This window comes from Paenibacillus sp. 19GGS1-52 (assembly GCF_022369515.1).
Classification (GTDB): domain Bacteria; phylum Bacillota; class Bacilli; order Paenibacillales; family Paenibacillaceae; genus Paenibacillus_AQ.
Map to the genome: position 1 here is coordinate 4,613,370 of NZ_CP059724.1, position 115,343 is coordinate 4,728,712.

The 115,343-nt window shown below is 45.7% G+C and carries 115 protein-coding genes, 1 tRNA gene, 1 other RNA gene, 2 pseudogenes and 1 riboswitch (2 of these 120 cut by a window edge); of the genes and pseudogenes, 33 read left to right on the forward strand and 86 right to left on the reverse strand.

The annotated features are described in order from the left end of the window. Both H1230_RS21565 and H1230_RS21570 read right to left on the reverse strand, forming a co-directional pair. A protein-coding gene (locus tag H1230_RS21565) for a hypothetical protein (protein ID WP_239711939.1) crosses the window boundary here: on the reverse strand, positions 1–674 show its 5' portion. 226 nt of this gene lie to the left of the window's left edge; the window shows 674 of its 900 coding nt (coding positions 1–674); the start codon lies at positions 672–674; its stop codon lies beyond the left edge, outside the window. A gap of 42 nt (positions 675–716) precedes the next feature. Continuing rightward, positions 717–3,917 (reverse strand): CheR family methyltransferase, encoded by a 3,201-nt coding sequence (locus H1230_RS21570; RefSeq protein ID WP_239711940.1) that lies wholly within the window; start codon positions 3,915–3,917, stop codon positions 717–719. 235 nt (positions 3,918–4,152) lie between these two features. Here H1230_RS21570 and H1230_RS21575 point away from each other — a divergent pair, with 235 nt between their 5' ends. Further along, positions 4,153–4,515, forward strand: coding sequence for an AraC family transcriptional regulator (locus H1230_RS21575; RefSeq protein ID WP_239711941.1), 363 nt, complete (start codon positions 4,153–4,155; stop codon positions 4,513–4,515). Here the strand turns inward: H1230_RS21575 and H1230_RS21580 are convergent. Further along, positions 4,512–4,796 carry a hypothetical protein gene (locus H1230_RS21580; RefSeq protein WP_239711942.1) on the reverse strand — a complete coding sequence of 95 codons (285 nt, stop codon included), beginning with the start codon at positions 4,794–4,796 and terminating at the stop codon, positions 4,512–4,514. The genes H1230_RS21575 and H1230_RS21580 overlap by 4 nt on opposite strands. 347 nt (positions 4,797–5,143) lie before the next feature. On the opposite strand from H1230_RS21580, the gene H1230_RS21585 reads away from it, so the two are divergent. Continuing rightward, entirely contained in the window at positions 5,144–6,385 is a 1,242-nt protein-coding gene (locus tag H1230_RS21585; RefSeq protein ID WP_239711943.1) for a cation:proton antiporter, read from the forward strand. Between the two features lie 96 nt (positions 6,386–6,481). Here the strand turns inward: H1230_RS21585 and H1230_RS21590 are convergent, their stop codons facing one another. The 5 genes from H1230_RS21590 to H1230_RS21610 form a co-directional block, all read right to left on the reverse strand. Continuing rightward, complete coding sequence (locus H1230_RS21590; RefSeq protein ID WP_239711944.1) at positions 6,482–7,840, reverse strand: TrkH family potassium uptake protein; 1,359 nt, start codon at positions 7,838–7,840, stop codon at positions 6,482–6,484. Positions 7,841–7,945: 105 nt separating this feature from the next. Continuing rightward, positions 7,946–8,521, reverse strand: a complete 576-nt coding sequence (locus H1230_RS21595) for a DUF421 domain-containing protein (RefSeq protein WP_239711945.1) — start codon at positions 8,519–8,521, stop codon at positions 7,946–7,948. 114 nt (positions 8,522–8,635) lie between these two features. Beyond that, positions 8,636–9,883: a hypothetical protein gene (locus H1230_RS21600; protein ID WP_239711946.1), complete on the reverse strand. Its 1,248-nt coding sequence runs from the start codon at positions 9,881–9,883 to the stop codon at positions 8,636–8,638. A 14-nt stretch (positions 9,884–9,897) separates the two neighbouring features. After that, positions 9,898–10,194, reverse strand: coding sequence for a hypothetical protein (locus H1230_RS21605; protein ID WP_239711947.1), 297 nt, complete (start codon positions 10,192–10,194; stop codon positions 9,898–9,900). 18 nt (positions 10,195–10,212) lie between these two features. After that, on the reverse strand, positions 10,213–11,295 hold the full coding sequence (locus H1230_RS21610) for a mechanosensitive ion channel family protein (RefSeq protein WP_239711948.1): 1,083 nt from the start codon (positions 11,293–11,295) through the stop codon (positions 10,213–10,215). 114 nt (positions 11,296–11,409) lie between these two features. Between H1230_RS21610 and H1230_RS21615 the strand changes: the two genes are divergently transcribed. Beyond that, positions 11,410–12,981 carry a ClC family H(+)/Cl(-) exchange transporter gene (locus tag H1230_RS21615; protein WP_239711949.1) on the forward strand — a complete coding sequence of 524 codons (1,572 nt, stop codon included), beginning with the start codon at positions 11,410–11,412 and terminating at the stop codon, positions 12,979–12,981. Here H1230_RS21615 and H1230_RS21620 read toward each other — a convergent pair. The 4 genes from H1230_RS21620 to H1230_RS21635 form a co-directional block, all read right to left on the reverse strand. Continuing rightward, positions 12,973–14,142: a KamA family radical SAM protein gene (locus H1230_RS21620; protein WP_481857086.1), complete on the reverse strand. Its 1,170-nt coding sequence runs from the start codon at positions 14,140–14,142 to the stop codon at positions 12,973–12,975. The two genes, H1230_RS21615 and H1230_RS21620, sit on opposite strands and share 9 nt — an antisense overlap. 128 nt (positions 14,143–14,270) lie before the next feature. Then, a riboswitch (cyclic di-AMP (ydaO/yuaA leader) is annotated at positions 14,271–14,415 on the reverse strand. Between the two features lie 160 nt (positions 14,416–14,575). After that, complete coding sequence (locus tag H1230_RS21625) at positions 14,576–15,451, reverse strand: glycine betaine ABC transporter substrate-binding protein (protein WP_239717466.1); 876 nt, start codon at positions 15,449–15,451, stop codon at positions 14,576–14,578. Between the two features lie 22 nt (positions 15,452–15,473). Continuing rightward, positions 15,474–16,307 (reverse strand): ABC transporter permease, encoded by an 834-nt coding sequence (locus H1230_RS21630; protein ID WP_239711951.1) that lies wholly within the window; start codon positions 16,305–16,307, stop codon positions 15,474–15,476. Further along, positions 16,304–17,503, reverse strand: coding sequence for a quaternary amine ABC transporter ATP-binding protein (locus H1230_RS21635; RefSeq protein WP_239711952.1), 1,200 nt, complete (start codon positions 17,501–17,503; stop codon positions 16,304–16,306). Before H1230_RS21635 ends, H1230_RS21630 begins: the two co-directional genes overlap by 4 nt. Positions 17,504–17,760: 257 nt before the next feature. On the opposite strand from H1230_RS21635, the gene H1230_RS21640 reads away from it, so the two are divergent. Continuing rightward, complete coding sequence (locus tag H1230_RS21640; RefSeq protein WP_239711953.1) at positions 17,761–18,318, forward strand: GbsR/MarR family transcriptional regulator; 558 nt, start codon at positions 17,761–17,763, stop codon at positions 18,316–18,318. A 765-nt stretch (positions 18,319–19,083) separates the two neighbouring features. Here H1230_RS21640 and H1230_RS21645 read toward each other — a convergent pair. The 21 genes and pseudogenes from H1230_RS21645 to H1230_RS21740 all read right to left on the reverse strand — a co-directional run bounded on the left by H1230_RS21645 (position 19,084) and on the right by H1230_RS21740 (position 34,207). Continuing rightward, entirely contained in the window at positions 19,084–20,541 is a 1,458-nt protein-coding gene (locus H1230_RS21645) for an MFS transporter (RefSeq protein ID WP_239711954.1), read from the reverse strand. Positions 20,542–20,647: 106 nt separating this feature from the next. Continuing rightward, a pseudogene (gene lgt, locus H1230_RS21650) lies at positions 20,648–21,183 on the reverse strand (prolipoprotein diacylglyceryl transferase); the annotation flags it as partial. 423 nt (positions 21,184–21,606) lie between these two features. Beyond that, positions 21,607–22,182 carry a peroxiredoxin family protein gene (locus tag H1230_RS21655; RefSeq protein WP_239711955.1) on the reverse strand — a complete coding sequence of 192 codons (576 nt, stop codon included), beginning with the start codon at positions 22,180–22,182 and terminating at the stop codon, positions 21,607–21,609. A gap of 17 nt (positions 22,183–22,199) precedes the next feature. Next, positions 22,200–22,922, reverse strand: a complete 723-nt coding sequence (locus H1230_RS21660; RefSeq protein ID WP_239711956.1) for a cytochrome c biogenesis CcdA family protein — start codon at positions 22,920–22,922, stop codon at positions 22,200–22,202. Beyond that, on the reverse strand, positions 22,915–23,595 hold the full coding sequence (locus H1230_RS21665; RefSeq protein WP_239711957.1) for a hypothetical protein: 681 nt from the start codon (positions 23,593–23,595) through the stop codon (positions 22,915–22,917). The genes H1230_RS21660 and H1230_RS21665 overlap by 8 nt, the downstream gene beginning before the upstream one ends. Positions 23,596–23,732: 137 nt before the next feature. Continuing rightward, the gene (locus H1230_RS21670; protein ID WP_239711958.1) at positions 23,733–24,116 is read right to left on the reverse strand and encodes a DUF302 domain-containing protein; all 384 of its coding nucleotides are present in this window, start codon (positions 24,114–24,116) and stop codon (positions 23,733–23,735) included. Between the two features lie 147 nt (positions 24,117–24,263). Next, positions 24,264–24,392 carry a hypothetical protein gene (locus H1230_RS31435; protein WP_275590926.1) on the reverse strand — a complete coding sequence of 43 codons (129 nt, stop codon included), beginning with the start codon at positions 24,390–24,392 and terminating at the stop codon, positions 24,264–24,266. Positions 24,393–24,424: 32 nt separating this feature from the next. Beyond that, on the reverse strand, positions 24,425–24,814 hold the full coding sequence (locus tag H1230_RS21675) for a rhodanese-like domain-containing protein (RefSeq protein WP_239711959.1): 390 nt from the start codon (positions 24,812–24,814) through the stop codon (positions 24,425–24,427). Further along, positions 24,792–25,319, reverse strand: a complete 528-nt coding sequence (locus H1230_RS21680; protein ID WP_239711960.1) for a rhodanese-like domain-containing protein — start codon at positions 25,317–25,319, stop codon at positions 24,792–24,794. The genes H1230_RS21675 and H1230_RS21680 overlap by 23 nt, the downstream gene beginning before the upstream one ends. After that, positions 25,288–25,605, reverse strand: coding sequence for a rhodanese-like domain-containing protein (locus tag H1230_RS21685; protein ID WP_239711961.1), 318 nt, complete (start codon positions 25,603–25,605; stop codon positions 25,288–25,290). Before H1230_RS21685 ends, H1230_RS21680 begins: the two co-directional genes overlap by 32 nt. 40 nt (positions 25,606–25,645) lie before the next feature. After that, the gene (locus H1230_RS21690) at positions 25,646–25,915 is read right to left on the reverse strand and encodes a metal-sensitive transcriptional regulator (RefSeq protein WP_239717468.1); all 270 of its coding nucleotides are present in this window, start codon (positions 25,913–25,915) and stop codon (positions 25,646–25,648) included. Between the two features lie 167 nt (positions 25,916–26,082). After that, complete coding sequence (locus H1230_RS21695; protein WP_239711962.1) at positions 26,083–26,868, reverse strand: sulfite exporter TauE/SafE family protein; 786 nt, start codon at positions 26,866–26,868, stop codon at positions 26,083–26,085. A 315-nt stretch (positions 26,869–27,183) separates the two neighbouring features. After that, positions 27,184–27,411, reverse strand: coding sequence for a sulfurtransferase TusA family protein (locus tag H1230_RS21700; RefSeq protein ID WP_239711963.1), 228 nt, complete (start codon positions 27,409–27,411; stop codon positions 27,184–27,186). Positions 27,412–27,431: 20 nt separating this feature from the next. Then, positions 27,432–28,577 carry an MBL fold metallo-hydrolase gene (locus H1230_RS21705; protein ID WP_239711964.1) on the reverse strand — a complete coding sequence of 382 codons (1,146 nt, stop codon included), beginning with the start codon at positions 28,575–28,577 and terminating at the stop codon, positions 27,432–27,434. Between the two features lie 19 nt (positions 28,578–28,596). Next, positions 28,597–28,992 carry a DsrE/DsrF/DrsH-like family protein gene (locus H1230_RS21710; protein WP_239711965.1) on the reverse strand — a complete coding sequence of 132 codons (396 nt, stop codon included), beginning with the start codon at positions 28,990–28,992 and terminating at the stop codon, positions 28,597–28,599. A 36-nt stretch (positions 28,993–29,028) separates the two neighbouring features. Beyond that, the gene (locus H1230_RS21715) at positions 29,029–29,595 is read right to left on the reverse strand and encodes a sulfurtransferase TusA family protein (protein ID WP_239711966.1); all 567 of its coding nucleotides are present in this window, start codon (positions 29,593–29,595) and stop codon (positions 29,029–29,031) included. 255 nt (positions 29,596–29,850) lie between these two features. Beyond that, positions 29,851–30,060: pseudogene (locus tag H1230_RS21720) on the reverse strand (transposase); the annotation flags it as partial. A gap of 126 nt (positions 30,061–30,186) precedes the next feature. Further along, positions 30,187–30,558, reverse strand: coding sequence for a DUF7674 family protein (locus tag H1230_RS21725; RefSeq protein WP_239711967.1), 372 nt, complete (start codon positions 30,556–30,558; stop codon positions 30,187–30,189). A gap of 14 nt (positions 30,559–30,572) precedes the next feature. Next, positions 30,573–30,857, reverse strand: a complete 285-nt coding sequence (locus H1230_RS21730) for a hypothetical protein (protein ID WP_239711968.1) — start codon at positions 30,855–30,857, stop codon at positions 30,573–30,575. Between the two features lie 11 nt (positions 30,858–30,868). After that, the gene (locus tag H1230_RS21735; RefSeq protein WP_239711969.1) at positions 30,869–31,126 is read right to left on the reverse strand and encodes a hypothetical protein; all 258 of its coding nucleotides are present in this window, start codon (positions 31,124–31,126) and stop codon (positions 30,869–30,871) included. A 393-nt stretch (positions 31,127–31,519) separates the two neighbouring features. Further along, a complete protein-coding gene (locus H1230_RS21740) occupies positions 31,520–34,207 on the reverse strand; it encodes an adenosylcobalamin-dependent ribonucleoside-diphosphate reductase (protein ID WP_239711970.1) in 2,688 nt (895 codons plus the stop codon). Between the two features lie 417 nt (positions 34,208–34,624). Here H1230_RS21740 and H1230_RS21745 point away from each other — a divergent pair, with 417 nt between their 5' ends. The 3 genes from H1230_RS21745 (at position 34,625) to H1230_RS21755 (ending at position 38,515) form a co-directional block, all read left to right on the forward strand. Continuing rightward, the gene (locus H1230_RS21745) at positions 34,625–36,370 is read left to right on the forward strand and encodes a DEAD/DEAH box helicase (protein ID WP_239711971.1); all 1,746 of its coding nucleotides are present in this window, start codon (positions 34,625–34,627) and stop codon (positions 36,368–36,370) included. Then, on the forward strand, positions 36,367–37,329 hold the full coding sequence (locus H1230_RS21750) for a YqhG family protein (protein WP_239711972.1): 963 nt from the start codon (positions 36,367–36,369) through the stop codon (positions 37,327–37,329). The genes H1230_RS21745 and H1230_RS21750 overlap by 4 nt, the downstream gene beginning before the upstream one ends. Positions 37,330–37,483: 154 nt before the next feature. Further along, positions 37,484–38,515, forward strand: coding sequence for a hypothetical protein (locus H1230_RS21755; RefSeq protein WP_239711973.1), 1,032 nt, complete (start codon positions 37,484–37,486; stop codon positions 38,513–38,515). A 70-nt stretch (positions 38,516–38,585) separates the two neighbouring features. Here the strand turns inward: H1230_RS21755 and H1230_RS21760 are convergent, their stop codons facing one another. Next, positions 38,586–38,774, reverse strand: a complete 189-nt coding sequence (locus H1230_RS21760) for a YqzE family protein (protein ID WP_239711974.1) — start codon at positions 38,772–38,774, stop codon at positions 38,586–38,588. Positions 38,775–38,947: 173 nt separating this feature from the next. Here H1230_RS21760 and H1230_RS21765 point away from each other — a divergent pair, with 173 nt between their 5' ends. After that, positions 38,948–39,691, forward strand: coding sequence for an N-acetylmuramoyl-L-alanine amidase family protein (locus H1230_RS21765; RefSeq protein ID WP_239711975.1), 744 nt, complete (start codon positions 38,948–38,950; stop codon positions 39,689–39,691). Here H1230_RS21765 and H1230_RS21770 read toward each other — a convergent pair. The 3 genes from H1230_RS21770 to H1230_RS21780 all read right to left on the reverse strand — a co-directional run bounded on the left by H1230_RS21770 (position 39,678) and on the right by H1230_RS21780 (position 42,951). Further along, complete coding sequence (locus tag H1230_RS21770; RefSeq protein ID WP_239711976.1) at positions 39,678–40,601, reverse strand: divergent polysaccharide deacetylase family protein; 924 nt, start codon at positions 40,599–40,601, stop codon at positions 39,678–39,680. The genes H1230_RS21765 and H1230_RS21770 overlap by 14 nt on opposite strands. A 103-nt stretch (positions 40,602–40,704) precedes the next feature. Beyond that, complete coding sequence (locus H1230_RS21775; protein ID WP_239711977.1) at positions 40,705–41,784, reverse strand: glycerol dehydrogenase; 1,080 nt, start codon at positions 41,782–41,784, stop codon at positions 40,705–40,707. A 129-nt stretch (positions 41,785–41,913) separates the two neighbouring features. Further along, a complete protein-coding gene (locus tag H1230_RS21780) occupies positions 41,914–42,951 on the reverse strand; it encodes an aldo/keto reductase (protein ID WP_239711978.1) in 1,038 nt (345 codons plus the stop codon). A gap of 231 nt (positions 42,952–43,182) precedes the next feature. On the opposite strand from H1230_RS21780, the gene H1230_RS21785 reads away from it, so the two are divergent. Both H1230_RS21785 and H1230_RS21790 read left to right on the forward strand, forming a co-directional pair. After that, positions 43,183–43,860, forward strand: a complete 678-nt coding sequence (locus tag H1230_RS21785) for a DUF7002 family protein (protein WP_239711979.1) — start codon at positions 43,183–43,185, stop codon at positions 43,858–43,860. Between the two features lie 463 nt (positions 43,861–44,323). After that, positions 44,324–44,971 (forward strand): transcriptional regulator, encoded by a 648-nt coding sequence (locus H1230_RS21790; RefSeq protein WP_239711980.1) that lies wholly within the window; start codon positions 44,324–44,326, stop codon positions 44,969–44,971. A 495-nt stretch (positions 44,972–45,466) separates the two neighbouring features. Here the strand turns inward: H1230_RS21790 and ltrA are convergent, their stop codons facing one another. The 3 genes from ltrA to H1230_RS21805 all read right to left on the reverse strand — a co-directional run bounded on the left by ltrA (position 45,467) and on the right by H1230_RS21805 (position 47,418). After that, entirely contained in the window at positions 45,467–46,729 is a 1,263-nt protein-coding gene (gene ltrA, locus H1230_RS21795; RefSeq protein ID WP_239711981.1) for a group II intron reverse transcriptase/maturase, read from the reverse strand. A 162-nt stretch (positions 46,730–46,891) separates the two neighbouring features. Then, positions 46,892–47,065: a hypothetical protein gene (locus H1230_RS21800; RefSeq protein ID WP_239711982.1), complete on the reverse strand. Its 174-nt coding sequence runs from the start codon at positions 47,063–47,065 to the stop codon at positions 46,892–46,894. 269 nt (positions 47,066–47,334) lie between these two features. Beyond that, a tRNA-Leu gene (locus H1230_RS21805) sits at positions 47,335–47,418 on the reverse strand. 179 nt (positions 47,419–47,597) lie between these two features. Between H1230_RS21805 and H1230_RS21810 the strand changes: the two genes are divergently transcribed. Then, entirely contained in the window at positions 47,598–48,065 is a 468-nt protein-coding gene (locus H1230_RS21810) for a YhjD family protein (RefSeq protein ID WP_239711983.1), read from the forward strand. A gap of 109 nt (positions 48,066–48,174) precedes the next feature. Here H1230_RS21810 and H1230_RS21815 read toward each other — a convergent pair whose 3' ends face one another. The 3 genes from H1230_RS21815 to H1230_RS21825 all read right to left on the reverse strand — a co-directional run bounded on the left by H1230_RS21815 (position 48,175) and on the right by H1230_RS21825 (position 49,506). Next, positions 48,175–48,393 (reverse strand): hypothetical protein, encoded by a 219-nt coding sequence (locus H1230_RS21815; protein ID WP_239711984.1) that lies wholly within the window; start codon positions 48,391–48,393, stop codon positions 48,175–48,177. Positions 48,394–48,512: 119 nt separating this feature from the next. Further along, complete coding sequence (locus H1230_RS21820; RefSeq protein ID WP_154117748.1) at positions 48,513–48,830, reverse strand: hypothetical protein; 318 nt, start codon at positions 48,828–48,830, stop codon at positions 48,513–48,515. A gap of 103 nt (positions 48,831–48,933) precedes the next feature. Continuing rightward, entirely contained in the window at positions 48,934–49,506 is a 573-nt protein-coding gene (locus H1230_RS21825) for a xanthine phosphoribosyltransferase (RefSeq protein ID WP_239711985.1), read from the reverse strand. Positions 49,507–49,719: 213 nt separating this feature from the next. Between H1230_RS21825 and H1230_RS21830 the strand changes: the two genes are divergently transcribed. Beyond that, positions 49,720–50,850, forward strand: a complete 1,131-nt coding sequence (locus H1230_RS21830) for a YkvI family membrane protein (protein ID WP_239711986.1) — start codon at positions 49,720–49,722, stop codon at positions 50,848–50,850. Here the strand turns inward: H1230_RS21830 and H1230_RS21835 are convergent. From H1230_RS21835 to H1230_RS21845, 3 genes are read right to left on the reverse strand one after another with little or no spacing between them, the layout of a single operon-like run. Beyond that, positions 50,837–54,088 carry an AAA family ATPase gene (locus H1230_RS21835; RefSeq protein ID WP_239711987.1) on the reverse strand — a complete coding sequence of 1,084 codons (3,252 nt, stop codon included), beginning with the start codon at positions 54,086–54,088 and terminating at the stop codon, positions 50,837–50,839. The genes H1230_RS21830 and H1230_RS21835 overlap by 14 nt on opposite strands. Then, entirely contained in the window at positions 54,078–55,430 is a 1,353-nt protein-coding gene (locus tag H1230_RS21840) for a metallophosphoesterase family protein (RefSeq protein WP_239711988.1), read from the reverse strand. Before H1230_RS21840 ends, H1230_RS21835 begins: the two co-directional genes overlap by 11 nt. A gap of 6 nt (positions 55,431–55,436) precedes the next feature. Continuing rightward, on the reverse strand, positions 55,437–56,573 hold the full coding sequence (locus H1230_RS21845; protein WP_239711989.1) for a glycosyltransferase family 4 protein: 1,137 nt from the start codon (positions 56,571–56,573) through the stop codon (positions 55,437–55,439). Positions 56,574–56,727: 154 nt separating this feature from the next. Here H1230_RS21845 and H1230_RS21850 point away from each other — a divergent pair, with 154 nt between their 5' ends. Next, on the forward strand, positions 56,728–58,128 hold the full coding sequence (locus tag H1230_RS21850; RefSeq protein ID WP_239711990.1) for an RsmB/NOP family class I SAM-dependent RNA methyltransferase: 1,401 nt from the start codon (positions 56,728–56,730) through the stop codon (positions 58,126–58,128). 112 nt (positions 58,129–58,240) lie between these two features. Beyond that, positions 58,241–58,333, forward strand: coding sequence for a YjcZ family sporulation protein (locus tag H1230_RS21855; protein ID WP_239711991.1), 93 nt, complete (start codon positions 58,241–58,243; stop codon positions 58,331–58,333). Between the two features lie 176 nt (positions 58,334–58,509). Here H1230_RS21855 and H1230_RS21860 read toward each other — a convergent pair whose 3' ends face one another. From H1230_RS21860 to H1230_RS21885, 6 genes are all read right to left on the reverse strand, one after another. Then, positions 58,510–59,313 (reverse strand): Cof-type HAD-IIB family hydrolase, encoded by an 804-nt coding sequence (locus H1230_RS21860; protein WP_239711992.1) that lies wholly within the window; start codon positions 59,311–59,313, stop codon positions 58,510–58,512. Between the two features lie 78 nt (positions 59,314–59,391). Next, entirely contained in the window at positions 59,392–60,156 is a 765-nt protein-coding gene (locus H1230_RS21865) for a pseudouridine synthase (RefSeq protein ID WP_239711993.1), read from the reverse strand. Between the two features lie 2 nt (positions 60,157–60,158). After that, positions 60,159–61,679: an RsmB/NOP family class I SAM-dependent RNA methyltransferase gene (locus H1230_RS21870; RefSeq protein ID WP_239711994.1), complete on the reverse strand. Its 1,521-nt coding sequence runs from the start codon at positions 61,677–61,679 to the stop codon at positions 60,159–60,161. Positions 61,680–61,871: 192 nt separating this feature from the next. Next, a complete protein-coding gene (locus H1230_RS21875) occupies positions 61,872–62,324 on the reverse strand; it encodes a DUF309 domain-containing protein (protein ID WP_239711995.1) in 453 nt (150 codons plus the stop codon). Continuing rightward, positions 62,314–63,126, reverse strand: a complete 813-nt coding sequence (gene yjbM, locus H1230_RS21880; protein WP_239711996.1) for a GTP diphosphokinase — start codon at positions 63,124–63,126, stop codon at positions 62,314–62,316. The genes H1230_RS21875 and yjbM overlap by 11 nt, the downstream gene beginning before the upstream one ends. 30 nt (positions 63,127–63,156) lie before the next feature. Beyond that, positions 63,157–64,251 carry a quinone-dependent dihydroorotate dehydrogenase gene (locus tag H1230_RS21885; RefSeq protein ID WP_239717470.1) on the reverse strand — a complete coding sequence of 365 codons (1,095 nt, stop codon included), beginning with the start codon at positions 64,249–64,251 and terminating at the stop codon, positions 63,157–63,159. Between the two features lie 211 nt (positions 64,252–64,462). On the opposite strand from H1230_RS21885, the gene H1230_RS21890 reads away from it, so the two are divergent. Continuing rightward, positions 64,463–64,600, forward strand: a complete 138-nt coding sequence (locus H1230_RS21890) for a hypothetical protein (protein ID WP_239711997.1) — start codon at positions 64,463–64,465, stop codon at positions 64,598–64,600. Here H1230_RS21890 and H1230_RS21895 read toward each other — a convergent pair. From H1230_RS21895 to H1230_RS21910, 4 genes are all read right to left on the reverse strand, one after another. Further along, complete coding sequence (locus tag H1230_RS21895) at positions 64,597–66,042, reverse strand: L,D-transpeptidase (protein WP_239711998.1); 1,446 nt, start codon at positions 66,040–66,042, stop codon at positions 64,597–64,599. The genes H1230_RS21890 and H1230_RS21895 overlap by 4 nt on opposite strands. Continuing rightward, positions 65,990–66,256, reverse strand: coding sequence for a hypothetical protein (locus tag H1230_RS21900; RefSeq protein ID WP_239711999.1), 267 nt, complete (start codon positions 66,254–66,256; stop codon positions 65,990–65,992). The genes H1230_RS21895 and H1230_RS21900 overlap by 53 nt, the downstream gene beginning before the upstream one ends. A 22-nt stretch (positions 66,257–66,278) precedes the next feature. Beyond that, positions 66,279–66,521, reverse strand: coding sequence for a ferredoxin (locus tag H1230_RS21905; RefSeq protein WP_239712000.1), 243 nt, complete (start codon positions 66,519–66,521; stop codon positions 66,279–66,281). Positions 66,522–66,682: 161 nt separating this feature from the next. Further along, the gene (locus tag H1230_RS21910; protein WP_481857087.1) at positions 66,683–68,116 is read right to left on the reverse strand and encodes a DNA polymerase IV; all 1,434 of its coding nucleotides are present in this window, start codon (positions 68,114–68,116) and stop codon (positions 66,683–66,685) included. An 86-nt stretch (positions 68,117–68,202) separates the two neighbouring features. Here H1230_RS21910 and cimA point away from each other — a divergent pair, with 86 nt between their 5' ends. Further along, complete coding sequence (gene cimA / locus H1230_RS21915; RefSeq protein WP_239712001.1) at positions 68,203–69,822, forward strand: citramalate synthase; 1,620 nt, start codon at positions 68,203–68,205, stop codon at positions 69,820–69,822. Between the two features lie 89 nt (positions 69,823–69,911). On the opposite strand, the gene H1230_RS21920 is transcribed toward cimA, so the two are convergent. Continuing rightward, positions 69,912–70,475 carry a TlpA family protein disulfide reductase gene (locus tag H1230_RS21920; RefSeq protein WP_239712002.1) on the reverse strand — a complete coding sequence of 188 codons (564 nt, stop codon included), beginning with the start codon at positions 70,473–70,475 and terminating at the stop codon, positions 69,912–69,914. A 137-nt stretch (positions 70,476–70,612) separates the two neighbouring features. On the opposite strand from H1230_RS21920, the gene H1230_RS21925 reads away from it, so the two are divergent. After that, on the forward strand, positions 70,613–71,089 hold the full coding sequence (locus H1230_RS21925; RefSeq protein WP_239712003.1) for a M67 family metallopeptidase: 477 nt from the start codon (positions 70,613–70,615) through the stop codon (positions 71,087–71,089). Here the strand turns inward: H1230_RS21925 and H1230_RS21930 are convergent. The 3 genes from H1230_RS21930 to H1230_RS21940 are packed head-to-tail and all read right to left on the reverse strand — an operon-like array spanning position 71,071 to position 74,325. Next, positions 71,071–71,820, reverse strand: coding sequence for an exonuclease domain-containing protein (locus H1230_RS21930; protein ID WP_239712004.1), 750 nt, complete (start codon positions 71,818–71,820; stop codon positions 71,071–71,073). The two genes, H1230_RS21925 and H1230_RS21930, sit on opposite strands and share 19 nt — an antisense overlap. 3 nt (positions 71,821–71,823) lie before the next feature. Further along, positions 71,824–72,891: a DUF294 nucleotidyltransferase-like domain-containing protein gene (locus H1230_RS21935; protein ID WP_239717474.1), complete on the reverse strand. Its 1,068-nt coding sequence runs from the start codon at positions 72,889–72,891 to the stop codon at positions 71,824–71,826. Between the two features lie 42 nt (positions 72,892–72,933). After that, positions 72,934–74,325 carry an ammonium transporter gene (locus H1230_RS21940; protein WP_239712005.1) on the reverse strand — a complete coding sequence of 464 codons (1,392 nt, stop codon included), beginning with the start codon at positions 74,323–74,325 and terminating at the stop codon, positions 72,934–72,936. A gap of 642 nt (positions 74,326–74,967) precedes the next feature. Between H1230_RS21940 and H1230_RS21945 the strand changes: the two genes are divergently transcribed. Next, positions 74,968–75,399, forward strand: coding sequence for a MerR family transcriptional regulator (locus tag H1230_RS21945; RefSeq protein ID WP_239712006.1), 432 nt, complete (start codon positions 74,968–74,970; stop codon positions 75,397–75,399). A 35-nt stretch (positions 75,400–75,434) separates the two neighbouring features. Next, a complete protein-coding gene (locus H1230_RS21950; RefSeq protein WP_239712007.1) occupies positions 75,435–76,103 on the forward strand; it encodes a zinc metallopeptidase in 669 nt (222 codons plus the stop codon). 49 nt (positions 76,104–76,152) lie between these two features. Here the strand turns inward: H1230_RS21950 and gltC are convergent, their stop codons facing one another. Then, the gene (gene gltC / locus H1230_RS21955; protein WP_239712008.1) at positions 76,153–77,067 is read right to left on the reverse strand and encodes a glutamate biosynthesis transcriptional regulator GltC; all 915 of its coding nucleotides are present in this window, start codon (positions 77,065–77,067) and stop codon (positions 76,153–76,155) included. Between the two features lie 13 nt (positions 77,068–77,080). Next, a complete protein-coding gene (locus H1230_RS21960; protein WP_239712009.1) occupies positions 77,081–77,707 on the reverse strand; it encodes a rhomboid family intramembrane serine protease in 627 nt (208 codons plus the stop codon). A 110-nt stretch (positions 77,708–77,817) separates the two neighbouring features. Between H1230_RS21960 and tpx the strand changes: the two genes are divergently transcribed. After that, a complete protein-coding gene (gene tpx / locus H1230_RS21965; protein WP_239712010.1) occupies positions 77,818–78,336 on the forward strand; it encodes a thiol peroxidase in 519 nt (172 codons plus the stop codon). 155 nt (positions 78,337–78,491) lie between these two features. Here the strand turns inward: tpx and H1230_RS21970 are convergent, their stop codons facing one another. The 4 genes from H1230_RS21970 to cshA all read right to left on the reverse strand — a co-directional run bounded on the left by H1230_RS21970 (position 78,492) and on the right by cshA (position 82,101). After that, positions 78,492–78,881 carry a DUF1499 domain-containing protein gene (locus tag H1230_RS21970; protein ID WP_239712011.1) on the reverse strand — a complete coding sequence of 130 codons (390 nt, stop codon included), beginning with the start codon at positions 78,879–78,881 and terminating at the stop codon, positions 78,492–78,494. A 160-nt stretch (positions 78,882–79,041) separates the two neighbouring features. Further along, a non-coding RNA gene (ssrS, locus tag H1230_RS21975) (6S RNA) lies at positions 79,042–79,233 on the reverse strand. A gap of 103 nt (positions 79,234–79,336) precedes the next feature. After that, the gene (locus tag H1230_RS21980; protein ID WP_239712012.1) at positions 79,337–80,131 is read right to left on the reverse strand and encodes a YesL family protein; all 795 of its coding nucleotides are present in this window, start codon (positions 80,129–80,131) and stop codon (positions 79,337–79,339) included. A 287-nt stretch (positions 80,132–80,418) separates the two neighbouring features. Next, positions 80,419–82,101: a degradosome RNA helicase CshA gene (cshA, locus tag H1230_RS21985; protein WP_239712013.1), complete on the reverse strand. Its 1,683-nt coding sequence runs from the start codon at positions 82,099–82,101 to the stop codon at positions 80,419–80,421. A gap of 318 nt (positions 82,102–82,419) precedes the next feature. Between cshA and H1230_RS21990 the strand changes: the two genes are divergently transcribed. The 4 genes from H1230_RS21990 to H1230_RS22005 all read left to right on the forward strand — a co-directional run bounded on the left by H1230_RS21990 (position 82,420) and on the right by H1230_RS22005 (position 86,569). Continuing rightward, a complete protein-coding gene (locus H1230_RS21990) occupies positions 82,420–83,241 on the forward strand; it encodes a YitT family protein (RefSeq protein WP_239712014.1) in 822 nt (273 codons plus the stop codon). A gap of 174 nt (positions 83,242–83,415) precedes the next feature. Continuing rightward, positions 83,416–83,604, forward strand: coding sequence for a hypothetical protein (locus tag H1230_RS21995; protein ID WP_036658735.1), 189 nt, complete (start codon positions 83,416–83,418; stop codon positions 83,602–83,604). Positions 83,605–83,836: 232 nt separating this feature from the next. Next, positions 83,837–85,057 (forward strand): putative glycoside hydrolase, encoded by a 1,221-nt coding sequence (locus H1230_RS22000; RefSeq protein ID WP_239712015.1) that lies wholly within the window; start codon positions 83,837–83,839, stop codon positions 85,055–85,057. 138 nt (positions 85,058–85,195) lie between these two features. Beyond that, positions 85,196–86,569: an MATE family efflux transporter gene (locus tag H1230_RS22005; protein ID WP_239712016.1), complete on the forward strand. Its 1,374-nt coding sequence runs from the start codon at positions 85,196–85,198 to the stop codon at positions 86,567–86,569. A 247-nt stretch (positions 86,570–86,816) separates the two neighbouring features. On the opposite strand, the gene pfkA is transcribed toward H1230_RS22005, so the two are convergent. Both pfkA and H1230_RS22015 read right to left on the reverse strand, forming a co-directional pair. Then, the gene (pfkA, locus tag H1230_RS22010; RefSeq protein ID WP_239712017.1) at positions 86,817–87,788 is read right to left on the reverse strand and encodes a 6-phosphofructokinase; all 972 of its coding nucleotides are present in this window, start codon (positions 87,786–87,788) and stop codon (positions 86,817–86,819) included. Positions 87,789–87,853: 65 nt separating this feature from the next. Further along, complete coding sequence (locus H1230_RS22015) at positions 87,854–88,936, reverse strand: tetraprenyl-beta-curcumene synthase family protein (protein WP_239712018.1); 1,083 nt, start codon at positions 88,934–88,936, stop codon at positions 87,854–87,856. A gap of 191 nt (positions 88,937–89,127) precedes the next feature. Between H1230_RS22015 and H1230_RS22020 the strand changes: the two genes are divergently transcribed. Next, positions 89,128–90,381 carry an MFS transporter gene (locus H1230_RS22020; protein ID WP_239712019.1) on the forward strand — a complete coding sequence of 418 codons (1,254 nt, stop codon included), beginning with the start codon at positions 89,128–89,130 and terminating at the stop codon, positions 90,379–90,381. A gap of 96 nt (positions 90,382–90,477) precedes the next feature. Here H1230_RS22020 and H1230_RS22025 read toward each other — a convergent pair whose 3' ends face one another. Both H1230_RS22025 and H1230_RS22030 read right to left on the reverse strand, forming a co-directional pair. Next, positions 90,478–91,221, reverse strand: a complete 744-nt coding sequence (locus tag H1230_RS22025; RefSeq protein ID WP_239712020.1) for a YebC/PmpR family DNA-binding transcriptional regulator — start codon at positions 91,219–91,221, stop codon at positions 90,478–90,480. Positions 91,222–91,427: 206 nt separating this feature from the next. After that, positions 91,428–91,625: a cold shock domain-containing protein gene (locus H1230_RS22030; RefSeq protein WP_154117807.1), complete on the reverse strand. Its 198-nt coding sequence runs from the start codon at positions 91,623–91,625 to the stop codon at positions 91,428–91,430. A gap of 173 nt (positions 91,626–91,798) precedes the next feature. Between H1230_RS22030 and H1230_RS22035 the strand changes: the two genes are divergently transcribed. From H1230_RS22035 to H1230_RS22060, 6 genes are all read left to right on the forward strand, one after another. Then, positions 91,799–92,032, forward strand: coding sequence for a hypothetical protein (locus H1230_RS22035; protein ID WP_239712021.1), 234 nt, complete (start codon positions 91,799–91,801; stop codon positions 92,030–92,032). A 6-nt stretch (positions 92,033–92,038) separates the two neighbouring features. Further along, positions 92,039–92,209, forward strand: coding sequence for a hypothetical protein (locus H1230_RS22040; RefSeq protein ID WP_239712022.1), 171 nt, complete (start codon positions 92,039–92,041; stop codon positions 92,207–92,209). Positions 92,210–92,418: 209 nt separating this feature from the next. Beyond that, a complete protein-coding gene (pepF, locus tag H1230_RS22045; protein WP_239717476.1) occupies positions 92,419–94,209 on the forward strand; it encodes an oligoendopeptidase F in 1,791 nt (596 codons plus the stop codon). An 88-nt stretch (positions 94,210–94,297) separates the two neighbouring features. Further along, positions 94,298–94,618 carry a LapA family protein gene (locus H1230_RS22050; RefSeq protein ID WP_239712023.1) on the forward strand — a complete coding sequence of 107 codons (321 nt, stop codon included), beginning with the start codon at positions 94,298–94,300 and terminating at the stop codon, positions 94,616–94,618. Positions 94,619–94,749: 131 nt separating this feature from the next. Further along, a complete protein-coding gene (locus H1230_RS22055) occupies positions 94,750–95,793 on the forward strand; it encodes a M42 family metallopeptidase (protein ID WP_239712024.1) in 1,044 nt (347 codons plus the stop codon). Further along, positions 95,777–96,610 carry a phosphodiester glycosidase family protein gene (locus H1230_RS22060; RefSeq protein WP_239712025.1) on the forward strand — a complete coding sequence of 278 codons (834 nt, stop codon included), beginning with the start codon at positions 95,777–95,779 and terminating at the stop codon, positions 96,608–96,610. Before H1230_RS22055 ends, H1230_RS22060 begins: the two co-directional genes overlap by 17 nt. A 72-nt stretch (positions 96,611–96,682) precedes the next feature. On the opposite strand, the gene H1230_RS22065 is transcribed toward H1230_RS22060, so the two are convergent. The 9 genes from H1230_RS22065 to hemE form a co-directional block, all read right to left on the reverse strand. Next, complete coding sequence (locus H1230_RS22065; RefSeq protein WP_239712026.1) at positions 96,683–98,620, reverse strand: ABC-F family ATP-binding cassette domain-containing protein; 1,938 nt, start codon at positions 98,618–98,620, stop codon at positions 96,683–96,685. Next, positions 98,617–99,240, reverse strand: coding sequence for a TetR/AcrR family transcriptional regulator (locus H1230_RS22070; RefSeq protein ID WP_239712027.1), 624 nt, complete (start codon positions 99,238–99,240; stop codon positions 98,617–98,619). Before H1230_RS22070 ends, H1230_RS22065 begins: the two co-directional genes overlap by 4 nt. A gap of 4 nt (positions 99,241–99,244) precedes the next feature. Then, positions 99,245–100,051: a DUF92 domain-containing protein gene (locus H1230_RS22075; RefSeq protein WP_239712028.1), complete on the reverse strand. Its 807-nt coding sequence runs from the start codon at positions 100,049–100,051 to the stop codon at positions 99,245–99,247. A gap of 32 nt (positions 100,052–100,083) precedes the next feature. Further along, a complete protein-coding gene (locus H1230_RS22080; RefSeq protein ID WP_239712029.1) occupies positions 100,084–100,707 on the reverse strand; it encodes a fumarylacetoacetate hydrolase family protein in 624 nt (207 codons plus the stop codon). A 38-nt stretch (positions 100,708–100,745) separates the two neighbouring features. Next, positions 100,746–101,477, reverse strand: a complete 732-nt coding sequence (locus H1230_RS22085; protein WP_239717478.1) for a glycerophosphodiester phosphodiesterase — start codon at positions 101,475–101,477, stop codon at positions 100,746–100,748. A 135-nt stretch (positions 101,478–101,612) separates the two neighbouring features. Further along, positions 101,613–102,989, reverse strand: a complete 1,377-nt coding sequence (locus tag H1230_RS22090) for a CapA family protein (RefSeq protein WP_239712030.1) — start codon at positions 102,987–102,989, stop codon at positions 101,613–101,615. Positions 102,990–103,137: 148 nt separating this feature from the next. Continuing rightward, positions 103,138–104,610: a protoporphyrinogen oxidase gene (gene hemG, locus H1230_RS22095; RefSeq protein WP_239712031.1), complete on the reverse strand. Its 1,473-nt coding sequence runs from the start codon at positions 104,608–104,610 to the stop codon at positions 103,138–103,140. After that, entirely contained in the window at positions 104,607–105,560 is a 954-nt protein-coding gene (hemH, locus tag H1230_RS22100; RefSeq protein ID WP_239712032.1) for a ferrochelatase, read from the reverse strand. The genes hemG and hemH overlap by 4 nt, the downstream gene beginning before the upstream one ends. A 21-nt stretch (positions 105,561–105,581) precedes the next feature. Then, positions 105,582–106,655 carry a uroporphyrinogen decarboxylase gene (gene hemE, locus H1230_RS22105; RefSeq protein WP_239712033.1) on the reverse strand — a complete coding sequence of 358 codons (1,074 nt, stop codon included), beginning with the start codon at positions 106,653–106,655 and terminating at the stop codon, positions 105,582–105,584. A 225-nt stretch (positions 106,656–106,880) separates the two neighbouring features. Between hemE and H1230_RS22110 the strand changes: the two genes are divergently transcribed. After that, entirely contained in the window at positions 106,881–108,101 is a 1,221-nt protein-coding gene (locus tag H1230_RS22110; RefSeq protein WP_239712034.1) for an MFS transporter, read from the forward strand. Between the two features lie 14 nt (positions 108,102–108,115). On the opposite strand, the gene H1230_RS22115 is transcribed toward H1230_RS22110, so the two are convergent. Then, positions 108,116–108,745: an O-methyltransferase gene (locus H1230_RS22115; RefSeq protein ID WP_239712035.1), complete on the reverse strand. Its 630-nt coding sequence runs from the start codon at positions 108,743–108,745 to the stop codon at positions 108,116–108,118. A 114-nt stretch (positions 108,746–108,859) separates the two neighbouring features. On the opposite strand from H1230_RS22115, the gene H1230_RS22120 reads away from it, so the two are divergent. Then, positions 108,860–109,999: a THUMP domain-containing class I SAM-dependent RNA methyltransferase gene (locus H1230_RS22120; protein ID WP_154117828.1), complete on the forward strand. Its 1,140-nt coding sequence runs from the start codon at positions 108,860–108,862 to the stop codon at positions 109,997–109,999. 89 nt (positions 110,000–110,088) lie between these two features. Here H1230_RS22120 and H1230_RS22125 read toward each other — a convergent pair whose 3' ends face one another. The 6 genes from H1230_RS22125 to H1230_RS22150 all read right to left on the reverse strand — a co-directional run. After that, positions 110,089–110,913 (reverse strand): aldo/keto reductase, encoded by an 825-nt coding sequence (locus H1230_RS22125; protein WP_239712036.1) that lies wholly within the window; start codon positions 110,911–110,913, stop codon positions 110,089–110,091. A gap of 169 nt (positions 110,914–111,082) precedes the next feature. Further along, positions 111,083–111,322: a YuzB family protein gene (locus H1230_RS22130; protein ID WP_154118172.1), complete on the reverse strand. Its 240-nt coding sequence runs from the start codon at positions 111,320–111,322 to the stop codon at positions 111,083–111,085. A gap of 1 nt (position 111,323) precedes the next feature. Continuing rightward, positions 111,324–111,626, reverse strand: coding sequence for a HesB/IscA family protein (locus H1230_RS22135; protein ID WP_239712037.1), 303 nt, complete (start codon positions 111,624–111,626; stop codon positions 111,324–111,326). 149 nt (positions 111,627–111,775) lie between these two features. Further along, positions 111,776–113,878: a 3-keto-alpha-glucoside-1,2-lyase-like domain-containing protein gene (locus H1230_RS22140; RefSeq protein ID WP_239712038.1), complete on the reverse strand. Its 2,103-nt coding sequence runs from the start codon at positions 113,876–113,878 to the stop codon at positions 111,776–111,778. A gap of 18 nt (positions 113,879–113,896) precedes the next feature. Further along, positions 113,897–115,252, reverse strand: coding sequence for an FAD-dependent oxidoreductase (locus H1230_RS22145; protein ID WP_239712039.1), 1,356 nt, complete (start codon positions 115,250–115,252; stop codon positions 113,897–113,899). A 35-nt stretch (positions 115,253–115,287) separates the two neighbouring features. Beyond that, positions 115,288–115,343: the 3' end of a response regulator gene (locus tag H1230_RS22150; protein ID WP_239712040.1), read on the reverse strand. The gene runs 1,546 nt beyond the window's last position; only the last 56 of its 1,602 coding nucleotides appear in the window; its start codon lies off the right edge, out of view — the gene reads right to left on this strand; its stop codon occupies positions 115,288–115,290.

The following is a 115,343-nucleotide window of genomic DNA, read 5'->3' on the forward strand; positions in this document are numbered from 1 at the left end:
GCAACAACAGCATCCAGATTACGCAGGCCTGCCTGCTGTCCAATCCATTGGAATGCAGCTTCATCCATAATCAGAATATCCGGCGGATCAGCGGCTAACTGAACAATAGCTTTTTGTTGATAGTTCATATCTATTGAACCATTTTCCGTAACGGGTAAATAGACTATCTGCGTTTCCACCCGCTTCCACTTTGGATATAGCGCAATAAACGCCTCTTCCAATGCCGTGTTTTCGGCTTCAGAATCATGTAACATATAATTGCCTACGAACATAACCTTCGCATCTATAGGTGGTAAAGAAGCTAAATATTTCTGATTCTGCACATGCGAATAAATACCTCTTCCAGCAACGATGAGGACGATCACTACAATGAAGGCTAGTATCGTATGCATTTTGTACAATCGGAAAAAGTGTTCTACTTTGCGTGCGATGCCGGTAAATCGGCCCCATTTATTCAACCTGAGGTTCTCCGCCGCCTGGATTTCCTGTTGATCCAAGGAAGCGAGAATGAATTTATAGGCTTGAAATTCTTCTTCATAGGATTGCTTATCTCCTTCAGCGGAAACAGAGCGCATCCGTTTCAGAAGCAGATCGAACCGCTTGTCCAATTCCTCACGCGTGATGTTCTCAGACAAATTCAAGCGTTCATAGGTTTGCTTCAGTTGCTCATTCATGTATGAGATTCTCCTTTCATTTATCAGCAGCAGGAGTGACTTTTATTGATTCAAGATAATCTTAACGATTGTCCCCTTACCCTGCGTACTTGTAACGGATATCGTACCTTGGTGACTCGCAATTATTTTGTAGCTGACCATTAAACCTAACCCCATGCTATCTTCTTTTGTCGAATATATGGTAGCCCCCAGGTTGACTAGCTTGTCCTCAGGAATACCGATCCCATTATCGCTAAAAATAATGTTTACTGATTCATCATCGTTGACCTTCACTTTAATTAACAAATCTCCTCCAGTTGGCATGGCCTCAATACCATTCCTGATAATGTTGCTAAATACAATTTTGAGTTGATTGGGAACACAGTTGACGAAAGGCACAAGATCGGCAAATTTCGTTATCATCTCTACATTAAAGACCGTTGCCTGTGGTTCATACATGGAGATGACTTCCTGCAATATGTGCACTACATCATTTTGTTCAAAATGCTGCTTCTGCGGACTAGCCAGGATTAGTAATTCATCCGTTATCGCTTCTATTTTCCCTAGCTTCGAAGTTATGATGTCCGTATCATGAATCTCCTGTTCAATGCCCGCTGCCAAGAGGCCTATAACTGAGAGCATCTCCGAGGAATGTAATAATTCCAGCTTATTCTTTTGTTCCGTGAAATCTTCAGACATTCTTGCATTCTTAAATTCAGTAATGTCGATTAACGTAACAACAATTCCTTGATTGAGAGAATCGTATGCTAAATAAGGTAGTAGAATGATGCTGAACCACTTATCATTTGAATTCCGAATTTCTTTTTTGACAGCTTCACCCGAAAAGAGTACTTTCATTGCATCTGACATCAATTGGTCATACTGTAAATTATGTTGGATCTCGCCAATGGAACGCCCTATGTCCATGTCTGCCAAATTGATTTCTTTCCTAACTGCAGGTGTAAATTTACGTATATTCATCTTGGCATCCAGAAATATAGTCGCAATATTGGTATTGTTAAAAAAATTGGAGATATCATTATTTGAATCGGTCAATTCCTGAATCTTCGTCTGATATTCTTGATTGACGACCATTAATTCTTCGTTTCCTGACTGCAACTCTTCATTTGTACTTTGCAGTTCCTCATTAGAAACAATCAATTCTTCATTGACCATTCCTAACTCTTCGTTAGAGGTCTCTAATTCTTCGTTGTACACCTCTAACTTCGCATTAGCCGTCTGTAGTAATTCTCTTGCATGAACCAATTCTTGATCCAGCTCCTGAATGTGGTCATTCATATGTTTCTCCGAAAATTGATGACTCTGTATCAAGACTTCATCTATTTTATCCTTGCCAGGAGCTTCTTTCTGTTTAGTTGCATCTTCAAAGAATATAATCATCAATTTGTCATCTACCGAGTCGATAGAGAATGACTTTGCTCTCAAATGAATAGAATGTCCCTGATGACTATCCTTTATGGCCACATCCCTATAAACAATTTCCTTAAGTTCTTTTCTCGCTTTATGAAGCAAACTCCCAATAACAACGCCCAAATATTCTGGAACCAGCTTAAACAAATTAAGGGTTGGTTTACCTTTAGGGAAGACTAAATATTGGTTAGCATTCCCATTGATATGGATGATATCGTTATTATTATCAATAATGATGCATGCAGTCACATATTCTTCGATCAGCTTGGTATAGACGGTTTCCAATTTAAGAATTCGTTCCGCTTCCTTTAATCTTACAATCACATTATTTCTGTGACTCATTTTTTTCTCATTCACATGATCCGTAATACCAAAGGAACCCGCTGCCGATGAAGAACCGATTACCTTGTGGTGATATATATTCCAGCGATTATCCAAAGGTGAGAATAGATTGGTTAGTTTCCCTAACGTTTCGCTTGGACCTAGAAAGAGATAAGCATCTGATTTTAATGAAAAGTGAAACAGTGAGATTACCTTTTTCTGAATAGTTTGTTGTAAATAAATTAATAAATTACGACATAAGATTAAATCGAGCTGGGTAAACGGAGGATCACTCACTAAATTGTGCTGAGCGAAAATGACCATCTGTCTAATTTCCTTATTTACTTTATACTCATTTCCTTGACGGGTGAAGTAAGTTTCCAAATGCTCCTCCGGCACGTTCTTGGCAATGATGTCAGAATATACCCCTTTGCTAGCAAATTGAATAGACTCCTTATCCAAATCGGTGGCAAAGATGGTCACGTCAAAGGTTTCTTCAATTTCCTCCATATATTTTCTAATTATAATGGCCAAGGTGTAGACTTCTTCTCCAGTAGAACAGCCAGCGACCCAGACCCTGATTTGCTTCTCTACCCCTCGTTGCTCAAAGATGATAGGTAGAACCTTGTCTGCAAGAATCGCGAATGCGACCGGATCACGAAAAAATTGCGTCACTCCAATTAATAAATCCTTTTGCAAAGCAGTGACCTCATTGGAATGATTATATAAATATTGATTGTATTCCTTGAGATATTGAAATTGTTGAATCCCCATCCGTCTTTGAATACGACGCATAATACTAGCCTGCTTATAAACAGAGAAATCCACACCCGCAGACTGCTTCAGGATCGAAAATAATGTACTTAATTGTTCGTCAATCGATTGTTTAGTCTGATTCATATAGAAATCAATGTATTCAACAATATGTCCTGGCATTTCCTCCGGAGCAAGCAAATAATCGGTCTGATCAATTTCGATATCTGTTCCGGTTAAGCGAACAGGATTGGTCGTATCCGTTTCCTCAACAATGATTAGACCATTTGCCTTTGAAATCCTTTCAATACCAAGTGTACCGTCTCTGCCCTCACCAGTAAAAAGGATAGCGATAGAATTGCTGCCAAAACTGTCAGTAAGTGAATACATAAACCGATCAGCAGATAAATCGTTACCTTTGTTAGTAGAATAATCCGTTAAACTTATTGTTCTAGATTGAAAGCTAATATCATGATGGGGTGGCAACAAATAAATACAATCCGTATGAATTTCCATCTGATCTACTGCATGAAAAATCATCATATGGGTATGCTTTGAGAGCCGTTCTAGTGGAAATAAATCCGATTGGATAGAATCATGGTGGGCAATGAAATAGGTAAGTCCATGGACGATATCCAGATGATCCAGAAATTGCTCCAGTCCTTCCAACTTTTCTGGTGAAGCTACAATGCCCACCACGCTAAATTCTTTGATCCTATCATATTCAGGATTATTCTGATAATTTATTATTTTTTCCATTAGACATGATCATTATCCTTTCCTGTATATCTAAAATATAAGTCGAAATTCATAATTAAAGCTTATCACCCGTTGTTATAATAATAACATAAATTGATAATTCAAATGAAAATAAGGATGATAGGCTTCTTTCGGTGCGTTCATTAAATCTAGAGTTACGCTCCTTCTTCCCTCCAGATTATGCTAATATGGGTCTAACCACACATTCGAGTATACAGGAGCTGCTGTAATAACGATGAAGGTACTAGATACTCATGCAATAGGTGAAGTTAAATCGTCGTTTGAACAGGAGACCCACCGCATCGCAAGCTTAATCGACGCCAATACTTCACAGGACGGGACTCATGAAGCACGCATTCCGGGGCTGTACTTGAATCGCTATTCACGGACAGAGGATGCGGATTATATTAATACGATGTACTGGCCCATTATTGGCGTTGCGGCTCAAGGTAAAAAAGTGATTACCGTAGGCCAGAAGGTTCATGAGTACGGCTCTTACTTATCGGGCATTGTTCTTGAAGTGGGCATGTTCTTGCCCATTCTCGGCAATGGGACCAAGTTCTTGTCCAAAGAAAAGGACAAGAACTTGGTCCCTTAAAACAGAAAACCCGCGCGGGGCGTGGGCGTGTCATCCAATCCTGCTACTGCTGCTTGTCTCTGATGATTCTGTAAATATCTTAGAGCATCTGCTTGTCCATACATGTGATATATTCTGAGGACTTGAAGAATTGGGACAGCTTTTCGATCTGAGTTGTTCGGAATCCCTACCCTACAATATACCGATCCTTGTTCTCTTGAGGAAATATTATCGATAGTAACTCTACGACAGAATGTAGCCTTGTTTATATCAATCACCTCCATAGCTTCTGTTGCTGTCATTTCACCTACTATCCCCCCTTTATAAACATAAATAAACTAATCATCAATATCTTGTTTGGCCTGTCGAAAATATCACCCTGTCTCAAAAGAACTCTGTGTATTTATTAAGCGATTCGGAGATAATGCATCCACTACTGACCAGCTTAACTGACGGACTCGGGCGAGAAGTTACCCTACTACTAAAATATTTCATGGTTCGCCTCAATTGACTCCCTCCCCCGCTCTCCAATCTACCAAACTAAAGTTGATAGAAAATTCTTGATACTCTCCTTGGTGTTACATAAGATTTAAGGTACAATGTAAAAAAATCCTAAATACAGTCCAAATCCTATTCTATGAGGTGTCTCATGCATCATTTCAACGAAGTCTTTATTCAAATTTTGATTTTGCTTGCTATTTCGATGGGAGTTATTGCGGTTACCAAAAAAATAAATCAGCCCTATTCCATCGCGCTGGTTCTGGTAGGACTTCTACTTGGAGTCATTCATGTACCTATTTTAGAGGATGCTGAAGTATTTATTACGCAATCTCATATCTTTCAAGCGATTATTATTTCCTTATTTCTACCCATACTATTAGGGGATGCCGCACTGAAACTCCCGTACTCTCACCTTCGCGAGCAAAGAAAACCAGTGCTGGCATTAGCCTTTGGTGGAACCTTGCTTTCCTTTCTCATCATCGCCCTTGCTGGTTATTGGATTCTGGGGTTGCCCTTAGTTGTTGCCTTCACCTTTGCAGCTCTTATGAGCGCCACGGACCCCATCAGTGTAATTTCTATCTTCAAATCTTTGGGTGTTCCGAAGAATATTGTCACGATTATCGAAGGTGAATCGCTCTTTAATGACGGGATTGCTGTCGTGCTGTTTCAAATTTCATCGGTATACTTACTGTCTTATATGGAGATGGGCTGGTCAGGGATTGGCAGTGGTCTTCTGCTATTTTTACAGTTTGGACTCGGAGGGATTATTATTGGAGCCATCATGGGCTATCTTTTTTCCCAGCTCATACGATTCTACGATGACTATCCGCTGGAAATCGGCTTTTCCATGCTACTTTTCTTTGGTAGTTATTTTATTGCCGAGCATTTTCAAGTATCCGGGGTTATAGCCGTTGTGGTAGGTGGTTTAATATTTGGTAACTACGGCGCGAGGATAGGGATGTCAGAAACAACAAAGATGAATATTAATTCGTTCTGGGATGTAATAACGCTATTAGCGAACTCTTTGATTTTTTTAATGATTGGACTTGAAATTAAAAACATAAATTTCTCGGATAAATGGGGACTAATTGTGTGTTCGATCTTAATTGTACTCCTTGGCAGAACAATTGCTCTTTATGCAAGTCTTCAATTTCTGAAGAACTTCCCAGCTTCATGGAAGGCTGTATTAAATTGGGGGGGGCTAAAGGGTAGTCTTTCCATTGCACTTGCACTTAGTTTGCCCATATCCTTCGAAGGAAGGGAAAATATCTTGGTGCTAACCTTCAGTGTAGTTCTGTTCTCCCTACTAGTCCAAGGGTTGTCGATTAAACCTTTAGTGACACGATTGGGATTAACGCGGGGGAAGAAGCCTGATGAAATTACAAAATGAACTTCCACATATTTTTCATGTAGCCGATTAATCTAATACTAAAACACAAAACCCTGACGACCATATAATGACGGTTGTCAGGGTTTCCCGCTTAACCTAGCCAATCAGCAATTTTTCTTCCGGATAACGATACTTTTGTTTGATGGTTCTTTGCGCCAGTGCAAAAGCCAAGGTTAACGGCCCAAGTCTGCCAATAAACATTGTAATAACAATGATTAATTTCCCAGCAGGTGAAAGCTCTGAGGTTAACCCCAAAGACAGACCTACTGTGCCAAACGCAGATGTTGCTTCAAACAGCAGTGATAAAAAATCACTATTATTATGGTATTCAGTAATCGTTAAGAGAAATGTAGCTGCAATTACTACTCCCATAGAAATAGCCATTACTGCTAGTGCTCTAAAAATCACTTGCTGAGAGATACGTTTTTTCAAAAGCTGAACATCTTCCGAGCCTTTGACTGATGCCAAAATACTTAATGCTAGTACAGCAAAGGTACTAGTCTTGATGCCTCCACCAGTCGAACCTGAGGATGCCCCTATAAACATTAGAAAAATCATAAAAAACTGGGAAGTTGGCAACATATTAGAAATGTTAATGGTATTGAAACCTGCCGTTCGTGTAACTACACTTTGAAAGTATCCAGCCCATATCCTGTCGCTCCAAGAAAGTGTGCCAAACGTTTTGGTATTAAAAAGTTCAATCAGGAATATTACTAGAAAGCCAACCAAACTAAGTAGTCCGGAAGTAATTAAAACTACTTTTGTATGAAAGGATAGGTCTCTCCAGTGTCTCTTTCGGTATAGATCCAGAATCACAGTAAATCCAATGCCTCCAATAATAAATAGAAAAGAGATAACTATATTTATTAGAGGGTCTCCAACATGACGATTCAAACTATCCGACCAAAGCGCAAATCCAGCATTATTAAATGCTGAAATAGAATGAAAAAAACCGTAGTAGAGCGCCCTTATAACGCCCATTTCATTTGACCAACGAATAGTTAATAATAAGGCGCCAAAACTCTCAACAATGAATGCAATATAGAAGATGTTAAGCGATAACCGTACAACCCCTTCTGTACTTACTGAATTCGTGGATTGTTGGATAAGCAGTCTGTCTTTTAATCCAATCTTCTTTCCCATCACCACTGCTATTAGTACACCAAAGGTCATAAACCCCAATCCACCTATTTGAATCAGGACTAGGATTACGATCTGACCAAAGTGGGAGAAGTCCGTGCCCGTATTAAGAACAACTAATCCAGTTACGCAAATTGCTGAAGTTGAAGTAAAAAAGGCATTCAGCCATCCTACACTGATTCCTGTAGATGATGAAATCGGCATTGCAAGTATTATTGCTCCTATAAAAATTAAAATAGCAAACCCCAAGAGAATTATCCTTGAAGGAGTCAAGTTTAGTTTCTTCATCACCTTTGGAGAATATTTTGAAAACATTTTTTCTGCTCCTGTTGGTTAGTTTTATGTGTGTATGGTATAAAGTCTTTCAGCCGCTTGATATGAAATGTTAATGAATCGCCTATTGGGTCCTTGATTGTGAGATTATTGTAATGTAGGGTCTATTGAGCTTACATGATCATTATTGATTACTTCTTGAAAAAGATCGCCACTGTCCATATTTCCTTTTGATTCCAAACCTAATATACGTTCTAATTCACCAATGGTTATTGGTTTGGCATGCCTCATTAATTCGTATCCAATTTGACCGTTAGGCTCTAGTGTAGCAGTCTTGACATCTTTAATGTTAGAAACCCCCTGCTGTCTAAGCATCATTTCAACCTGATCAACTGACATTCGGACGGAGCGAAGAGTATTTATATTTAATTGACCATTTTCTATGATCACTTTTGACCTTCCACTTAAGGCCCTTTCAATCCAATCATATTTCAATTGTAAATATTCAATTATTATTAGAGATACAATGAAAACTGCAGCTGAGCCGATTGCTTTCCACAAATGATCATTAGCAATAGGTTGCACAATAGTCGTTCCGATTGAGATCATAATTACTGTCGTGGCGACACTCATTTGTGAGATTGATTTTCTCCCTGAAATTCGCAAAAGTACCATTCCTGCAATAACTAAGAGAGCAGACTTCCAGATCCAATCCATATCCATTAAATTCCCCTCCTTTTAAAATACAATAGTTATTATGCCTAATATTTTAAATAATTATGAGGTTTAATCATATTTGGACAGTCTTTTCCTATCAGTCTCTTCAATTGTCGAAACTCACTGGGGATGCTTAAAATGCTCCATGATTTTCGCCCAAATACGTTGTGTTTCAAGGAAGTCACGATGATGTATTTCAACATCTTTATTGTATTTCTCCAATTCAGATAACACATTCATAAAATCCATTTCCCCGAAATAAGCACAGATTTTAGGCAATGTCTCTTTGAGCTGCTCACGCATCTCTGCAATCTTATCCTCATAATGATCTCGATCCGTAATGTAGAGTAGTAATGGCTTATAACGGATCCAACCTATACAAGCCTTATAAAATCGAGTAGTGATCTGTTCGTTATCTGCTGTAATAAACTTTAATTTCACAGGCAGAACACCTGCTAAAAGGTGGTTATACGTAGAGAATCCATCATGGAATGTGTAACATGGAATTCTCACAACTTTCCGATCGCTGAGGCAGGTACTTAGAAAGGTATCTTCACCTCTAGCTCCAGGAGGATTGTAGAATGGAAAAACACGGCTCGAATCAGTAAGGTTAATACACAAATTAGCACCCGATATAAATTTAGCATGATTCGTTTCCTGTACCTCCACGGCCTCATCACTGGTCAAAACAGCTGTGTCAGCATAGGTTACCCCACCGTTTTCCATAACCCTTTTCAAAGTATCCCAGTTAATAATATCATTGGATATAGCCTCAATATATGAACGGAAATCTGCTTCAGTCATACTATCATTAAATTCCACATAAGGAATAGGCGATATATAGCCGCAGTGATGTCCATGAGTGATATCTGCTTGAGCGATATGACTGAGATGAGTTGAGAGTACATGCTGCCCACCCCAAATTGCTGTCTGACGTGATTTAGTGACCGCCATCGGGTATTCATCGTCGTCTAGAAAAATCAGATAATCCATCTTGTTTTTTATTGCTTTATAGAGCACTGCATTACGTTTGGCAGCATATCCTTTTCCAAAGATCATGTTAGCTTCTTTCCTATTGATAACATTTTCTGTTAACAGATAATCAATTTCTTCTTCTATATCTTCATTCCCAATAAATTTACTACTATTAATATGTTCTGCTAACTCCGGGTGTATATTAGTGTAATCCGTTATTTTAGTTTTATGATAACTAAGATCATACGCTACAAAAAGATTCAAACTCACTTTTTGATTCTCTACTAAATTGGATTCCTTCCAGTTGTGTATGTAGGTTCTCAACACTTTTTGAAAACTCTTTCTCCCCGTTGCGAAACCAATTCCAACCTTAATTTCTTTCCCCTTATACACTTTATCAATTCCTTTCAGTGCGAAATTTTATGGAGCAGTTCTTTAAATGCCTGTATAAAATTCGTTGGGACAGTCTTTACTGTAAAAGGATATACCCCTTGTTTAGTATGCAAATAGAGAATCCCATGATCCTCTCCTATATTTCTAAAAGACATATCATATACCTCAAGAATAGGAAACTCACGATAAGAGGAAACAATTTTTGTTTCATACAAATACATCACACGTTGATGAACGAGCGTTTCCTGTGCAAAAGAAGTCATCGCTCTTTCTACTTTGTAATACGGTAGTTCAGCAATTACCTTATACATCCGAATCCCTCCATATGATCAAACACTGCTTGAATATAGAGAATCTCCAAGAAATATCCGTTGTGATGGATAGGCAAGTCTAATCCCTTCTTCCTCTAATACTCTCATTACGGAAAAATTGAATTTCTGCCTTGTTGTCAGATATTCGGACCAAACCGTTGATTTTGTGAAGAAGTAGAAAAAGATACCAAGACTACTTTCATTGAAATCAGTAAACCTTACTATTATGGTGTTCTGATCGATTTCTTCTTCCAGGATCAGGATTGATTCGATCTTCTCAATCACTGCCAACAAACGTTCCCGGTCAGAATCCAAAGCTACATTTAGTGTGAAACTAACTCTACGCTTCCCCATTCTACTCCAATTTGTTATTGGTTGGTCCGCGATAGAAGCATTTGGCACCGTAACAATAGCATCAGCAAAAGTACGAATTCTGGTGCTTCTAAATGAAATATCCTCTACTACCCCTTCAGCCTGAGGTGTTAGGATCCAATCTCCTTTAGTAAAGGGTTTCTCAACAATGATCACAATACCCCCAAATATGTTCCCTAATGACTCCTTGGCAGCCAATGCTATGGCAAGACTTCCTAACCCCATTCCAGCTACCAATCCGTTAACACTGAACCCCCATTCCGCCCCCACCAATGTAATGCTAAGCACTACAACAACAACTCGCAGGACTTTTGATATGAAGGGTATCAACTCACTGGAATCATCCTTACCAATTTTTCTATCTATTCCATTCATAAATACTGATGTTTGTGCAAAAAACGAATACAAACCTGATCCGATCAATATAATTAATGCACTACGAAAAAACGAATCAAGACGAAAACTATTTTCCCATTGCTGTGGCATTACATATTCCAGTCCAATATAAATCCCCAGCAACACCAACAATGAACGCAACGGCTTTTCGAATACCTGAATCCACATGATTGTCTTTTCAGAACCGCTAAACTTTCGAATTAAAAAAGAAAATACGTATCTCGCAAGCAATTTATTGAAAAGTAAAAACACTGCCATAATGCCGATGGAAATTAAGAGATCCGTCCACCCTATTTGAGTATGAAACTCTGTCACCCACTCCCAAATTCTCATGGTTAAACCTCCTGAATTTCAATATTCTTGTGTGATATAATGGGTTGAAATATTAACCATGGAAATTGTATTATATAAAGCATGTCAAAAAATGAAATGAAGAAGGTCCTGGAATTGAATGAAAATCATACTCGCAAATTGCTCGACAACTGGTTTAATTTCAAGTTCCGGCTGTTAGCTGGTGGAATTGCTGTTGGGGTGTTATCTGGATTCGTTGTTGTATTGTTCCGCTTTGTCTTAGAAGAGCTTCTGGATAATGTTCTTATTTTCTATCATTATCAGCTGCAACATATATGGATAATACCTCTCTGGATGATCTTGTTAGTGATAGCCGGATGGGTAACTGGGGTGCTCGTCAAGAAGCAACCGGCCATTTCCGGCAGTGGTATTCCTCAAGTTAAAGCTGTATTACAGAACAAATTGCAGATGAATTGGTGGAAAGCTGTTAGTGCCAAATTCCTTGGAGGCACAATCAGTATCGGTGCCGGACTGTCGCTCGGCAGAGAAGGACCTTCCATCCAGATTGGAGCGCTAATTGCTCAAGGTTTCAGCCGTTTATTACGAAAATCGAAGACAGAGGAACACATATTGATCACTTGCGGAGCAAGCGCCGGGTTGGCAGCAGCATTCAATGCGCCGATTGCAGGTGTTATTTTTGCTTTAGAAGAAGTTCATATGAATTTCTCACCTTTGGTCATGATTGCAGCACTCTCCTCATCGCTTGTGGCTGATTTTATATCCAAAGAATTTTTTGGCATGAATCCAATTTTTCACTTTGCCAATATTGGGGCCATTCCGCTTAATCAGTACTATCATTTAATCATTCTAGGCATTATTGTAGGCGTAATGGGGATTGTTTTTAATAAAGGGATTTACGCCTTTCAGGATTTATACCTGAAAATGACCTGGCTACCAGCCCATTGCAGACCTATTCTCCCTTTTTTGCTGGCTGGGATACTTGGGCTATCTATGCCAGTGGTACTCGGAGGCGGTAACAACCTTGTAAACGATCTGGTGACAGGTCATTTTCAATTAAAACTATTAATTATTATTCTGATTGTTAAATTCTTGTTCACAATGTTGAGTTACGGTTCTTCTGCACCCGGAGGAATATTCCTGCCCATGCTGGTCATTGGCGGTTTGATTGGTGTTATTTACTGCAAGCTCATGAACGGACTTATTGGCGAACCTGTACTTAGTGAGAGCAACTTTCTTATATTGGCTATGGCCGGATATCTCACAGCAAGCCTGAAGGCACCCATCACTGGAATTATCCTAATCACCGAAATGACTGGTTCATTCTCCAATCTTCTCTCTACTGGCGTCGTTTGCCTCACTGCTTATATGACCGCTGAATTGTTTCGTTCTTATCCAATATACGAAGTACTGTTAGAACGTTTCCTGCATCAAGGAAAGGGATTCTCTGCAACGAAAACATCAAGCAAAGTCATTCTGGAAATTCCAATTCATCATGGTTCACAGTTGGATGGCATTTTAATCAAAGAGTTTAAGTGGCCCCCACAATGCCTGATTGTTTCGGTGAAGCGCGGATCACAGGAAAAAATACCACATGGTGATTTTATTTTGCTTGCGGGAGATTATTTGACCATACTTACTGGTGATGAAAATGCTCCCTATATCAATGAATCCTTAAGTCAAGCCGCCAACATAGGCACTCTAGCTTAGGGTATAGGTTTCCCGTGGCAAATCATTGACAGAAATAATAGCCTTGTTCTTTTTCACCGGTTTGTTCCAATGTTCTTCATTACCCGGAAGATCATCGAACCATTCCGCATCATTGGGACAATCCAGTATCATGAATTTACCGTGCTCATTGTCTCTGGACTGATGATACTTAAGGTAAGCTTTTCCTTGACTAATTGCTAAAATCTCTATTTTTCCAGATGTATGACTCATAGATAAACGAACTCTTTTGCCTAGTCCGGATGTTCTTGATTTGGCTTCCTCCACAATTTGATAAACTTGTTCAAGTGGTAAAACAAAGTCTCGGTTGCCGGCAATTGGCCGGTTTACAAAGAAATAATAGGGTGTAACCCCAGCCCAGGAAAGACGGTCCAGCAGTTCTCCCAATACCGCCGGGTCATCATTTATACCTTTGAGGACAGGCGTCTGATTTACGACAATGGCACCAGCATCGTGAAGAGCTTTGAATCCTTTTTTGGCTTCAGGGGTTATTTCACGGGGATGATTAATATGCGCCATCACATATATTCTTTTTTCTTCAGTAGAATGAGTGCGAATCAGATCGAGCAGTTCTCCATCCTCATAAATGCGCATCGGATTAAATACCGGAATCTTGGATCCTAATCTAATAATCTTGACGTGTTCAATTCTTCGCAGACTTTCAATAATGAATTTGAGTTTGGGAGTCGAGAGAATTAAACTATCTCCACCCGTAAGAAGCACATTGTTAATTTCTGGATTTCCTGCGATGTATTCTAATCCTGGTGTGACATCAGACATCGCCTCTTTCACATCATTGCGAAATAAACGTTTACGAAAGCAATATCTGCAGTAGGCTCCACATACTTCAGATACAATAAGGAGCGCAGTCGTTCTATACTTATGCTGACAACCTGGCACAACATAGTTCGTATCCTCATCGGAGGCATCCCAGCGACCATATTCCTTTAGTTCACCCTCGTTAGGGATAACAAGCTTTCGAATGGGATCCTCCGGATCCTCCCAGTTGATCAATGAAAGGTAGTAATCATTCGCACGGAAAACAAATTTGTCCGTGATTTCTCTCAGGCTTACCTTTTCTAGTTCAGATAACATAGCAACTCTATTAATATCTGTTATATACTTCACCTTTTGCACGTACATCTCTCCTTTGTCTCATTGTATGAGAAAAGAGGGAGCCTTGAAGTCAAATGTCAAACACGCCAGCAGGGTCAAAAAAAGCACAAAAAGAGACCCTTAGCAAGGGTCTCTGGTTATTTAAATAACTACAAAGCAGACCCATCCACTACTGACGAGGTTAGCTGACGGACTCGGGTAAGATGGTACCCTACATTTCAAATGCTCAATGATTCGCCCCAATTGACTGGTTCCCCCGCTTCCCAGCTAAATAAACTGGAAATTAAGCGTGATTAAAGTATAACTCATAAAGTTTTAAAAAGTCAAAAATAAAGGTAAGGCTAGCATGACTGTTAAACATGTATGCCTCTTTACACACAGATTTGGCTATACGCAATCTTAATTCAAATAAGCATTACATTTATAATAGGCTATGAAATGATTGTCACTAAATCCCACGCTATTTCTCAATGCCTGCAATCCATGTACTAACCTTATCCTCATTACCGTCTACCCATGTCTTTGCTGCCTCTTCAGGAGACATTCCACCTTGAATATCTACCATAACCTGTGCCATATCCTCAGCGGTCCACTCAAATTGATCCAAGAAGGTATATACATCCGGCATGTCTTCCTTCAAACCTTTACGAGCCATAGTATGAATTTGCTCATCACCACCGTACACACCTTTGGGATCTTCCAAATATTTCAGATCCATACTGGCGAACATCCAATGCGGTGTCCAACCCGTAACTACGATCGGTTCATTGTTATCATAAGATTTCTGCAGCTCCTGTGCCATCGCTGCCGATGAACTTTCAAGCAATGTATAATCGTTCAGTGCATATTCGTCTAGAGCCTTCTCCGTTGCCATCATGATACCAGCACCCGGCTCAATTCCGATGATCTGATTTTTCAGTGAAGCCGCCATCTCAGGATTGTTTAAATCCTCAATGGACGTAATATCCATATAGGCAGGAACAGCAAGACCGACCTTTGTCCCATCCAAATTCACGCCTAAATCGTCAATGTCATTCCCGTATTTCTCAATATAAGAAGCATGTGTACTCGGCAACCAGGCAGCTACCATCGCATCTGCACTACCATCTGCGACTCCAGCCCACATCGGTCCGGCATCAACTTGTAGCATCTCTACAGTAAACCCAAGCTTCGACTCCAGTACTTCCTTCACTACATTCGTGCTAGCAATTTCTGAATCCCAAGCTACGTATGCGAGCTTAACCTTTTCATTCTTCCCAGATGACGTAGAACATCCCGTCATAGCAGTAACCAACAACACGAGTAACAACAATCCCAAGTTTTTCTTAATCATCATTTTCTTCAAGCAACAACACTCCTTATTCTTTTTTAGATTTCAGTACGTTCTGTGTCAAACGATCCAGCAAAATCGCGATAATTACTATGGCGATACCCGCTTCAAAACCAGCACCTGTCTTGGCCTGTGATACCGCACGGTATACTAATGCACCTACACCTTGTGCGCCAATCATAGAGGAGATGACTACCATGGAGAGCGATAGCATAATCGTCTGATTCACACCAGCCATAATCGTCGGCAAAGCAATTGGAAGCTGCAATTTAATCAACTTTTGGGTTGGGGTTGAGCCAAAAGCATCAGCGGCTTCTACAAGCTCCACAGAAACCTGACGAATACCTAGATTGGTTAAGCGAATGGTAGGTGGAATTGCGAATATAATGGAAGCAATTACTCCTGGCACCACACCTAGTGAGAAAAAGGAAACCGCAGGCAGTAAATATACAAAAGCGGGCATTGTCTGCATGAAATCTAAGATTGGCGTTAATATGCTTCTTATGGTATTACTTTGTGCCGACAAGATGCCCAGCGGTACACCGATTAGTACGGCCAGGATAGATGCAGTCAGTACTAGAGCAAGTGACTGCATCGTTGGGTCCCAGAGACCCATATTATCAATCAGCAATAGACCTATCAAAGCAAACAGCGCTAAACGCCACTTCCCAACCCAATAAGTCAAGGCTACAAGGAGGACGATCAGTATAAGTGACGGAAGGAAGATAAGTGCAGCTTCAATGCCATTCACCATTCCACCAATAACAAGTAAAATCAGGTCGAAGAAGGGACTGAAATAAGTTGTCAACCAGTTCTCCACCCACTCAATTCCTTGACCTAAAGGTAATTTAGGGATATTCATTTCAAAGCCCCTCCTTCCGTTACCGCATTTCCAGCAAGGGCGGAAAGAACAGCTCCTTTAATGACGATCCCTTTCAGTTTATCCGACTCATCCACAACAGCGACGGGTAGATGCGTCTCTGACATCAGCTCGAACAAATCGTTCAGCAGTGTTTCGGGCCGTACGCGTGGAATTTCCCGCCGCATCACATCAAGGATCGATTTATTCTCCTTGAGTGCCTGTGCTGCATCCTCGGCGGTTATAACACCCTGCAGCTTCATTTCATTGTCCGCAACATATAGACTGGATACACCACTATCGCGCATCAACTGAAGCGCTACACGGGGACCCCGTTCAGGTCTGACCATTTCAGGCTGGCGCATGACATGCGCAGCCGTCAATACCTTGGACAAGTCCACATCTTCCACAAACCGTTCCACATATTTATTGGCTGGTTGAATAAGGATTTCTTCCGGCGTGCCGATCTGCACAATGACACCATCCTTCATCAGTGCAATCCGGTCTCCAATCCGCAGTGCTTCATCCAGATCATGTGTGATGAACACAATGGTTTTCTTCAATCGGGATTGCAGCTCCAGCAGCTCCTGCTGCATATCCTTGCGAATCAACGGATCTAGCGCGCTAAACGCCTCGTCCATGAGCAGGATATCTGGGTCGTTGGCTAGCCCACGTGCCAATCCCACACGCTGCTGCATGCCACCACTTAATTGGTCAGGGCGGTGATTCTCCCATCCACCTAAACCTACGAGCTGCAGAGCATCCATAGCGAGCCGAGTTCTTTTCTTTTTCTCTACACCCTGAATCTCAAGCCCATACTCCGCGTTCCCTAGCACCGTCCGGTGCGGGAACAACCCGAAATTCTGAAACACCATGCCGATATTCTTGCGCCGAAATTGCCGTAACTGCTCGGCATTCATCTTAACTACATCGTTCCCTTTAAAAAGAACCTGTCCCGCGGTTGGCTCAATCAAGCGGTTCAGCAGACGAACCAGCGTTGACTTGCCACTACCCGATAGACCCATTATGACAAATACTTCCCCTTCTTCAATACTAAATTCGGCATAATTGACACCAACGGTCAACTTCACTTCCTGAGCGATCTTCTCTTTAGACCACCCTTGCTCTAATAATGGAAGCGCCCGTCCCGTGTCATGGCCAAATACCTTGGTTAGCTGTTTCACCTCTATAATCGGCATGCCGACCTCCTTCTTCCCGCATCTTTAGCGAGCGTGTTCACTCCTTTTAGTCTAACCGACTTGTAAAAAGCAACGCAAAGTCCATAATCGTTTAAAATTATGCATACAGTTTTAACTTTACGAACTTTATGTACAGTTTACTCTGTTTAACGGAGAATTTCTTTGCAAGTGAATTCTTTACTTATTGTAGAGGATTTGATTACAATACAAGATAGAAGAGGTCCGCAATATTAGGCCATTCCTCAGGGAGGGACACCATGAATGATTTAGAAGGGCTTATGCCCGAACAAATACAGCGAATTAGCAAGACCCGGGAAAGAGTCATCGATTCCATTGGCAAAAATTTAGATCTGTACGGTATAACATTGTCTATTGGACATTTATATGGTTATATGTACTTTAATCAAGGACCTATAACCTTAGATGAGCTTAGCCAAACGATGGGGATGAGTAAAACCTCCATGAGTACAGGCGTACGTACCCTGCTAGATCTGAAGATGATCGATAAAGTATGGGGTAAAGGTAACCGTAAGGATCTGTTCGAGGTAACGCCGGACTGGCATCAGAACTTTAGTGATTATTTCTCTATTAAATGGAGAAAAGCCGTTGAAGGAAATATGAACGCGCTAGCGAAATCACTTATAGAAATCAAAGACATGAAGACCGAGTATAACGAGGACATACAATTTAATGAGTTGCTTAGCACGGATGAAAATAAGATTGAAGAAGCCATTAAATACTACCGCTGGTTGCTAAAACTGATTGAAGCACTGGAGAACGGCACAATCTTCGATTTGATCCCTAAAGAAGGGTAATGGGTACATTTGTTAATAACAGAAAATAACAGGCAGCTAATTTTTATAAACAGGAACATTTTCCTCGACCTTTTGAGGAAAGTGTTCCTGTTTTTCCGTATAGTGCTTCCAGTCCTTCTAGGTGGTATCCCAGATGAATTTTAAGCTATAAACTCTCAACCTCCTTCCATTTAAGCCATTTACGAAATAGTAATGCCTCAAGATGATCTGTTCACTGAATTTTACATTCGTATCAATATATACAGCAAATTTATCCACGATTTTCACTTGCAGAATTCATATTCTTAATTTGGAAGTGGTTATCATTTTCACTGTATTTGATCACCACTTTATCAATGGGTCCAACAGCTGAGTCATACCATATATGTGAGTTGGAGAAATCAATAACAATATTGGACTGTTAAACGGATAAATCGAATGATTCCAGAAACTCCTTCACTGAAGCAAAGTTAACCTTCTACTTTATATAGGGTTTGATTGCTCACTTCACGCTTTCAAACCTCAATTTTTGAAACTTGTCCACGAAGAAGATTGTGCTCAATATTACCAGCAAGAAAGAGATCGTGGGTGCGACAACAATGAGAACGGTGACCAGAATCACGACTGCATCACTTTTCGGCGCTTTCCATAAAATACTGATGGAGAACAAGTCAAACGTACCGATCGAAACTATCGGTGGGATACTTTTTATTGATTTTGTTAAATACATGGTTAATAAATTCAGATTCTGCAACTACAACTTTTCAGAACACTAGCTTTTCATTGCTAAATATAATATTCAATGAACTCTTCACTATACTTATGTTCTGATCTCTTCTGAAAAAGCGCTATAAATAGTGCAGCAGCGCTCAACAACCCAATAAGCACAAAGGAAATTCTATAAGCCGTAATATTTGATTGTTTACTTGTAGCTGGCAGTAACCGAAGCGATATTTGGTATAACATACCACTAAGTGTAACACCCATCCCCATGCCAATTGTCCGACTCATATTTAGTGTTGCACCAGCCACCCCTAGTCGCTCTTTAGGAACACTTCCCATGATATGACTGTTATTAGGAGGTGTAAAAATCCCCATCCCAATTCCAACTAACAATAGACCAGAAAGAAGAAGTGGAGTATCTTGTTCGTTCTGGATAAAAGCCAGTAAAATGCATCCTCCAAAGACTGCACTCATCCCCATAATTGCTGGGAAGCGAATACCAAACCGATCTGATATGAAACCGGAAACAGGTGTAAAAACAGTCATGCCGATCGGAACAAATGACAAATAAAATCCGGTCATAGCAATGGTTGTGTGAAATTCGCTTTCGATTAAAAACGGACTGAGAAGCAACACACCATACATCGCCGTAAAAGAAAGAAAGCTCGAAACATTACCAGTCAAAAAGATATTATTCTTAAATAAATTCAAATCAAGCAATGGAGAATTCGAACGGCGCTCTTCTCTGATAAACGAAGTTAGTGCGAGCAGACCTGTGAACAAGCATAATATAATAATTGGTGAGGTCCATCCTTTGATCTCGCCCTTATTCAATACATATACAATCATGACTAGAGCAGGGATGAGAAATGAGACCCCCCAATAGTCGAAAGGTTCTCGTTTCCTGCCTCGTATGTCTTTCGGAAGCAAAAGTACAGCAAGGATCGTTCCTATGATACCTATTGGAATATTGACAAAGAACAACCAACGCCAATCACCTATCGAAAGAAAAGCTCCACCAATTACTGGACCCAGGCTAAGTCCAATTCCTTGTGCACTCGCCTGAATGCCAATGGCTTTTCCTCGATGCTTCAGTGGGGTAGAGGCAGTAATAATGGAGACACTATTGGCTTGTAACATAGCTGCTCCAATTGCTTGCAACACCCTAGAAAGTAACAGCATTGTTAAACTAGACGATAATCCACACAATAAGGAACTGAACAGAAATACACTAAAGCCAGCAGCATACATCCAGCGGCGACCAAACATATCCGCCAGTCTTCCAAATGGAATAACAAGCGACGCAAGCGTTAGCAAGTAAACCAGACTAATCCATTCCGCATCAGACATGCTTATACCAAATTGCCGAACCAGTGTTGGTAGTGCAAGATTGATTATGCTTGCATCTAGAGCTGCCATAAAGGCACCGATACACACCGTAAAAACAACCAGCCAATGGTAACCTTTCCGGTTGATAAGACTTTCAGAAGGACTATATGCAAAGATTTTTTTTGAATACATGGGTGATTATTTCCCCTTTGAGTGTTAATCAAACGCGAGAATATAACTAAGATTGGTCATACTAAGTTACACATGTTCATTGTCAGCTTTCAATACTTTACAGTGAGAGTTCAGTGGGATGGAAATAAACACTCCCAATATGCATCTGGTTTACAATCCAATCAGGAAGATGTAGCTTGTCCTGCAGAAATTCCTTTGATACGGTCCTGCCATGCGCCTCCTGATTTATACAGTTCCCCCATCGGCCGATCATTTGACCAACAATCAAACCTGGAGCACAAATATCAACAATGCGCAAAAAACCGTATCCCTTACGGCGGGTGTAGAACCAAGTTGCAATTAAGGCGGCAATCAATGCCCCATATATTACAATACCCCCATGCCATTTTGATGATCTCAGGGAGGAGTGTTTTTGTAACTGTCCCATTGAAAAGCAACGAAATAGATACGGGCACCCACCAATGCAGAGGGAAGTCCTATCAATACCAAATCCTTAAAAAAATCCATATGTACTCCAAAACGTTTGCCTTCACGGATGGCAAGTATGAGCCCGAGCAATGCTCCTATCCCGATAATGATCCCATACCACCGAACTGTCCAGGCTCCCAGCGAAAATACGATGGGACTAATTAAGATATACATTTGATTCTCCCTATCCAATACAAGTACTCATTATTTTTATTATAACACTCAACACTTCACGACCATCACTCCGTAATGAAAAATCTCCGAGATTCTCAACTATTCTTAAGTATATATCTTTGAACCTAACGTTGATGGCCACATCTCCTATTCAATAGCAAGACCGCTATGTTTGTCTCTACAACCGCCACCATAATGACTGTACCACGTAGTATCCAGAAGTCCAACTACCCTCCAATAAAATCCAGCCCCCCTACAACTCTACCAGTCTGCTATATTATTTTTTACATATTGCAAAATAAGAGGGAAGTGTGTATTCATAAGTAAGAACCATCGATTACTGACTTCATTGATCGTTCAAGCGAACAAGTGGATATTATATAAAGAATCAATTTGTTAACCTTACATCTCACCTTTCTAAATTCATTTAATATTAGAAACTGATTCTTTCATCAACTCATAATTAATCGCGCCCTGAAATTTCCCCCGAATGACGCCAGTTGAATCCAACAGATACGTTGTAGGATAAGCTGCAATCTGATACTTTTGCATTACGTCCCCTTCAGGATCAAGTACAATCGGAAACGTCAATTTATGTTCACCCACGAAAGACTGAATCGATTCGGTGCTCTCTTCAGTTGGAGTTAGGTTTACACCTACAATAGCCACACTCTCCGATTTGTAATCTTCATAAAACTTTTGCATTTGGGGCATTTCCGCCCGGCAAGGTGGACACCAAGTTGCCCAAAAATTAATTAATACTTTCTTCCCTTTAAGTTCAGAAAGTTTAACAGGGTTACCATTCAAATCGTATAAAGTAAAATCTGGAGCAATCTGGCCTTTTTGAATGCCTGTCTCCAGAATGGATACACTTTTATCTTCTACGTGTTCTGAAACTGAAGCGTTCTCCGCATCTGAAACGGATTTATTATAATAATCGTAGCCCCCGTAAACGACTAGCCCCAATAATAAGAAAATGACAATCATATTTTTTTTCATACGGCTTACTCCTTTTATTAAATATTAAAATCCCAAAACGTATATCTCGCAAGCCATGCACTGATTTTTTGCATTTGTCCGGTGAATAACAGAAACCCCATGCCAATAAGAAGCCACCCGTTTATTTTTGACAAGAGCGGTATCCATCTGTTCATTTTTTTCATGATGTTCATCGAATATGTCAGTAGCCATGAAATCAACAAAAAAGGAACTCCCAGCCCCAGGGAGTATACAGCCAGCATCCCAATTCCTTGCCACAATGAATCTGAAGACCCAGCCATAAGTAGAATAGAGGATAACGCTAAACCAACACACGGACTCCATCCTGCACCAAATGCCACACCCGTAAGTAAAGAATGGACCGTGCCGCGGCTTGAATTCCGATTCGACTCCCATGTTCTACCGGACATAAAAATGCGGAGCTTTAATAATCCAGCCATCTGCAGGCCGAATACAATAATCAGTAGACCGCTTATAAGTTGTACCAGTTCACGTTTCTGGGCAAATATACGTCCAATAGTACTCGCTGATGCCCCCATAGCAATGAAAACCAAACTAAACCCGACAATGAAGCTTAGTGATTGATACAATAAGCTCACCCGGTTGACAACTATTTTCCCCTCTTGAAAAGAAGAGCCTGTTAAATGAGAGACATAGGCAGGAATGAGCGGGAAAACACAGGGCGATAAAAATGATAACATCCCCGCAGCAAAGGCAATGAAAATCGTTACATCATTCATGGAAGACTCCTTTCTGCTTCTTTTCGTCTAACCAGGTCCATCCAGTCAAGAAACCAGCGATCACAAGTAAAACGATTTGCTGTTTACTGAATGATAGTAACCACAACGGGCGTTCAGTGACTAAAAATAAAAGCGTAATATTTCCAATTAAAAACCAGATCGCAAATTGAATTCCCTTTAAATTTTTCGTTCTTATTTGTGAAATGAACATGGTAATCAGAAGAATAACTGTCAATCCGGCGGTTGCACTATGGAACCAAGCAGGGTGATCACTCATAATAACTAACAACACATGGTAAACAGTCCAACCTGCGAAAGTAAACCATACTCCGATATCAACCATCACCCTAAAAGACAAGTTCAGTTTAGAGAACCTATACCAGATATAAGCCAAAACAGCTAAGGTAGCTAACCATCTCCCCTTTACTCCACCATCGAAATATAACAATGAAAGCGGATATTGAATGAATTCCACAAAGTGAAAAACAAGATAACTCCCTTTCCATACGATCACCCAAAGCCCAATTGCATCTAGTGTGTAAGACAATACCGAATTCTTCTCCGGTAAATTACGTAGCCGATGTCGTAATATCAACCATCCTGCTGCTCCACAACTGAGGTACAGAATTAGTTGTCCGTTCAAAACGAAAGATCCTAACTGTAGATTATTCAAATCCATCTCCTCCTTCTTGACGAACGTTCTACCGATCTTCCATATAAAACAAGCCCAGTACCGACTGGTACTAGGCAGTACTTAACATGAAATCCACTCAATTAAATCAGTGCATTTCAACTTAAGTAGATATAATATTACTGACTTTTATCCACACATGTGATAAGGCGCTTTTCTATATCGGACGCGATGGACATTAACTTGTCATTTTCTATGAGGCCAATGAGACTCGTTGGCTTCGGCAACCCGATTTTGGTAGTACCGTTTTCTTCATAAACCACTAGCTTGCAAGGAAGGAAATAACCAACAAGGGCATTTTCGGACAATACGTGCTTTGCTTCAACAGGATTACAAACCTCCAGGATATGATAGGTCATCTCAAGTTCGACGCCTTTTTCCTGAAGTTTCTCCTTCATATCCATCTGCCAAAGAACGCCAAACTTCTCTGCTTTCAGGTTTTCCGTAAGAGCTAATATCGCTTCTTCAGGTGTTTTGGTTGTTTCAACAGTATAATGGAACATTACGCTTCATCCTCTCGTTATCATTTTTGTACGATCAGAACATAATGAGCGTTAGTTGGGTGATGAACTGGTAATCCGTGAACTGGTGCATTATTTTCCCATTCCAGGTAAACACAACGTCCGCCTTTACGCAATACTCTATGACTCTCAGTCAGAGACTGAATTAGTCAATTTGCGTTCTTCAGCCTCTTGCTTATGACTGTAAGCATCACGGGTCAATATCCAAGGGATAGACGGAACCATTCGTTCGTTCAGCAGCAGTAAAATTATCATCACCCTAAATTGTCTATCCTAAACGGATGAGTCTCTTATCCGCGTTTCAGCTTACCGCTCCAGCCGCTTAAGCCACCTTGTAGGTGAACAAGCCCTGTAAAACCATTTTTGATCAGAACTCTTGCCGCATTCTTGCTTCGCATACCACTTCGGCAATATAAAAAAATAGTATTATCCTTAGGTATTTCCCCTAAGCGACCAGACAGTTGGGATAATGGAATGTTCTTCGCACCGTTGATATACCCAGTCTTATACTCTCCCGGCTCTCGTACATCGATAAGTATCCGTTTATCAGTGCGCTCCATCATATTTCGGAAATCCTCAGACCTTAGCGGCTTTAATCCTTTAGCAGGTCTTACACGGGAATAGACAAACCAGAGCAACAATACAATCACTGCTATGTTAATGATTGAACCTGTGTTCACAATTCCTTCCTCCTTTTACGGGAATTTCATGAAAATTTGTTTGGTCAGGCAAAAAATCACCTTGTATTGCAAATAGACTACGAAATCCATGCTTACGGAGGATTCTTGCTGCTTTATTGCTTTGGTATAAATTGTTGGACAAAATTAATACATCATTATCAGGAAATAGATCGTGTTGCCAAACATAAGGTAGACGCCCTAAAGATATATTAATCGAGCCGGAAATATGTTCTTCCAAATAATCCGAAGCATCCCTGACATCGAGCATTTTCAAGTTTAAGCTATCCTTTGTTTGAATCCAGTCCTGAGCATTAACATAGGAAAGTGAACGAACGGGCCAAAACTGGCGCCAGAACCATAAAACCACCGTTCCAATTAAAAAACACAATAGTATTATCATATTCCCCTGTCCTTTCAATAGCGCTGCAGCAACTGGTAATTGCCCAGTTACTGCAGAACCGTCATGTAAGGCGTTAGTCACGCACCAGTTCATCCGTCCAGGCATTAAGTCCACCCGTCATGTTCACAACATTAAATCCCTTTTCACTCAGTAGTTCGCAAGCCATACCGCTCCGGTTCCCGCTTCGACAGATGACAATGGTTTCTCGTGCAGGATCCAGCTCATGTTGCCGTTCCAAAAGCAGTCCCAGCGGAATATGCTTGGCACCTTCGATATGTCCTTCTGCCCATTCATCAAGTTCGCGAACATCCAGCATAATAAGGGTCTCCCCTTTCTTGAGCTGCGCTGCTATCTTCTGGGGTGTGATTTCTTTTGCAATCTTGAAAGCCATGTTAATCTCTCCGTTTCTTTATTCGGTATTAAGCTCTCCGTTAGTGACTTTTCACAAGAAGCTCGACGGCTTCCTTGACTATTTTCTGGGTATCTTGATTACCCCCAGCTTGTTCAGCTAAGATACATTGATGCAGGTTCTCCGCGACAATTTGGGCAATAGCTTTGTCGGATGCATTGCGTACGGCAGACATTTGAGCCACAACTTCTTTGCAAGACTTTCCTTCTTCCATCATTCGCAACACCCCCCGAACCTGACCCTCGATTTTGCGTAAACGTGTCTTCATTTCATCCGGATAATTGTAATCCATCATTAATCCTCACCTTTCAAGTTATACCAGTATGGGTATAGTATAATGCAATAAACGCTGCAAAAGAATTTTCAATTTCACGTCTCTCATATACTAGTACCCCTATAGGTATTAGTATAACATGAAAAATTGTTAACACAACTCCTTTTAGGTATGTTTTTGCATGATTATAGAATGGAAGACCATACCTTTACAGCCGTGAGGGCAATTAAGACGACTAATCCATACCGCAGAACATTAACATTAATTTTGGAACTTATCCTTGATCCAAGAGGTGCACCCAGTAGACTCCCGATTACAGTATAAATTGTAGGTTCCAGAGGAATACCCCCAGCCGAGATTTTACCGATCAACCCACCGATTGCTGAAATAAAGACGATAGCGAGTGAGGAGGCAATAGTCGTACGTGTTGGTATTTTGAGAACGGTAAGCATTATGGGAATGAGAATAAACGCACCGCCAGCACCTACGATTCCTGAGACAATACCTACCAAAAGAGCTGTGCCTATTGCTATGATTTTATTGAATGTTAGATTATCTGATTGTTCCTCACTTCCTTTTCTAGGGATAAGCATTAGAATAACTGCAACGACCGCTAGAATTCCGTATATCAAGTTGATAACTTCCCCGTCAAGCAGACCTGAGATATAACCTCCAACCAGGCTGCCAACGAGAATGCTGCTCCCCATGTACACTACTAAACCTTTATGAACAACAGCCCCATTATTTTTTTTTCGCCGAAAAGCAATCACTCCTGCAAGCGAAGCAAAAAAAACTTGGAACATACTGATCGAAGATACTTCGTGAGCCGAGAAATTAGCCACCCCAAATAATGGAGGTACATATAAGAGAAGGGGATAATTAATAATGGCTCCGCCAATCCCAAGCAATCCGGAAAAGAAAGAACCGACCAGACCTAGCAATACCATTACGATAAAAAGCAATATATCCATCGGTTTTCACCTTCCTTTACATGGTTTGAAGAAAATAAAAGACAGTATACGAATCAGAAATAAGTGGGTATAATAAAACCAAGTAAAATAATGTGAAATGAGTGATTAAGCATGTTTAACGTGTTGAAGACTCTTTTTGAAGATAAATGCCCTATATGCAGCGATAAATTGCATGCCGATAGCAATGCTGTCTGCTGTACCAAGATATGCCCAAAAGGCCATTATAAAGAAGAGAGCTATTGCTCGCTTGGCGTCCGAATTGTCTATGACGGCTTGAAATAAGCGAATACGCTCGAGGCGTATTCGCTTATTTTTTTATATCTTCTTTACAAAGAATTTATAGATGCCATTTTCTTCTTCGTATTTAATAAGCTCGTTTTGGGTTTGTTTGACCCATGCCTGAAAATCATTGATGGAACCTTTGTCCGTTGATTGAACTTCCATAATTTGACTAGATGTAAGACCATCCAGGGCTTTCTTTGCTTTTACAATTGGCATTGGACATGCCAATCCTTTCGTGTCGACCACAAGATCTACTTGCATTTTATTAAATCCTCCTCTTATTAATCGTGAACTGCACAGCGGTTTGGACCTATTTCCATCTCTTGCTGTTCTTCTTCACTTGGTGTCATTTTCCCCATATTCGTTTGACGGATTTCCTGGTATGCATTCGGCTGAGGTGGCAGATTTTCAGTTACAGTGCGCCGGAATGCTGCTTCCTCTTGAATATTCAGACCTGGATTTTTACCATAGAGTTCCGACAATTTTGCCATAACTTTTCCGCCCACTCCAAGTTCGGATGCTTTTCCGAAATGAGCTGGAAGAACGATTAAACTCTGCGACAGTTCTTTGTAACGGTTATAGAGTGTTTCACGAAGGTCTCCGACCCAATCCTCTGCCTTGCCAGCTAAGTCAGGACGTCCGATAGATTCGATGAAAAGGATATCGCCGGTCAACAAGAATTGTTCGTCAACGATAAGCGAGGTGCTGCCGATCGTATGCCCCGGTGAATATAGCGGCTCAATACGAATCATTGTATTTCCAACAGTGATATTCTGTCCTTCTTCCAATTTCTCATAAGGAAAAGTTACTTCGTCAGCATCCTTGGGTGGCAACCAATAAGTTCCTCCATTCTCTTCAGCCAACTTCCGACCGCCTGAGATATGGTCAGCATGAAGGTGAGTATCTAGGGTATGCTTAATCGTCGCACCTTGGCTTTTCGCAAATTCTTCGAAAACTTCCGTCATCCGGAGTGTATCCACTACGGCTGCCTCACCGTCTGAAACAATCATATAAGACAAGCATCCTTTACCGATCCGAACGAACTGGTAGAGCGATCCCCCACCCTTCAATTCACTGATCTTGACAGGTTCTAGATGCTCACTCCAAGATTTCATTCCGCCTTCTAGATAATGTACATTATTTCTTCCCGCTTCAACAATCTGCTCTGCCACAAATTTGGAGGAACCTTCCTTTGAACATACGACAACGATTTTTTTGTCATTCGGAATTTTATCAAGTGCAGGGTCCGCACCGTCCAATAGCTCAAAATAAGGGATATTAATCACATCAATCATTTCGCCCTCAATTTTCCAGTCATTAAAATCGCTCTCATTGCGAACGTCTAGAATAAACAATTCTTCTTTGGCCAGAACTATTCGTGTAAGTTCCTTGGCTGTCATTATACTCAATCCTTTTGTAGCTTCCATGTATCAGTTCCTCCTTTGGTTAGAATGTTAAAGAGACATTCGCATCCTTAGCGAAATCTAAGAATGTTACTGCGCCTCCGACTTCGATTCCATCGATAAATTCTTCCTTCTGCAAATTCATTACATCCATAGTCATCTGGCAAGCAATAATTTTGACACCCAGCTCCTGTGCCATTTCAACCAGTTCGGGAATGGATGGAACGTTGGCATTTTTGAAGCCTTCAGCAAAATGTTCCCGTCCCTCCGGCAATGGCAGCTGGTGATGAGCCTTTTTATGAATCAAATTCAGTCCTTCAAAGGTGAAGAAGATTGCAACTTCTGCATCGGTTGCCGCAGAAGCTGTTGCAATATTAAACACTTTATATGCATCAAACAAACCACCGTTACTTGCGATAATAGCTACTCTTGTACTCATTATGTTAAAACCTCCATTTTATGTTTAGGTATTCTACTAGTTTCTTTCCGTTGGTCCTGTCCATCCGGACATTCCAGGTTCAACATTCTGCACAGCAGAGAAGTCTTTCTCAGCTAGCAGTTGGCAAGCTAGATCACTACGTGTTCCCGTCCTACAAATAACATGGATATTATCTTCTCTTCTGAGTTCATTCAAACGATTTTCCAATTCACCGAGAGGAATAGAAATCGCACCTGGAATTCGATGAAATGCATATTCAGCAGGTTCACGGACATCGAGAATCATTACCTTCTCACCACTCGCCATTTTTTTCTCAAGCTCTTCATTCGAAACGACATGCTTATATTTTTTTTGCTCCTTAATCTCATCGGGGCTGGCTTTGCGAAGATAATGTTTGAGTACGTTATCTTCTTCAATGGTTCCTAAATACTGATGTCCAGTATTCTTTGCCCATCCTTGAATATCGGCTAGAGAGCCTTTATCGGTGGCTTGAACTTCAATAATCTGACCAGCTTCAAGCTGGTCCATCGCTTTCTTTGTTTTAACGATAGGCATCGGGCATGCCAGTCCTTTGCAATCCAGTAATTGATCTGCTTTAATCATTGGAAATTTTTAACCTCCTTGAAATTTTTTAATCTACTGCTAAGGTTTTATACCCATACCCGTATGAGTAAATATATATGTATTGATCTCCTTTGTCAATAGTATTTGTAAGTAACTAAGCGGCCTCAAGTTCATTTATTCCGCTGAAGATGAAAAAATAAAACATCTCGTACAAATATTAAGGGAGGAATAAACATGGGTCATAGATGTTTGAGCGAGACCCATTATTGCATTAAAGAAGAAACCATAGCATTATTTGCCTTCTGCTATCTTCCGTTGGTAAAACTCGTAGAACAAGGGATTACGCTGTTTCTTGTTGATTCCTTTGGCTACTTGGATTTGCTGAACGGCAAGGTTATGGAAGATGCTGTTTAATACCCGATTGCCTTGTCCGCTTGCTTGGTTTTTGCCCTTGCCGCCCGAACTAAAGAGTATCGGTGCAATTCCTGCGAATCGTGCTCTTATACTGGTATTACATGGGTTACGCATGATTGGACTCAGCCGCCTGATTCATTCGGCACTGGATGGGGTATAAAAAAGACCTTGAGGATTACCGCCCCCAAGGTCAATGCATATCTTAGTCTGTGCTGACTAGATTCTCCTACCTAAATCTCTATCAGCTTCTATCTGAAGTTCTATCGTTTTAGATCCCATGTATTTCTGTGCAGTTCCTAGAATCGATCTGTCATTCCCGAGTATTTCCAAAACTGTAACCGAAAAAACGTTCATCAAGTGAGCATCTTCGTCATTAGATACTTCTTCAAAATATTTAAAAATACTTTCTAACAGATTGATGTTTCTTTCCTCGCTCAATAGTTTAATTACTTCGGGCATGAAGACGCTCTCAATTATTACAGTTTCTAGCACCTCACCGCTATCTGCGATTGATTTTCTATACGCATCATCAGTTGACGGTAAAAAATCTAACATTATTCTCAAGAATTCTTCCGATTTTTTATTCATAACCAACAACTCCTCTATTTAAACAGACGTATTGCCTTCTCTAAATCATCTCTTAAAGCATCAACTATATCTAAGTCATTTAAACCAAGTTTCCCGGATTTCGCTAGATTATTTAACTCAGATAAGCGGTTCTGTGCTTTTTGTAAATGCTTTGAAGAGCCCTCATAAAACTCCGTTGTTAGTATGGAAGAAATTCCAAATGAACTTTCGGCTACTTCAACAGAATATCCTACTCCGACTTCAGCTTCAAACATTGAAAATACAGAGGTGATATATGCTAAGCTTGCTGCTTCATTCATAATTTGCCATCTTAGTTCTGCAGTATAAGCATCAATTTTTTTTGTTCTTGAGCTTTATTTTTGGCCTCAACTTTAGAAGCCGCCGCATTCACCTCCATCTGAGCTTTTATCGGTGCCACTATCTCCATTTTTGCTATCGAAACTAGTGAGTTGATCTGATCCGTAGTAGCTTGTTGACCCTTCGAATTCTCATGAGAAGTCTCTTGGATTACCTTTACTGCCGTAGCCACCGGATTATAATTTGCCACAGTTTTAGTAGTTGTCGTCAAAATTTTCTGTTCAGAGGAATATGAAGAGATTGGAACACTAAAAGTCAACCCACTATATTTTACTAAATCAGGTTTATCAGAGAAATGAAATTTGGCCGTATACTCACCAATTTGTTTTTCACTTTTTGCAATTAGTCCTACTGTGCTAAGTTTTCTTTGTAAAGCTTCTCGGTTAGCAGCTTTAATTTTGTAGATATTATACTTGGGTATTTTATATCTCCTTCATGGTTTTCCATGTTAAATAAAATCATTGCATCAAATAGGCACAAACAAAAAAGAACACGGCAACATAATGAAGCATGCTGCCGTGTTCTAGATGTAGTTACGATGTATTTCTATTCACTTAAGTGTATGAATTTATATTATCATTCACTAAATATTCATTCAAAATCCTCAACCACACCGACTATACCCACAAGTACTGCAAGTCTTACAGCCCTCAATATTAATTAATGACGCGCTGCCGCAGGATGGGCAGAGGTCACGCGAGGCTGTGGAATGGTTGTGACTACTATGACCGCCGTGTCCATCATCTGTGGCGGTTGCGGCGGGAACGCTGGACTTCAGTTCGGCGTTTAATGCCTCTGTGAAATCTCCAAGCTCCAGTGTCGCTGCAATGGGTGCAGGGATATGATCGTCTTGGGCATTGTTCTGCACATGCGTTTCCAGTGCTTTGGCGACAGCGTCAGCAATGGATTCTACACGGTTTGCACCAAAGCCGATGGCGCCGGAGCCGCCGATGCCTTTAAGATGTTTGATCAGCAGTTCTACCTTCTCGCCATGATCTCCATAACGAAGGAATAGCGAGCAGACCCGACCCAGTGCTTCAGCCATAGCGAATACATCTGATCCTGCCTTCCCTACATTCAGGAAGATTTCTGCTGGAGTGCCGTCCAGATCATTAATGGTAATGTACGCCATTCCAAATGGTGTATTGATCTTATAAGTAGCGCCGCGCAATACCTGCGGACGTTTCTTGTATTGTTTATCCACTACTTCGGCATTAGCTTTCGGAGTAGGGCTTACAGCCACGGCTGCAGTTGAACTTGCACTCACACTTGAACTTGCACTAGCCGTTACATCAGTTGTCGCCGCAGCTTCAGAAGTTGCAGCTGATACTGCTTCTTCTACATCCTTTTTGTCTTCTTTTTTCGTTGTCTCCAGAATTTGTACATCACGGCTGCCGTCACGGTAGATCGTTACGCCTTTGCAGCCTAAGTCGAAGGCCATTTCGTACAGCTCAGCAGTCTCTTCTACGGTAAAGTCAGCCGGACAGTTAGCGGTCTTGGAGATCGAGCTGTCTACCCAGCGCTGAATTGCCGCTTGCGCACGAATGTGATCCTTGGCCGATAAGTCCATCGACGTTACGAAGTAATCCGGCAGATCTTCACCAGGGTGAGCTTCCAGCCAATCCTGAGCAATCGGTACGAATTGTTCATCATAGCCAAGACGACTTTGACGGTAATATTTGAAGGCAAAATAAGGTTCAATACCCGTTGATGTGCCCACCATTGTACCCGTGCTGCCTGTAGGAGCTTGGGTGATAACAGTAACGTTACGCATTCCGTGCTTACGGATGGACGCGCCAACCTCAGGGTACGTTTCGGTAATATTCTTCATAAAGCCGCTCTGTAAGTATTTCTCGGTATCAAACGCTTGGAAAGAACCCTTCTCGCCGGCAATTTCTGCCGAAGCAAGATACGCTTCACGAGCCATAAAGCCATACAGCTTGTCCAGAAACTCAAGTGATTCCGGGCTGCCGTAACGGATGTTCAATTTAATCATCAGCTCAGCCAGACCCATCGTGCCCAAACCAACACGGCGTTCCTTCTTCTGATTCGCTTCATTTTCCGGGAAATGATATGGAGTCTTATCAATAACATTATCCAGGAAACGAACGGAATAACGAGTGGTGGTCGCCAGATCTGCCCAGTCTACATCATGATTCTTCTCATCATAGAACTTGGAGAGATTGACAGCTGACAGATTGCAGACGCCCCAGCCAGGCAAGCCCTGTTCACCGCAAGGATTCGTACAAATGATCGGGTTAAAATACCAGCTGTTGGACATTTGGTTGTAGTATTCCATGAATACTACACCAGGTTCAGCCGACTTCCAAGCCGATTCAATAATCGTTTTCCAGATATCACGTGCTTTAACTGTGCGGTAATGAATGACGCTGCGGCCATCGGCCTTCCACTTGTCAAGATCGCCATCCCACAGGGTGTCATAGTCAGGTTCAGTTGTATCCGGGAATACCAGCTCCCAATCCAGATCCTCCTTAACAGCCTTCATGAAGCTGTTGCTTACGCATACGGACAGGTTGGCATTGGTCACTTGACCCATCGTTTGCTTCACCGTAATGAAGTCCAAGACATCCGGATGCCAGTCGTTGATCATCAGCATCAGCGCACCACGACGGCTGCCGCCTTGCTCGATTAATCCGGTTGTATAGCTGAACAGACCGCCCCAGGATACAGAACCGCTCGAAGAGCCATTAACACCTCTGACGATAGCCCGGCGTGGACGCAGTGAAGATAGATTGATTCCTACGCCGCCACCGCGAGCCATAATCTCCGTCATTTCCGACAACGTCTGCATGATACCGCCACGGCTATCCTTAGGAGAAGGTATTACATAACAATTAAAAAGTGTCAGTTCTTCACTAGCTCCCGCACCTGCTGCAATGCGCCCTCCTGGTACGAGCTTCCAGTCATCCAGAATCGAACGGAATTTGCCTGTCCACTCCTTTTGAAGCTCAGGCGTCTTCTCGACGGAAGCCATCGCTCCAGCCAGCCGGTCCCACATTTCTTCAGGCGTCTTCTCTATATTAAGGGTAAGCTTCTCTACATCCGATTGCACATGTTCACCGCTGCGTGTCTTTACCGTTACAATGCGGCCGCTGCGTTCTACAATTTCGCCAACTTCCTTCGTGGGAAACTTCGGGTCATCCTTTGTCAGCACAAGCACAACATCGCCTACCTTGGCATTGTTGCTGTCTGCATCCTTCCAGGCATAACGATCCAAAAATATTTTCTCACTCAGCCCTTCCAAGTGTTGTTTGCGTTCGACTGTACTCAATAAAAAAACCTCCCGCTTATGTGATTGTGTTACTTCCGATTCATCGTGTGGGTGTTCTTTTTGATACCCACAACATAAACTTCCTGCACTAAGCATTAGCCTCTAAGAAGGTACTCAGGAAGTTCATCTTGTCAATATCAAATAACCACTAATCGCTCAATTTAAGCATAATTTCAAGCATTTGTCACAATATATTGTGTGCGTCAGCTTTTAAACTATACCACATATTGTATCATAGGTCGTTTTCGAAAAAAGAGCCGTTCGGCCGATATTTCAGCAAAAGATCACCCTTATCCTCCCTTTTACTCACTTTTTTCTAGGCATTCTAGAAAAATATCAGGTTATGAAATCTCTTTTTTTCGCGCATACTACTCCTACGCATTATTATATGATTCAGCGCCGAAGGAGGCTGCTTATATGTCGCAATTTTCCCGAAATTCTCTGCTGCTACAGAGCAGTAAGCCCGCACCATTGGTGCCTGTTCCGCTTTCCTTTGACCGAAACTGGCTGCAGGATTTGGAAAGTAGACTCGACAAAGGTGGTCCATGGGGAGACTGGAGATTGTCACGGCTTGCCGTACAAGGAGAGGAAACAGGGCTGATCACCAGCTTCGACGAGCTGCAGTGTATGAAGCATTTATCCGGACTGTCTCCGCTCCCTCACCAGCTCGATACCGCTCATAAAGTACTCTTTCAAATGTCAGGCCGGGCGATTCTCGCCGATGAGGTTGGACTAGGCAAAACCATCGAAGCAGGACTTGTGCTCAAAGAATATCTGGTGCGCGGACTGGTCTCCAAGGTATTGATTCTGGTTCCAGCCTCGTTAGTATTGCAATGGGTGCGGGAGTTGAACGCTAAATTTGGTATTTCAGCTGTCGCCCAAAAGAAATCCTATTCCTGGGGTAGCGACATCGTCGTCGCCTCTATGGATACCGCCAAACGTGATCCGCATAAAGAAGTCCTGCTGGAGAATGAATATGACATGCTGATCATCGATGAGGCTCACAAGCTGAAGAATAAGAAATCTACCAATTATCTGTTCGTACAGCAATTGCGCAAAAAATACTGCCTGCTGCTTACTGCTACACCCGTCCAAAATAACTTAAGCGAACTGTTTAACTTAATCACACTGCTGAAGCCTGGACAGCTTGGAAATCAGGGGGATTTCGCCACTAATTTCGTTGTCGATAAACGCCAGCCCAAGAACGAGATCCAACTTCGGGGTGAGCTTTCCAAGGTCATGATCCGCAATCGGCGCGGCGAAGGTCCGGTCAATTTCACCAAGCGTAAGGTCCGCAATATCCCACTGACACTCTCCACTGAGGAGAAGGTATTATATGACGGAGTTACTGCTTTTGTCAAAGACCAATATCAGGAATCTGGGGGCAATCTTAGCAGTATGCTCTCCTTAGTCACACTTCAGCGCGAGGTATGCAGCAGTCGTGATGCCGTATTCATAACCTTGGTGAATCTGATCAAGAAATTGCCTGAGGACTCGCCGAAACGGGACCGGATGATGGGTCTGCTACAGACCATTCGTACCGTTAAGACAAATACCAAAGCGGAGAAAACATTAGAGCTAATCCTGGAAATGAAGGAAAAGGTCATTGTATTTACAGAGTATCGGGCAACTCAGGAATATTTGCTGCAATTTTTCCGCGACCATGGGCTGATGTGTGTCTCTTATTCCGGAGGGATGAACCGTGGTAAAAAAGACTGGATGATGGACCTCTTCCGCGGCCGGGCCCAAGTAATGATTGCCACCGAAGCAGGCGGCGAAGGCATTAACCTGCAATTTTGTCATCACATGATCAATTTCGATCTGCCCTGGAATCCAATGCGAGTCGAACAGCGGATTGGGAGAGTACATCGGTTAGGTCAGGAGAATGACGTCATCATCTATAATCTGTCCACTCAGGGTACGATTGAAGAACACATCCTTCATTTGCTGCATGAGAAAATCAATATGTTCGAGATGGTTATTGGCGGGCTGGATGTTATTCTGGAACGTTTCGAGAAGAAGGAATCCTTGGAGAAAAGTCTATATAAAATAGTGCTTGAGGCCCGCACCGATGAAGAACTGCGCAGCGGGCTGGACCATATTGGCGAATCCCTCAGTGAATTGACTGAAGACATTCAAAAGGAAAGTGAGGCCGCGACATGACCCTCTCCCCGCAGCAGGTTCGTACACAGGTTATGAATTATCTGGAGGTGACAGAATGCGCCATCATTGAAGCTTCACCACTTCATGTTACGGTGAAGCTGTCCCCACGCGCCGACCGGATGCTCACGGACCGTCCCTATTATTGGGGCTTCGTGGAAAGAACCGGAGTGGAGCCGGAGACGTTATCGTTCACCTTTGTGTTTGATCCGGAGAAATATGACAGCCTGACAAGTGCAGCTTCGAATCCGCCACCAAATAGAGGTACTAAACCAGGTACTCCCTCAACCGATCCGCAGGACAGTATATTAGCCCGCTACTTTGGGGTTGTTCCAACACAGCCCTGGATCGGCCCCGGTATGATCAGGCGTGAAGATGTGATCTATGGCAGCAAGCGGCTGCTGCAAATTTGGTCAGCGGCCCGCGATGAAGGCAAATGCCTTTATCTGTTTGAGAACCCGGGAAGCAGGCAGCGAACTACCCTGTTCTCAGCCGCCTACGAACCGTGGCTTGGCGTTTGTTACAAGGTGGAAATGACCTGCGATCTGAAGCGGGAGGAACTGCATTTTGTAGGAATCTCCTTGGTCACTGGAGCCATCATTGATGACTTTGGGACAAAGCTGAATCAAATTGAACTGATTCCCCGCCTGCCGGAGAATGTGCATATTCAACCTCTTGAACTAACAGTCTCCGCAGGTACCGATCGACTGGAAGCTCATCTCACAGAGCAGCTTGCCGAACTTGACTATGCATGGGCGGAGGAAGCCCGCGCTCGGCTGCGGCTGGAGCTGTCTATTATTGATGTTTATTATGAGGAGCTACTGAAGGAGCCTGACGAAGAGAAACGGTTGGGGATTGATGAGCAATACAATCGCCGCAGAACAGAAACCACCTGGCAATACGAGCCACAGGTTGCAGTTTCTGCGGTGACTTACGGGCTGTTTCATCTGCGGAGCACATAGAATGTGACCCCACTCGCTAAAAGCAGGCAAAAAAACAGTGAAATTCCTTAAGCCTAGCACGACAGTAAGCAACACCCTTTTTAAGGCTTGTCCTCTACAATAATTAGTAAGTAGCTCTTCCCCTTTAGCCGAAAAAAGAAAGGTGAATAAAGCCATGAAAATAAGATTACGATGGAGGCCAGCTCTTAGGCGGCAGGGTCGATTCCTCCTGTTGCTCGGTCTGGGAGTGGCCATAGCTGGCGCAAGCTTCCCCACTGCGCTGGCAGCTACCGGCAGCCGAATAAGTGTTGTACAAGCCGTCTCCGCAGATCTGCCTGTGCTGGAAATGAAATCAGTCAACTCACCCGTCACGGTGCAGGAATTCAGTCAGCAGATGATTGATAAGCTAGCTGCGGAGGCACCCTTCACAGATTGGAAGGACGCTAGCCCCATTTATTATCCGCTTGGACCGGGTACTCACAGCTGGCTGGTTAACGTGATGAACGGTCAGCAACGGATAGGATATATGATCATTTCCGCCACCGATCAAGGCGGTTATATGCTTAGTGAATACGGAGCCGGAACCTCCGGACTTCCCTTTAGCCTCAGTGAACTGCGCCAGTTTCTGGTGCAGCAAGGACTTATCACTTCATCATCTGTGTCAGATATTACGCTTACAGCATTATACGCACCTCTGCTGCCCATCTGGAAAATAACCATTGAGAATAAGACATTTTTCATTAATGCATCCGTGCCGCAAATTTTACCGTGGAGCCTGAGCAAGGCTGAAGCCGTACTCAAGGGAAAGTTAACCGCTAAGAATGTAGTGACTAGCCGTGATGTTTATCTGTCTCCCGGTTCAGCCTACCGGAGCGGTGGAGTGGATGACCCGTATGCTGATTTACTGTGGCTGACAGTCCCTAAGCTGCCACTGGTGAATGCTGATAGTTTCATTTCTCTGATCCCGAAGGGAGGAAGCATCGCTTTTCAGGCCGCAGGCCGAAATGACGCTTTAGGTGCTCCTTTTATGATTACAGGATATCAACGTTGGCTGCTGCGTTCAGGCAATAGTACAAAAGAAAATAGCACTGTATATGTTGCTTCAGGCCATGCAGGAAGGCGCTATCTCCCCCTCTCTGCACTTCAGGATAATGGCACATTGCATAAGCTGAACGTAGATAAAAACAATACCTACACTGATATATGAAACAGCACAAAAAACCTTCCATGCGCCGCCATCGTGCGGTCCAAGAAGGTTTTTGTGCTGTACAGCGCACTCATTCCTTGACTTTATGACTCCAACTACTCCGCCAAAGAGACATGCCAAGCGGAAGCATACCGAACCATTTCTGCGACCATGGCTGCTTCGTTGCTTCCCGGCGAGCACGGCTGCTGCGCGGGTCCTCCATATACACTACGACTTTTTCGGTTATATACTTCACTAGTTCATCCCCATCGGAAGCCATTTATGCCACCTCCTTAATCTAATTAACAGAACCATTCGTCCATCACTATATTTAGTGTGCACCGTTAGGGCTGTATTTAAACTGTGGACAATGAATCGTATAGGTTTACCAAAGAAAGCACAATCTAACAGAGACTAATGGATGAACATTCTTGTGAAAAGGGGTTTTGCCACTTGAGACTACACTCTATTCAGAGAACAGCTGTTGCCCCGCGTAGCTTTATTATCACTCTGGCGGCTGCAGGACTGATATTCCTTCTAGCCGGAACAGTACAGGCTAATGGCATTCCTACTCAGACAGATGTTAAGGAAGAGCGCCAGCATGTACTCGGTCATGGCCATCGAATGATTCTGATTGATGCCGGACACGGCGGAATTGATGGCGGCACTTCCTATGGCAAAATTCTGGAGAAGGATATTACCCTTGAAATCTCGCGCCGTTTATTTCTGCTGCTGCGCAGCGATGGCTTTGATGCCATTCTAAACCGTAATGGCGATTATGCGCCCAGTGATGAGAACTTCTGGCTCCGCAGCTCTTCCCGCCATCTTAGAGATCTGGCCCAACGTAAAGAATTGGCCGAGATGCTGCCAGCGAATGTAGTAGTCAGCATCCATATTAACTGGGCACCTTCACCTTCCAAGCATGGACCACTGGTTTTGTATCGTCAGGAGGGACGCAGCTTCATGCTTGCCCAATCCATTCAGAGCCAGTTGAACAACCTTTATCAAGCGAAGACCGACCCAAGACAGGGCAAACCCTTTTATTTACTTAACAAAATCACTGCCACAACCGTTATCGTTGAAGCGGGCTTTATTAGCAGCCCCTCCGATCGAGCCATGTTATGCGGCAAAGTAGGTCAGCAAGAGATTGCCGAAGCAATTGCAAACGGGATTGCCGCTTACCTCATGGAAATTTAGGAGCTGGATTCCATTTCCACTCTTCTTTGACCAGATCAGATATCCCGACAAACTCAACACTGTTGCGCATTTCTGCTATGCCGCTGCGAATACCGGCGGCAGTCTCTTTGCCTTGCAGACCGACATGGCCGATCGTTATGCAATAATGCTGTTCCAGCGCACGCTCCTGAACAAGACGCATTTGCTTCAGCACATGGCTAGAGGTATGCAGATCATCCAGGAAGATATGGTTCTCCACGCGGGGCAGCCCCTTCTCCAGTGCTATTTTACCGACCACAGAGCGATAATTGGTTTTACTGTCCACAAAAAATAACCCCCGTTCCTTGCAGACGTTCAGCACGATGCCCATTACCCGCTCATCACCAGTTACCCTTGAACCCATGTGATTGTTGATCCCAATTGCATACGGGATATTATCCAGCGCCGCTTCCACACGCTGCCTAATTTCCTCATCACTCATCTTCGCCAGTACCGCTCCAGGCCCCAGCCATTCCGGCTTGCCATGACGCGGCTCCATCGGGAGGTGCAACAATACGTCAAACCCGCGCTCATGTGCACGCCGCGCATCGCTGATCGATGTGGGCAGAAAGGGCATGACCGCAACCGTAATTTTGACCGGCAGACTTAACATTTCATCTGTCCCCCGCATTCCGTTGCCAAAATCATCGACAATAATGGCTACACGACTGCGGCTAGAACCCTTGTTTTGTCGTCGTACAGCAGTGCTGTCTTCAATGGAATTAGCTACTGGTGCAGCCATTCTCTGGGAGGAAACTTCTACGGCGTTTCCGCTTACAGCAGGCGTAGCCATAACAGACAGCGGTGATCCCATTCCACTCCCGGTGAGCGCTGTTACAATCATAAACAAATATAAGAAATAACGTTTTACAGTATGACTGCCCTTATTCAATTAGATCTCCTCCTTAATCTTCAACCAATGTTCTCATTGTTTGGATTAAGGAGACTAAATATGTGCGTAGACCATACTCAATAATTAGCAATTGCCTTATTGTTTATTGTCCCAAACGGTCAGCAGCAAGAATAGCTTCCAATACCTCTTCAGCATGTACCTCAAAAGGCATGTTCTGCATCGGACTATCCTCAGCACAGCTGGCCCGTGCAACTCTCATAAGTTTTTCCAAGTCGAGGCTAGTGATGCCCAGCTCACGTAAGGTCACCGGAAGACCGATCTCCTGACAAAAACGAATGACCTTTAAGGTCTCATCTGCAGGTGCCTTTTCCAGCACAAGCTGCACAATGGTGCCGAACGCAACCTTTTCGCCATGATATATATTGCGACATTCTTCAAGGAGGGTAAGTGCATTATGTATGGCATGCGCTGCGGCAAGTCCACCGCTCTCAAACCCGATCCCACTAAGATAAATATTAGCTTCAACGATATGCTCAACAGCCGGTGAGGTACGCTTGTGCTGAACGTCATGCAACGCCTCCACTCCATCAGCGAAGAGGGTATCCAGACAAGCCTTTGCCAGAGAAATAGCAGCAATAGAAGGAGTCCCACCAGCGTGAGTTAACGCCTGTGACTTCTGACAAGCTCTGGCTTCGTAATAAGTCGACAAAGCATCTCCTATACCTGCAGCAAGCAATCTGGCAGGTGCTTTGGCAATAATGTCTACATCGGCAACCACTAAATCCGGATTTCTTCGTAAAGCAAGGTAGTGGTCAAATTCACCTTCGTCCGTATAGAGTACGGACAACGCACTGCACGGAGCATCCGTTGATGCAACAGTAGGAACAATGACGACAGGCAGCGAAGCAAAATGACTGACCGCTTTAGCCGTATCCAACGTTTTGCCGCCGCCAATGCCCAGAATGACATCGCTGGAACTGAGTTCGACTACTATGGAATCCACCTGACTCTGGCTGCATTCCCCCCTGAATTCCCGAAGTTGTAGTGGAATGGCTGCATCAGCAAAGCTGCGTACAAGTTCCTCCTTGTACAGCGAAAGAATATAAGGATCGACTATTGCATAAGCCTGCGTTGTCCCTAGCTGAGCACAATAAGACCCCAGCTTGTTAATTTCACCGCTGCCCTGAATATATTTGGATGGTGAGATGATGATCTGTGTCATTTATTAACAGCCTCCTTATGATTGGAATACTTCATCATACGTGCAACCGATCTTTTTCAGCAATAAAAAAAGCTCCAATCGGAGCTTCAGGCAAATCATTTTTTTAACTTTAAGATTCAGGTCAGCAGTTTATGCCCTCCGTCTGCTTGTAGCATTCATCCAATCGGGAGCCCAGCCCCGCTCCAATGCATCTAAGGTTAGGCCTGGAGCAACGATCGTATCAATGGCGTCCAGTATATCTGTGCTTAAGTGGATATCTGCGCCTTTTATAGTATCCTGCAACTGACCAAGTGTACGCGGACCAATAATTGTGGAAGTAATTGACGGATGCACCTGAGTGAAAGCGATCGCCAGATGGGCGAGTGTCATTCCTGATTCGTCAGCGAGCTGCTGTAGACGGCTAATCATATCGAACTTTAGAGTATTCTCTTCACGGGTGGGGTCAACGACATCGCCTAGTGTATTCCCTTTAAAACGGGTAGCCCGGGAATCGGTCGAGGCGGTCTGACCTTTTGAATATTTACCGGTGAGCAAGCCACCTGACAATGGACTCCACACCAGAATACCCATACCATATTTTCTCGTAGCTTCAAGTACGTCAAATTCAATCCCGCGATTCAAGATTGAATAGGGCGGCTGCTCACTAGCAAAACTGGCCAAATTACGTTGTTCACTCACAGCCTGAGCTTCTGCAATCTGCCAGGCTTGAAAGGTGGAGGAACCAAAGTAACGGATTTTACCTTCCTGAACCAACTCTGTTAATACACTAAGCGTCTCTTCAATATCGGTCTGTGGATCAGGACGGTGTAGCTGATAAAGATCAATATGGTCAGTTTGCAGCCGGCGCAAGCTATTCTCTACTTCCTGTTTGATCCAAAATCGAGAATTTCCACTCTGGTTTAACCCGTTTCCCATGGGCAATCCCACTTTGGTGGCAAGCACAACTTCATTACGCCGACCTTTTAAAGCTTTTCCGACAATCTCTTCTGATACACCTGCTGAATAGACATCAGCAGTGTCAATAAGGTTAATACCTTCAGCTAGAGCTTGATCCACAATTTGAAAACATTCTTCCTCATTCGAATTTCCCCACCAGCCAAATGATCCTGTACCCAAACTATAACTGCTTACTTTTAAACCCGTACGACCTAGAATGCGATAATCCATAGTGAATTTCTCCTTTAAAATTATTTTTATTTACTCTATCCATGAAACTAAAAAGCAAACAATAGTTAAAGAATGAACATTCTTTAACTATCAAAAAAAATTATCCGTTACTGTGCAGGAATCATAACATATTGGGAACGATCGGTAAAGATATAAAATTAATATACCTTAGTTAAATTACATACTTCGAGGACAAGAGTAACAACACTGGCTTAGGTTTATAATGACAGCATGAATATAAATATCATTGAGGCCATTACCAAAAGTCCGCTCAGACGCTCGCTTTATCACTTCACCAGAGTCAGAAATCTCCAAGCCATAGCACATCTGGATGGCTTATATTCGTCCGCTCTCCTCTCTCCTGAGTTCTCCGAAGGAATTCGCCGGAACGAAACAAAACATATCGCTGTTTACGGTCAGTCCATTGTTCTAAATGCTCATTTACGTATCCACCCTGAGATGATGGACCCTGACACCACGGAAGAGCACTTTCGAGCCTGTCTGGACCGCCACGTCTTCTTGTGGCCAACTGAACGGGACTGTTTGGCCATGGCCAACATGTATTCCCGTAGAGAACCAAATGAATCCTTTGCGATTCTTCAATTTGCAGCGTATGAACTGCTGGCTGATCATTATGCAGCGATTAAGCTGTCTAAGTACGATTCTGGAAGTTCGCCTCGTTATCCGCATCGGACCTCCTACCGCAAAAGTTGCAGGATGTTTCTCCCCCTAGACAGCTTCAGGCAAACCACGGATCGCTTGGTACCGATCAAACCTTCCGAGATCAAAGAGGTTCTTGTTGAGAATACGCTGGTTCCGCTCAGCAAATATTTACAGACCGTTTATTGCTCTGAAGTGTTGCAGGTACCATCTGAGTGGAGAGCTTTGGTTAAACCATTGCTTCTGTAACTTATGAATTCAACCAAGCTCTAGAGTCTTTCATACCTACTTCGACTAATTTACTTACAAGTACTGCCGAGGCAAATAAAACAGTGTGCGGACACAGAATCCTCTATTTTCTGGAAATACCTATATTTATTGGTCTCGCGGACTGAGGTTCCACTATTTGTGCTAAAACTGCTTATTTGGATGGCATTTAAGCGTTATAACGGATTCTCTGTCCGCCAACACTCCCAAACAACACAAAATAACTAGATTAGCGGAATTACAGTCCGCTGGGTTTCATTTGGTTTGTTGAATTTCTCAGTAAGCGATATAATAACTGCATAAAGGCCGTGAAGAACACGCCGCTTTCATACAATGACATCCATTTTTCAGTAAATGGGGGGAATTGTATTGAAGCGGTTTTTGTTTTTTTCTATGAGAGGTTACCGAAATGTCAGTTTAAATTGAATCTTTGGAGGGAAATGCAATGTCACAGTTCGAGCAGCTATATGAAGAATGGTTACAGATGAATTTGGATCATGAGAGCAATCCGAGAAGAAGGGAATTTCTTCAGAAAGGTCTGGGACATGGAACTATCGAATTCCTACGGTCCGTTTGGTTCCCAGCTATCGGGAATTTCAATCACTTGCTTCCTGAATGGGAGGTTCGTGACTTTAACAATGGATTCCGCTATTTAGATCTTGCTTATATGCCTGGAGGCGCAAAAGGTGGGATAGAAATTCAGGGGTATGGTCCTCATGCGAGAGATCTTGATGTCAGACGATTCAAAGATTTATGCCGACGCCATTGCTTGTTGTCATTGGATAGTTGGACATTTCTACCCATCGCCTACCCCTCAATCGTTGAAGAACCCAAACAATGTCAGCAACTGGTACTCGCATTTATCGGAAAGTTCATTGCCACAGACGTTCTTTCTACATTATCTTGGTTGGAAGCCGAAACGGTTCGATTTGCGCGGCGCTTGTTGCGGTCTATAACACCTTTAGAGTTTGCTAAACACCTGCGAGTGAGTGATCGGCAGACTCGGCGAATATTGCATAGTCTGGTTGAGCTACAAATACTGGACATCGCAAGTGGTCAAGAAAGAGCACGTACCTATAAGCTTCGATTGTAACTACAATAATTGTGAGTCTTGTGAGCAGTACCGCGCAGCGCATTCTAGCACATTACATTACCAACACATCATATATTTACTATACATTGCAAACTTCAAACAGATAGCACCGATTGTAGCAAAGAAAACTAACTACTTCAGAATAAAAAAGAGCATCTAGTGGACACAGAATCCTCTATTTGCTGAAAATGCCTATATTTATTGGTCTCGCGGACTGAGGTTCCACTATTTGTGCTAAAACTGCTTATTTGTATGGCATTTAAGCATATAACGGATTCTCTGGCCGCCAACACTCTCTAAAAACACAAAATAACTGAAATAGCGGAATTACAGTCCGCGTGCCACTGACTTCTGACTTCTGAACTCTGATTTATGGATTTATGGATTTATATGCCTATTTGATTTGGATAAATCAAATAGGCACAATCGAGTAGGAGGGGGCGGTGAGCCCCCGACCTCTCACACCACCGTACATACCGTTCGGTATACGGCGGTTCATGAAATATTCCGTAAGGAGTTGTATCTGTCCAACAAGCTCTTTAATCCATTGGATTCCCAGTATTGGTTATTCAATGCTCGTGACAAAATTGGACTTCCTGCTATTCGCCAATACCCTTTACGGGTATTCCCCCACTCATAGGCTCTATCCTTGGGCATGCCTAGAGATAAAAGCCTTTTAACTTTGGTTCGCGGGTTCTTCCATTGCTTCCATAGGCACATTCGTAGCCTTCTTCGTATCCACGCGTCCATCCTTTGAAAGATACTTGGCGTATCCGCAAGCGAGAAGTACCCACACCATCCCATTAGGTATTGGTTTAGTTCCTTCATTCGCTCTTCCATCCTCATCGGCTTCTTTCGGGAGGTGATCTCTCGAATTCTAACCTTCGCTTTCTGTAAGGACTGTTTTGCAATTCTCACTTTCGGCTCTTGGTCTATGCTAAAACTAAACCCTAGAAACTTCCGTTTCCATGGACGGTCTACCGCGCTCTTCGCTGGATTGACCTTCAGTTTTAGCCTTGTCTCGATGAATCGGGTGACGGATGCCTTGACTCGTTCGCCTGCTCTTAGCGTTTTCACGTAGATATTACAGTCGTCCGCATAGCGGACGAAGCGGTGTCCACGTTTCTCTAATTCCTTGTCCAGTTCGTCTAGTACGATATTAGATAATAACGGACTCAAAGGGCCCCCTTGCGGTGCTCCTTCTCGTGTCGGTTGAACGAACCCGTTCTCCATTACGCCCGACTGAAGGTATTTACGAATGAGTAACAGGACTTTCTTGTCCTTCACTTTCTCCGAAAGCTTCATCATTAGACGGTCATGGTTGACGCGGTCAAAGAACTTCTCCAAGTCCAGGTCGACTACGAATCGGTAGCCTTCTTTCATGAATACTCTGGCTTTCCTCACAGCGTCATGTCCTCGCCGCTTAGGGCGGAAGCCATAACTATGTTCCGAGAACTCTGGATCGAACAATGGGGTTAACACTTGGGCGATCGCTTGCTGTAGCATTCGGTCGGTCACGGTAGGAATGCCTAACTTCCTGACACCTCCGCCATTCGGTTTCGGGATTTCGACCCGACGCACGGGGCTCGGCTCATAGGTTCCCTCTTCTATCGCTTGCCGTATCTTCTGCCAGTTTTGTACAATGTGTTCGCGTAAGGATTTTACGGACATCCCATCTACGCCATGACTTCCTTTATTCGATTCGACTCGCTTTAACGCTTGTAGAAGATTTTCCCGTGACAGCAACGGCTCCAACATTTTTTTTACCTCTCTTTACGTGATTTGTGCCTTCTTCTTGTGCCAAAGATGAATTCTGCCCTGCCGAAGCTCCACACGGGATTCACCGCTTCCTTCTTCCGTCAGGTCCTTTCGGATGTTCTGCTGTCATGACTCATCTTGAACGCCTAGATGCACAAATGCCTATTTCATGTTCAGCCCTTCCGCTCGTGTTGCAACACGAAAGCGTACTATGGCGTCTGCTGACTTCTGTACGTTCAGCTTACTTTCACAAGTAAGGTTATGGAAGTTGTTCCACATTCCGTACAGATCTCCCCAGGTAAGAACGCTATCTTCCTCTCCATCTATCTGCTTCATTTACTCTCGTACGCCTTTGGCAGTATGGACTTTGGTTTGTTTAGCAACCTCATCCAACGTACGCTAGCCTTATATGAAGTTCGTGTTCCTCAGACCAGAGATTTGCCACCGGCTTCCTTCAGATTCCACCTTACGGTGGACACCCTTGCCTTAAGCTAATGACTACTACTGCCTTCGCCATTCGGGACTTCAACCCTAGAGATAGCGCCCATGCTGGGCGCACTAAAAAAACACTCTGGAATAATTCCAGAGTGTTTTAAAAACTATGATGCGGTCAAGAGGACTCGAACCTCCACGATATTGCTATCACTGGCACCTGAAGCCAGCGCGTCTGCCAATTCCGCCATGACCGCATATTATGATGTTTCGCTTTCGCGGCAACAAAGTAGATCTTACCATGCTGGCATTCATCCGTCAACTCTTTTTTAGTTTTCCATTTTTTCATAATTTTTTGTATAATTATTGCTTTTGTTTGTGTATTTCATGTATAATGAGAACAAAGGTTCGCATACTATAAATGAGGTGATTTATAATGGCGACTACTAAGATAAACACTCCAAACACACTACGGAAACCAGCAATTATTGAAGATATAACCACAGAAGAACTGTCCCTTGTCAGAAGTTATCTGCTGCTAACGTTTATTCATAAAGTATTCGAACGTGATTGCCGAGTAATCAGCAAGAGCGGCTTATTTAAGACTCCTCAGCTTTATATGGAGCTAATATCCAGCGGAGCCAAGAAAACCTCTCTAATGCTAAATGAGGTTACACGTGAGCTGACCTCCCATGATCTGCGAATTACCACCATTCGTCAGGATCAGAATGGAGTTGAAGCCAGCTATTCCTGCAGAGGCTACAAGGGTGAAATGAACATCCTGTGGCCCGGCTTCCGCAAGGAGATGCTGCTGCGCATGCGTGCCTATCTTGGACTTGCCACAGAGCTCTCCATCCTCTCCAGAGAACAAAGTTCATTAGAGCAACTAGCCCTGTCTATCTAACCCCTGTCGATACTGTAAGACTCATACATCTATAACAGAACAGCTCCCCGCTCAGATCTGAGTGGGGAGCTGTTCTGTATTGAACGTCATACCTGAAATGAAATAACAATTATATATTTTCGAGATCTTTTCTTGGCTCGGTGAACGGCTGAAACAAGTAATTACGATCCAGCTTTACGATTCGTTTATTAGGTCGGCGGACCATCACTTGGGTCTCGTCCCAGGCAAGTACAATCCCCTTCACGTCATTGCTCTCCAGGCCATCGCGTACGACACGTATTCTCTCACCGGAAATACGGTACGCATCCAATTGTTCATCGCTAATCATGGTTCACTTCCCTTCTCCTACTAGTTTACCCTAAATCTCTTCAAGAAAAAGACCCAGATGATAATTCATCGGGGTCCTGTGTAAGTAATAAACAACCGTACTTGTCTTCTAAAGCTCTCCTATATCAGCGCTTCATTCTTCTCAAACCAAAAATCAAGAACTTTAGCGGACATCACTCGTGTTTCCAGATACTCCACTTGGTTAGGTGTAAAGCTTTCTCTCCAAGAGAAAGATAATTCTTCACACAAGCCTTTGATTGTCAGAAGTTCTGACCAGGCTACATAGCGTTTGTACCAAAAAAACTGAGGATGTTCAACCATATAGGGATACAGGTCGTCAAACTCCGTGTGTTTACAATCCAGCGCACGCTCGAAATGATCCTTGGCTTCGGTCAATTTATCAATAAAAAATTGCTCTGTCACCGGTTCTTTCCCCATTGTGACGCCTCCTCTCCTATGTCTAATATTATTATAAAGGAAAACTCATAGTGTGAAAAGCAGTTGTTTCGAAAATAGGCTTTGTTCTTACTTCTGACACGGTTTAATCGTCAAAAACAATTTTCCCATCGCTAAGAGACATAATTCTGACCAGCGACTCCAACCGAATGCCCTGTTCTCTGATTGTACGAGCTCCAGCTTGGAAGCTTTTCTCCACGACAACACCCAGCCCAACCAGCTCCGCACCGGAGCGCTGAATGATTTTAATCAGCCCACGCGCTGCATCACCATTGGCGATAATGTCATCGATAAAGAGTATTTTATCCTCCGAAGAAATGAACTGACGCGATAACATGATGTCCGTAACAATACCTTTTGTAAAAGAAGGTACTCTCTCACACAAGGCATCCGGGTCAGCCAACAGCGTTTTTTTACGGCGTGCAAATACCAGTGGCACATTCATTACGTATGCGGTGGCAAATGCCACGGCAATGCCTGAGGATTCTACAGTAACTATTCGCGTAATGCCACAATCGGCAAATCTCCCAGCAAACTCCCGTCCCATTTCCATCGTCAGCTGTGGATCAACCTGATGGTTCAATAGAGCGTCCAGCTTCAGCACCTGATCTGAAACTACGACCCCTTCTTCCAAAATCCGTTGTTTCAACACTTCCATGACTCTGAACCTCCAATACCCTTTATAATTGCAGACCTTCCACTGTAACAATTACCTTGACTACAATTCAGTGGAAGTCATGTCCTTCTGTTCCTCATCATAACCTGTACTATACGGAGTGCACAAGGCAATCCTGTAATACAGAGTTTTGGAGCTTAGTATTCGCTAATCCCGAAGATACGAAATTTTCGCAAAACTTTTAGGGGGGCAGCCATGAAATCTCATGTCCGCACACTGCAGATCGCATTCACTTATATTGGCACCATTGTAGGAGCCGGATTCGCGACGGGACAGGAAATCCTTAAATTCTTCACCCAATACGGTCAGTGGGCAGTACTGACGATCTTGCTCTCCACCATACTTTTTATCTGGCTAGGCACAAAAATGATGATTATCGCCAGGCGGATTGAAGCGGAATCCTATGAGGATTTCAACCGTCACCTCTTCGGTGAAAAGGTGGGCAGCAGCATTAGCCTATTCACCATGGTTATTCTTATCGGTGTAAACAGCATTATGCTGGCCGGGGCGGGCGCTATTTTTCAAGAGCATTTAGGTCTTCATTATCAGACCGGGCTGCTGTTGACGTTGTTGGGCTCTTATTTCCTGCTGAAACGCGGTATTTCCGGTATCCTGCAGATGAATAGCATCGTGGTGCCTTTAATGCTCACTCTGTCGCTTATTATCATCTTCAATACTTTTGAGATACCGAATGCAGGCCGATTCCTGTTCCTTGACACCGATAGCAGTATCTTTGGGGCCTGGATGTCCCCACTGCTGTATACTGCCTTTAATCTGGCAATGGCGCAAGCTGTACTGGTTCCACTAGCCCGGCATACCGACAAAGAACGTGCCCTTGTACGAGGCGGCATTCTTGGCGGTATAGGCATAGGATTCATGTTGCTGGCGGCCCACTTTGCCATGAGCTCGCAGATGCCAGGGATCTTGCAGTTCGAAATCCCCATGGGCAGCATTGCCTTCCGGCTAGGAACATTGGTGCAAACTGTCTATCTATTGCTGATCTTCCTGGAAATCTTCAGTACCTTTGTCGCTGATATTTATGGCGTCGGTGAGCAGTTGAAACAGCATTTGCGGATTGCACCTTCGCTGATTACGCCGCTACTGATGTTAATCTGCTATTTGCTCAGCCAGTTTGGGTTCAGCTCTCTGCTCTCGGTATTCTACCCTATCTTCGGCGCCTTGTCCCTGATCTGGGCAGTCAAGCTGCTGCGTACTCCATGGTCATCTCCGCCGCATAAAAAGCAATCCTCTTCACCTCACGGCTCGGATGGTAAAAATATCTCCAGCATATCTCCTAAACCAGTCACTCGGTTTACACGGAAATGACCGCTGCAGAAGAAATAATTCTGGCCGCAGCTTCTGCCACATGACGATGGCAGGTCAGCATGACGATTTGGCGGGAAGCGGATAGTTCTCCCAGAAGGGAGAGTGCTGCATGAAGACGGCGCTCATCGAAATTCACAAAAAGATCATCAAATAACAGCGGCAGGTTGGCTTGCCGTGACATGGTCTCTGCCAGCGCCAACCGGATGGCTAGGTACAGCTGCTCCGCCGTCCCCCGACTGAGCAGCCCGCTGTCCAGGAGCCCAGCATCCTTATGTTCTGCCTTAAGTTCTTTATGACCTAAAGTCATCACAACCCGTAGATACTCCCCTTCGGTCAGCTTCGCAAAATAAGCGGAAGCCAGCAGCAGCACCTGCGGCTGCTTCTCCTCCTCATAAATACGGCGTGTTCTGCCCATTAATTCCGCAGTCAGCGCAGCTACAGCATATTGCCCGGCAATCTTTTTCAAGGCCGCCCGCTGTTCCTCCAACTGCTGGAGAACAGTATCCTCCATGCAGCGTTCCAACAGAAATTCCCGCTCTTGCAGGAGCTTGCCACGTTGCTGCAGCAGGGTATTGCGAGCTTCCTCCTCTTGGGCGGCAGACTCTTCTATAGCAGTCCTCTCCTGCTCCAGCGCTGAAGCATCATTCTGATCCAGCAGTTCCAGCAGCGCTCCTGTTCTCTGTGACTCCCAGCCTCCAAACATAGCCAGCTCTGATTGGCGAACCAGCTTGGTAAGCTCACTGCGCAGCTGTACACTGGATGATCTGCGTAAGAAGTCCTCTCCGTCAGCAGCTCCTCCTTCACGCAGCAGGCTTTCGCAGCGCTGGCGCAGTTGACTTAGCTCTCTGAGGCTCTCCCTTAACTCGCCCTCTACTTCAAGCAGCCGTGAGGTAAGGTTATTCCGTCGTTGCAGTGCTATCTTCAGCTCTTCCCAAGCTCTTTTTCTTGCGTCCAGCCAGCTTAGTATCGTTAACGCAGAATTCCCTGAGCTGTTGAATGTATTACTGAAACCATTCGGATTCACAGCTGTTCCAGTTATCGTGCTGCTCTCCACTGCTGCTTCATTCATAAGCTTCAGGCACTCTTCCTCGTAAGCAGCGCACTCACCTTCCAGTTCCCGCAAACGTTGGGAAAGCTTGGTCTCCTGACGCAATAATTCATTACCTTGCTCCACCAGACTAAAGATATCCGGCAGCCCTTCCGGTGACAGACCTTCTGGCAGCTTGCGCTGGCGCAGCCATTCTTCATAACGTTCTGCCGTTTCTGTAAATACATTCTCCGCCTGTCGCATCTCTTCAGCCAGCGCCTTCTCCTGCCCGGCTAAAGTAGCCAGCTCAGTCCGACAAAGCTCACGCTCGCTGCCTAGACGCTCCAGTCTTTGCTGCCAGGCTCCCCAGGCATCCATCAGCCTGCGGAGCTCCTTCATCCCCGCCTCCAGCCCACTTGCGGCTGGGCTCGGGGATTCGGGCGGCCGCCGTCCCAGCCGCCCGGTAGCCGCGCTCTCCGCCGAGGCGCCGGAGAGCAATAGCTCCCGCAGCCGCAGCATGTCGGCTGCGGCTGCACTGCCGTCCCCGCCATGCTGCGGCGGGGAGGTTTCCGGCCGGCGCGCGCTGCGCCAGCCGGCCCACAGGGCCAGATCGGCCGCGCCCAGCAGGCCGAACGCGATCCATGCGCTGAGCGGCGGTGCGCCGGTCAGCCACAGCGCTGCGGGCAGCAGCACGCTCAGGGCTGCGCTCGCCAGCAGCAGGCGCCGGTATAATGCGGCCAAGCGCTTCGCGCTGGGCCCATCACTCCTGGCGCCAGCGCCGCTCTGCAGGCCGGCGCTCTGCAGCGCCTCGCGCCAGCGCTCCGCGGCCTGCTGCAGCTCGTCCCACAGCTGCAGCACTTCACGCGCGTTGCGCGGAGCCAGCTGCGCAAAGGCTTCTGCGCCGGCCGCATGCTCGCGTGCCAGTGCCCGTTCCGCAGCCTGCAGCGCAGCCGAGGCTGCAGCCAGGCGGGAGCGCAGCGCTTGGCGCGCTGCGCCCTCCGCTTCCATGCGGCGGTCATAACCGGAGAACGCCGCCGCATAACGCCGCGCCGCTTCACGATCCACCGCCGCGCTAGAGAAGGCTGACAGCTCGGCTGTACTCCAGCCACTGTCAATACCGCGCAGAATCCGCTGCAGATGCTCGCGCAGCGCCGCCCGTTCACCCTCCAGCCGCTGCCGCTCCGACCTCCGGTCCTCATAGGTGCTGCGGCGACGGTCCAGAACCTCCACTGCAGGTCCTTGAGCTGCCAAGAGGCTATCGGGGGGATTCTGGGCAAGCTCAGCTGTCAGTTCGCTTTTCAACCGCTCCAAGCGGCTTACAGCTCCCTCCACATTTCTAATCTCTCCTTCAAGGCTCAGCCAACGAGCAGCTCCGTCTTCAGGAAAGGAAGAAATGATCGGTAAGCCTTGCAGTTCCAGCCGGGCTTCACTCCATTTGAGCCACAGACCCCGAATCTCCAGCGCTTTGCGGAACATAATCAGCTTCTCACTGGTAAATCTACGCTGCTCTTCGAGATTTAACAGCTCAACCTCAGTATTCTCCAGCGCAGCAATATTGCCATTATAGCGTGGGAGAAAGGATCTACTTTCAGCAATTTGGCGCTCCAGCTTCTCTATGGCCTGCAAGATCTTTGCTGCCTCCTGCACTTTGCCCCGCGGTTTGTACAGCTTCTCGACATCCTGCAATAAACGGCGCTCCGCCCGCATAATGTCACCACCACCACCCATACCCGCGTGGAAGAGATAGCCGCTCATTTCATCGGACTGCAAGGTGGCCAGCTCCTGCAGCTCGGTAAGCGACACTGCGAATAGCTGGCGGAACATGCTCCGCGAGATGCCACCCAGCAATTGCCGCTCCATCTCAGATTGTGCCAGCTCCTCTATAGTTCCATCTGGACGGCTCAAGCTAATATTCAGTTTTTCGCTTCGCCCTTGGCTCTCCCCACTTGTGTAGCGACGAATGGTCCAACTGCCGCCATCCCTGTCGCGTGCGGTAAGAATCCCGCCGTGTAGACCACCCTGCACGGGCTCATATCTCTCGCGAGGATTTCCGCGTCCGGGAATTCCGAACAACATGGAGCGGATAAACTGGAGCATCGTGCTTTTGCCAGCCTCATTACGGCCATAGAGTACCGTCACGCCTTCTGCCAGCTCGATCTCCCGGTTGTGAAGTCGGCCGAATCCACTAATCTTTAATTGCTCAATGTTCATCCTTTTGCCCTCCGGCTTGCCGATATGGCGGATTAGCAACCTCATCCGCAGAATCCTCACGCCCGCTGAGTAGCGTAGCTCCCAGCTCCGCTGCCTGTCTCAGCCAGTCCAACTTCTCATCTGCGCCTACCGATGACAGTAGCTTACGCAGCTCCTGATTCTCCATTAGCGGCTGCAGTGCACTGCTCATTAAATCATCCAGCTCACTCGGAGAATGCTCGCTCCGCACGGCAATCCGTAGCATTTCTCCAAGAAAGCTATCCTCCTGCAGGAGCTGTTCCCGGTCAATTGCAAGACCCGACTCCACCGCGAAGCCTTCTGTCCAGACAAGCCCGTTATATTGCTGCCGCTCAGCCAGAATAGTCTCACGCCGCTGCAATTCAGCCAGCAAATCCTCAACTGCTCCTTTTTCGACAAGCAACCTATGTATACTCCCCCGACCTGTAAGCTGAAATCGAACAACAGACATCGCTTGCGAATGCCTCTCTCTGATTTCTTCCACAGCCCGCTCCACAGCTTCAATCCATTCGGCTTCATTGCTTAAACCTTCAATCGAGATCTCCTTGACCCACCAGCGGACCGAATCCAGCTCATGGAAATGCAAAGCCACTCCCCCCTCTTCCTCAACATCGACCACATAACAACCTTTGGGTCCGGTCTCTTTGATGCTGCGCCCCTGAATATTGCCTGGGTACACAATAGCAGGCCGCTCCTGCAAAATACTCCGCGTATGGATATGCCCGAGCGCCCAATAATCATATCCACGCTCAATTAGATCCCTGCGGGTGCAGGGAGAGTAAGTCTCGTGCTGAAGATCTCCATCCACATTTCCATGCAGCAGAGCAATATGAAACAAAGAACTGCCTTGCTTTCGGTGAAAGGTCAATGCAGTATTCTCCGTCACTTTTGCCGTAGGATAAGAAATCCCGCTGACAATAGCCACTTCCTTGCCGTCACTGCGACGATAGCCTACAGCATGTACTGGTTCTTCACTGCCGAATACCGTAACATGCTTCGGCGGTTCCGAAGTCAGACGTGGTCCATCGAGCGGATCATGATTGCCATGAATCAGGAATACAGCAATACCATGACTCCCTAGCTCCTGCAAGGCTTCCTGAAAGCGCAGCTGTCCCTGCAGTGAAGCGTCGGAGATATCATAGATATCTCCGCTAATAACCACAAAATCAACCTTCTCCTGAACGGCCACGCCAACTAGCCGCCCGAGGGCGGCAAAGGTGGACTCTTTCAAATAGGAGCGTACAGAGGAAGGAATATGTGCCAGTCCGATAAATCGACTATCGAGATGCAGATCCGCAGCATGCAGGAAACGAAAAGGAATCATACCTGCTCACCCCTTCGCCCCTGGATGGTACTGCAAATAAGTTTTCTTGAGTTCATTGGCTACACGGGTGAGCGAGTACAGGCTTTTCGCCTTCTCCCAGGCCGATCGTGAGAGTTCGTAGCGGTAAGACGGATCGGCAATAACTTTTTCCAGCGCATCCGCCAGGGCAATTTCATCGTCCGGATTTACCAGCAGACCGTTGACGCCGTCTTCAATCTGCTCCGGTATCCCGCCCACATTTGTACCCACCAAAGCCAGACAGCTGAGCGCCGCTTCCGCAAAGACCGAACCGAACGATTCCGCCCGGGAAGGAAGTACGAAGATGTCAAAGAAAGGCATAAATTCTTCTGGATGCAGCGTATAGCCATAAAAAATCGTCTCATTGTATATGCCTAGTGATTGGGCGAGACTTTCCAGCTCTGTGCGGGAAGGACCATCCCCGATAATATGCAGCACATACTCATGTCCGCGCTTTTTAAGCTCCGCACAAGCTCTGAACAAGGTATCAATCCCTTTGGCCGGAACCAGACGAGTCACGGTAACCAGCTGCGGAATCGCATTCTCATGTGGAACCGGCTTAAATCTTTTCTCATCAAAACCGTTCGGAATCACGCCGATGCGCTCTGGCTCCTGAATGTATGGCGCGAGATAATCGGCAAAAGAACGCGATACCGTCATCAGACGGTCGCTGACATGCTCCAGTTCACGGTATATGGATACCAGGAACTGATGCTCCAGCCCTCCCTCGATGATAGCCCCATTAAGAATCAACTCACGCTCATAGCTGGAATGTAAGGTCTGGATCAGCGGAATATCCGGATATATTTTTTTCATGGCCAGTCCGGCAATCGGATGATGAGCATGAATAAGATCATATTGTTTACTCATGCGCAGCTTTGTCCACCATAAGTAATCACGATAAGTTTGAATATATTTTTGGACGACCGGACTTTCACCATACTGTGTCCAGTCAAAGGTTTCGAATACAATATCTTCGCGTCCCTTGTTGCGAATCCGTTTGGGCAGCCAGAACAAATCCATCTCCCAACGGCTTGAACGAAATCGTTCCTGAAGATACGGAATCATGGACGATACACCACCGGGCTGCTCCGGCGGGAAGAAGAGCGCTTGCAGCAAATTCATAAGGTACATCCCCTTTACTATTGCCCTGAATACAGTGAGACCCGGCAATTATGATATAGTTGTGTATATGTACATTTTCAGGTGCTAGTTGCCCCACCCTTTGATTTTATCGGTATAAACCTGAAACAGCAACTAACAAAAAGGAGAATGATGTATGAGTGAAGAACGGCTGCCCGCCGCTTACACCACAAACATGAGAGAGATGCTGGGACAAGAGGCGGACGCTTTTCTGGATAGCTATAAGGCCCGGCGGACGCAGGGCTTGCGCTTTAATCGCTTAAAGAGCACCTCAAGCTTTAACCACAGAGCGTCTGAACATACCCTCTCATTATTCGGACTAGAGCCTGTTCCGTGGTGCCCGGAAGGATATTATTATGAAGAGCCCGCTCGCCCGGGTCGACATCCTTACCATGCGGCTGGATTATATTATATTCAGGAACCGTCGGCAATGTCCGCAGCCGAGCTGCTATCTCCCCTTCCAGGAGAGACCGTTCTCGATCTGGCTGCTGCCCCCGGCGGAAAGACAACTCATATTGCAGCATTGATGAAAGGCCAAGGCCTGTTGATATCCAACGAAATCCACCCCGAGCGGGCCAAAATACTGGCAGAGAACGTGGAACGTCTCGGCCTCTGCAATACGATCGTCACCAGCGGGACTCCAGGCGAGCTATCGCTGCGCTTCCCGCAGACCTTTGATCGGATTATGCTGGATGCCCCCTGCTCCGGCGAAGGCATGTTCCGCAAGGACCCTGCGGCCGCTCTTGAATGGTCACCCAAGCACGTGGAGATGTGTGCAGCGAGACAATGGGATATTTTGCAGGATGCCTATATTATGCTAAAGCCAGGCGGCACCTTAGCCTACTCAACCTGCACATTTAACCGGATAGAGAACGAAGAGGTCATTGCCCGGTTTACAGACAGCTATCCTGATATGGAGCTGATCACCAGCAAACGACTCTGGCCGCACCTGCAGAAAGGTGAGGGACATTTTGTAGCCTTGCTGCGCAAAGGAGGATCGGACGAAGCTGAACAAAGCCGTTCTAAACGCAGTAGCGGTAGTGGACGGGGCAAAACTGGCCCACGAACCAACTCCGCTCTGCGTGATGCCTTCCAGCAGTTTCAAGCCTGGGCCGCTATAGAACTGCCTGGCTTCGCTTGCCAGGGCGTGCCGCTTCTCTTCGGAGAATCCTTATATTTGCTGCCTGAGTCCTTTAAGGATACCCTGCATGCCGGATTACTTGATGGACTGCGGGTTCCACGTGCCGGGTTGCATATTGCCCACTTGAAGAAGAACCGGATTGAACCTGCTCACGCACTCGCGATGGCCCTCCAGCCTGAACAGGCAGCCCGCAACTTTAATATGACAGAGGACGGACCTGAAATACATGCCTGGCTGCGCGGCGAGAGCTTGCCAGTTCCTGCAGAGCTGCATGGGTGGACACTCGTCAGTGTAGATGGTTTACCCGTTGGCTGGGGCAAGGCCAGTTCAAGCCAGCTAAAGAACCATTTGCCGAAAGGTCTGCGTATCCTAAAAGCCCATATTGACGAGCACTAGGCTGCTGACCAGCTCAAATGATCTCCTTCTGAATATGATGTCATTATCCCAACTCGCTGCGTCAGCAGACAAAGCTATGGGAACTAGACTTGAGTTAAGGGAGGAATCAGACATGGGTGCAATGCCAGTAGGCTTCACTTCGACTGGAGCAATTTTGGTGCTCTTCATCTTGCTCGTCATCATTTCTCGTTCGTTGTTCGTCTAAATACATTCAGGGCTTCATAACCCTCATACTTCAAGCGGCTGTGCCGTCCCTTTTTAGGGGCGGTGCGGTCGCTTTTTCTGCGAAATAACTTTAGAACCAAAATAAAAAGAGCATAAACAGCTGCCCGAGGGTTTCTGAGTTATGCTCTCTTCATTCTGTTCATTAGTAAACTATAACTATCCAACCAAACAATACTTAACCAGCGCATCGCGCACACCATGCTCATTGTTCGTTCCTGTAATGGCATCTGCTGCTGCTTTGACTTCAACTGGCGAATTCTCCATGGCAATACCCAGACCTGCGTAGGTAAGCATCGAAATATCGTTAAAATAATTACCAATCGACAGGACTTCCTCCTGAGGAATTCCGAGCTGCTCTGCTAAGTGCTTTAGGGCATTGCCTTTAGAAGCTTCTGGATGCATAAAGTCAACGAAGAACTCACCGCTGCGCAAAATGTTATATTGGTGAGTCCAAGTGCCCCATTCCCGTTCAGCTTCATCCAGTGTATCCGACTGTGTAAACACAGTAAATTTTACAATGGGCTCGTGGAAATCCTCCCAAGCGGGCAGCGATGCCGGCATAATCTTAAAATGCTCATACATATGATTGGCTTCTTTTGCCAGATTCTCAACATTATCCACATACATATCAAAAGCAGTATTCACATCAAAATGAATATTATGCTCACGGCAATAAGCAATATAGGGATCTAGACCACGTGCATCCAAACCGAATTGATGCAATATTTCCCGGTTCTCTACTCGTACAGTTACTGCACCATTGTGGCCCAGCACATAACCTGACAAGCCCATTTCCTCCATAAAAGGAATCGAGTTCTGAGGGCTTCTGCCTGTGCATAACACGATTTGGCCTCCCTGACGTGTAACCTCAGCGATGGCCTCCTTATTCTCAGCACTTAAGTGGTGATCATCACTTAGCAGCGTACCATCTACATCAAGCGCTATAAGCTTGTATTTCATACTCCACCATCCTAATCCATCTTATTATCTATAGAATTACTATAACTGAACTTTGTCATATAACTGTTAACTCTCTAGTTAAAGCTCCGCTGCACCTGCACTCAGCAGATTAAGCTCTTCTTTCGTCAGCTCCCGGTAAGCGCCCAAAGCCAAATCCTCATCCAGCTTCAGCTCACCCATCGATACGCGCTTCAGAAATGTGACTTTCTTGCCAACTGCCTGAAACATCCGCTTCACCTGATGGAATTTACCCTCGGTAATCATTAAGGATATAAACGAGATTGTGGTAGTGCCACGTTGCCTGCTCAAGATGGTTAGATGCGCAGGCAGCGTGACATAACCATCCTCAAGCTCTACTCCAGCGGCAAAGGCTGCTACATCATCTGCGTCGACTTCACCCTCTACAGTAGCCTCGTAGATCTTGGGTACATGCTTGCGTGGTGACAGCAGCTCATGTGCAAGCTTCCCATCGTTCGTAAGCAACAGCAGTCCTACCGTATCCTTATCCAACCTTCCCACAGGAAAGGGCTCGAACTGGGCATACTCCGACTTTAATAGATCCAGAACCGTCCGGTCCCGCTTGTCCTCTGTTGCAGACAACACATCCGGTGGTTTGTTCATCATGAGATAAATATATTCACGGTAAGTGACTACCTCACCGTTAACTTCAACCCTATCATTATACGGATCGACATGAAACCCACTGTCCTTTACAACAGCACCATTCACATGAATCAATCCTTGCTTCGCTATTTTACGGATATCACTGCGTGAACCCACACCTATATGGGACAACATTTTATCTAGCCGTTGTTTTTTAGCTGCATTGCCTGATGAGCTCATGCTTATGTCCACCTCCAGCCTGCGGGATATTCATTCTTCAGCATCCCATCCTGCCATTTGCCCCATCCCGCACTATAGCCGTCAATACAGACCAGCATATAGCCCTTCGGAGTGCTTCCTGATCTTACAGACAGACGTTCCAGCGGAATCGCCAGTGTTTCTCCTTTAAGATAAGACACCGCTTCACCATTACTGGTTGATAAGGAAAGACTGCGACAGCTCTCTGGAGGATGCAATGCTGTAGCCAATGGATGGCTGGGTATAAATCTTCCGTTACGGAGATGTCCCACAGACCAGCCTGGACGAATTGTCCTAAGCCCGTTCAGCGACTCCTGCGGAAGTGGGGAGATATACAGGTGGTCGCCAAAAAGCACAGGGTAACCTTTAGGCTCCCAGCCTAGCTGTTCATTAATAAAATCACCATAGGCGGCCAAAGCAACCTCTACACTGACGTGCTGTAGATCACGGCTCGTTCCGCTAGTAGTTTTTCCAGAGGCTCGTCCACCTTTGCCGTGACCCCTTTCAACTCGGGTTACAGCTGGTTTAGCTGCGGGTTTGCCTTTAGAATTCCTCCGCTCAGAAATAGACAACGAGATTTCCTCAGGTTCTGGTTCCTCAATCGGAGCCGGGGTTCCGTCATGGCGCAGCACGGCCATGAAGTGGCCTTCACCTTTCACCTTGTGCGGCCACAGTCGGGCCGTTCCTGGCAGTTCTCCGAAACCCATGGCAAAGGAACCCGTTCCGCCAACCGGAACAACCGAAAACTGCGGATGGACAGCGAGAAACTCAGCAATTGTCCCTTCATTCTCTTCTATTGCGAACGTGCATGTCGAGTAGACAAGCGTCCCACCCGGTGCCAATGCTGCAGCCGCCGATTGTAAAATATCCCGCTGCATAACAGCATATTTGGCTGGTGTTTCCGGTTCCCACTGCTTCACCATATCCTCATCTTTGCGGAACATGCCCTCGCCGGAGCATGGCGCATCAATCAGTATTCGGTCAAAAAAGTGCGGGAACGCCGCCGCGATATGGTCTGGACTTTCGTTCAGCACCACGGCGTTGCGCACCCCATAAAGCTCTAGATTCTTGGCTAAGGCCTTTGTCCGCTCAGGATGAAGGTCGTTGCTGACCAGTAAGCCCTGCCCTTGCAGCTTCGCAGCAATTTGCGTGGATTTACCTCCGGGAGCGGCGCATAAATCCAGCACCCTGTCACCAGGTTTAACGCCAAGAAGCTCAACTGGCGCCATCGCACTTGGCTCCTGAATATAATACAATCCCGCATGGTAATACGGATGTTTGCCGGGCCTTACGCCCTCCTCCGTATAATAGCCAGTTGGACACCAGGGGATTGGCTCCAACTGAAAAGGGGATTGTGCCAACAGGCGCTCCACCGTTATTTTTAAAGTATTGACCCGCATGCCTCCGTATGGGGTCTCCAGATACGAATCTGCAAACTGTTTATATTCTGTTCCCAGCAAATCCTTCATCCGCTGTGTGAAAGAACTGGGCAATTGTACTGCCATGATGCCGTCCTCCTGCTTGATAGACCAAAATAGTTAAGGGAACACCTTTAAGGGTGTCCCTTTTGTGCAAATATAAGAATTTATATGTTTCACCTGATAACTTATCTTTATATTTCTCGAAGAAACGGTTACCGCCTCTTTCAGAGGACGGCAAGCTGTTTCTTCTTGTTGCTTATCGTTGTTTATTGTTGTTTATTTATGATGAGATGATGCCGGACGCTGTGGGCCGCGACGTTGCGGGTTGTTCGGTATAATGGCATCAGCCATAGCCGTCACTTCTTCTGCCAGGTGCGAGTCTACGATATCAATGGTCAGATCATAATATGGAAACGAATGCTCCTTGTAATGCTCCAAGCGCAAGGCATAGTTCTTGACTTCCTTCACCAGCTTATCGAGATTAATCCCGAGCGTCACTGCTGGATAATCCTGAAGCTGGGCAGCTGCCCGGTTTAAGAGTATTATTCCACCGCGCACATTGTGATTACGGAAATGGTATAAGCCTACTGCAACCTGCAGCAGAGCCTTGTAGAGCGGGTCGCGTCCCTGAGCAAGCCATAGCTCTTCCAACACCTCGTGGCATTCAAAATAGTCTCTGTCGCGGTTGAAATAGATCAGGTATGCCAAGTACAACGACTCATAGGCCATGCGGCAGACTGCCCTTCTTAGCTTCGGACAGCAGAGCCCGCACATGATCGAGAAGGACCCTCATCGCATCCATATCCTGAGTCTGCCATATTTCATTAAAGCGTTCCTGGCTTTCAATCGCCTCATTGACCAAGTGATAGAAATACAATTGATGAATTGCCTTCAGCAGTTGTGTTGTTGTGTTCGAATTTTCCTCAAAGGTCTTTTGTGCTTCCAGAATTTCTTCGCGAATGCTGGACATTTCACTGTCTAGAATTGAGGCCGCTTCCGCTGCTGTTTTTAGTCGTAATCGCATTTCATCCGGCAGACTTTCCCGGTATTTATAATTCAGGGAATGTTCAATCGTCGCCCAGAAATTCATCGCCAATGTGCGGATTTGAATCTCGGCAAGCACTATTTTTTGTCCCAGAGCTGTTTGTACGGGATATTTAATAATCATATGGAAGCTGCGATAGCCGCTATCTTTGTAATTGGTGATGTAATCCTTCTCATAGAGAACTTCAAGATCCTTGCGGTGCCGGATAAATTCGGCCACTCTGCGGATATCCTCCACAAATTGACACATAATCCGAATACCTGCAATATCTTCTATACCCGTCTCGAGATCCTCCATCTTCACATTCAGGCGTTGTGCTTTCTCCAAAATGCTTGACAGCCGTTTAACGCGGCCGGTTACGAATTCGATCGGTGTATATTCCTCTCTCTTTTTCAACTCCGAACGCATCGTTTTGAATTTAACTTTCAGTTCCTCCACTGCCTGTTCATATGGAAGCAAAAAAGTACCCCAGTCCCTGACGTCCATCGTCTTCGTCCTCCTGTCTTTTCGTCTCCTTTAGTGATGATCGGCGCCCACCGCTTCAGAGATATTGCGGAATCCGTCCCGCCGTAGCAGCTGCCGTAGTCCCGCATGTATCTTGCGGTTAACCTCCGGTCCTTCATAAATAAGAGCTGTATAAATTTCGACCAGACTTGCGCCTGCCCGGATTTTGTCATAAGCATCCTGACTGGTGAATATACCGCCGGAGCCAATGATTGGCATCTTCCCGCTAGTCTGGCGATATATGCTGCGGATGATATCCGTTGAACGATCACGTAGTGGTTTACCGCTTAAGCCCCCGGCCTCTCCAGCCTGCATGCTCTTAAGTCCTTCGCGGTTTACCGTGGTGTTGGTAGCAATAATACCATCCATTCCAGCTTCTGTCAGCGTATGTACCATATATTCCAGTTCTATATCGCTAACATCCGGAGCGATTTTTACCAGTAAACTTTTGGAAATACCACTCTTCTTACGCTGAAGTTCCATTTCCTCCTTCACCTGAGCCAACAGGAATGATAATTCATTGCCATGCTGGAGGCTGCGCAAACCGGGCGTATTTGGTGAACTAATGTTTACCACAAAAAAATCACCGTACGGATAAAGCGTACGGATGCACTGGCGATAATCCTCGTGTGCCGCTTCATTGGCCGTAGCCTTATTCCGGCCAATATTGACAGCTACCGGAATTCTGCGCTTCTTCAGTGCCTTGAGCCGCTCTGCCATTGCCTCGGCCCCTTCATTATTGAAGCCCATCCGATTGATCAACGCTTCATCCGAAAGAAGGCGAAAGAGACGTGGGCTATCATTACCTGGCTGGCCCTTTGGTGTGACCGTGCCCACTTCCATAAATCCAAAACCGATGGATGAGAACCCAGCAACTGCCTCGGCATTCTTATCCAGTCCGGCTGCAAGTCCTACCGGAGTCGGGAAATGCTGACCAAATAGCTCCACAGCTAGATCAGCGGTCTCCGGAACACCGTACATCAAGCGCAAGGCTGCGCTGCCTCCAGGTAAGGTAGCCGACTTATCCAAACCGCCTACTACAAGATGGTGCGCTTTCTCCGGGTCCATTTTAAAGAAAAAAGGTTTGCCAAAATTACGATACAGCACCATTCTCGCTCCTTCAAGGGTTTCTTGCTTGTGCCTCAAGTCTCCCTGTTTCTGTAGGTTTCTTCTTGATTTTAGCCTTTTCCTGGTGAAAAGAAAAGTTTTTAACCTCACAGGACCCTCGAGCCCGAACCTTGAGTATAGTAATTTTCCTGTAAACGCATTACAATGTAAGGGTAATCAGCGATTAAGAGAGAAAGAGGGTATGACTGGTATGACAACTAAACGCAAACCTCCTACATTGCAACAGAAGAAAGATGAGGTTAACCGCAAAGCAATCCTGTGGATCGGCGTAAGCTTAGTAGTACTAATTCTACTTATAATCATTCTTTTTATTGTAGCAGGTAATTAATTCAGCCAGTGATATACTTTGCGGGGGTTGGTCTGATCATGGGGTGCAGAAGAGGAGAACCGTTCCTTTGGCAGCACCAGCTCTTCAGGCAGAACCCCTTTACTAATAGTTACCTTTGTCCCCTTGGGTACCAGAGCAAATAACTCCTCCACATCCGCGCGTTTCATCCGTATACAGCCTTGTGATTCATCCTCGCCGATACTATTAGGATCATTGGTTCCATGAATAGCATAATTACTCTCCGAAAGCTGCAGACCGCGGCTGCCGAACTCCCCATTCGCATGACCATTCGGGTTAACCACCTTATCCGTGATGACAAAGTTACCTTCCGGTGTCTTATTCCCACCAAGTCCGACCTCATAATTCCGTAAAATAATGCTGCCGCTGACTATTGCCAAACGGTGATTTTGTTTATCTACAATAATGGTAAGCGGCCCGGCAAAAAAAGGAGTGCTCCCCTCGCCACCTCCGCTAACAGCGGCAGCATTTGGTGTGCCACTTGCTGCCGCCGCTCCTGAAGTACCGGATGCTGCATCAGGTGCAGGGGATGCTTTAGTTGCTCCCGGTGCTGATAAAGAAGCCGCTGCCGCTCTCAGTGCCGTAAATTTCTGTTTCATAACTGGCGTAGTTCCCCCAAGCCAATTTCCTGGAAAGGGACTTGCCAACTGCTGCAGCGAATCAGGCAGACTCCCCTTGTTCTTCTGAAATGCCGATATAGCACTCCACAGCGTGGCTAGCTGTTCTTGGACGGCCTGCCACTGGGCAGCCTGTTTGGTAAGCGCCGCATGCTCTGGCGGCTTACACGCGCAAGCAACAGGGTCGTAAGACTGATATACGATAGCCCCAGCCTCGCTTGTCTCCAAAGTGGAGGTAAGAGGAAGCTTCTCTTTCCACAATAGCCATTTACCGGCGCGCTTCATTCCCAATACAGCTTTTACAGAAGGTATCTTACTCCCGATCATAGTAGCTAATGCCTTTCCAGATGAAGCCGTATCTCCAATCGCTTGAGCCGTAAAGCTTACCTTTTTGCTTCCTGTGGGAGGAATACCTTTGGAAGTTGCCGCAACAGGCACATCAGCTGCTGCTGCATGGGACACCAAGCCAGTCTCGTATTCTCCCGCGAGAGTGGAACCCGGAGCCTGGGCGGCAGGCATGATAACTAGTAGAAACATTGCAAATAGTAACAATATACGACGTGTTCTCTGATTGCGCCGTCCTCGCTGGCGTCCCTCTTGCAACAATCCTTCCTCATATTCACGCAGCATTTCAGCAGGCACCTTACTGTGCTCGAATGCTTCATAGACTTCACCTGCCTGATTAAAGCAATAGTTACCCTTTCCATGCTGGCCGTTCTTATAGTATTCCTTACCCAGCAAGTACCATGCCATCTTATTTTCCGGATGCATCTGTACATAGGCTTTGAGGTGCTGCGAGTTTTTCATCGGTACCTCCACTATTTGTAATTCCTTCATTATTAATATCGGTCAGAGGCAAAAAAATAAAAAGACATCTCCCTGCCGAATTTGCACCGGTTAGGAGATGTCTTTTATAAAAATATAAGAATTTATATGCTTCACGCAACAATTTATGCTTATATTTCTCGAAGAAACGGGTGCCATCCATATAAAGGACGGCACCCGTTTCATCTTGTCTCATATGATATTTACCAATAAAACAATTAGCCTTCTTTGTTAAAAGGCGTATCAGCGATTTTAATGGAGTCAGTCGGACAACCGTCCGCAGAATCCTGCAAATCATCAAACAAATCGTCTGGAATAACTTTCACACCGTGGTTGCCATCATTGTCATAAATGACTTCTGCCAAGCCTTCGTCATCGTAATCAAAAATATCAGGGGCCGTCGCTCCACATGCACCACATGCAATGCAAGTATCTTTCTCGACCCAAGTGTATTTAGCCATAATTTTCTCTGCCTCCCGTTAAACAATACAGCGCTACTGTAGCAGCGTGTTATTTTTCTCATATTAATATAAATAGACTTTAATTTCAATTCATTTTCATCATGTTTACATTTTCGCCGCATAATACGGCAACTAAATTGACATGACATAGAATGTTTATTTCACTCATTATCAGGGTCTACCGTGTGCAAATTATCCTTTTGCAGCGAGGTTCCTCGCTCCTTATGGTTGCGCAGCCTCGCGGAATGAGAATCTGTCAGCATTCCAGCAGTCAAAACTGCGCTCTCGCCAAATTTATTACGCAGAATATCCATAGCTTTGTTCAGTGATTCCTTCTTTGGCTGACGTTCATAATCGAACAAATCAAGCTGAATGGCCGACTCTTCTTTTGGGGTTAGGCCTTGCAAAGTCACCCCAAGAAGACGCACCGGTTTCTCTTTGTTCCAATGCCGCGAATATAGCTCACAGACCGCCTTGTAAATATCCTCAGCGGTCTCTGTGGGTACTTCAAGCTGGCGCGAACGGGTTATCGTCTTCATATCGGGTGTACGAATGGTTAGCTGCAATCCGGAGGCTACCAAGCTTTGCTTCCGCAACCGCCTTGCTACCTGATCGCTCAAGTTTAGTAGAATCGGTCTGGCTTCAGCCAGACCGATGACATCCCGGGGTAATGTAGTCGTGTGGCCGATAGATTTACTCTGCTCCCGCTCAGGATTCACTAAGCCATGGTCAATGCCGTTTCCAGCCCGCTTTAACCAGGAACCCATAACCCCAAAGTTCTCCACCAGCATTCCCTCATCTGCAGCAGCTAGTTGTCCAATACTATAGATGCCTAGCTTACGAAGCTTCTCGGCAGTCTTGCCACCAATACCGAACATTTGGTCACAAGGCTTGTCCCACAGAATTTTTGGCACATCTCGCAACCTCAGCACTGTAATACCATTTGGCTTCTTCAAATCCGAACCCATCTTAGCCAACAGCTTATTGGGGGCAATCCCGATGGAACAAGGCAGACCCAGTTCATCCATAATACGACGCTGAATGATCTCGGCGATCTCCAGCGGATTGCCGAACTGGCGCGATCCTGTAATATCCAGATAACATTCATCTATTGACACTGCTTCAAGCAGCGGAGTGTAACTATAAGCAATCTGCATGAAAGCATTGGAATACTTCCGGTATAGATGAAAGTCCGGCTTAATAACAATTAAAGCGGGACAAATACGCAGCGCCTTCTGGACCTGCATGCCCGTTGATATCCCTTGCCTACGTGCGGCATAGGAACAGGTAACGATAATTCCCTTCCTGAGCTCTACACTTCCTGCAACTGCAGTAGCCTTACCACTATATTGCTGCGGGTCTTCCGCTTCATGTACAGAACAGTAAAAAGCATTCATATCCACATGCAGGATGACCCTTCCACTCGTTGGATAATATTGATCCACATTCTGCACAATGTCTACCTTCTTATCTTTAGGGTTTCTATTGTCAGATTTAGAATACCGCTCCAGTGCCTGAAGGTCAACTTCAAACAGACAGCCTGCAAAGTTCTTTGTTACATTCCCGCGTAAAAATGATATAATGTAAAAATTCATTTCCCTTAAGCGTATGCTTCCAATGCGAGTTGTGCACGAAGCGAATTCCGGAAGCCGAAGCTCACAAAACTTTTAGGAGGACTCTCATGTCTAAGTCCATCTCCATCTTCGATACAACACTGCGCGACGGCACCCAAGGTGAAGGAATCAGTCTGTCAGCGGATGACAAGCTGAAAATCGCCAAGAAACTCGATGATCTGGGTGTGCACTATATTGAAGGTGGCATTCCGGGAAGCAACAATAAAGACATTGAATTTTTCAAAAGAGTCAAGGAACTGCATCTCAACGCCAAAATTACTGCATTCGGCAGCACTCGCCGCAAGAACTCCTTGGCAGAACACGATGATAATCTCAAACGAATGATCGACGCGGGTGTTCCTGCAGTCACACTGGTCGGGAAATCATGGGATTTCCATGTGCATACTGCACTTCAGACCACTCTGGAGGAGAATCTCGCTATGATTGGCGACTCCATATCCTATTTGAAACAACACGGTCTAGAGGTTATATTCGATTCTGAGCATTTCTTCGATGGTTATAAACACAACCCAGAGTATGCATCAGCTGTGCTGGCCAAAGCGCGGGAAGCCGGGGCCGATTGGCTAGTTATGTGCGATACGAACGGCGGAACGCTACCGCATGAAATTCAGGAGATTGTATCGGCGATGTCGCGTCACCTCCCAAGTGCCCCTTTAGGAATTCATACTCACAACGATTGCGAGTTAGCAGTAGCAAATACGCTTAGTGCTATCGGAGCAGGAGCCTCTCAGGTGCAGGGTACAATTAATGGGTATGGTGAACGTTGCGGTAATGCTAACCTTTGCTCAGTCATTCCTACGCTTCAGCTCAAAATGGGCTATCACTGTATTCCTGGAGATTCTCTGCCTCAGCTCACGAATACAGCACGCTTTATTAGTGAAGTCGCTAACGTTAATATGCCAGTGAACCAACCGTATGTCGGAACTGCCGCTTTTGCCCATAAGGGTGGGATTCATGTCTCGGCCATCATGCGCGATTCACGTACCTATGAGCATATCGCACCTGAATTGGTCGGCAATAAACAACGCGTGCTCGTCTCTGAGCTTGCTGGTCAGAGCAACGTGGTTTCCAAGGCACAAGATATGGGACTGAGTCTGGACCCAAGTAGTGAGCAGGCCCGGAAGGTAATTGACAAGATCAAGAACCTGGAGCATCAGGGCTATCTGTTCGAAGGTGCTGACGCCTCACTTGAACTGCTGTTACGCGAAGCCACCGGTGAGATGAATGAGTTGTTTACCTTTGAATCCTTCAAAATGCTAGTGGAGAAAACGGCCGGGCAGCCCGTAGTGTCAGAAGCGTTCGTGAAGCTCAATGTAGGTGGCGAGAACCTCTATACAGCCGCAGAAGGCAATGGTCCAGTCAACGCACTCGATAATGCCTTGCGCAAAGCTTTGCTGCCATATTTCCCGCAGTTAAAGGATATGCATCTCTCCGACTACAAGGTGCGTGTGCTGGATGAACAAGATCAGACAGCTGCCAAGGTACGAGTCCTGATCGAGTCCAAAGACTTTACCAATACCTGGAGTACTGTTGGGGTGTCCAGTAATGTGATTGAAGCCAGCTGGGAGGCGCTTGTCGACAGTATGCGCTACGCCCTGCTAGGACAGATCTCGCTGAAGAACGATAATGAAGCTAATAACGAGCCAAGAGGTTTGGTAAATCATTAAAGTTCTATCCCACAATAGGTGCTACTCTAATACAAAGAACCCCCTTCAGACTGAAGGGGGCCTTTTCATTAGCAGCGCTACAAGTGGACCTATGGTCGAGTAAGTTTAATGATCTTCTTCTCCAGCTCCTCACGGCTCAGAACACCCAGAATGATCTCGGAAATCACTCCGTTCTTATCAATCAACACGTTAGTAGGAAAGACCGCTCCATTATATTTGGCAAATACTTCACCTTTCAAATCAAACATAGTTGGAAAAGCGAGATTATATTTCTTGATAAAACGTTCTGCATTTGGCTTATAATCGTAACTATTCACGTTAATACCGTATATATCCAGAACATCCTTGTACTGCTCAGCTATTGCATTCAGCTCTGGTGCCTCTTGCTGGCAGGGATCACACCAAGACGCCCAGAAATTAAGCATTACCGCCTTATCTCTTGTTCCGCCAATAGAATACACACGGTCGTTGCTTCCCTTAAGGGAAAATGACGGAGCTAACAGCCCAGCTTGAGGACCGATTCTCATTGGAAGCCCTTTTTGCTGTTGAAAAACAGCGGCCGTTTCGGGTTCACGATTATGCCACACCGTCAGAATCAATAGAAAAACAACAAGGGCCATAACCGTCAAATTCCGTTTCTTAACAGCATTCATAGAGGTATGTTCCTTTGCGAATGGAATAGTGTCCTCTTATTGTACCCCCATTTGCTTTAGTTTCAAACCTTACATTTCTAGACAAAAAAAGGGATTCCGTCCATAGACGAAACCCGAGTGAAGAGAGGGGTGAACAATTGACAGCAATCCAGGGAGATATTCAGCCCATAAGACTGAAACCGTCCGTACAACAAGCGCTGGGGAAGCATCTGTTGTCCTGTTATCCACATGAAGCATGCGGAGTCCTGCTGGGTGCTGCCGCAGCGGGAGGCATGCTGATCGACACTTATGTGCCCATCAGCAACGTAGCGCCTGACCCGCTGCATGCTTTTGTGCCTCACCCTAGTGAATGGATTAAGGCCCTCTATAATGTACCGTCCCCTATCGGTTTGTTTCACTCTCATCCGCATTCAACACCCCTGCCTTCTGCCGCTGATTTAAGCGGATTAACGGCACTAGGTGCGGAATTCCAGATTTATGTGATAGGTTCTCCCGGACAAGGAGATAACAATGTCCCATACTTTGGAGGATATTACATTGATCGGCAGCTTGTGATCGACGGAAGGTCCTCCCCTAGGCTAATACAAGCCCCAATCTATGCTCTGCTTAAATAAGTGTATAAATCGCCTAAGGTCTCTAACTGAGGCTTCTGAGCGATTTCTTGAAGATAGGACACCCACAGACTCGCGGTCATTTTGGCGTCCTCCAGAGCATTATGGCGCCCGCTGATCGGAATCCCGTGCACTGCCAGCAGCTCATCCAGAGTATAATTGCTCCGCTGTGGCTCAAGACAGCGGGCCAGCATCATTGTGTCCAGTACGCGATGGGTCAGCTGGACCTTGGAGGTTTTCCATAGTGCTGCATTAAGAAAAGACTTGTCATGAGAACTTGCATGAGCCACCATCACTCGCTGACCAACAAATGACATGAAATTATGAAGACCATCCATTAGGGAAGGTGCTGAACGTGTCATTTCCTCAGATATTCCTGTTAATTGCGTAATATTCTCCGGAATAGCAGTCTGGCAGTTCACCAGTGTATAGAAACACTCATCTTCCTTAATAGTCTCACCTACGACTTTAATCGCACCAATTGACATAATTTCATCACCGTGTTGATGAGCAAAACCAGTGGTCTCCAGATCAAAAATAACAGTCTCCAGTTCCGATAATGGAGTACGTAGCACCTCAGGACGCCGCTTTTCACGCATCAGAGAACGGATAAATGCCATTTGCTGTGCTGTTTGCTGTGCTGCTTCCCCGCCTCTCATGGACGCGATGGCAGACGGCATTCCGCCCTGTCTTAAGTTGTTCCAGAACCCTCCGCCTTTGTTCGGCTCCTTCATGAACTACCTCCTTTCCGCTGACCGGAGCTGGCGTTGCAAAGCCCGATGTAAGCGCCTGACAAGCAGCAAGCTTTCTCGCAGTTCGGACATCAGCTGCTTATTCTTTAAATCACTCTCGGCAACATAGTCACTGCTAGTCAACAAGCCATTCTCTGTACTATACGGCGTATTGACACGCAACCGCAGAGCGGTTAAAAAAGCTCGCCTAATATCCTCCAAATGTTGATATTTATGCATTTCATCCAGTATTTTAATCCGCTCCAGTGTTGAGCTTTCACTTATTCCATGCAGTAAAGACAAGTGTCTAACTATATTCAGAAGTGGGATATAGACTCCATATTTAATATCGAATCCACCGGCATAATCGCCGAAGCGCTCCGTAAGTACCTGTCCGAGAAGATTAAGCGTGGCTTTATGCCGAACTGTATTGCGCAGAACTGCTGTTGACAATTTCTCATTGTCGACAAAGCAATGATGCAAGGCTTTCAGCCACTCCGCAGACAATTCAGTGCTTCCTGCAACATGACGCATGTCTGAAGAGATAATTAGATAACGGATCGGCTCCCATTCCAGCTGATTAGCCCAGCCTTCAAGCTGCCTTTTCCATTCAGGCAATGTTTTTCGCCACATCGGTTCAGAGCACATCACCTTGCCTTCGCACTTCTCATATCCTACTTCTTCCAGAATATCGGACAGCATGGCACCAAAATCTTTAAAATACTGGTTATTAGCAACGTCCGGTTCACCTTCTACAATTAATCCGTTATCCTGATCGCTCCAAAGTGTAGCTTCCATTCTCCCTGCGCTGCCGAATACAATAAAGGAATAGGCGCAGGGAGGCGGGCCAAAGCCCGCCTCTTTCATCTGCGCCTCACATATTTGTACCGCCGTCTGTGCAATGAGATCATGCATCGCATTCACACGGAGCATCCATCGTTCAATTGGGATAACATTTAATTGCTCAAGAAGCACGCTTTGACAGGCAGTACGCCTTTCTTTAAGCTCCTGTGGCGAACCGGCCGTTACGATGGACGTATAGCTCTTCTCTTCGTTCCAATCTGTTGTCTCCATCGAAGCCAATCGGTCCGCCTCCCTATTTAAGTAAAATGATTTTTATAGTTTAGGGGTTTTGGATTCGGAATCTGCAATCAATTTCATCTGTTCAGGGTAGCCGTAAGTACCATGCTCACTGATATCCAGACCCATCAATTCTTCTTCTTCTGTAACACGAAGTCCGATAGCAAGCTTCATTACGTATAGGATGATGAAGGACATTACTGCTACGAATACGAAGGTTCCAACTACACCCAGTATTTGTACCCCGAGTTGATGAAATCCGCCACCGTAGAATACGCCTGCTTTACCGATACCGACTTTTCCTACCAGAGTAGGTGTTGCGAACAAACCAGTGGAAATTGCTCCCCACATTCCTGCAATACCATGAACTGAGAAGGCGTAGATCGGATCATCAAGACCTGCACGTTCCAACCATTGGGAAGTCATGAATGTAAATGCACCAGCGATAAAACCGATAAGAATGGCAGCCCAAGGCTCTACAAATGCGCAGGCACCTGTGATTGCTACCAATGCAGCCAGAACACCGTTCAGCATTGCCGGAATATCAGACTTGCCGAAGTATAACCATGAGACAATTAGTGCAGCTAAACCGCCAGCTGCTGCTGCCAAGTTTGTTGTCAATGCTACATGGCCGAAGAAACCACCCATTGGGGACAACGCACTGCCTGGATTGAATCCAAACCAGCCAAACCAGAGAATGATAACACCGAGAACAGTGAACACCTGGTTATGACCTGGAATAATGACTGCTTTGCCTTCTTTATTAAATTTACCAAGACGAGGTTTAAGTAAGATTGTCGCGACAACAGCTGCGGTTGCACCTGTAAGATGGACAACTGTGGACCCTGCATAGTCTTGCATACCCAGTTCAGCCAACCAACCGCCGCCCCATACCCAGTGAGCTACGACAGGATAAATCACGATGGAGAACAAAATTCCAAAAATGATATATACGCTAAGCTTTGCACGTTCCGCCATACCACCAGATACGATAGCCAGTGAAACTGCCGCAAAAGCCATTTGGAATAAGAATTTAACATTTAGGGTTACATCAGAAGCGGCCAATGATCCAAATACCGATTTGGTCGCATCACCATCGTACCAAAATCCTGTGGTACCGAAAAATCCGTTACCATCACCAAATCCTAGTCCAAAGCCGAGTGCCCAGAAACACAAACTCGCAATTGCCAGTGTCAATACTGTCTTACCAGCTACGTGACCTGCGTTCTTCATTCGTACCGAACCGGCTTCGAGCATTGCAAACCCTGCTTGCATAAAGAATACCAAGATAAATGCCAGGAAAGTAAATGCCGTATCCAAGCCAATCTGTAAATCCGCATTAGTTGGGCCATCTGCAGCAAATGCACTTACCGGATAGGCCATCAATGTAATCATGGCTAGCAACATCATCAACCACTTCTTTTTCATTATTACCCCACTCCCCAATGTTATATTTTCTAACAAAGCGTGAAACTCTTAATGTCATTATAATCAGAAGTCAGGGAAATTGACAAGACTATTTTTTTGAATGTTTTTAATTTATTTATGGAAGCTCACGATTTCTTCACAGTTTATTTACGAAGTGAAGTGGTTGCAGGATTGCCTAATATAGGCCTTTCCTAAGTCCCCATTGATATGGAAACGCATACAGACGGTTCTCATTTTACAGTTCTCTTATCTGTATTTTTATTAAACAATAGTATTAAAAATGCTATAAAATTATAAGTTCACATAAATTGGCCTACTATGTTATTCCTTTTTTTAAAAACTGCCACCATTATTATAAGGAGGTTTTCAAGGTATATACATGACATATCATGTGATATTCATCCTAATTATATTCAAAATAACACATGTTTCACTACATTTGATATTGGCTTGAGAAGAGATGTATTCTAGGTAAGATGCAATACCTATGTATTTCTGCCTTTTCCATTGCATATACTTTATGTAAGCATGACGTTTGACTGTACGGTTTCTAGTTTGATATCATTATAGGTATAAATAAAAATGATGATTGCCTCTATAACAGCAATCAGATTCTACAGCGAGGTGAGATAACTTGGAGATATGACTCTATACCGGATCGGCGAACTAGCAAAGGCTGCCCAAATCAGTGAACGTACCATTGATTATTACACTAAGCTGGGACTGATCACTCCAGAATCCAGAAGCATGAAGAACTATCGGCTCTACAGCCATGAAACCATGGTTGCTTTAGAACGTATTAACCAACTAAAGCAAGACAAGTATACATTGGAAGAGATTAAAGTCTTAATGAGTAAATGGCATATGGCTACGCCTGAAACAGATGTTTCCGACAAGCTGGTCGAACTTGAGCTTCACATGCAGAGACTTGAACGTGAAGTAAAAGCACTTGAACCGATGATTAGTGGTTTGAAGCCGAGCCAGGCCAGACGCGCACTTTCGACTCTGCTTCCTCAGGGTATTGCCTGTATGGAAGCAATTCGACTCTTACTCTCTCAAGGACCGCCAATGTAAACACCTTATTTTTAATACAGTGGAGGAATGCATATATGATGTATCTATTAGTAATTATCGCTTTTTTATTCTCGTTATGGGCGCAGTTCAGGGTAAAGGGCACCTTTAAAAAATGGTCTACGGTACCTAACATGAACGGTATCACCGGTTACGCTGCAGCCAGACGCATGCTTGACTCTAATGGCCTTAACGATGTTCCCATAGAATCAATACCAGGCGCTCTCTCTGATCATTATGACCCCATTCACCGGGTTGTTCGTCTATCAGAGGCCGTATATCACGAAAGCTCCATCGCCGCCGTCTCCGTCGCCTGTCACGAGGTGGGGCATGCTATTCAGCACAAGGAACGTTATCCCATGCTCTCACTGCGCCATAGAATGTTCCCTGTCGTTAATTTCGCTTCAAGTGTAGCTCCATTCATGCTGTTGGCCGGATTCATATTCAATTACTTGAATCTCGTCGGCTTGGGCATTATCTTCTTCTCCGCTGCTGTTGCATTCCAGCTAGTAACACTGCCAGTAGAATTCAATGCCAGCAACCGGGCTCGTGGAGTCATGGTTCAGCAAGGTTTCATCCGCAACGAGGAAGAACGTGGGGTGGCCAAAGTATTGAATGCCGCAGCATTAACTTATGTTGCCGCTGCTTTAGTGTCACTGCTCGAACTGCTGCGCTTGGTATCCGTTTTTTTTGGCAACCGCAACTAACTAGTGTCAGGTTAACTTATATTTCAAGCAAAAAGAACACCCTCGAAGGCTACGAGCCAACTGGGGTGTTCTTTTGTCTATCACTGAAATAGTTTAGGAGGAAGGCACGGAATGAGCGGGCAACCAAGGGCAGCTTGCCTTCCGTACGATGAATTAGTCCGACCGTTCTTGTCACAGAAGGCTCCATGACTCTCACCTGCGCTGGTTGTAAAGGGTTCGTCTGAAAAAGTGCCATCTCTGGCAGCAGACTCACCCCCATGCCTGCTGCAACCAAACCGCGTATAGTATCAGTTTCTCCGCCTTCAAAGGCTATCTGCGGTTTAAATCCAGCCTGCAGACAGGCTTGCCAAACAATAGGACGCAGTGAATAGCCTTGGCTGAACAGAACAAACTTCTCCTCCTTCAACTGCTCCAATCGGATTACAGACTCCCCTGCCAGCGGATGGTTCTGGGGAAGGATCGCGAATAGTTCCTCCGTCATCAGGACATCTCCAGAAACTTGCTCATCATCCTCCGGAAAAGGAGAGATAAAAGCCAAGTCCACTTCTCCAGCCAATACATCCTTAATTAATGAAGGATAAGAACCTTGCTTGAATCGGAATTTAACGTGCGGATACAGCTGGCGAAATTCCGCGACAATAGATGGAATCAGATTGGTTCCTAAGCTATGCGGAAACCCGATACGAATCTCACCGCGTTCCGGATCCAGAAATTCATGTACTTCAGCCACCGAACGCTCCAGATCCTTCAGAACGATCTCCACCCTCTTACAGAAGAGCTGTCCAACCGGTGTCAGCTGCAGATTGCGTCCTTTTTGCATAAACAAGTCTACGCCAAGCTCCTGCTCCAGCTGATGAATCTGGCGGCTTACCGCGGACTGGGCCACATGCAGCTCTTCCGCCGCTCTCGTGACATGTTCTTTTTGGGCAACCTTTACAAAATATTGCAGCTGTCTTAGCTCCACGTTATCATCGCTCCTATTTTCGGCTTTTTGGGAATATGCGAATAATCAATCCATAGAGGAAAAAGCCGGCGACCAAACCGCCAATATGAGCTGCCCAGTCTACATTCGGTGTTGCAAAGGACATAATAATACCCAGCACAAGCAATCCATACAAGGTCTTACGCGAGCTTTCATCCATTATTGCCCGTTGCATCAAGGCAACATATAGAAATGCGCCATACACAGCGTAGATCGCCCCTGAAGCGCCTACAGACACGGTAGCAGTCCCAGGAGCTGGCGCACCCCCAAGATAAGTTGACAATACATTTGCCAGAATACCTCCAGCTAAATACAGCACTGCATAGCGCCACCAACCGAGTAACCGCTCCAAAGGCGGAGCAAACACCAACAGAGCAAAGCTGTTAAAGAGCAAGTGAGAAAAGCCATTATGCAAAAAGACCGCCGCCGCATATCGCCACAGCTCTTCCTTTTCCGGGCCGGCATCGACCACAGCTCCAAACTTCACAAGCGTAGCCAAATTTGTTGAGCCGCCATTAAATGTCAGGACCACAAACATAATTACATTGGCCAGCATAAGAAGACAGGTTACCGGATAATACCGGATATAGCTTTTCCAATTCTCATATCGTATGAATATCATAGCACCCATCCTTTTATGTATCGTGTCCAGTTGGACATCACCCTGTTAAAAAGATTATAATTTACTGTGGCAGCAAGAATCCAATATAACAATTCGAGGAGGAATCAAGAATGACGCAAGAAAGAACAGGCGTAGCTACTTTCAAAGGCAATCCAATCACTCTAGTAGGACCTAAGTTAACAGCAGGTGATTCCGCACCAGATTTCGTTCTTAGTAAGAATCTTTTGGAAGAGGTATCCCTTAGTGATTATGCCGGCAAAATTAAGCTAATCAGCGTTGTACCTTCTCTTGATACCGGTGTATGTGACGCACAGACTCGCCGTTTCAATAGCGAAGCCGCCGAATTGGGCGATGATGTTGTCATCCTTACTGTCAGTGTAGACCTGCCCTTTGCTCAAGCTCGCTGGTGTGGCGCAGCCGGTATTGATTCTGTCATTACACTTTCCGATCACAAGGCTGTGTCATTCGGACAAGCCTATGGAGTCCTGATTAAGGAGTTCCGATTAGATATGCGTTCTATCTTCGTAGTTGACAAGAATAATACCTTGACTTATGTAGAATATTTAGGCGAAATGGCCGAGCATCCTAACTATGAAGATGCTATTGCTGCTGTAAAGAATCTTCTATAATGTATTACTTTTAGATATTTACAATATTTTAAAAAAGCGGCAGAAGGACATCCTTCTTCCGCTTTTTCTTATTTAGAAAAACATCTGTGTATGAGATGTTGTCTAGAAAACGCATACAACCTCTAAATAAGAAAGCTAATTCGTTACTCTCCCATTCAGTCTGCTCTATATTTCCCCAGTTTTTTGTCCAATGATCCATACAATCGTTGTATAACACGATAATTGGCGCCCAAATCGCCGAGGGAACCTCTGGATGCGGAATACAAATCTACAGCACAACGCACTGGCGTTGTATTCAACACCGAGACGGTGATATCGAGGGTACGACCAAATGCGGTCTTCTTCTCCAGTGTAATTTCCCCGACTGACTGCACTTCATGCAGCACCTTAAATCCAGGAATTTTCTTTAGCGTTGCCGATACTTCATCCCACGCCTTGTCTTTAGAAAGATTGTAATAACGTGTCTTTAATGTCGGATCTTTTGCGCGGTCGCTTGTTCCATCCTGACTGCGAAATAAGCCGACCAAGGTTCTTTTCAACGACAAAATTCTTCCCCCTCTACAAATCCCAAGTTCATTATTCTAAGTGTAACACTCTTGCCTCTGGAACAAAAGAGCATTGCTCACTTTCTCCAGTTTCAGAAAAAACAAAAAAACGCCTCATTTCCGCAACAAACGGGAAACAGGGCGCCTGACAAAAGCATTAGAAAAACCCGCCTATGCCGTCCGGCTACAGTGTCTTCTGAACCTGCTTGAGCAGGTGGGTGACCGCAGAAAACGTTTTTGAATTCCCCAAGTCATATAGACGGGGCAGTTCAGCTGCGCTTCGTGTAGATCTCCCAAGACATTATCATTGGTTCAAAACAACGAGCAACCGTAACGAACATCGCAGGATTTATATTTATTATATTGCGTTTTGACGAAAATGTAAACCTGTATGCGCTTTAATTAACATTGGAATTAAATTCCTGCCTACCCTTACGAGATCATCCTAAGGTTTGTTAAATGTGCTTCAAATCTTGCTCATCCTGAAACTCAGCTTCGTTCTTTTGCGCTTTCTCTTCAGCTTCCTGCTCTTCCAGCTTCTTCTTCTCTACCTGTAGCTGCAGCTTGTTGTAAGTGGCATAGAAATTAAAAAATGCGACCATAGCGATCAGTGTAGGAATACAGATGAAGTAAAGTGCCGGGTATCTGAGACCTATATAGACAAGAACCGCTGCTCCAACCAAAGTAGAAAACACTCGAATTGGCCGAGCGATTGTCAATAGAATGGAATTAGTTACCACTTCTTTAAAGGTCATTTGATAGTGAACAATAATGGAAAAGAAATTAAACATGGAAATAAACAAAATAATCATCAATACAAGCATTAAAATACCAACGATTTTGAAATTGGCCATTTGTGTCATGTAAACCGTCACATCAACATACATAACGACAAACAGAAGGGTGTAGATAATTCCTCCAAGCATGCTTTTTACATAATTCTCTTTGTATCCCTGAAAATAAGTACGGAACGTGCTTACGTCAGTATTGCCCATTACCCATTTGCGTACAACTGTAAATAGCGCTGCTGTAGCGGGAAACACTGTGAATGGTGCTAAAATGCACAGCGCCCAATTCAAGGTAATCTGTTCGTTAGGTCCACCTGTACCCGAACCCAGCATAATAACCTTCAATACAGCAACTAATAAAAACGGAACTGAACATAGCGCCCACAAAATATTACTGAAAGCGATACGTGATATCCATTCCGTGACACGGTATAAACCGCCCATAGCTCCCTTAAACTCCAATTCCCTTCCTCCTGTCTTTCTAGCGAATAATGCATACCTTAACTATACCTTATTTGATAGGAGCTTTTCCAGAGCCCAAGTTCTGATTTCTGGATATGGTACCTGGACTTCACTAATTATGTATCAAGAAGAAACGGCTTTACCGTCCTCTGAAAGAGGCGGCATCCGTTTCTTCGAGAAATATAAGGATAAGTTATCGTGTGAAACATATAAATTCTTATGTTTCAAAAAATAAGACGAGAACCGCCTGGCGGCATCTCGTCTTATCGGTTATATAGAGAAATCTCCTACAAATCGTAAGATGAATCTTCACGTTTAGCAGGACGTGTAGTTGTGCTGCTGCTTGGACGCGCTGCAGGTTTACGATCTGCACTACGACTTGCTCCAGCATCACGGCTAGCTCCACCAGCATCGCGATTGCCTTTATAGCCACCGCCATATCCACCGCTGCCGCTACCATAGTTGCTGCCGCCGCTTCCACTGCTGTATCCGCCACGACTGCCGCCACCAGTGCTGCTATCGCGATTGCCGCGATATCCACCACCGCTACCGCCTGCACCAGAACCACCAGTTCCGCCACGGTTGCCACCATAGCTACCGCTTGGTTTACGACCGCTGCGAATGTCATTCTTGGCACCGCGACGTTTAGCGCGAATTGGATCTTCCGGTGTCAGTTCGATCTCGGAATCCTTCTTATCGCCAGTCAAAAGCTTCATTGCTGCGGACAGTAATTGTACAGAATCATATTGCTCCAGCAATTGGATTGCCATACCTTTGTATTCATTTAACTCATCGCTCTCAACCATAGCAAGTACACGCTCAGCAGTGATGCGTTGTTTGCCTTCGATAGCCTCAGCCATAGTTGGCAAAGGTTTGCGAGTAATCTTCGAACGTGTAACACGTTCGATTAAGTGCATATGATCCATTTCACGCGGAGTCACGAAAGACCATGCAGTTCCTTCTTTACCAGCGCGTCCTGTACGACCGATACGGTGAACATAGCTTTCCGGATCTTGTGGAAGGTCAAAGTTAATTACGTGTGTTACTCCTGAAACGTCCAGACCGCGTGCTGCTACATCAGTAGCTACAAGCACATCAATGCTGCCATCACGGAATTTGCGCATAACTGCGTCACGTTGATTCTGTGAAAGGTCACCATGCAGGCCATCAGCGGAATATCCGCGTTTTTGCAAGGCTTCTGCAAGCTCATCCACACGACGTTTCGTACGTCCGAATACAATCGCCAGATCAGGAGATTCCATGTCAATCAGACGGCTGAGTGCTTCAAACTTCTGACGCTCAGGCACTTCAACATAGTGTTGATCGATCAAAGGAGCACTGATCTGTTTCGGAATCACTGATACATGCTGAGGATTATTCAAGAACTGTTGAGCGAGGCGTTGAATGTTCGATGGCATTGTTGCCGAGAAAAGCATAGTTTGGCGTTCAACTGGCACAAGCTTCAGGATCGATGTAATGTCTTCCATAAAACCCATGTCCAGCATTTCGTCTGCTTCATCTAATACAACCGTTTGAACATCGTCAAGACGAATCGTTTTACGGTTGATGTGATCCAGGAGACGTCCCGGAGTACCGATAATGATTTGCGGTTTCTTCTTCAGCCCGCGAATTTGGCGGCTGATATCCTGTCCGCCATAAATAGCGAGCGAACGCAAACCTTTAAAACGTGCCAGTTTGCCAATTTCTTCAGCTACTTGAATAGCCAATTCCCGTGTTGGCGTCATAATAAGGGCCCGGATTTTTTCATCTTCCCGGTCAATTTTGGAGATTAGAGGAATACCGAATGCAGCAGTCTTACCTGTACCAGTCTGCGCTTGGCCAATTAGATCCGATCCGGCCAATGCAAGTGGTAAAGCCTGTTCCTGAATTGGTGTTGCTTCCTCAAAGCCTAACTCCAAGATTGCTTGCAGCACTTTAGGCTGTAAGCCGAATTCTGCGAATGTTTTCAAATTATTCGTGCTCCTTTTATACAGTGGACATTCCACATGCTTGTCTGTATTCTTAAGTAGCGGTAAACACATTTATAGGCTGTCCAATAATTCCGGATTCTCTGCATGGTTTAGCGCGTATTTGGGACGAAAAGCCGTCCTATCATCAGGCCACTCAAACGCACCTGAATAACTGTAGCTTCACATCCGATGCAATGCAAAATACCATTGTAACGTCCTACTCAAGAATATCCTATACATTATATCACAAACCTAAAGAAGAATACCAGTGTATTCCTTTCTTTCATTATTTACAAAATACGTTAGAGGTGAATTTGCTTGTTAAGAAAATTTTGGAATTATCTGGCCATCGTTTTTGGTTCAGCGTTGATTGCCAGCGGCTTTAACCTATTTTTGATCCCTCACCGCTTACTAAGCGGAGGCGTGTCCGGACTATCCATGTTAGTGGGTTATTTCACACCGCTAAACATAAGCTTATTATATTTGCTGTTCAACATCCCATTACTTGTGGCAGGCTGGTTCCAATTGGGACGAAGATTTATTATTCTCAGTATCTTGTCCGTTGGGGCGACGACGTGGTTAATGACGTTGGTCCCTATTCAATCCATTACCTCAGATATGCTGCTTGCCTCCGTGTTCGGTGGAGTGCTTGTTGGCATTGGCAGCGGAATATCCTTTAGAGTCGGCGGCTCCTCAGGCGGGTTTGATATTGTTGGCTCCATCATTACTCGTTACCGAGACTTCCCAGTCGGGAGTGTCCTGGTTTCCTTGAATGCGCTGGTAATTCTGGCCGCTGCCTATTTTGACAACAATTGGAATTTAGCACTTGCATCGATGGTTTCCATCTACGTCAGCGGCAAAGTTGTCGATCTCATCCATGTCAGCCACATCAAGGTTACTGTATATATAGTAACAAACCGCACGGACGAACTGCTCCAACAACTCTTTGGCCTGCAACGCGGTGTCACAAAAATTAAAACAGAAGGCGCTTATTCCCATGTGGAAAAGGACATGCTAATGACAGTAACAACCCGCTATGAGCTCGTTGAACTACAACGAATTATCAAAACAACAGATCCGCAAGCTTTTGTAAATATAGTTGAAACCGTTGGTGTTATGGGTTCTTTCCGCAAAAGATGAGCCAGAAAAATGCGCATATCTTTAAATTATGATATATTATACTAGCGCAGACCCTAATAAAATTTCATAAAGATTAAGCTTTACCCCTCTTTTTTCCAAGGCACTTCGTTTTCCAATGAACCCTGAATTTCAATTCAGCACCATTCGAAAAAGGAAAGGGTGATTTTTGTGGAAATGGAAACGGTAAAACTGTCAGCAATCGTCATGAGGTGGTATCCTGATATGATGCCGTTTCTCAAGCAGAACGAATTAAATTCTGTAATTGTTCTGCGTGACGGGCTAAGTATTCTGGAACCGGCAGATGCCATGGATATCATCCATTACAGCATTTGTGAACATCAGAATTCTGCGTATCTTCAATGAAGTAAGCTGCAAGGGCTAGTCTTTATAGTTGCCGCTTTGGGTTAGGCTTTTGCCAAATCCAAGCGGCATTTACTTTATTATCATACGTTTTAGAAATGTACATCATGTTTATATACAACAAGGACGGTTTTTTTGCTACCAAGTTGAAACAAGATTGTTACAAGTCTGTTCATTTTGGAGGCATTCGTTCCTTTATAATTTATGAGAATGTACATAAAGGGAGAGAATACAAATGAATATCACCTGGGCTCTAATGATGATGGCCTTGGGAAGCGTAGGCGTGCACAACAACCAGCATGACGCCGATGTGGCAATCGTATTGAGGTCTGCCATGAATCCCCCCATCGTCGCACAACACAGCAGCAATCCTGACGCAGTAACACCTTCACAGAACGCTACAGGAGAGAATTTATCACCATCTCCAACAGCGACCGCGGTACACAAAGATCCACAGCCTGATGCACCCAAGGTAAAAGGGATCTATGTAACCGCATATAGCGCCGGTGGATCACGCATGGAGCAGCTACTTGCTCTATTGGATAAAACCGAACTCAATTCGATGGTTATTGACATTAAGGATGACACCGGTTATATCACTTACAAGACGGATAATGTGGAGCTTCAGCAACTAGGCCATCCACAGTCATTCATTGGCGATATTCATAAACTGATGGAGCGTCTGAAGAAACATGACGTTTATCCGATTGCCCGAATCGTTGTCTTTAAGGACTCCATACTTGCCAAGAAGAAACCTGGATTGTCATTTGTGAATGCTGATGGCTCCGTATGGACCAATAAAGGCGGCGACAGCTTCGTTAACCCTTATAATGAAGAAGTTTGGAAATACAACGTGGATATTGCCAAAGAAGCAGCAAAGCTGGGCTTTAAGGAAATTCAGTTCGATTATGTTCGCTTTCCGGAAGGCTTTGAGAAACGTGCAGATTCGCTTAAGTACACCAAAAGCAATAGACCTCGTGTAGAGATCATTGCTGATTTTGTGAAATATGCCCAAGCAGAACTGGAGCCGCTCGGTGTTCGTGTATCGGTTGATATTTTTGGCTATGCTGCTTCCGTTCCTGCCGCAGAAGGCATTGGTCAGGATTTTGTGAAAATATCCAAGAATGTGGATGTCATTAGCCCGATGATTTATCCAAGCCATTATTCAACCGGATGGTTTGATGTTAAAGATCCGGACAAAAATCCTTATGCTACCATTAAAGGCTCCATGGTTGATACGCATAAAAAGCTTGACTCGTTGGGCAGCTATAAGCCGATTATACGGCCTTGGATTCAAGACTTCACGGCTAGTTGGCTAGGAAGTGGACATTATGTTAAATACGGCAAGCAACAGGTCGAAGATCAGATTCGCGCTTTGAAGGAAGAGAACGTGGAGGAATTTTTACTCTGGAATGCCAATAACCGATATACCTCTGGAGTCGACTACGAAAAATGATGTTTACAGCTCTAATCCTGATATTTAAAGCATGACATACTTACATTTGGAACCCGGCGTTCGCCGGGTTTTTCTCTGAGGATATATTCCGCGATAATAATGCAGTAAGCGAAAAAATTAGATAACGAGGCACAAACCATGATACAGACTACATCACTGAAGCAAAAAGTAATCCAATTGATGCATATTTTATTTCCGATTCTTGTCTCCCAAATCGCTTTGTCCGCCATAACCTTTTTTGATACTAATATGTCTGGCAAATTTGGCACGGCCGATCTGGCGGGAGTCGCTATAGGCACCAGCCTTTGGATTCCTATTCAGACGGGCTTAAGCGGAATTCTTATAGGTATCACACCCATTGTCTCCCATCTGATGGGCAGCAGAAAGGAAAAGGAGGTCGCATTTCAGGTTATGCAAGGCTTATGGCTGTCGCTAATCGTGTCAATACTTGTTCTCTTGATCGGCTTCATCGCCCTTTCCCCCATCCTGGATTTTATGAATTTGGAGTTTGCTGTAAGGGATATCGCCTTCCGTTTCCTGTGTGCTATCTCCTTCGGGGTTATCCCATTATTCGGCTATACCGTTCTACGCAGCTGCATCGACGCTCTAGGGCAAACGCGCGTTTCCATGTTCATTACACTCATAGCGCTGCCAGTTAATGTGGGACTAAACTACCTGCTGATTTACGGGCACTTTGGGTTTCCACGCATGGGTGGTGTAGGAGCTGGTGTCGCTTCAGCCATTACCTATTGGGTCATATTCGCAATTGCCTTGCTCTTTATTTACCGATCCGAGCCCTTTGTAGGCCTCCAGCTGTTCCGTAAGTTCTACTCTATATCGCTGCGAAGCTTCAAGGATCTGTTGAAGATCGGTGTGCCTATCGGCTTTTCGATCTTTTTTGAGACGGCGGTCTTCTCTGCTGTAACACTTCTGATGAGCCGCTTCGATACCATGACGATTGCCGCTCATCAAGCAGCGATCAATTTCGCCTCAACTTTATACATGATCCCACTGAGCATCTGCATGAGCCTTACGATTCTTGTCGGCTACGAGACAGGGTCCGGCAGACTAAAGGATGCACGCCAGTATGGAATTATGGGTATCGGTTTAGCCGCTGTATTATCACTGGCAACGGCACTGGTCCTCTTTTTCGCGGGAGATCATGTTGCCGGTCTATATTCAGATGACCCTAATGTCGTAGCGCTAATTCAGCACTTCCTGATCTATGCGATCTTTTTTCAAATCTCCGATGCGATTGCAACGCCTACTCAAGGCGTACTCCGGGGTTATAAAGATGTTGTTCCAGCCTTTGTCATTTGCTTTGCCGCCTATTGGGTCGTAGGGCTTCCTACAGGCTACCTTCTGGCCACTTACACCGATCTAGAAGCTTATGGCTATTGGATCGGATTGATCACCGGATTAGCTATTGGTGCTATTTTGCTCATGTCACGGTTAGTTAAGGTTCAACGCCGTTATGCTGTCAATTATGCAGAAGGACAATCTCAGACGTAAAAGGGGAAAGCAAGTATCTGACGCTGTGATAATATGGGGCTGTCCCAAAGAGCCATTGTTGTTTAGAGTAGTAACGACGTTAGCACTTTGTGCGAATCGCAATACCTTCGTCAAAAACAAACAGAGATACCAGCTTTCGCTTGCTTATAACCTGCTGAAGCAAGGCGCTAAAGATCGAAAACGAAAAAATAGCCAGTCTCCAAGTTATTGGAGACTGGCTATTTTTTTAACTTTTACAGCTTCGAACCTATTGAGAAAGACGGGAAGCCAATTCGTATAGCTCCAGATCGAAATCTTTTTTCGTATTCACAACTGTATCAATATCCGTAAGCGTCAATTCACCTTTAATAATGCCACAGGCTTTATCTGATTCGCCTGCGATCAGACTACGTACAGCAAAGTCGCCAAGACGGCTGGCCAAATTGCGGTCTGCTGGAGTTGGAGTGCCTCCCCGTTGAATATGTCCAAGAACGGTAACGCGTGCGTCCAGTGAAGCATGGCGGTCTTTCAGTGCCAGTGCTACATCCTCGCCTTTGCCAACGCCTTCTGCAACGATTACGATACTATGACGTTTGCCTCTAGCAAAATTATCACGCATCCGGTCAGCAACCTCATTCAGATCGTAAGGCATTTCCGGAACCAAAATAGTTTCCGCGCCGGAGGCAAGGCCTGCATGCAGGGCAATATCACCACAGTGACGTCCCATAACTTCTACAATGGAGGAGCGTTCATGTGAGGACATTGTATCACGCAACTTGTTGATGGCATCAACAACAACACCTACTGCAGTATCAAATCCAATCGTGTAATCCGTGTAGGAAATATCATTATCAATAGTGCCCGGCAAAGCCATCGTGTTAATGCCCAATTTGCTGAGTTTGTTGGCCCCTTTGTAAGAACCGTCTCCACCGATAACTACAAGTCCGTCGATACCCATTTCATTCAGAATATCTGCGCCCTTTTGTTGGCCTTCTGGCTTCAAGAACTCCAGACAGCGTGCGGATTGCAAAATAGTGCCGCCCCGTTGGATAATATCACCTACACTGCGCAGATCCATCGGGAAAATATCACGGTTCAGCAGGCCTTGATACCCGCGTTGAATTCCGTAAACCTCAACCCCAAAGAAAATTGCGCTCCGTACAACCGCACGAACGGCAGCGTTCATGCCCTGCGAGTCTCCCCCACTGGTTAATACTGCGATTTTTTTAACTTTAGTCATCCTGTTGTTCCTCCTCAAAATTGTGTGAAGCCTCATCCTTCTTCTGAATGACACTCCACAGCATGCTAGTACATGTGTTTGCGTATCCAACGGCTGTTAACGAAGAAGAATAGTCTCGTAAGCGGACTTCCTTTCATTAGACGTTTAGATACGGAGCGAACCTCCCGCTGTTCGCTAACTTTAGGATCAGATAAATACAATGCCAGCAAGCCCTCGATAACCATGCGATGCATAGAAGTCTCAGGAAGATTCCGGACATCCTTGCGGGCCCACTCCACAATGGAAGCAATCCGATTCAGCATGGTATCCGTGTTGTCATAATAATTGCAGAAATTGAGATCACCACCGGCCCGGTCTTCATCCTGATCAATTAGGTAATCCAGCATAATGTGCAGGCCACACACATTAGGGAAATATGCTGCTCGAATGGATGCCGACGCGCTCAGGCTCAACTTGGGATCGCATGAGGCCAGAAATAGCATAAATACACCCAGAGTAGATCCCGTGGCCGCCGCAAATTCATTCCAGTGCAAATGCGGTGCCCGGTAACCCTGCTCCTCCCACCATTCCTTCAAGGCAGTTTCCCTGAGTTCTGGTCGGATATGCTTATAAACTTGCAAATCCGTATAGAGCACGGCCAGTTCACGAATTTCCAATGCTGCTGCAGAATATCCTGGCAGTTTGGCAATCATCTCCTGGCATTTGCGGACTAACCTGCACAAATACCCGCCGTCGTTCTGTTCGCTGCGCAGCGCATAATAATTAACGGGCTCAGCGGCCGGATCAATAGCATCCAGCATAGATTGATGCAACAGCCTGAAATCGGCCGGATCTAGCGAAGTACTGCGATCACATAGGTTGTCCAGATAATCACTGATCGTTTGATAAGCAACAATAAGCGGAATAAGTATATGTCTCATAGACAAATTGCCGGCGGCATAAATACCGCCGCCTTCGCAATGAAACTGTTTCGTTTCAAGGCTGGCAAGCGCTTGCTTCCGGAGTTCGGGATCGGGAATCCCTTCCGCATCTTGGCGCCAGAAACGGAGACATTCTCTCACTTCTGGCAGAACGTACTTGTAGACCCTGCTCATAAGCCCAATTGGGCCACGAGGGCTAAGGTAACGGCCTTGCTCAAATTCACTCAATGACAGTGCCTCCACATTGTTGTCTCCTTATCCAAATCATCATTATTATAATATGATCATCGTATTTGTACAAACAACAAAATCACTTTCGCAAAACCATGAAAGATTCAGAAATACTGCATTTTAACAAACATGATTCCAGCGCTTTATGCTATACTAGCCGTATTTGATATCTGGAGGAGTGCAATTCCATGCTTTTAGATCGGACCAGCGGCCGTTATAGTGATCAGAATTGGCTGCGTTCCTTTATGTTTACTCTTTATGGTACTAGTGTCCTTGTGGTATCTTACTTCCCGTTATTTTACAGCCATTTAGGCTTCAGTAGTTCACAGGTAGGGTATTTGTATTCCCTCGGACCTCTTATTTCTATCCTGTCCAATCTATTCTGGAGCATGGTAAGTGACCGACTGGGCACGATTAAGAAGATTTTGGTTATTCTGCTTGCTGGACAATTAGTCACCTCTCTTTTACTAGCCAGAGCCACCGACTTCTCATCTGTCATGCTCATTCTATCTTTTTTCTATTTCTTCTACTATCCTGTATTTCCACTTGCAGATACAATGGCTATCAAAATTGCCCAGCGGCACGGACGCAACTTCATTGCAATTCGTGTGTTTGGCTCTTTGGGTTATGCTTTTTTTGCGCTGACGGTGGGATATATATTGAGAGCTTTGGGTTCCTCTTGGAGCATGGCCGTTTGCATCGTCATCATTATAACAGCACTGATCCTGACGTTTTGGTTAAAGGATGTCAAGCGAACTACTGAAGATATCCCTAACAAGGAAGAATCCCTAGATACTTCAGTTAAGGGAAATGGCCTTAAGCAAATTCTGTTGCAAAAAGAGGTGCTGTGGTTCTTCGGTTGTGTCTTTGTCCTCGCGCTCGGCCATCGAATGAACGAGGCTTTTCTCACGATTAGCTTAAAGCAATTGGGCGCAGGTGAGGAGGTCATTGGCTGGGCACTGCTCGCTTCAGCGTTAAGTGAGATTCCTATATTCTTTCTGCTCAGTAAATACGGCGATAAATTCAAAGAGCTCCCGTTGCTTGCCTTTGCCAGTCTCATGTATGCACTTCGCTTTTATCTAATGTCTGTAGCACATCATCCGGACTCTATCATCGCCATTCAAGCAATGCATAGTGTTTCCTTCGGCGTGTATTATGTAACGGCAGTCCGTTATATCACGCGGATCATCCCTGACCACCTGCGTGCCACAGGGCTTGCTATCTTCACTGTTGTATGGTCAAGTGTAGCTGGACTGCTTAGTGGTACATTTGGCGGACTTATTTTTGAAGAAGCTGGACGTTCGACTTTTTATATGGTAGCTGTGTTCTTCTCTCTTGTAGCGTTTATTGGCTTCCTGGGTAAATATTTATTCGACTCTAACATCGATCCGGTGCGCTATTTCAAAAATAAAAGAAAACCCTTTGATAAGTCTTCATTATAAAATACAAGACCGCTATCTATAGTATAAAAAAGGCCTTTGCCTCCCTATTGTAAGGGATTGCAAAGGCCTTTGCCATATGTACAGTAGCACAAGCTGTTATCCGATGCGTTCCATTTCTTCATCACTAATCTCAAAATTGTTGAATACATCCTGAACATCATCATTATCCTCGAAAGCATCCATCATCTTCAGCAGCTTCTCTGCATTCTCGCCCTCAACAGCAATCGTATTCTGTGGAATCCAGCGTACCTCTGAGCTTGCAAAATGGTATCCCTGGCCTTCCAGTTCTACTTTAACTGCCTCCAGCTCATGTGGATGGGTCAGAATCTCGAAGCTATCCTCTGATACAGTCAAATCATCCGCTCCGGCTTCCAGCACTTGCATCATTACAGTATCTTCATCCAAGCTGTCATACGCTTCGCGGTCAATGGTCAGAACGCCCTTCTCATCAAACATATAGGACACACAGCCTGATTCGCCCATGTTTCCGCCCCGCTTACTATATATGGACCGCACATCAGCGGCCGTACGATTGCGGTTATCTGTAAGGCACTTCACCATAATAGCTACGCCACCGGGACCGTAACCTTCATAGTAAATTTCTTCATAGTCCACGTCCTCGTTGCCGCCAGTGGCCTTCTTAATCGCCCGTTCGATATTATCGACCGGCATATTAATCGCACGTGCGCTCGCGATTGCTGTCTTTAGTCCGAAATTCGCATCCGGATTGATCCCGCCTTTGCGTGCCTGCACATAAATTTCGCGGGCCAACTTAACGAATTTATTATTTTTGGCTTGATCGGCCTTGCCTTTACGATCCTTAAATAATTTAAACTTCATGACGAAACGCTCCCCATCAAATATGACTTTCAAATTACATTCCTCATACAAAAAGCACTATTTATAGTTTATCATTCTATGACACCTGAGGTCAAAAAAACACAGTTCTCGAAAGAACTGTGTGTTGATTAAATCGATTTGGTTACTAAACCTTGCAACCATATAACATATATTACAGCTGACAGTTTAACTGTCGTTGCTGTTTATTATAATTTAACTACGTTCGCTGCTTGGGGTCCACGGTTACCATCAGTAATATCGAATTCTACTGTTTGGCCTTCGTCTAGAGTCTTAAATCCATCACCTTGAATTGCTGAAAAGTGCACGAATACATCCTCGCCGCCATCAACTTGCAAGAAACCATAACCCTTTTCTGCATTAAACCATTTCACTGTACCTTTCAAATGAACAACCTCCTAAAAATAGCGCCATATATGGCGTATACTTACATTATACTCCGAATTATCCCTTGGGGCAATTCAACTTTTCCTTCAATATATTGATTTAATTTGCTTTTCCCTTCTCTCGTGCGTTATCATTGAGCCAAAAGTCAAAAATCGCCAGGGTGGTAATGAAAATGATAAAAAAACATGAAATATACAAAACAGATAAGTGGAATATGATGACGGTAGAAGTTCAAGGCCGGTATATCATTCTCCGGGAAATCTCAGATCAATGGGGTGAAGAGACCCATACCTTCATGAGTCGTCCAGCTATGATGCAATGGGTCAATAACCGGTTCAACAAAGAGTCCTATAAAGATAATGAAGATGAATACAAAAACATTATTACAGCTTTTAAACAGGTGTAGCCCATTATGGACAGTGAGAACCTCACGATTTATATAATTTCCGTCCTATGTCTGGGCGCAGTGCTGATTATGGCAAGGGACCGTGTTCCGCAACAGTTGAAGCGGGGCATGGCCCTGACTGCGGTCATCATGATTCTTCTGGCTTTTGTCTTAATTATTTATAACTTTGTAGCATAACTTCCGCATAACGCAGCCCAAGGATTAATAATCATGATTTGGCAGGGCATACTAAGCTGACCTAGAACTAGGAGGCGGCCGTCTTGTCCATTACAACCAAGTCTCTTCCTCTTTTGCTTGCGCTTAGTCTACTGCCTGGTGATTGGTCATCCGCAGTGCTGCAACGGGAGAATACACCTAATTCATCTCATCATTCGAGGAGGATTTCCATGGAACAATTATTGAAGAGAAGTGAAGTGCCTGCTGAGAACCGCTGGAAGCTTGAAGATATGTTTGCTTCACAGAAAGAATGGGATGCAACATACGCTGAAGTTAAGACTATTATTAAGAAAGCCGCTGATTTCCAAGGAAAGCTCGACTCGCCCGAAGCGCTTAAAGATTGCTTCAAGCTGGATGACAAGCTGTCACAGCAAACGGAGCTCCTGTATGTTTATGCACATATGCGTCAGGATGAAGATACGGCTAACTCCGTTTATCAAGCTCTTTCCCAGAAAGCGAAGCAGCTTAGTGTGGAAGCCGGTGAAGCCCTATCTTTTGTTACACCGGAAATTCTTGCCTTGCCTGTTGAGAAGCTTGATGAATTCATTGCTGATCCTAATCTGTCCGACTATACCTTTACTTTAAAAGAAATGAAACGTGAGAAAGCTCATGTTCTTTCCAAAGCAGAGGAAGCTTTGCTCGCCCAAGTAGGCAATATCTCCCAGGCTCCGCAGAATATCTTCGGCATGCTGAACAATGCAGATCTAAGGTTCCCGAAGATTAAAGATGAGAGTGGCAAAGAAGTTGAGCTTACTCACGGAAGCTATATCAAGTTCCTGGAAAGTCCGGACCGCGAGGTTCGCAAGAACGCTTTTAAAGCAGTCTATGAGACCTACGGTAAACAAAAAAACACAATTGCAGCCACTCTTAGTGCAAATGTGAACAAAAATGTATTCTACTCGCGTGTTCGCAAGTATCCATCAGTACTGGAAATGTCTCTCTATGGCGATAATATCCCTAAAGAGGTATATAGCAATCTGATTGATACGATTCACGAGAGCCTGCCGCTGATGCACCGGTATATGAAGTTGCGCCAGAAGCTGCTCGGTGTGGATGAGCTACATATGTATGACCTGTTCGCTCCGCTTGTAGATGAATATAAACTGGATATTACCTTTGAAGAAGCCAAGAAGATTACAAAGGAAGGTCTAAAACCACTTGGTGAAGACTATCTGAACGTACTTCAGGAAGGCTACGACAATAGCTGGATCGACGTCTACGAGAATGAGAACAAACGAACCGGCGCATATAGCTGGGGAGCCTACGGCACCCACCCTTACGTCCTGCTGAACCATAATGATAATCTCAACAGTATGTTCACACTGGCGCATGAGATGGGTCATGCTCTGCATTCTTACTACTCAGATAACACACTGAAGTATCGTGATGCGCAATATACGATCTTTCTGGCAGAGGTTGCTTCTACGACAAATGAAGCGTTGCTAATGGATTATTTGCTTAATAAATCGACTGATCCGAAGGAAAAAATGTATCTGCTCACCTACTATGCCGACCAGTTCCGCACAACCGTGTTCCGGCAAACGATGTTCGCCGAGTTCGAGAAAATTATCCATAAACGTGCTGAAGACGGTGAAGCACTCACAGCCCAGGATCTCTCGAAGGCTTATTACGACCTCAACGTTAAGTATTATGGCGAAGATATGGTTGTGGATAAGGATATCGAGATGGAATGGGCTCGGATTCCACATTTCTATAATAGCTTTTATGTTTATAAATATGCGACTGGCTTCTCAGCAGCAACCAGCTTTGCCAAACAGATTCTTGAGGAAGGCAAGCCGGCAGTTGACCGTTATCTCGGCTTCCTGAAGAGTGGTGGCAGCGACTATTCCATTAATATTTTGGCAAAGGCCGGTGTGGATATGTCTTCACCAGCACCGATTCGTGAAGCGATGAGTGTGTTCGAAAGCATTATCTCGCAAATGGAACAGTTGACCAAATAAGTGGGAAAGTTTACTATTAGACTAATCCCCTGCCCATAATGGGCAGGGGATTTTATACTGTCACAATAGTCTTGAGGAGGAAAATTCGATGAAATTTCAATGGTCACTTATTGCGGGTCTAATCTTCGCACTGCTTATAGCTCTGTTTGCAGTCATCAACGTAGATCCAGTTGAGGTCAACTTCGGCTTTGATGTTGCTAGTATTCCGCTTATACTCATCATTGTTGGCTGTGCCTTAATCGGCGGGGTCATTGTCGGTTCTTTTGGCATTCTTCGCCAGTACAAGCTGCAGAAGCAAATTAAGGTCTTAACTGCTGAGCTTGCGAAACTCCAAGATGCAAACAACTCACTGGAATCCCTTAACATTAACAATGAAGCCCCACCTGCTAATAGCACACCTCAGCTTTAAGGAATCAAGAACAAACGGCTTTGCCGTCCTCTGAAAGAGGCGACATCCATTTCTTCGAGAAAGAGAAGGATAATTTATCGTGAGAAACCTATAAATTCTTATCTATTGAAATACCTCAGGAGGACTAACACATGCTAAGTATTCAACCCAATGAAGATTACATTCTTACCATTCTCAAAAAATTGCTCGACACCCCTAGTCCTAGCGGGTTTACTGCTCAGGTAATGCGTCTTGTAGCCGAGGAAGCAGCTGCGCTGAACATACCCCTTAGCTGGAATGAAAAAGGTGGGGTAATATTATCAGTCGCAGGACTTGATCCAACGCGTACTATCGGAATTAGTGCACATGTTGACACCCTTGGCGCTATGGTTCGTTCGATCAAATCAAACGGCACTTTGCGGCTAACTTCCGTCGGCGGATTTACGATGCACAGTATTGAGAATGAATACTGCATTATCCATACCCGCAGCGGCAAGACCTATACAGGTACGATTCTGACCAGCCACCCTTCCGTTCATGTCTATCCCGATGCACGCGATTTCAAGCGTCAAGAGGAGAATATGGAAGTGCGTATTGATGAGCTGGTGTCTTCCAAAGAAGATGTGCTTAAGCTCGGTATTTCCGTTGGTGATTTCATTTCCTTCGATGCCCGTGCGGTTATTACGTCAAGTGGCTATATTAAATCGCGTCACCTGGATGATAAAGCTAGTGTTGCGGCACTACTTGGCCTGCTGGAAAGTATGAAGCGCGAGGGCTGGAAACCTCTGCATAACCTCTCACTGCTTATCTCCAATTATGAAGAGGTAGGACACGGAACAGCCTGGATTCCTGCAGATATAAATGAAATGATCGCGGTAGATATGGGTGCAATGGGCGATGACCTAAGCTGTAAGGAAACGGATGTCTCGATCTGCGCCAAAGACTCTTCGGGCCCATATGATTATGTTATGACAGGTCGTTTGGTTGAATTGGCAAATGCGCTGGCGATTCCTTACGCTGTGGACATTTACCCTATGTACGGTTCCGATGCTTCTGCCGCGCTTAGAGGTGGCAACAATATTCGTGCTGCCTTAATCGGTCCAGGGGTTCATGCCTCACATTCCATGGAGCGGACGCATAAGCAAGCGGTAATAAATACTGCCAAGCTGCTTGCCGCTTATGTCGGCGAGCACTGATACCAGCAGCCCCAATTCCAAGCTGCGGCAGCTTTGGGAACGTAAGTACTGGCTGATCATTTCAGCCTTGCTGCTGGCGATTATTCTGATCGTGGGATCTATTTTACTGTTGACGCCTAAGCCACAGAAGGAGGTCTTTGACGGCCTCCCTCATTCCTATTCTTATACGGATGTCAGAACTCCGCAAAAGGTACAGCTGCATATGATGTCTATTAACCCTGAAGACATTGTTCTGCAGACGGCAGGCACACCACTGCGCCAAGTTGCGGCCTACGGCATCAATGGTGGATTTTTTTATGGTAAGGATCTCTTATCCATTGCTCTTATGAACGACAAACCGGTGAACGGAGTCAAGAAAGCCTATGGTTCCGGCTGGTTTAACGCCAAGTATGCGCGGGGAACGCTTGTCTGGGATGCCACTAGCCGCAAATTTTCAGTGCAGGTGGTCTCATCCGGAGATGAACTAATCGTAGCTGACCGTAACCATTACTTCGCTCAAGGCGGCATCAGTATGAACCTAGAGTACGAGGAGCTATGGGAAGCTGCAGCTACCGTAGAGCACCTGCCTTATGCCGATGAGAGACGGATGCGTTCAGGCATGGTGTATGATAATACTGGCAAGCTGTGGTTAATTGTCACGCCAACTCTCACTACGGCCGCAGAATTCCGTACAGCCGTGCTGCAGACTGTTCCCGGCGTTGGTCGTGAGGGCATCTTCCTCGATGGGGATGGCTCCTCGCAGATGAATGCCGCGGAAGTCGTACTGACCGGCGATCAGCGTTCGGTAGTGCAGATGATTGCGGTGGCTATCCACTAACAATAACGAAAACAAGCTGACACCCGATAAACTGGTGTCAGCTTGTTTTTTATAAAGTCTAATCATCAAAGTTTAAGCCTTACCAGCGATTCTCTCCGCCAGTTCGCTTAGATACGTCCAGCGTTCCATAAGGCGCTCCAGCTCTGCTTCTGCTTGCTGCTGCTGCTCTGTAAGCTCCTGTAGCTTAGAAGAGTCGGCAAAGGCTGCTTCCATCTTGGAGTTAATCTCAACGATACGTGCCTCAGTCAGTTCGATCTCTTTATCGATACCCTCATATTCCCGCTGTTCTTTGAACGTGAATTTGGGTTTCTCCGTACTTGACTGAGCAGTTACTACATCAGCTATAGGTTCAACAGGTGCGCTAGGGATAGAGCTTATTTCTCTTTTGTTAGAGGTTGAATTGCGGACTTGTACATTCTTGGCTAACCATTCCTCATATTCGGTGTAATCACCCACATGAAGCCGGATTTCCCCGTCTTCAAAGGCAATGAGTTTATCCATAGTACGGTCTAGGAAATAGCGATCATGGGAGACAGTAAAGACGACACCAGGAAATTCATCTAGATAATCTTCCAGTACAGCCAAAGTACCAATATCCAGATCATTTGTCGGTTCATCCAGCAGCAACACATTGGGCGCGCCCATCAGCACACGCAGCAGGTAAAGACGTCTTTTCTCGCCACCAGACAACTTGGAAATCGGTGTCCACTGAACTGCTGGAGGGAACAAGAAACGTTCCATCATTTGGCCTGCCGTTATCAAACTGCCATCAGATGTCTTAATGACTTCTGCTTCTTCCTTCACGTATTCAATCGCACGCAGACTTTCATCCATATCCTGATGCTCTTGCGTGAAATATCCCAGCTTCACTGTAGTCCCAAGCTGAACCTCACCACTGTCAGGTTCAATTTTACCGGCAATCATGTTAAGCAGCGTAGATTTGCCACTACCATTCGGTCCAATAATACCTACCCGATCTTGCGGTACTGCAATATAGGTTAGATCTTTAATAAGCTGACGACCATCGAGCGCCTTGGACAGACCAAGAATTTCAATGATTTTGCGACCCAAGCGTGTCGAACCCACAGAAATATCTAGGGCACCAGCGGAAGCATTCCCCTGGACGTCCTTCAACTTCTCATAGCGATCAATTCTGGCCTTTTGCTTCGTTGAACGGGCTTTAGGTCCGCGACGAATCCACGCCAGCTCACTACGTAACAGCATCTTACGCTTCTGTTCGGCTGAGGCTTCGCGTTCCTCACGATCGGCCTTTAACTCGAGAAAACGCGAATAGTTCGCTTCATAACGGAACAAGCGACCTCCATCCAATTCCAGCATTACTCCAGCGACACGATCCAAGAAGTAACGATCATGCGTGACCATTAATAAGGCGCCGCGGCGTCTTTTTAGATATTGCTCCAGCCAAGACACGGATTCCGTATCAATATGGTTAGTAGGCTCATCCAGGATAAGCAGTTCTGAGGGTGTAATCAGTGCTGCCGCTAGTGCCACACGCTTGCGCTGACCCCCGGAGAGAGAATCCATTAGAGCATCGAATTGGGTAATGCCGAGCTTCGTAAGTACACTCTTGGCTTCACTTTCCAAATGCCAAATATCCGCCGAACCGATATCATTTCCAATCTGTACCAGCTTGTCTTCCAGCTTTGAATTACCCGGATCACTTTCCAAAAGAGCTATTGTCTCCATATAGTTACGCATCATTACCAGTTCCGGCACATCTCCTGCAAAAACTTGCTGCAGTACTGTATTCGCTGGATCATACGGCGGATTCTGCGCCAGTGTCTGCACTCTTATACTATTTCCAATTGATACTTTGCCTGCATCTGGTGTTTCCAACCCGGCAATAATACGCAAAAAGGTTGATTTTCCCGTACCATTCACACCGATAATGCCGATCTTGTCCTGGTCTTCCATACCAAATGAAGCTTCACGGAACAGTACTTTTTCTCCATAGGTTTTGGAAAGATTCTCCACAGTCATAATGTTCATTCTATATCCTCGTTTGCTATATTATTTTCTTTATCATCCTCTGCAGGATGCAGGTTATTCATGGCTCCGTTAATAAAGAGGTTAGCGGCGAACTTGGCCCGCTTAAACGCATCCACCTCGGTAAAGGAGGGGTCGAACAAAATATCCATTTTGAGACGATCCAGCATGCCAATGTAAGACTGTGCCATCAATTCAGGCTCGGATGCCCGGCCCTCCAGCAGCACTTTTACAACCGCCTGCATGTATTGTTCCATAAAAAGCGCCATATACGCTACTAGCTCCGGGTTATTGTTAGGAGCAAGGAAAAAAAGCTTTGTATGCTGCTTGCGCTCATAATAATAGAATATATGATGCTTGGCGATCACCGACAGCTTATCTGTAAAAGTAGTGTGATCCTGAAGCTTATTCTCCAACTGTTGCAGATATCCCTCACAATCACGGCGCGTTACCGCCATAAACAGATCTTCTTTGCTTTTGAAATATAAGTACACGGTGCCCTTGGCAATCCCAGCCTGCTCCGCCACATCCGACATCTTCGTTTCGTAAAAACCACTTGAACCGAAAAGCGTATGGGCAGCATCCAGAATTGCCGTGTGTTTGTCATTGGATACGTTGCTCATCGGTTCACCCCCAAAGTGCGCCAAGCAGCAAAGCAATGGCAGCACCAATAATTGAACTGATTGTATTGACCGCATCATTGCTCATCCAGCGCCAGCCCCGGGCGTGCACAGTAGGAGCACCGCAATGCGATTCACCTTCAACGATACGGCCGCATACGGTACAGCGGTTCATCCGCTGCACAGTTGCACCAAGGACGGAGTCGGCAAAAGCACCCGCCAGACCTCCAAACAGCCCTGCCAGCGTAAGCAGCCAGAAAGAATGGCCCGGCATGCTAGACGCTGCCCGAAGCACCCAGGAAGCGGCACCTATGAGGACTCCACCGCAGGCAGCGGCAAGAGTACCCAACAACGAAACGGCACCAGATGCACCTGCCTGAAGAACTTTTCCTGTCAGGACTGAACGTGGTGGCTTCTTGCTAAGCGTGCCAATTTCCGTGGCCCATGTATCCGAGGTCACGGTAGCCATTACACCAATGAACAGAAATCCCCACATCTCCATAGGGAAAATGGCATTCAGCAGAACCAGCAGCATGCCGATCCCCCCGTTTGCGAAGACCTGTCCGGCATCACGCCGACCCGTTTTGGCGTATGTTAACTCCAGCTCGGCTTTATTATCGTGGCGAAGCTTGGACAGCAGACTTGAAGAAATGAAGAACACCAGCAAGATACCAAACCAAAAAGCATTCCCTGCACCGAAATAAATAGTACCCATCATTACTGCAGCAAGCATACCGGAGAGGCTTAGCGATTGTCTCCAATAAGCCACTCCGGCAACAAACAGGGCGCCACAGGCGCCGATGAACCACAACATATATTCAACTCCTGCTAACTAAAGTACCGTCATTATCCGATCAGGCAGGTGCCCATCAGCTTGTCGCCCCAGTACAGCTCGAACGAATCACCAGTTACGGTGGGTCCGACACCTGCGGGAGTCCCTGTAAATATAATATCATCTTTGCCAAGTCCGTAGCGTGCCGCTATAAAATCAACAATCTTCTGGAGTGAAAAAATCATACTCTTCACATTTCCACGCTGTACTTCCACACCATTCTTCAATACCGTAAAATCTGTTCCTTCCAGCTCTTCCTTGTCAGGAAAAGCTATGTAAGGAGTCAACGGAGCTGCGTTCTTAAAGCCTTTGGCGGCGGTCCAGGGAAGCCCTTTACGCTGCAGATCATTATGCACATCCCGCAGCGTAAAATCCAGCCCAAGTGCCATCACATCTACTAGTTCTTCGACTGTCATCCCCGGAACGTAATCGCGTGCAATACGCAGTACAAGCTCACCTTCATAATGAACCTGTCCAGCATCTTTTGGAAGCTCAATAATCGCTTTATCGAGGGAAATAGCCGCATGAGAAGGTTTCATAAAGATCAGCGGTTCCGTCGGCACTTTATTGCCAAGTTCCTCCGCATGTTGTTTATAATTACGTCCAACACAATATAGGTTATTAACAGCAGCACACATTAGACATTCAGCTCTCTTTCCCATCGATTATTTAGTATTTAGACCTTCAAGAACGTGTCGCCCCATATATCCGGACGGTTCGTACAGATCATTATATCAGACTGCATCTCCGCAAGGCGACGCATCTCCTTCGCTTTGTCCACCGTCCAGGCCATAATCTTCACGCCTCGTTCGGCCAGAAGGTTGGCCAAATTCGGATTTAGACGTGCAAAGCTGATCGAAAGAAAGGAGCAATCCAGCTCTTGCAGCTTTCTTGCCGGATTACCCCATCTGGAATCAAAGATCAACCCCGTGCGGAAACAGGGGTCAAGCTCTTTAACTCTTTGCAATGCGGCGGCATCAAATGAGGTCAGCACAACCTCATCACGCATGCCTTTAGAGGAAACAAGCTCCATAACGGCTTTCTCAAGTCCCGGATACATATCACTCGAAGTTTTGAGTTCAATATTTAAACGCAGCCTGCCGGAAGCCAAAGAAAGAACTTCTTCAAGTGAGGGTATCTTCTCGCCCCGAAAAGCGCGCCCCTTCCAGCTACCCGCATCCAGGCGCTGCATAGGTTCCCAATCCATATTCTTAACCTTACCGTGACCATTAGTCGTTCGGTCCAATGAGAAATCATGAATGACAACGGGGACACCGTCCCTTGTGAGTTGAACATCAAGCTCCATCCAACGAACATAAGGCAAAGCAAGTGCTAAGCGAATAGCTGCCATAGTATTCTCGGGTGCTTTTCCGGAAAATCCCCGATGGGCTACACATATGTTATTCATCATTTGTCCTCCAGCAAGATGAAACGGCTTCGCCGTCCTTTATATGGACGCATCCGTTTCTTCGAGAAATATAAGGATAAATTATTGCGTGAAACCTATAAATTCTTATACTTCAACAAGTTCTCTGTTAGAACCCTACCTGTTCACTTGCTTGACCTTACCATCACTGCCGATTGTAATAAGTCCTGCGGAGAGGGACTCTAACCTCTTTAGCAAAAGCTGCCCATCGACTTCATTCATAGGCACAGACTGGGCCAGTTCAGCATCCATAGGCTTCAGCTGTAATGAGCATTGCCCTTTTATAGTGCATTCCGCCTGAAAAATCGCCGTCTTCCAAGTAGCAGGAACTGTTGATCTCGTGAATATAAAATTACCGGTACTATAGGCTATCCACTTGCCTTTATAGGGTTCAATCCCTTGCAAGACATGCGGATGTCCTCCAATAACAAGATCCGCTCCCGCATCAATAAAGCTGTGTCCAAGCGATTGCTGAATACTATCATACTGTTCTACTCGTTCTTTGCCCCAATGGACAACGACAACTACCAGGTCTGCTGCTTTCTTGGCCTGAGCAATCGCCTTCAGCCCTTCAGCACTATCATAAACCGTAGCGACTCCAGGTGAACTCACTCCAGCCATCCAATCCGACTGTGGAATGACTCGCGTAAAGCCAAGCACAGCAATCTTTATACCGTTGCGTTCAAAATATTGCGCCGAATAAGCTTCCTTGCTAGTTAGACCAGCGCCAACATAAGGAATTCCCCTTTGGCTAAGGTTGCTTAGCGTATCCTCAAGCCCCTGCACACCCTGATCCAGGGTATGGTTATTAGCCAGATTCACGGCGTCTACTCCGGCCGCCTTCAGAGCATCCAGCGCCTCCGGTGCTCCTTTGAATACATATTGCTTATTGGCAGCCATTCCGCGCGTGGTTATCGGTGTCTCCAAATTGAGTACCGTTAGATCGTCTTGCTTGAATAATCCATTCAAGCCAGCATAAGAGTATGCGTAACCCTTCTTGTCGAGCAGTTCACCCACTTTACCGGAAAAAATAGCGTCTCCCGCAAAATTAAGTGTCACGGTACGCCCATCAGCATCCTCATCCGAAAGTCCTGAGGCTAATCCAGAGCCTTGGGAACTGTCTATATCTGACTCAGGCTTTTCAGTGGGAGCCGTCGTTGGTTCCGCATCGGGTGCCTCAGTAGGAGTATCTACTACCGGTGATGGTGACATTTCAGGAGCTTCTACTGGAACTGAATGTTCAGGCGTTGCAGTCACTTCAGGCGTCGGAACTGCCGTTGGTGCCAGGGTAGGATCTGGAGACGGCGACACCAAAACCTCACCTTGTGGAGGTGGTGCAGCGTCTTCACTGCCGTTTGAACTTATAAAATAATAGGATAACGCAGCGGTTATCAACAAAAGCAAACTTACGTTAATCCATGTCCATGCCGTTCTGCGGCGGCGTTTTCTGGTATGTTTACTCTTCTGTCGTGAACGTGATCGCGGCGGATACATGGGTACTGGTGATCTCCTTTGCACTCAAATTGTTTCTATTATAGCATAATTTATACTTCCCTCTACACATAGGAGCTTTAGCTATTTTGTAAGTACAACAAAACGGTGAAGCGTCATAAGACCCCGCTTCACCGTTAAATCCTGCTTTTTATAGCTGAAATTTTAGTTCTTTCACTAAATCCTTCGCAGCACTTTCCGCTATAAGTTTAGCCTGCTTTATGCAATCCGGCATTCCAATGCCGTCATATCCGGCCCCGAAGGCATAAACACCAGGCATTGACGTAGTCAGTTCGCTGCGCAGTCTGGCAATATTCTCTGGATGTCCCACAGGATACTGTGGCATGGAATGCGTCAGCCGAGTAATCTCTGTGAACAAGGGTTTGGCCGTAATGCCCATGATTTCTCGCAGGTCCTTGCGCACCAGCTCCGTCAGGGCCTCGTCTGGAAGCTGAACATTCTGCTCATCCCCCGAACGCCCTACATAGCAGCGCAGCAGCACCTTATCCTCAGGGCTTGTATGCAGCCATTTGGTGGACGTCCAGGTGCAGGCTGTAATATTGCGTCCTTCCTTGCGAGGAACAAGAAAACCCGATCCGTCATAATCACTGACAATTTCCTTCTTCGGAAAAGCCATAACTACATTCGCAACGGAAACATAATTCACAGCATCCAGTGCCGAGACATCCACATGTGTGCGCAGAAGATCAGCAGCAGCGAAATTGGGCACTGTAATGTAAATATCATCAGCAAGCAGCCGTTCGCCATTTTCCAGTTCAACTTCATAACGAGGAGAGTCGGCAGGAATTATAGGCTGTCCGTTTGCCGTGTTAGTTGTTCGAGCGGTAATGGAGACTGCTCCAATTTCAGTCCGCTGTTCTACATCATGCAGCTCATGAATTAAAGCGTGTACCAGACTCTGCAGTCCTTGGCGAAAGGTTAGGAAGGCGCTCTTCTTCGTCCCTGTGTGTGTCTCTGCGGGCTTACGCCCAGTAGTCATTCCGCGAATAAGACTTCCATATTGACGCTCTACCTCACCGAATTGCGGGAAGGTAGCCTGCAGGCTGATCTTGCGCATATCACCGGCATAAATACCGGCTAAGAGCGGTTCGGTCATATTCTCCAGCACTTCTGTACCCAGACGGCGCTCAATCAGCTGGCCTAGCGACTCATCTTCACTGCTGCGCCGTGGCGGAATAATGAAATCCATCATAGCCCGCATTTTGCCGCCAAAAGAAACCAATCCGCTTCTAAGAAACGGCCGAAGCTCTGTAGGAATCCCCAGTACCAACCCAGCTGGCATCGGATGCAGCTTGTCACGCTGCAATATGTACGTCTTCTTGGCATTCGGATTGGTCGTCACCAACTCATGATCAAGCTCCAATTCCTTGGCCAGATCACTCATCGCTGTTTTGCGGGCCAGAAAGGAATCGGGTCCCTTCTCAATGACGAAACCGTCACGGTGCAGCGTTTCGATCTTACCGCCGAGCGTCTTCGTTTTCTCCAGCAACACAATGTCAGGCTTAAGGCCTGCTTCCTTATAATACTTGCGCACATAAAAGGCAGCGCTGAGGCCGCTTAAGCCTCCGCCTATAATGACAATCTTTCGGGGTACGCCGGTCATAATTGGCTTACCTTCATTTGATTTGCCTGATTACGTACCACATCACTTAGTACTGACATATAGGCTGGATCGCTATTTAGCGATTCAATGCGCATCAAGCGAATGTCCAGCTCGGAGGCCACGGCTTGTGCTTCAATATCAAGATCATACAGGACCTCCAAATGATCAGACACAAAGCCGACCGGTGCCACCAATACGTATTTCACCTGCTCCGTGCTGAGTTCCCGGAGTGTAACAAGTACGTCTGGCCCAAGCCAAGGCTCGGCTGTACGGCCAGCACTTTGCCACGTGAACTGCCACGTGGCTACTCCTGCTTGGGCTGCAATAGCTGCTGAGGTTTCCAGCAATTGGTCACGGTAGGGGTCGCCCATGCTCAGAATGCGTTCCGGCAGACTATGTGCGCTGAACAATACCCGAACCTCATCGCGATTTGCGCCAGCTTCCTCAAATTGATCCAGTCTGGCCGATACTCTCTTGCTCAGAACGTCGATCAGCTCTGGATGCAGGTGGTAGCTTTCCACAAAGCTCATCTCCACATGACAGGCATCTGCTTTCACCTGTGCACGCTTGATGTAAGTGCCCACGCTCATACTGGAATAATGAGGAGCAAGAACAATGCCTACAGCCTGGGTAATGCCATCTTTAGCCATAGCCTCCACTCCGTCTTCAATAAACGGATGAGCGTGCTTAAGTCCCTGATAGCAGACAAATTCATATTTCCCATCATTATCGCTATTCAACGCGGCCTGCAATGCCTCAACCTGCAGGTCTGTATTCTTGCGCAGCGGAAATACACCACCCACAATAGCAGCATATCGATCCTTCAGTTCTTTTAGCTGCTCCGCTGATGGCGGATTGCCACGCCGGATATGCGTATAATATGCTTCTACGCCTTCCAAACTTTCAGGAGTGCCATACGACATTACTAGAACACCTATTTTAATTGCCACGAATTTCCAACCCCTTCTAAGCTAAATATTTAAATGATTAGAGAGCTTTGTCGCTTCTTTCATAACATTCTGCGAATATTCGTGGATATACTCGGTTAATTCCCTTAGTTTATCTAATGAAGCTTCAGGGTATAGTCCATGTCCCAAGTTAAATATATAACCCGGCTGCTGCAACCCTTCATCAATTAGTTCTTTGGCGCGTTCCTTCAAGATATCCATTGGCGCTGTAAGCAAATATGGATCAAGATTGCCCTGAACCGCGAATTTCTCTCCGATTCTGCGCCGCCCTTCGGTCAAGCTAACACGCCAATCCAACCCGATTACATCTGCCTGAAGATTTGTTAGACTGGGCAGCAATTCACCTGAGCTTACACCAGGAAAATATATTTTGGGTACATCCAGATCGGACAATTCAGCAAAAATCCGGGAAATGGTTGGCAGCACATAGGTCTTGAAATCATGGGGCGCAAGCGTACCCACCCAGCTGTCGAACAATTGGAAAGCTTTGCCTCCACTACGTACATGACTGCGCAGATAGGCGATAACCATATCGCCAAGCTTGTCCATCAGCTTCTCCCAGACACGTGGTTCATTGTACATCAACGCTTTAGTGCGAATATAGCTCTTGGAGGGTCTGCCTTCGATAAGATAACTGGCAATGGTAAACGGTGCACCTGCAAATGTGATCAGCGGCACATCCAGCTCCTTGTCGAGTATAGCGATCGTCTCCAGAATGTGACTGAGATCGCCTTCAATATCAATCGGCTTCAATCTATCCACGTCCGCTGCACTGCGAATCGGATTCTCGATTACCGGGCCAATATCCTTGACGATATCAAATTTAACCCCAATAGAAGCGACCGGATTCATAATGTCCGAATACAGAATAGCTGCATCCACACCTAGCTTGCGCACGGGCATCATTGATATTTCCGCGGCCAGGTCAGGCTGTTTGCAGATTTCAAGCAGTGAATACTTTTCTTTGATTTTACGGTACTCGGGATCATAACGGCCAGCCTGCCGCATGTACCATACGGGAACGTGCTCCGTGTCCAGCTTTCGGCAGGCACGGATAAAAGTGTCGTTGTAGGTCATGATAAGGTCTCCATTAGATTTGATAAAAGATTTGTAAACGCTATTACCTATTATGCCCTCTTTAAAAGTAAGTAACAACCGCTTCACCCCATACGGAATGACAATCCAATGACATTACTATGATAAGTATTGCACCGCCGACTCTTAAAAATATGATATACTGATATAATGTCAATTTTTCGTGAATTATTAAATGCTTACTCTTTTGAAAGGAAGTGAAGCACTTTGAAGAAGTGGGAGACCTGGAAAGTCAACCTCATGGTGCTTTGGTTCGGCCAATTTCTAGTCAATGCTGGGATGACGATGATCACACCGTTCCTCTCCCTTTATCTTGCCAAAGATCTCGGTGTAGTGGGTGAGCATGCGATTGGAATATGGGCCGGACTTATTTTTGCCGCAAATTTTCTGACATCATTTCTGTTTCAACCCTTGTGGGGCAAGCTCGCAGACAAATATGGACGCAAAATCATGCTGCTGCGATCAAGCTTCGGCATGGCGGTAGTCATTCTATTAATGGGCTTCGCCCAGACGCCGATGCAGCTACTGCTGCTGCGTTTGCTGAACGGCACCATTGCCGGATTCAATCCGGCTTCGATTGCACTCGTCTCGGCCACCACTCCCAAAAAAAACATGGGCTTCGCCATGGGGCTGATGCAGTCCGGGTCTGTAGCCGGTACCATTCTTGGGCCGCTCATCGGTGGCGGACTTGCCGATTGGATCGGCTTCCGCCCGATCTTCTATGTCGTTGGAGCCTTGCTGTTCGTCGCTTCCCTGCTGGCACTATTTCTAGTGAGGGAGAAATTCGACCGTGTTGAAGCCGCGCAGGAGCCTCAGGTTTCAGTGCTGGCTGGCTTGAAGGAGCTTGCCAAAATTCCACAGCTGCCTGCACTATTCGGAGTAACCTTTCTGCTGCAGTTCGCGATGATCAGTCCCATGACGCTGCTGCCCCTTTATGTAGAAAAACTGCACGGCTCTGCCGTAAATATCGCCTTTTTGGCGGGAATGGTCAGCGCGGTCACCGGGATCTCCAATATGATCGCTTCTCCAGTGCTTGGCAAGCTAAGCGACAAGGTCGGCGCACACCGAATTCTCACCTTTGCGCTGATCGGTGCAGCGGTATTTCTCATTCCTCAGGCGTTCGTCACCAGCGTCTGGCAATTGATTGTGGTTCGTTTCCTTATGGGGGTCTTTATGGGCGGTCTTCTGCCCAGTGTTAACGCCCTTATCCGCTCCTATACCCCTGACGGCAAAGAGAGCCGGGCCTTTGGCTTCAACAGCAGCACATTGGCTCTTGGCAACATGTTGGGAGCCATTATTGGCGGCTTTCTGTCTGGCTATATCGGAATTGAAGGTCTCTTCATCCTCTCCGGCATTTTCTTGTTGATCAATACAGTATGGGTACGCCTGAAGTTGTACAAAAAGACTGAGCCGAGATTATTTCGTTAGCCCAGCTGCTCTTTTTATTTCACAATAGCCAAGGCTAATCCATCGTAGGCTGGTAAAAGCGTACTGGTCAGACGCTCGTCATGGGCCATCATTTCATTAAAGTGGCGCATGGATTGGATAGCAGGTCCATTCCGATCTGTATTAAGCGTCCGTCCGCGCAGAAAAATATTGTCTCCAGCAATGATCGCCCCAGGTCGTGCCAGCTGTATTGCGTATTCCAGATAATTCGGATAATTTTCTTTATCTGCATCAATAAAGAAGAAATCGAATTTCTGGCCTTCTGCTGCAAGATTGCCCAAGCTCTCCATAGCAGGGCCTACTCTGTATTCTACAGCATCCCCGTAGCCAGCAAGCTCTAAATGGCGATGCGCGAGTGCGGCGTAGTCAGCCTTCAGCTCGAGCGAGGTCAACATGCCACCCGATGCCAGTCCACGGCAGAGGCAGATGCCACTATAGCCGCCAAGAGCTCCAATCTCCAAAATGCGGGATGAGCGCGACAGGCGGACCAGCATGGTGAGCAGTCTTCCATATCCGGGAGTGACCGAGACGGGCGGCATGCCACTTTCGAGGATCGCTTGTTTTACATTCAGCAAGATTTCGTCCTCCGTATAAAGATGTTCACTGTATTCTTCCTGACTAAGCATAAATAATCTCCTTCACCTATAAAATGACGGGCATTGTGAAGTATCCCGCATTCACCTATACTTATTGTACAGGCTATTCGTATTTATCTACAAGTTAAACGGAGTTGATCACACTTGAGCAAATTTCAATTAATCGCTACCGCCCCTATGGGTTTGGAAGCTGTCGTAGCACGAGAATTAAACGAACTGGGTTATGAGACCACGGTCGAGAACGGACGGGTATTGTTCAGCGGTGATTACATCGATATTTGCCGCTGCAATTTATGGCTGCGCACATCCGATCGCGTATTAGTTAAAATGGGCCAATTCCCGGCCAAAACATTTGATGAGCTGTTTGAAGGCGTTAAAGCCATTGATTGGGAAGACTGGATTCCGGAGAATGGAGAATTCCCGGTTGAAGGACGGTCACATAAATCCCAGTTGACCAGTGTACCTGCTTGCCAAGGGATCGTCAAGAAAGCCGTCGTTGAGAAGCTGAAGCTTTCTTACAGTACGGACTGGTTCCCTGAAACTGGACCTCGCTATGTCATTGAGATGATTCTTTTGAATGATATTGCCTTAATCACCCTTGATACTACTGGTCCTGCGCTGCACAAACGCGGCTACCGCCGACAGGCAACGGAAGCTCCGCTGAAGGAAACCATGGCTGCTGCCCTGATCCAGATCAGCCGCTGGAACGGCCATCGTCCCCTGTACGATCCATGCTGCGGCACAGGTACATTATTGATCGAAGCCGCCATGATCGCCTGGAATATCGCGCCAGGACTTCGGCGTTCGTTCCCGTCTGAGCATTGGCCGGATATTCCACAGCGTCTGTGGGAATCCGCCCGGGAGGAAGCCTTCGACGCCGTGCGTGATGATTATCCCCTACAGCTGACCGGCAGCGACATTGATCCTGCTGCCATCGAGCTTGCGGAAGCCGCCGCCAAAAGTGCTGGCTTATCCGGTGAAATCACCTTCAAGGTTGGCGCTGCCGCCAAAGTAAGACCTCAAGGCGAATATGGCTGTATCATCACCAACCCGCCATATGGTGAACGGATCAGCAGCGAAAAAGAAGTCGAGAAGCTGACCCGCCAGTTTGGCGAGATGATGCTGTATCTGCCGACCTGGTCTTTCTTCGCCATTAGTCCCTACAAGGAATTTGAGCAGTATTACGGCCGCAAGGCTGATAAACGCCGCAAGCTGTATAATGGGCGAATCGAATGCCAGTATTACCAATACCTTGGCCCGCTGCCGCCGAGAAACCAGAATTAATCTCTCCAAAAAATATTAAGAAAAGCCTTAGACTCTGTGCTCTGCACGTGGTCTAAGGCTTTTTGGCGTTACAGCTGGCCCGCAGCTTTCTAGAAGAGCAGCTTGTCCGGATCTGTACCTATCCGTTCACCGGCATCCAATCCGCTTACAGCGTTCACTTCAGCTTGCGACAGCTCGAAATCGAAGATTTCGCTGTTTTCTTTAATTCTGGAAGCTGTGACTGATTTCGGAATGATGACAATCTCATTCTGAAGCCCCCAGCGTAAAATAACCTGTGCAACCGTTTTGCCGTATTTTTGGGCAATCTCTATCAACAGTTCATTCTCTTGAAGTCTGCCTTTCATGAGCGGAGCCCAAGCTTCGATCTGTATATTATGTTGTACGCAAAATTCATGCAGTTCCTTCTGGATAAAGCGGGGATGCAACTCTACCTGATTAACCGCTGGCACAGTGCTGCTGTCCTTTAGTAGCTCCTCTAGATGGTGAATCTGGAAATTGCTGACCCCAATGGCCCGGACACGGCCTTCTGATTGAAGACGCTCCAGCGCGCGCCAGGTTTCCTTATATTTGTCTTTTCCTGGCCAATGAATTAAATACAGATCAATAAAATCAAGTCCCAGCTTCTTGCTGCTAGTCTCGAAAGCGCGTAGTGTCGTATCGAACCCTTGATCTTCATTCCAAACCTTAGTAGTGACGAAAAGACTGTCACGTGCCACACCGCTCGTGGCAATGGATTGACCAACTTCCTCTTCATTGCCATATACCGCAGCGGTATCAATACTCCGGTACCCTATCTCAAGTGCGGTGGATACTGCATTAGCAACTTCTTTACCCGCCGCTCTATAGGTACCCAGTCCAAACCAAGGCATGTTAATCCCATTGTTCAAAATCTTCCCATCGGTAATATGCTTCATAAGATTCCATTTCCTCCTGTGTGTAACTGATTTTTACCCAATCTATTAATTATACCACGCTGATCCGTTCTATCCAAAAGCGGACCTACTCCTACAAACGCAAAACACCTCCGCACAAAGCTGTGCGGAGGTGAAGTGACTGAATCATAAGTGTGATTTACAATTATAATTATTTCTGAACAGCTGGATGCTTGACGAAAGCTTCCACTTTCTTCAGTACTTCATCCTCAGTTGGAGCACTGATATAACGGCCGTTAATAAACACGAAAGCCCGTTTGCCGCATGGGCCGCAGTATGACTTACAGCCGATCTTGATCTCGGCGTCAGGCGCCATCTTGCGCAGCTTCGGCAAGATGCTCTTCATACTCATGAAATTACATTCATCACAAACTTGAATATCATTAGCCATGTTAGTGGTCGCCGTTATTCCCTTTAGACGGATTAGTAATAACAAAACCTTCCTCCGGCAAGTAGAGGTAATCGATCTTTACGCCGTCAAGTAAAGGTTGATTCGGATCTAGAATAACATCGATTTCCTTATCTGTGGAGACTACTACATCATTCTTCTTAGGCGTGTCCAAATCAAGACCGTAGTGGGCATGATCTCCGTGGGCATGCGTAATCGTGACGCGCAGCTTCAATTCGCTGTTTCCTTCAAGCTCCATCTGTTTCTTTATCACTTTAGCCGCATTGCGGGTAATTTTGACATTCATCTTCATTCCATCTCCCGACACCTTTAATTTAAATACTCAATAATTTATTTTAAAGGAACATCGGTCATAAAAGCAACTACATTGCTGAAATAGATAGCAAGGAGCTGAATAAAGGTTCTTCAAAATTCATCTTCCGTTCAATTCACAGATTACTGGATAACCTTCACATCGTCTATCCGAGCAGCGCTTGTATGCATTCGGATGCCTATTTTTCCTCCAGCTGGCTGGACCGCCGTATCCGTCCACTGAATCAATTGGACACCTCCAACAAACGCTGTGATTATATTGCCGTTGACCGCCACCGATACATCGGTCCACTGGCCGGGAAGAACGGCAACAGCAGCGCTGCTTACCATTGTCAATGTGCCGGCGGTTTTTTTGTACAATTCCACCTTGTCCAACGCGTCGTTCAATCTGAACATGTAATAATTGGAGGCATCCGCATAGCGGAACACCAGCCCCACGTTACCGGTAGCTGTCAGCAGTTTAAGTCTGGCCGAATACGTATAATCTCTCCAGGAGGCATCGCCAGCATAGGCCAGCGCTTCACCCGACGCCAAGCTTTGGGACAGCCCCTTCGTACCGTCATCCGCCACACTCCAGGTGCCTCCGGAGGTTGTCCAGCCGCTATAGTCATTGTCCTCGAAATTATCCTGAAACAGCGTAATCGGCTGCGCTACCGTGCCCTGAAATTCGAATGCTCCGATATCCGGCACGCCGTTATAGAGCGTATTATGGAAGTAGTCAAGGCCTCCGTTCGTAGCAATCGCCACACCGGTATTTATCAACGGTGACGACGACGCCAGCTTGTATCCATCTGCCGAATTGAGACCCGTCGCTGTGTTGGGACTCACGAATTTGGGATCGCCAACAATTTTGTAAGGATCGCTCGGGACGCTTGAATTGAGTCCGTAGAAGCTGTTGTGGTCATATGTCATTCGTGGACTGTTCGTATACTGTCCGCTCGCACCGTTATAAAAAATATTATTCGAATAATACGCCATCCCCGTATTGCTGGCATGGGTCAGCGCCTGGTTCTGTGTTCCCGAACGGTAGATAACGTTGTTGTAGACATACAGATTTCCGCCGCCGCTGATTAAATTAAACGCCCCGTTGCCGTCCAGATCATTCTGGCTGATATTGTAGCGGAAGATATTATTATCCGTATTGTTCATGACCAGCAGCGTGCCGCCCTGATTGTCGTGGCTGTAATTGTATTGATAAATACTCCCGCGCACCTCGACGTCAAAATCCCATGGCTGGCCGTCTCCCTCCAGCTTCCGAGTGTCAGAAGCCTCGTTATACTGGAATACCGCGCCGGTTGTATAGTAGGCCCACTGCGCCGCGACCACGGCAATATGATCCAGGTAGCTGACAACGGAGGTATCCACGTTGCAGGCTTCCCCGATAGATCTCGTCGTATTGTATTCGATCAGCGGCGAAACGCTGGCTCTGACCAGAATACCGTCCCGATGTATTTGTTCCACATCATTGCCCCGGATAACCACATTCCGGAAAGCATCGAATTTATGTGTCCAGGCGCTGTTAGAAAAAGCGTCCGTCATCGTCTGGATACCCGTATCCGCCACGTTTACAATGGTGTTGTTTTCGATCAGGATGCCATCCCAGGTGCTTTCTGGAGCCGTGTTTGCTCCCCTGGCATAAATATTGATGCCGCCTGTTCTGCGGTCGGTACCAAAGACATCGTGAATATTGAGATTTTTGATATAAATATGCCGAAAGTTCCCCGCTCCCGTTCCTTCTCCGACCACAAGGACACCGCTTCTTCGCATATCCGTCGCCTGCTGGCCACTTGTAATTTCCAGATTATTGATCTCCCAATAAGATACATTTCGCAGGCGAATCCCGAAGCCTTCACCGTTTACGGATGTATTGCCGAAATGAATCACCGGCTTGGAACCTGTCCCGTAACGGTCCACCGTAATCGGGCTTCCTTCAGTGCCAGAGCCCAGAAAATCAAGATACTGATTGCTCCACACCTCTCCTGCTTTTAGAAGAACGCGGTCGCCGGGGCCAAATGTAACGCTATTCACCTTGCTCAGTGTCTTCCATGCTGTGATTTCACTCGTGCCTGAGGAGCTGTCGCTGCCAAGCGAAGAATCGACGTAATAAGTGGTCCCTGCGGCTTCTGCAACCGGACCAAGCGTCCCTGAAACCAGGCTGAACAGCAGAAAGGTTATCATACCCAGCAGGGGTAGGGTCATTCTGCCCGACTTTCCTTTTCTATTCATCAAATCACTCTCCCCAAATTAGTTCTGCGTTGACAAAGCCTCGCCCAGCCAGGCTCCTTGCCGAATCAGCTCACGTTGAAGCTCAGCTATATTCACTTTCCGGCTCAGGCTATCCGCTCCGGATGCCATGGCTGCCGCCAGCCCCGCCGCCTGGCCCATCGCAAAACAATTGGGCATCACCCGCAGCGATCCCTGCACGACCCGGTCTGACGAGGCTGCGCGTCCCGCCACCCAAAGATTGTCTAAACCAAGCGGCAGCATGCAGCGATAAGGTACTCCATGAGATTGCCCAGGGGGCAGATGATGAATATGCATCGCACCGCTGCTGCGTGCCATATGGATATCGATAAAATAGGCATTACGCGCGATATCATCCGTAAATGAAGCCATATTCATGAAGTCTTCCTGTGTCAGGACGTAGTCGCCGACAATCCGTCTTGTTTCACGGATACCGATCTGCTCTCCGGTAGACACAAGATGGGCTTGTTCAAATCCAGGAACATATGCTCGAAAGAAATCCAGCTGACATCTAACCAGTTGACGCCCTTCAAGGGCTCCTCGAGTCAAGTCCTCTGCTCTGGAACCGTCTATGCCGAACACATGACCAAAGTTTACCCCGACCAGATAATCGGCGATCCAGGCCAACCCAGAGACGGAATCCCGGCCTTGTGGCAGATTCCCCTCAGCTTGGGCTTTTTGGACCGCTTGGTGAATTTGCTCAGTGTCACCGCTTTCAATTAGATACTGCGCAAACCGAGGCCGATCCACATGGGTCAGCAGATAACACATGGTGGCGGCTTGCAGCTCGCCTGCTTCTCCGCCTTTATGAAACGGTGCGCCTGCCAAAGCCGCGAGATCGGCATCACCTGTAGTATCGATCACCGTTTTCGCCTTAATGACACTTCTGCCGGATTTGTTGACAACCACGATTCCCTCGACTCTGCGCCCGCCTTCGTCCATCACAGTCTGGCTTGCGATCGTGTGCAGCAGCACCTCCGCTCCACTCTCTGTTACGGCTTCGTCATACACCCGCTTCAAAACCTCCGGATCGATGGGAACCCAATCCAGTTCAGCACCGAAACGTTCTTGGAAGTCGGGCTCGCATTGCAATTTCATTCGCTCCAGCAGTTCCAGCCCGATTCCCCGTATAATCGCCTTCTCTCCATCACTGTATGGACAAAAAGCAGGAACAAGGGCGACGGTGCCCATTCCTCCCAGGAAACCACGCTGCTCAATCAGCAGGGTCCGCGCGCCGGACCTTGCCGCCGAAATAGCCGCGGCAACGCCAGCAGGCCCACCGCCAGCAACCAACACATCTACTTCCTTCGAAATAACCAGTTCTTCCGCCGGTAATCTCAGTGTATTTCCACTCATATTTTTCCCCCTTAACGGTAATTTCGGACAACTTTTCATTCCTCCGGGCTGTCATTTTCAACAGGGTAGATCTTGTATTCGCTAGGGCTCT

Coding starts and splice junctions, on each gene's coding strand:
- H1230_RS21570 (WP_239711940.1), bottom strand. CDS start 3,917: ATGGAAAAAATAATAAATTATCAGAATAATCCTGAATATGATAGGATC.
- H1230_RS21575 (WP_239711941.1), top strand. CDS start 4,153: ATGAAGGTACTAGATACTCATGCAATAGGTGAAGTTAAATCGTCGTTT.
- H1230_RS21580 (WP_239711942.1), bottom strand. CDS start 4,796: ATGACAGCAACAGAAGCTATGGAGGTGATTGATATAAACAAGGCTACA.
- H1230_RS21585 (WP_239711943.1), top strand. CDS start 5,144: ATGCATCATTTCAACGAAGTCTTTATTCAAATTTTGATTTTGCTTGCT.
- H1230_RS21590 (WP_239711944.1), bottom strand. CDS start 7,840: ATGTTTTCAAAATATTCTCCAAAGGTGATGAAGAAACTAAACTTGACT.
- H1230_RS21595 (WP_239711945.1), bottom strand. CDS start 8,521: ATGGATATGGATTGGATCTGGAAGTCTGCTCTCTTAGTTATTGCAGGA.
- H1230_RS21605 (WP_239711947.1), bottom strand. CDS start 10,194: ATGTATAAGGTAATTGCTGAACTACCGTATTACAAAGTAGAAAGAGCG.
- H1230_RS21610 (WP_239711948.1), bottom strand. CDS start 11,295: ATGAGAATTTGGGAGTGGGTGACAGAGTTTCATACTCAAATAGGGTGG.
- H1230_RS21620 (WP_481857086.1), bottom strand. CDS start 14,142: ATGTACGTGCAAAAGGTGAAGTATATAACAGATATTAATAGAGTTGCT.
- H1230_RS21625 (WP_239717466.1), bottom strand. CDS start 15,451: ATGATGATTAAGAAAAACTTGGGATTGTTGTTACTCGTGTTGTTGGTT.
- H1230_RS21630 (WP_239711951.1), bottom strand. CDS start 16,307: ATGAATATCCCTAAATTACCTTTAGGTCAAGGAATTGAGTGGGTGGAG.
- H1230_RS21635 (WP_239711952.1), bottom strand. CDS start 17,503: ATGCCGATTATAGAGGTGAAACAGCTAACCAAGGTATTTGGCCATGAC.
- H1230_RS21640 (WP_239711953.1), top strand. CDS start 17,761: ATGAATGATTTAGAAGGGCTTATGCCCGAACAAATACAGCGAATTAGC.
- H1230_RS21645 (WP_239711954.1), bottom strand. CDS start 20,541: ATGTATTCAAAAAAAATCTTTGCATATAGTCCTTCTGAAAGTCTTATC.
- H1230_RS21655 (WP_239711955.1), bottom strand. CDS start 22,182: ATGAAAAAAAATATGATTGTCATTTTCTTATTATTGGGGCTAGTCGTT.
- H1230_RS21660 (WP_239711956.1), bottom strand. CDS start 22,922: ATGAATGATGTAACGATTTTCATTGCCTTTGCTGCGGGGATGTTATCA.
- H1230_RS21670 (WP_239711958.1), bottom strand. CDS start 24,116: ATGTTCCATTATACTGTTGAAACAACCAAAACACCTGAAGAAGCGATA.
- H1230_RS21680 (WP_239711960.1), bottom strand. CDS start 25,319: ATGCCTGGACGGATGAACTGGTGCGTGACTAACGCCTTACATGACGGT.
- H1230_RS21685 (WP_239711961.1), bottom strand. CDS start 25,605: ATGGCTTTCAAGATTGCAAAAGAAATCACACCCCAGAAGATAGCAGCG.
- H1230_RS21690 (WP_239717468.1), bottom strand. CDS start 25,915: ATGGATTACAATTATCCGGATGAAATGAAGACACGTTTACGCAAAATC.
- H1230_RS21695 (WP_239711962.1), bottom strand. CDS start 26,868: ATGGATATATTGCTTTTTATCGTAATGGTATTGCTAGGTCTGGTCGGT.
- H1230_RS21700 (WP_239711963.1), bottom strand. CDS start 27,411: ATGCAAGTAGATCTTGTGGTCGACACGAAAGGATTGGCATGTCCAATG.
- H1230_RS21705 (WP_239711964.1), bottom strand. CDS start 28,577: ATGGAAGCTACAAAAGGATTGAGTATAATGACAGCCAAGGAACTTACA.
- H1230_RS21710 (WP_239711965.1), bottom strand. CDS start 28,992: ATGAGTACAAGAGTAGCTATTATCGCAAGTAACGGTGGTTTGTTTGAT.
- H1230_RS21715 (WP_239711966.1), bottom strand. CDS start 29,595: ATGATTAAAGCAGATCAATTACTGGATTGCAAAGGACTGGCATGCCCG.
- H1230_RS21725 (WP_239711967.1), bottom strand. CDS start 30,558: ATGAATAAAAAATCGGAAGAATTCTTGAGAATAATGTTAGATTTTTTA.
- H1230_RS21730 (WP_239711968.1), bottom strand. CDS start 30,857: ATGAATGAAGCAGCAAGCTTAGCATATATCACCTCTGTATTTTCAATG.
- H1230_RS21745 (WP_239711971.1), top strand. CDS start 34,625: ATGTCGCAATTTTCCCGAAATTCTCTGCTGCTACAGAGCAGTAAGCCC.
- H1230_RS21750 (WP_239711972.1), top strand. CDS start 36,367: ATGACCCTCTCCCCGCAGCAGGTTCGTACACAGGTTATGAATTATCTG.
- H1230_RS21755 (WP_239711973.1), top strand. CDS start 37,484: ATGAAAATAAGATTACGATGGAGGCCAGCTCTTAGGCGGCAGGGTCGA.
- H1230_RS21760 (WP_239711974.1), bottom strand. CDS start 38,774: ATGGCTTCCGATGGGGATGAACTAGTGAAGTATATAACCGAAAAAGTC.
- H1230_RS21775 (WP_239711977.1), bottom strand. CDS start 41,784: ATGACACAGATCATCATCTCACCATCCAAATATATTCAGGGCAGCGGT.
- H1230_RS21780 (WP_239711978.1), bottom strand. CDS start 42,951: ATGGATTATCGCATTCTAGGTCGTACGGGTTTAAAAGTAAGCAGTTAT.
- H1230_RS21785 (WP_239711979.1), top strand. CDS start 43,183: ATGAATATAAATATCATTGAGGCCATTACCAAAAGTCCGCTCAGACGC.
- H1230_RS21790 (WP_239711980.1), top strand. CDS start 44,324: ATGTCACAGTTCGAGCAGCTATATGAAGAATGGTTACAGATGAATTTG.
- ltrA (WP_239711981.1), bottom strand. CDS start 46,729: ATGTTGGAGCCGTTGCTGTCACGGGAAAATCTTCTACAAGCGTTAAAG.
- H1230_RS21800 (WP_239711982.1), bottom strand. CDS start 47,065: ATGAAGCAGATAGATGGAGAGGAAGATAGCGTTCTTACCTGGGGAGAT.
- H1230_RS21810 (WP_239711983.1), top strand. CDS start 47,598: ATGGCGACTACTAAGATAAACACTCCAAACACACTACGGAAACCAGCA.
- H1230_RS21815 (WP_239711984.1), bottom strand. CDS start 48,393: ATGATTAGCGATGAACAATTGGATGCGTACCGTATTTCCGGTGAGAGA.
- H1230_RS21820 (WP_154117748.1), bottom strand. CDS start 48,830: ATGGGGAAAGAACCGGTGACAGAGCAATTTTTTATTGATAAATTGACC.
- H1230_RS21825 (WP_239711985.1), bottom strand. CDS start 49,506: ATGGAAGTGTTGAAACAACGGATTTTGGAAGAAGGGGTCGTAGTTTCA.
- H1230_RS21830 (WP_239711986.1), top strand. CDS start 49,720: ATGAAATCTCATGTCCGCACACTGCAGATCGCATTCACTTATATTGGC.
- H1230_RS21835 (WP_239711987.1), bottom strand. CDS start 54,088: ATGAACATTGAGCAATTAAAGATTAGTGGATTCGGCCGACTTCACAAC.
- H1230_RS21840 (WP_239711988.1), bottom strand. CDS start 55,430: ATGATTCCTTTTCGTTTCCTGCATGCTGCGGATCTGCATCTCGATAGT.
- H1230_RS21845 (WP_239711989.1), bottom strand. CDS start 56,573: ATGAATTTGCTGCAAGCGCTCTTCTTCCCGCCGGAGCAGCCCGGTGGT.
- H1230_RS21850 (WP_239711990.1), top strand. CDS start 56,728: ATGAGTGAAGAACGGCTGCCCGCCGCTTACACCACAAACATGAGAGAG.
- H1230_RS21855 (WP_239711991.1), top strand. CDS start 58,241: ATGGGTGCAATGCCAGTAGGCTTCACTTCGACTGGAGCAATTTTGGTG.
- H1230_RS21860 (WP_239711992.1), bottom strand. CDS start 59,313: ATGAAATACAAGCTTATAGCGCTTGATGTAGATGGTACGCTGCTAAGT.
- H1230_RS21865 (WP_239711993.1), bottom strand. CDS start 60,156: ATGAGCTCATCAGGCAATGCAGCTAAAAAACAACGGCTAGATAAAATG.
- H1230_RS21870 (WP_239711994.1), bottom strand. CDS start 61,679: ATGGCAGTACAATTGCCCAGTTCTTTCACACAGCGGATGAAGGATTTG.
- H1230_RS21875 (WP_239711995.1), bottom strand. CDS start 62,324: ATGGCCTATGAGTCGTTGTACTTGGCATACCTGATCTATTTCAACCGC.
- yjbM (WP_239711996.1), bottom strand. CDS start 63,126: ATGGACGTCAGGGACTGGGGTACTTTTTTGCTTCCATATGAACAGGCA.
- H1230_RS21890 (WP_239711997.1), top strand. CDS start 64,463: ATGACAACTAAACGCAAACCTCCTACATTGCAACAGAAGAAAGATGAG.
- H1230_RS21895 (WP_239711998.1), bottom strand. CDS start 66,042: ATGAAAAACTCGCAGCACCTCAAAGCCTATGTACAGATGCATCCGGAA.
- H1230_RS21900 (WP_239711999.1), bottom strand. CDS start 66,256: ATGAGACAAGATGAAACGGGTGCCGTCCTTTATATGGATGGCACCCGT.
- H1230_RS21905 (WP_239712000.1), bottom strand. CDS start 66,521: ATGGCTAAATACACTTGGGTCGAGAAAGATACTTGCATTGCATGTGGT.
- H1230_RS21910 (WP_481857087.1), bottom strand. CDS start 68,116: ATGAATTTTTACATTATATCATTTTTACGCGGGAATGTAACAAAGAAC.
- cimA (WP_239712001.1), top strand. CDS start 68,203: ATGTCTAAGTCCATCTCCATCTTCGATACAACACTGCGCGACGGCACC.
- H1230_RS21920 (WP_239712002.1), bottom strand. CDS start 70,475: ATGAATGCTGTTAAGAAACGGAATTTGACGGTTATGGCCCTTGTTGTT.
- H1230_RS21930 (WP_239712004.1), bottom strand. CDS start 71,820: ATGAAGGAGCCGAACAAAGGCGGAGGGTTCTGGAACAACTTAAGACAG.
- H1230_RS21935 (WP_239717474.1), bottom strand. CDS start 72,891: ATGGAGACAACAGATTGGAACGAAGAGAAGAGCTATACGTCCATCGTA.
- H1230_RS21940 (WP_239712005.1), bottom strand. CDS start 74,325: ATGAAAAAGAAGTGGTTGATGATGTTGCTAGCCATGATTACATTGATG.
- H1230_RS21945 (WP_239712006.1), top strand. CDS start 74,968: ATGACTCTATACCGGATCGGCGAACTAGCAAAGGCTGCCCAAATCAGT.
- H1230_RS21950 (WP_239712007.1), top strand. CDS start 75,435: ATGATGTATCTATTAGTAATTATCGCTTTTTTATTCTCGTTATGGGCG.
- H1230_RS21960 (WP_239712009.1), bottom strand. CDS start 77,707: ATGATATTCATACGATATGAGAATTGGAAAAGCTATATCCGGTATTAT.
- tpx (WP_239712010.1), top strand. CDS start 77,818: ATGACGCAAGAAAGAACAGGCGTAGCTACTTTCAAAGGCAATCCAATC.
- H1230_RS21995 (WP_036658735.1), top strand. CDS start 83,416: ATGGAAACGGTAAAACTGTCAGCAATCGTCATGAGGTGGTATCCTGAT.
- H1230_RS22000 (WP_239712015.1), top strand. CDS start 83,837: ATGAATATCACCTGGGCTCTAATGATGATGGCCTTGGGAAGCGTAGGC.
- H1230_RS22005 (WP_239712016.1), top strand. CDS start 85,196: ATGATACAGACTACATCACTGAAGCAAAAAGTAATCCAATTGATGCAT.
- pfkA (WP_239712017.1), bottom strand. CDS start 87,788: ATGACTAAAGTTAAAAAAATCGCAGTATTAACCAGTGGGGGAGACTCG.
- H1230_RS22020 (WP_239712019.1), top strand. CDS start 89,128: ATGCTTTTAGATCGGACCAGCGGCCGTTATAGTGATCAGAATTGGCTG.
- H1230_RS22025 (WP_239712020.1), bottom strand. CDS start 91,221: ATGAAGTTTAAATTATTTAAGGATCGTAAAGGCAAGGCCGATCAAGCC.
- H1230_RS22035 (WP_239712021.1), top strand. CDS start 91,799: ATGATAAAAAAACATGAAATATACAAAACAGATAAGTGGAATATGATG.
- H1230_RS22040 (WP_239712022.1), top strand. CDS start 92,039: ATGGACAGTGAGAACCTCACGATTTATATAATTTCCGTCCTATGTCTG.
- pepF (WP_239717476.1), top strand. CDS start 92,419: ATGGAACAATTATTGAAGAGAAGTGAAGTGCCTGCTGAGAACCGCTGG.
- H1230_RS22050 (WP_239712023.1), top strand. CDS start 94,298: ATGAAATTTCAATGGTCACTTATTGCGGGTCTAATCTTCGCACTGCTT.
- H1230_RS22055 (WP_239712024.1), top strand. CDS start 94,750: ATGCTAAGTATTCAACCCAATGAAGATTACATTCTTACCATTCTCAAA.
- H1230_RS22060 (WP_239712025.1), top strand. CDS start 95,777: ATGTCGGCGAGCACTGATACCAGCAGCCCCAATTCCAAGCTGCGGCAG.
- H1230_RS22065 (WP_239712026.1), bottom strand. CDS start 98,620: ATGAACATTATGACTGTGGAGAATCTTTCCAAAACCTATGGAGAAAAA.
- H1230_RS22070 (WP_239712027.1), bottom strand. CDS start 99,240: ATGAGCAACGTATCCAATGACAAACACACGGCAATTCTGGATGCTGCC.
- H1230_RS22075 (WP_239712028.1), bottom strand. CDS start 100,051: ATGTTGTGGTTCATCGGCGCCTGTGGCGCCCTGTTTGTTGCCGGAGTG.
- H1230_RS22080 (WP_239712029.1), bottom strand. CDS start 100,707: ATGTGTGCTGCTGTTAATAACCTATATTGTGTTGGACGTAATTATAAA.
- H1230_RS22085 (WP_239717478.1), bottom strand. CDS start 101,477: ATGAATAACATATGTGTAGCCCATCGGGGATTTTCCGGAAAAGCACCC.
- H1230_RS22090 (WP_239712030.1), bottom strand. CDS start 102,989: ATGTATCCGCCGCGATCACGTTCACGACAGAAGAGTAAACATACCAGA.
- hemG (WP_239712031.1), bottom strand. CDS start 104,610: ATGACCGGCGTACCCCGAAAGATTGTCATTATAGGCGGAGGCTTAAGC.
- hemE (WP_239712033.1), bottom strand. CDS start 106,655: ATGACCTACAACGACACTTTTATCCGTGCCTGCCGAAAGCTGGACACG.
- H1230_RS22115 (WP_239712035.1), bottom strand. CDS start 108,745: ATGCTTAGTCAGGAAGAATACAGTGAACATCTTTATACGGAGGACGAA.
- H1230_RS22125 (WP_239712036.1), bottom strand. CDS start 110,913: ATGAAGCATATTACCGATGGGAAGATTTTGAACAATGGGATTAACATG.
- H1230_RS22130 (WP_154118172.1), bottom strand. CDS start 111,322: ATGGCTAATGATATTCAAGTTTGTGATGAATGTAATTTCATGAGTATG.
- H1230_RS22135 (WP_239712037.1), bottom strand. CDS start 111,626: ATGAATGTCAAAATTACCCGCAATGCGGCTAAAGTGATAAAGAAACAG.
- H1230_RS22140 (WP_239712038.1), bottom strand. CDS start 113,878: ATGAATAGAAAAGGAAAGTCGGGCAGAATGACCCTACCCCTGCTGGGT.
- H1230_RS22145 (WP_239712039.1), bottom strand. CDS start 115,252: ATGAGTGGAAATACACTGAGATTACCGGCGGAAGAACTGGTTATTTCG.